The 112,643-nt window shown below is 52.6% G+C and carries 114 protein-coding genes, 2 tRNA genes, 1 other RNA gene, 1 pseudogene and 1 riboswitch (1 of these 119 running past the window's edge); of the genes and pseudogenes, 63 read left to right on the forward strand and 55 right to left on the reverse strand.

All coding sequences use genetic code 11. The features are described 5' to 3' along the window. The first annotated feature begins 856 nt into the window (after window positions 1-856). Window positions 857-1,666 (forward strand): PD-(D/E)XK nuclease family protein, encoded by an 810-nt coding sequence (locus ACOI06_RS08045; RefSeq protein ID WP_420662012.1) that lies wholly within the window; start codon window positions 857-859, stop codon window positions 1,664-1,666. 148 nt (window positions 1,667-1,814) lie between these two features. On the opposite strand, the gene ACOI06_RS08050 is transcribed toward ACOI06_RS08045, so the two are convergent. Together ACOI06_RS08050 and ACOI06_RS08055 are read right to left on the reverse strand one after the other, a co-directional pair. Continuing rightward, window positions 1,815-2,495 (reverse strand): hypothetical protein, encoded by a 681-nt coding sequence (locus ACOI06_RS08050; protein ID WP_420662013.1) that lies wholly within the window; start codon window positions 2,493-2,495, stop codon window positions 1,815-1,817. Between the two features lies 1 nt (window position 2,496). Next, window positions 2,497-2,754, reverse strand: a complete 258-nt coding sequence (locus tag ACOI06_RS08055) for a hypothetical protein (RefSeq protein WP_420662014.1) — start codon at window positions 2,752-2,754, stop codon at window positions 2,497-2,499. A gap of 185 nt (window positions 2,755-2,939) precedes the next feature. Here ACOI06_RS08055 and ACOI06_RS08060 point away from each other — a divergent pair, with 185 nt between their 5' ends. Continuing rightward, window positions 2,940-3,893 (forward strand): acyltransferase family protein, encoded by a 954-nt coding sequence (locus ACOI06_RS08060; protein WP_420662015.1) that lies wholly within the window; start codon window positions 2,940-2,942, stop codon window positions 3,891-3,893. Here ACOI06_RS08060 and ACOI06_RS08065 read toward each other — a convergent pair. The 10 genes from ACOI06_RS08065 to ACOI06_RS08110 are packed head-to-tail and all read right to left on the reverse strand — an operon-like array spanning window position 3,866 to window position 15,301. Further along, complete coding sequence (locus ACOI06_RS08065) at window positions 3,866-5,014, reverse strand: hypothetical protein (RefSeq protein ID WP_420662016.1); 1,149 nt, start codon at window positions 5,012-5,014, stop codon at window positions 3,866-3,868. The genes ACOI06_RS08060 and ACOI06_RS08065 overlap by 28 nt on opposite strands. Continuing rightward, window positions 5,011-6,162 carry a hypothetical protein gene (locus ACOI06_RS08070; protein WP_420662017.1) on the reverse strand — a complete coding sequence of 384 codons (1,152 nt, stop codon included), beginning with the start codon at window positions 6,160-6,162 and terminating at the stop codon, window positions 5,011-5,013. Before ACOI06_RS08070 ends, ACOI06_RS08065 begins: the two co-directional genes overlap by 4 nt. 2 nt (window positions 6,163-6,164) lie before the next feature. Then, window positions 6,165-9,941, reverse strand: coding sequence for a phage tail protein (locus ACOI06_RS08075; protein ID WP_420662018.1), 3,777 nt, complete (start codon window positions 9,939-9,941; stop codon window positions 6,165-6,167). Window position 9,942: 1 nt separating this feature from the next. Further along, complete coding sequence (locus ACOI06_RS08080; protein WP_420662019.1) at window positions 9,943-10,794, reverse strand: DUF2163 domain-containing protein; 852 nt, start codon at window positions 10,792-10,794, stop codon at window positions 9,943-9,945. Beyond that, entirely contained in the window at window positions 10,791-11,261 is a 471-nt protein-coding gene (locus ACOI06_RS08085) for a C40 family peptidase (RefSeq protein WP_420662020.1), read from the reverse strand. The genes ACOI06_RS08080 and ACOI06_RS08085 overlap by 4 nt, the downstream gene beginning before the upstream one ends. Then, window positions 11,258-11,854, reverse strand: a complete 597-nt coding sequence (locus ACOI06_RS08090) for a phage distal tail protein, Rcc01695 family (RefSeq protein ID WP_420662021.1) — start codon at window positions 11,852-11,854, stop codon at window positions 11,258-11,260. The genes ACOI06_RS08085 and ACOI06_RS08090 overlap by 4 nt, the downstream gene beginning before the upstream one ends. Window positions 11,855-11,865: 11 nt before the next feature. Continuing rightward, on the reverse strand, window positions 11,866-14,202 hold the full coding sequence (locus ACOI06_RS08095; protein WP_420662022.1) for a hypothetical protein: 2,337 nt from the start codon (window positions 14,200-14,202) through the stop codon (window positions 11,866-11,868). 3 nt (window positions 14,203-14,205) lie between these two features. Beyond that, window positions 14,206-14,469, reverse strand: a complete 264-nt coding sequence (locus ACOI06_RS08100; protein ID WP_420662023.1) for a phage tail assembly protein T — start codon at window positions 14,467-14,469, stop codon at window positions 14,206-14,208. A 20-nt stretch (window positions 14,470-14,489) separates the two neighbouring features. After that, window positions 14,490-14,828, reverse strand: coding sequence for a hypothetical protein (locus tag ACOI06_RS08105; protein ID WP_420662024.1), 339 nt, complete (start codon window positions 14,826-14,828; stop codon window positions 14,490-14,492). 2 nt (window positions 14,829-14,830) lie between these two features. Next, window positions 14,831-15,301, reverse strand: coding sequence for a phage tail tube protein (locus ACOI06_RS08110; RefSeq protein ID WP_420662025.1), 471 nt, complete (start codon window positions 15,299-15,301; stop codon window positions 14,831-14,833). A 65-nt stretch (window positions 15,302-15,366) separates the two neighbouring features. On the opposite strand from ACOI06_RS08110, the gene ACOI06_RS08115 reads away from it, so the two are divergent. After that, on the forward strand, window positions 15,367-15,675 hold the full coding sequence (locus ACOI06_RS08115) for a hypothetical protein (protein WP_420662026.1): 309 nt from the start codon (window positions 15,367-15,369) through the stop codon (window positions 15,673-15,675). A gap of 40 nt (window positions 15,676-15,715) precedes the next feature. On the opposite strand, the gene ACOI06_RS08120 is transcribed toward ACOI06_RS08115, so the two are convergent. The 13 genes from ACOI06_RS08120 to ACOI06_RS08180 form a co-directional block, all read right to left on the reverse strand. Continuing rightward, window positions 15,716-16,102 (reverse strand): DUF3168 domain-containing protein, encoded by a 387-nt coding sequence (locus ACOI06_RS08120; RefSeq protein WP_420662027.1) that lies wholly within the window; start codon window positions 16,100-16,102, stop codon window positions 15,716-15,718. Beyond that, the gene (locus tag ACOI06_RS08125; RefSeq protein ID WP_420662028.1) at window positions 16,099-16,599 is read right to left on the reverse strand and encodes an HK97-gp10 family putative phage morphogenesis protein; all 501 of its coding nucleotides are present in this window, start codon (window positions 16,597-16,599) and stop codon (window positions 16,099-16,101) included. Before ACOI06_RS08125 ends, ACOI06_RS08120 begins: the two co-directional genes overlap by 4 nt. A 4-nt stretch (window positions 16,600-16,603) precedes the next feature. Next, a complete protein-coding gene (locus ACOI06_RS08130; RefSeq protein ID WP_420662029.1) occupies window positions 16,604-16,756 on the reverse strand; it encodes a hypothetical protein in 153 nt (50 codons plus the stop codon). A 54-nt stretch (window positions 16,757-16,810) separates the two neighbouring features. Then, entirely contained in the window at window positions 16,811-17,212 is a 402-nt protein-coding gene (locus ACOI06_RS08135) for a head-tail adaptor protein (protein WP_420662030.1), read from the reverse strand. After that, window positions 17,181-17,465 carry a head-tail connector protein gene (locus tag ACOI06_RS08140; RefSeq protein WP_420662031.1) on the reverse strand — a complete coding sequence of 95 codons (285 nt, stop codon included), beginning with the start codon at window positions 17,463-17,465 and terminating at the stop codon, window positions 17,181-17,183. Before ACOI06_RS08140 ends, ACOI06_RS08135 begins: the two co-directional genes overlap by 32 nt. Beyond that, window positions 17,462-17,893: a hypothetical protein gene (locus ACOI06_RS08145; protein ID WP_420662032.1), complete on the reverse strand. Its 432-nt coding sequence runs from the start codon at window positions 17,891-17,893 to the stop codon at window positions 17,462-17,464. Before ACOI06_RS08145 ends, ACOI06_RS08140 begins: the two co-directional genes overlap by 4 nt. Window positions 17,894-18,214: 321 nt before the next feature. Next, a complete protein-coding gene (locus ACOI06_RS08150) occupies window positions 18,215-19,411 on the reverse strand; it encodes a phage major capsid protein (protein ID WP_420662033.1) in 1,197 nt (398 codons plus the stop codon). 103 nt (window positions 19,412-19,514) lie between these two features. Next, window positions 19,515-20,306 carry a head maturation protease, ClpP-related gene (locus ACOI06_RS08155; protein ID WP_420662034.1) on the reverse strand — a complete coding sequence of 264 codons (792 nt, stop codon included), beginning with the start codon at window positions 20,304-20,306 and terminating at the stop codon, window positions 19,515-19,517. Continuing rightward, a complete protein-coding gene (locus ACOI06_RS08160) occupies window positions 20,281-21,621 on the reverse strand; it encodes a phage portal protein (protein WP_420662035.1) in 1,341 nt (446 codons plus the stop codon). The genes ACOI06_RS08155 and ACOI06_RS08160 overlap by 26 nt, the downstream gene beginning before the upstream one ends. Then, window positions 21,614-21,778: a hypothetical protein gene (locus ACOI06_RS08165; RefSeq protein WP_420662036.1), complete on the reverse strand. Its 165-nt coding sequence runs from the start codon at window positions 21,776-21,778 to the stop codon at window positions 21,614-21,616. The genes ACOI06_RS08160 and ACOI06_RS08165 overlap by 8 nt, the downstream gene beginning before the upstream one ends. Continuing rightward, window positions 21,775-23,550: a terminase large subunit gene (locus ACOI06_RS08170; RefSeq protein ID WP_420662037.1), complete on the reverse strand. Its 1,776-nt coding sequence runs from the start codon at window positions 23,548-23,550 to the stop codon at window positions 21,775-21,777. Before ACOI06_RS08170 ends, ACOI06_RS08165 begins: the two co-directional genes overlap by 4 nt. Beyond that, window positions 23,519-23,986, reverse strand: coding sequence for a phage terminase small subunit P27 family (locus ACOI06_RS08175; RefSeq protein ID WP_420662039.1), 468 nt, complete (start codon window positions 23,984-23,986; stop codon window positions 23,519-23,521). Before ACOI06_RS08175 ends, ACOI06_RS08170 begins: the two co-directional genes overlap by 32 nt. A gap of 179 nt (window positions 23,987-24,165) precedes the next feature. Further along, on the reverse strand, window positions 24,166-24,498 hold the full coding sequence (locus ACOI06_RS08180) for an HNH endonuclease (protein WP_420662040.1): 333 nt from the start codon (window positions 24,496-24,498) through the stop codon (window positions 24,166-24,168). 142 nt (window positions 24,499-24,640) lie between these two features. Here ACOI06_RS08180 and ACOI06_RS08185 point away from each other — a divergent pair, with 142 nt between their 5' ends. The 5 genes from ACOI06_RS08185 (at window position 24,641) to ACOI06_RS08205 (ending at window position 25,947) form a co-directional block, all read left to right on the forward strand. Further along, the gene (locus ACOI06_RS08185) at window positions 24,641-24,907 is read left to right on the forward strand and encodes a hypothetical protein (RefSeq protein WP_420662041.1); all 267 of its coding nucleotides are present in this window, start codon (window positions 24,641-24,643) and stop codon (window positions 24,905-24,907) included. Between the two features lie 49 nt (window positions 24,908-24,956). After that, window positions 24,957-25,145, forward strand: coding sequence for a hypothetical protein (locus ACOI06_RS08190; protein ID WP_420662042.1), 189 nt, complete (start codon window positions 24,957-24,959; stop codon window positions 25,143-25,145). Then, complete coding sequence (locus tag ACOI06_RS08195; RefSeq protein WP_420662043.1) at window positions 25,142-25,411, forward strand: DUF3489 domain-containing protein; 270 nt, start codon at window positions 25,142-25,144, stop codon at window positions 25,409-25,411. The genes ACOI06_RS08190 and ACOI06_RS08195 overlap by 4 nt, the downstream gene beginning before the upstream one ends. Before the next feature lie 153 nt (window positions 25,412-25,564). After that, the gene (locus ACOI06_RS08200; RefSeq protein WP_420662045.1) at window positions 25,565-25,747 is read left to right on the forward strand and encodes a hypothetical protein; all 183 of its coding nucleotides are present in this window, start codon (window positions 25,565-25,567) and stop codon (window positions 25,745-25,747) included. 14 nt (window positions 25,748-25,761) lie between these two features. Then, window positions 25,762-25,947: a DUF6900 domain-containing protein gene (locus tag ACOI06_RS08205; protein WP_420662046.1), complete on the forward strand. Its 186-nt coding sequence runs from the start codon at window positions 25,762-25,764 to the stop codon at window positions 25,945-25,947. Here ACOI06_RS08205 and ACOI06_RS08210 read toward each other — a convergent pair. From ACOI06_RS08210 to ACOI06_RS08225, 4 genes and pseudogenes are all read right to left on the reverse strand, one after another. Beyond that, window positions 25,944-27,185, reverse strand: coding sequence for a site-specific DNA-methyltransferase (locus tag ACOI06_RS08210; RefSeq protein WP_420662047.1), 1,242 nt, complete (start codon window positions 27,183-27,185; stop codon window positions 25,944-25,946). The two genes, ACOI06_RS08205 and ACOI06_RS08210, sit on opposite strands and share 4 nt — an antisense overlap. A 260-nt stretch (window positions 27,186-27,445) precedes the next feature. Continuing rightward, window positions 27,446-27,856, reverse strand: a complete 411-nt coding sequence (locus ACOI06_RS08215; protein ID WP_420662048.1) for a DUF6362 family protein — start codon at window positions 27,854-27,856, stop codon at window positions 27,446-27,448. Beyond that, window positions 27,849-28,316 carry a crossover junction endodeoxyribonuclease RuvC gene (locus ACOI06_RS08220; RefSeq protein WP_420662049.1) on the reverse strand — a complete coding sequence of 156 codons (468 nt, stop codon included), beginning with the start codon at window positions 28,314-28,316 and terminating at the stop codon, window positions 27,849-27,851. Before ACOI06_RS08220 ends, ACOI06_RS08215 begins: the two co-directional genes overlap by 8 nt. A 119-nt stretch (window positions 28,317-28,435) precedes the next feature. Further along, window positions 28,436-30,008, reverse strand: a pseudogene (locus ACOI06_RS08225) (phage/plasmid primase, P4 family); the annotation flags it as partial. A gap of 1,688 nt (window positions 30,009-31,696) precedes the next feature. On the opposite strand from ACOI06_RS08225, the gene ACOI06_RS08230 reads away from it, so the two are divergent. The 7 genes from ACOI06_RS08230 to ACOI06_RS08260 all read left to right on the forward strand — a co-directional run bounded on the left by ACOI06_RS08230 (window position 31,697) and on the right by ACOI06_RS08260 (window position 35,243). Further along, window positions 31,697-31,894 (forward strand): hypothetical protein, encoded by a 198-nt coding sequence (locus ACOI06_RS08230; RefSeq protein ID WP_420662050.1) that lies wholly within the window; start codon window positions 31,697-31,699, stop codon window positions 31,892-31,894. Then, the gene (locus tag ACOI06_RS08235; protein ID WP_420662051.1) at window positions 31,891-32,325 is read left to right on the forward strand and encodes a DUF2924 domain-containing protein; all 435 of its coding nucleotides are present in this window, start codon (window positions 31,891-31,893) and stop codon (window positions 32,323-32,325) included. Before ACOI06_RS08230 ends, ACOI06_RS08235 begins: the two co-directional genes overlap by 4 nt. Window positions 32,326-32,330: 5 nt before the next feature. After that, window positions 32,331-33,704: a recombinase family protein gene (locus tag ACOI06_RS08240; RefSeq protein ID WP_420662052.1), complete on the forward strand. Its 1,374-nt coding sequence runs from the start codon at window positions 32,331-32,333 to the stop codon at window positions 33,702-33,704. Beyond that, window positions 33,701-34,072, forward strand: coding sequence for a site-specific recombinase resolvase (locus ACOI06_RS08245; protein WP_420662053.1), 372 nt, complete (start codon window positions 33,701-33,703; stop codon window positions 34,070-34,072). Before ACOI06_RS08240 ends, ACOI06_RS08245 begins: the two co-directional genes overlap by 4 nt. 215 nt (window positions 34,073-34,287) lie before the next feature. After that, window positions 34,288-34,536 (forward strand): hypothetical protein, encoded by a 249-nt coding sequence (locus ACOI06_RS08250; RefSeq protein ID WP_420662054.1) that lies wholly within the window; start codon window positions 34,288-34,290, stop codon window positions 34,534-34,536. A 104-nt stretch (window positions 34,537-34,640) separates the two neighbouring features. Continuing rightward, on the forward strand, window positions 34,641-34,922 hold the full coding sequence (locus tag ACOI06_RS08255; RefSeq protein WP_420662055.1) for a type II toxin-antitoxin system RelE/ParE family toxin: 282 nt from the start codon (window positions 34,641-34,643) through the stop codon (window positions 34,920-34,922). A 6-nt stretch (window positions 34,923-34,928) separates the two neighbouring features. Beyond that, on the forward strand, window positions 34,929-35,243 hold the full coding sequence (locus ACOI06_RS08260; RefSeq protein WP_420662176.1) for a HigA family addiction module antitoxin: 315 nt from the start codon (window positions 34,929-34,931) through the stop codon (window positions 35,241-35,243). Between the two features lie 594 nt (window positions 35,244-35,837). Here ACOI06_RS08260 and ACOI06_RS08265 read toward each other — a convergent pair. Then, window positions 35,838-35,913, reverse strand: a tRNA-Phe gene (locus tag ACOI06_RS08265). Between the two features lie 237 nt (window positions 35,914-36,150). On the opposite strand from ACOI06_RS08265, the gene hemA reads away from it, so the two are divergent. The 5 genes from hemA (at window position 36,151) to ACOI06_RS08290 (ending at window position 40,603) form a co-directional block, all read left to right on the forward strand. Then, window positions 36,151-37,431 carry a glutamyl-tRNA reductase gene (gene hemA / locus ACOI06_RS08270; RefSeq protein ID WP_420662056.1) on the forward strand — a complete coding sequence of 427 codons (1,281 nt, stop codon included), beginning with the start codon at window positions 36,151-36,153 and terminating at the stop codon, window positions 37,429-37,431. A 183-nt stretch (window positions 37,432-37,614) separates the two neighbouring features. Beyond that, a complete protein-coding gene (gene prfA, locus ACOI06_RS08275) occupies window positions 37,615-38,697 on the forward strand; it encodes a peptide chain release factor 1 (RefSeq protein WP_420662057.1) in 1,083 nt (360 codons plus the stop codon). A gap of 43 nt (window positions 38,698-38,740) precedes the next feature. Continuing rightward, window positions 38,741-39,619, forward strand: a complete 879-nt coding sequence (gene prmC / locus ACOI06_RS08280) for a peptide chain release factor N(5)-glutamine methyltransferase (RefSeq protein WP_420662058.1) — start codon at window positions 38,741-38,743, stop codon at window positions 39,617-39,619. A 94-nt stretch (window positions 39,620-39,713) separates the two neighbouring features. Next, window positions 39,714-40,040: a Grx4 family monothiol glutaredoxin gene (grxD, locus tag ACOI06_RS08285; RefSeq protein ID WP_420662059.1), complete on the forward strand. Its 327-nt coding sequence runs from the start codon at window positions 39,714-39,716 to the stop codon at window positions 40,038-40,040. Between the two features lie 2 nt (window positions 40,041-40,042). After that, on the forward strand, window positions 40,043-40,603 hold the full coding sequence (locus ACOI06_RS08290) for a UbiX family flavin prenyltransferase (protein WP_420662177.1): 561 nt from the start codon (window positions 40,043-40,045) through the stop codon (window positions 40,601-40,603). Between the two features lie 67 nt (window positions 40,604-40,670). Here the strand turns inward: ACOI06_RS08290 and ACOI06_RS08295 are convergent, their stop codons facing one another. From ACOI06_RS08295 to ACOI06_RS08330, 8 genes are all read right to left on the reverse strand, one after another. Beyond that, window positions 40,671-41,399 (reverse strand): SDR family oxidoreductase, encoded by a 729-nt coding sequence (locus ACOI06_RS08295; RefSeq protein WP_420662060.1) that lies wholly within the window; start codon window positions 41,397-41,399, stop codon window positions 40,671-40,673. A 77-nt stretch (window positions 41,400-41,476) separates the two neighbouring features. Next, window positions 41,477-42,352 carry a tRNA 2-thiocytidine(32) synthetase TtcA gene (gene ttcA / locus ACOI06_RS08300; protein ID WP_420662179.1) on the reverse strand — a complete coding sequence of 292 codons (876 nt, stop codon included), beginning with the start codon at window positions 42,350-42,352 and terminating at the stop codon, window positions 41,477-41,479. A gap of 15 nt (window positions 42,353-42,367) precedes the next feature. Then, window positions 42,368-42,736: a dihydroneopterin aldolase gene (gene folB, locus ACOI06_RS08305; RefSeq protein WP_420662061.1), complete on the reverse strand. Its 369-nt coding sequence runs from the start codon at window positions 42,734-42,736 to the stop codon at window positions 42,368-42,370. Between the two features lie 147 nt (window positions 42,737-42,883). After that, a complete protein-coding gene (locus ACOI06_RS08310) occupies window positions 42,884-43,924 on the reverse strand; it encodes an acyl-CoA dehydrogenase family protein (protein ID WP_420662062.1) in 1,041 nt (346 codons plus the stop codon). Window position 43,925: 1 nt separating this feature from the next. Beyond that, window positions 43,926-45,095, reverse strand: coding sequence for an acyl-CoA dehydrogenase family protein (locus tag ACOI06_RS08315; RefSeq protein WP_420662063.1), 1,170 nt, complete (start codon window positions 45,093-45,095; stop codon window positions 43,926-43,928). A 107-nt stretch (window positions 45,096-45,202) separates the two neighbouring features. Further along, window positions 45,203-46,171, reverse strand: coding sequence for a Bug family tripartite tricarboxylate transporter substrate binding protein (locus tag ACOI06_RS08320; RefSeq protein WP_420662064.1), 969 nt, complete (start codon window positions 46,169-46,171; stop codon window positions 45,203-45,205). Next, the gene (locus ACOI06_RS08325; protein ID WP_420662065.1) at window positions 46,168-48,282 is read right to left on the reverse strand and encodes an acetate--CoA ligase family protein; all 2,115 of its coding nucleotides are present in this window, start codon (window positions 48,280-48,282) and stop codon (window positions 46,168-46,170) included. The genes ACOI06_RS08320 and ACOI06_RS08325 overlap by 4 nt, the downstream gene beginning before the upstream one ends. Continuing rightward, window positions 48,279-49,082, reverse strand: coding sequence for an enoyl-CoA hydratase (locus tag ACOI06_RS08330; RefSeq protein WP_420662066.1), 804 nt, complete (start codon window positions 49,080-49,082; stop codon window positions 48,279-48,281). The genes ACOI06_RS08325 and ACOI06_RS08330 overlap by 4 nt, the downstream gene beginning before the upstream one ends. Window positions 49,083-49,207: 125 nt before the next feature. Between ACOI06_RS08330 and ACOI06_RS08335 the strand changes: the two genes are divergently transcribed. Continuing rightward, complete coding sequence (locus tag ACOI06_RS08335; protein ID WP_420662067.1) at window positions 49,208-50,029, forward strand: IclR family transcriptional regulator; 822 nt, start codon at window positions 49,208-49,210, stop codon at window positions 50,027-50,029. A gap of 79 nt (window positions 50,030-50,108) precedes the next feature. Beyond that, window positions 50,109-51,038 carry an NAD(P)/FAD-dependent oxidoreductase gene (locus tag ACOI06_RS08340; protein WP_420662068.1) on the forward strand — a complete coding sequence of 310 codons (930 nt, stop codon included), beginning with the start codon at window positions 50,109-50,111 and terminating at the stop codon, window positions 51,036-51,038. Here ACOI06_RS08340 and mnmH read toward each other — a convergent pair. Both mnmH and ACOI06_RS08350 read right to left on the reverse strand, forming a co-directional pair. Beyond that, complete coding sequence (gene mnmH / locus ACOI06_RS08345; protein WP_420662180.1) at window positions 51,032-52,132, reverse strand: tRNA 2-selenouridine(34) synthase MnmH; 1,101 nt, start codon at window positions 52,130-52,132, stop codon at window positions 51,032-51,034. The genes ACOI06_RS08340 and mnmH overlap by 7 nt on opposite strands. 258 nt (window positions 52,133-52,390) lie before the next feature. Beyond that, the gene (locus ACOI06_RS08350; RefSeq protein ID WP_420662069.1) at window positions 52,391-54,148 is read right to left on the reverse strand and encodes a M61 family metallopeptidase; all 1,758 of its coding nucleotides are present in this window, start codon (window positions 54,146-54,148) and stop codon (window positions 52,391-52,393) included. A 33-nt stretch (window positions 54,149-54,181) separates the two neighbouring features. Here ACOI06_RS08350 and ACOI06_RS08355 point away from each other — a divergent pair, with 33 nt between their 5' ends. The 14 genes from ACOI06_RS08355 (at window position 54,182) to ACOI06_RS08420 (ending at window position 69,204) form a co-directional block, all read left to right on the forward strand. Then, window positions 54,182-54,958, forward strand: a complete 777-nt coding sequence (locus ACOI06_RS08355) for an enoyl-CoA hydratase (protein WP_420662070.1) — start codon at window positions 54,182-54,184, stop codon at window positions 54,956-54,958. A gap of 231 nt (window positions 54,959-55,189) precedes the next feature. Next, window positions 55,190-55,663 (forward strand): ATP synthase subunit I, encoded by a 474-nt coding sequence (locus tag ACOI06_RS08360; protein WP_420662071.1) that lies wholly within the window; start codon window positions 55,190-55,192, stop codon window positions 55,661-55,663. A gap of 86 nt (window positions 55,664-55,749) precedes the next feature. Continuing rightward, a complete protein-coding gene (gene atpB / locus ACOI06_RS08365) occupies window positions 55,750-56,625 on the forward strand; it encodes a F0F1 ATP synthase subunit A (RefSeq protein WP_420662072.1) in 876 nt (291 codons plus the stop codon). 90 nt (window positions 56,626-56,715) lie between these two features. Next, a complete protein-coding gene (gene atpE / locus ACOI06_RS08370; protein WP_420662073.1) occupies window positions 56,716-56,955 on the forward strand; it encodes a F0F1 ATP synthase subunit C in 240 nt (79 codons plus the stop codon). 152 nt (window positions 56,956-57,107) lie between these two features. After that, complete coding sequence (locus tag ACOI06_RS08375) at window positions 57,108-57,578, forward strand: F0F1 ATP synthase subunit B (RefSeq protein WP_420662074.1); 471 nt, start codon at window positions 57,108-57,110, stop codon at window positions 57,576-57,578. Between the two features lie 18 nt (window positions 57,579-57,596). Further along, window positions 57,597-58,139: a F0F1 ATP synthase subunit delta gene (locus ACOI06_RS08380; RefSeq protein WP_420662075.1), complete on the forward strand. Its 543-nt coding sequence runs from the start codon at window positions 57,597-57,599 to the stop codon at window positions 58,137-58,139. 33 nt (window positions 58,140-58,172) lie between these two features. Continuing rightward, the gene (gene atpA, locus ACOI06_RS08385; RefSeq protein ID WP_420662076.1) at window positions 58,173-59,714 is read left to right on the forward strand and encodes a F0F1 ATP synthase subunit alpha; all 1,542 of its coding nucleotides are present in this window, start codon (window positions 58,173-58,175) and stop codon (window positions 59,712-59,714) included. Window positions 59,715-59,744: 30 nt separating this feature from the next. Then, entirely contained in the window at window positions 59,745-60,671 is a 927-nt protein-coding gene (gene atpG / locus ACOI06_RS08390; RefSeq protein ID WP_420662077.1) for a F0F1 ATP synthase subunit gamma, read from the forward strand. 52 nt (window positions 60,672-60,723) lie between these two features. Then, the gene (gene atpD, locus ACOI06_RS08395; RefSeq protein WP_420662078.1) at window positions 60,724-62,124 is read left to right on the forward strand and encodes a F0F1 ATP synthase subunit beta; all 1,401 of its coding nucleotides are present in this window, start codon (window positions 60,724-60,726) and stop codon (window positions 62,122-62,124) included. Between the two features lie 11 nt (window positions 62,125-62,135). Then, entirely contained in the window at window positions 62,136-62,561 is a 426-nt protein-coding gene (locus tag ACOI06_RS08400) for a F0F1 ATP synthase subunit epsilon (RefSeq protein ID WP_420662079.1), read from the forward strand. A gap of 125 nt (window positions 62,562-62,686) precedes the next feature. Next, on the forward strand, window positions 62,687-63,493 hold the full coding sequence (locus tag ACOI06_RS08405) for a hypothetical protein (RefSeq protein WP_420662080.1): 807 nt from the start codon (window positions 62,687-62,689) through the stop codon (window positions 63,491-63,493). A gap of 98 nt (window positions 63,494-63,591) precedes the next feature. Further along, window positions 63,592-64,659 carry a uroporphyrinogen decarboxylase gene (hemE, locus tag ACOI06_RS08410; protein WP_420662081.1) on the forward strand — a complete coding sequence of 356 codons (1,068 nt, stop codon included), beginning with the start codon at window positions 63,592-63,594 and terminating at the stop codon, window positions 64,657-64,659. Window positions 64,660-64,966: 307 nt separating this feature from the next. After that, a complete protein-coding gene (locus ACOI06_RS08415) occupies window positions 64,967-67,111 on the forward strand; it encodes a primosomal protein N' (RefSeq protein WP_420662082.1) in 2,145 nt (714 codons plus the stop codon). 68 nt (window positions 67,112-67,179) lie between these two features. Continuing rightward, window positions 67,180-69,204 (forward strand): UvrD-helicase domain-containing protein, encoded by a 2,025-nt coding sequence (locus tag ACOI06_RS08420; RefSeq protein WP_420662182.1) that lies wholly within the window; start codon window positions 67,180-67,182, stop codon window positions 69,202-69,204. A gap of 52 nt (window positions 69,205-69,256) precedes the next feature. On the opposite strand, the gene ACOI06_RS08425 is transcribed toward ACOI06_RS08420, so the two are convergent. Then, complete coding sequence (locus ACOI06_RS08425) at window positions 69,257-70,183, reverse strand: NAD(P)H-hydrate dehydratase (protein ID WP_420662083.1); 927 nt, start codon at window positions 70,181-70,183, stop codon at window positions 69,257-69,259. A 35-nt stretch (window positions 70,184-70,218) separates the two neighbouring features. Here ACOI06_RS08425 and ACOI06_RS08430 point away from each other — a divergent pair, with 35 nt between their 5' ends. Beyond that, window positions 70,219-71,745, forward strand: a complete 1,527-nt coding sequence (locus tag ACOI06_RS08430; RefSeq protein ID WP_420662084.1) for a 3-hydroxyacyl-CoA dehydrogenase — start codon at window positions 70,219-70,221, stop codon at window positions 71,743-71,745. 111 nt (window positions 71,746-71,856) lie between these two features. On the opposite strand, the gene ACOI06_RS08435 is transcribed toward ACOI06_RS08430, so the two are convergent. Further along, the gene (locus ACOI06_RS08435; RefSeq protein ID WP_420662085.1) at window positions 71,857-72,759 is read right to left on the reverse strand and encodes a c-type cytochrome; all 903 of its coding nucleotides are present in this window, start codon (window positions 72,757-72,759) and stop codon (window positions 71,857-71,859) included. Between the two features lie 118 nt (window positions 72,760-72,877). Between ACOI06_RS08435 and ACOI06_RS08440 the strand changes: the two genes are divergently transcribed. From ACOI06_RS08440 to ACOI06_RS08455, 4 genes are all read left to right on the forward strand, one after another. Next, window positions 72,878-72,952, forward strand: a tRNA-Arg gene (locus ACOI06_RS08440). A 358-nt stretch (window positions 72,953-73,310) separates the two neighbouring features. Further along, window positions 73,311-73,991 carry a thiaminase II gene (gene tenA, locus ACOI06_RS08445; protein ID WP_420662086.1) on the forward strand — a complete coding sequence of 227 codons (681 nt, stop codon included), beginning with the start codon at window positions 73,311-73,313 and terminating at the stop codon, window positions 73,989-73,991. A 104-nt stretch (window positions 73,992-74,095) separates the two neighbouring features. Next, window positions 74,096-74,830, forward strand: a complete 735-nt coding sequence (locus ACOI06_RS08450) for a sulfite exporter TauE/SafE family protein (RefSeq protein WP_420662087.1) — start codon at window positions 74,096-74,098, stop codon at window positions 74,828-74,830. Between the two features lie 105 nt (window positions 74,831-74,935). After that, the gene (locus tag ACOI06_RS08455) at window positions 74,936-75,940 is read left to right on the forward strand and encodes a Bug family tripartite tricarboxylate transporter substrate binding protein (RefSeq protein ID WP_420662088.1); all 1,005 of its coding nucleotides are present in this window, start codon (window positions 74,936-74,938) and stop codon (window positions 75,938-75,940) included. Window positions 75,941-75,985: 45 nt separating this feature from the next. On the opposite strand, the gene ACOI06_RS08460 is transcribed toward ACOI06_RS08455, so the two are convergent. Beyond that, window positions 75,986-76,801 carry an IclR family transcriptional regulator domain-containing protein gene (locus tag ACOI06_RS08460; protein WP_420662089.1) on the reverse strand — a complete coding sequence of 272 codons (816 nt, stop codon included), beginning with the start codon at window positions 76,799-76,801 and terminating at the stop codon, window positions 75,986-75,988. A gap of 161 nt (window positions 76,802-76,962) precedes the next feature. On the opposite strand from ACOI06_RS08460, the gene ACOI06_RS08465 reads away from it, so the two are divergent. The 3 genes from ACOI06_RS08465 (at window position 76,963) to ACOI06_RS08475 (ending at window position 80,389) form a co-directional block, all read left to right on the forward strand. Next, window positions 76,963-77,967, forward strand: coding sequence for a Bug family tripartite tricarboxylate transporter substrate binding protein (locus ACOI06_RS08465; RefSeq protein ID WP_420662090.1), 1,005 nt, complete (start codon window positions 76,963-76,965; stop codon window positions 77,965-77,967). A 113-nt stretch (window positions 77,968-78,080) separates the two neighbouring features. After that, window positions 78,081-79,568 (forward strand): class I adenylate-forming enzyme family protein, encoded by a 1,488-nt coding sequence (locus tag ACOI06_RS08470; RefSeq protein WP_420662091.1) that lies wholly within the window; start codon window positions 78,081-78,083, stop codon window positions 79,566-79,568. A gap of 50 nt (window positions 79,569-79,618) precedes the next feature. Continuing rightward, a complete protein-coding gene (locus ACOI06_RS08475) occupies window positions 79,619-80,389 on the forward strand; it encodes a citryl-CoA lyase (RefSeq protein ID WP_420662092.1) in 771 nt (256 codons plus the stop codon). A 404-nt stretch (window positions 80,390-80,793) separates the two neighbouring features. On the opposite strand, the gene ACOI06_RS08480 is transcribed toward ACOI06_RS08475, so the two are convergent. The 3 genes from ACOI06_RS08480 to ACOI06_RS08490 all read right to left on the reverse strand — a co-directional run bounded on the left by ACOI06_RS08480 (window position 80,794) and on the right by ACOI06_RS08490 (window position 84,280). Then, window positions 80,794-81,855 carry an alcohol dehydrogenase gene (locus tag ACOI06_RS08480; protein WP_420662093.1) on the reverse strand — a complete coding sequence of 354 codons (1,062 nt, stop codon included), beginning with the start codon at window positions 81,853-81,855 and terminating at the stop codon, window positions 80,794-80,796. A gap of 357 nt (window positions 81,856-82,212) precedes the next feature. Next, on the reverse strand, window positions 82,213-83,781 hold the full coding sequence (gene gshA / locus ACOI06_RS08485; protein ID WP_420662095.1) for a glutamate--cysteine ligase: 1,569 nt from the start codon (window positions 83,779-83,781) through the stop codon (window positions 82,213-82,215). Between the two features lie 268 nt (window positions 83,782-84,049). Continuing rightward, a complete protein-coding gene (locus ACOI06_RS08490) occupies window positions 84,050-84,280 on the reverse strand; it encodes a LuxR C-terminal-related transcriptional regulator (protein WP_420662096.1) in 231 nt (76 codons plus the stop codon). Between the two features lie 573 nt (window positions 84,281-84,853). Further along, a riboswitch (SAM riboswitch) is annotated at window positions 84,854-84,932 on the forward strand. On the opposite strand from ACOI06_RS08490, the gene metX reads away from it, so the two are divergent. The 3 genes from metX (at window position 84,924) to ACOI06_RS08505 (ending at window position 88,084) form a co-directional block, all read left to right on the forward strand. Then, window positions 84,924-86,147, forward strand: coding sequence for a homoserine O-succinyltransferase MetX (gene metX / locus ACOI06_RS08495; protein WP_420662097.1), 1,224 nt, complete (start codon window positions 84,924-84,926; stop codon window positions 86,145-86,147). It overlaps the preceding riboswitch by 9 nt. Continuing rightward, window positions 86,144-86,752, forward strand: a complete 609-nt coding sequence (gene metW / locus ACOI06_RS08500; RefSeq protein ID WP_420662098.1) for a methionine biosynthesis protein MetW — start codon at window positions 86,144-86,146, stop codon at window positions 86,750-86,752. Before metX ends, metW begins: the two co-directional genes overlap by 4 nt. Window positions 86,753-86,836: 84 nt before the next feature. Next, window positions 86,837-88,084, forward strand: coding sequence for a muropeptide transporter (locus ACOI06_RS08505; RefSeq protein ID WP_420662099.1), 1,248 nt, complete (start codon window positions 86,837-86,839; stop codon window positions 88,082-88,084). A gap of 70 nt (window positions 88,085-88,154) precedes the next feature. On the opposite strand, the gene ACOI06_RS08510 is transcribed toward ACOI06_RS08505, so the two are convergent. Beyond that, a complete protein-coding gene (locus tag ACOI06_RS08510) occupies window positions 88,155-88,943 on the reverse strand; it encodes an exodeoxyribonuclease III (RefSeq protein ID WP_420662100.1) in 789 nt (262 codons plus the stop codon). 60 nt (window positions 88,944-89,003) lie between these two features. Between ACOI06_RS08510 and pyrE the strand changes: the two genes are divergently transcribed. Further along, on the forward strand, window positions 89,004-89,693 hold the full coding sequence (gene pyrE, locus ACOI06_RS08515; protein WP_420662101.1) for an orotate phosphoribosyltransferase: 690 nt from the start codon (window positions 89,004-89,006) through the stop codon (window positions 89,691-89,693). 129 nt (window positions 89,694-89,822) lie between these two features. On the opposite strand, the gene gatB is transcribed toward pyrE, so the two are convergent. From gatB to gatC, 3 genes are read right to left on the reverse strand one after another with little or no spacing between them, the layout of a single operon-like run. Then, entirely contained in the window at window positions 89,823-91,280 is a 1,458-nt protein-coding gene (gene gatB, locus ACOI06_RS08520; RefSeq protein WP_420662102.1) for an Asp-tRNA(Asn)/Glu-tRNA(Gln) amidotransferase subunit GatB, read from the reverse strand. Beyond that, window positions 91,277-92,806: an Asp-tRNA(Asn)/Glu-tRNA(Gln) amidotransferase subunit GatA gene (gatA, locus tag ACOI06_RS08525; protein ID WP_420662104.1), complete on the reverse strand. Its 1,530-nt coding sequence runs from the start codon at window positions 92,804-92,806 to the stop codon at window positions 91,277-91,279. Before gatA ends, gatB begins: the two co-directional genes overlap by 4 nt. A gap of 47 nt (window positions 92,807-92,853) precedes the next feature. Continuing rightward, the gene (gene gatC / locus ACOI06_RS08530) at window positions 92,854-93,162 is read right to left on the reverse strand and encodes an Asp-tRNA(Asn)/Glu-tRNA(Gln) amidotransferase subunit GatC (RefSeq protein ID WP_420662105.1); all 309 of its coding nucleotides are present in this window, start codon (window positions 93,160-93,162) and stop codon (window positions 92,854-92,856) included. 260 nt (window positions 93,163-93,422) lie between these two features. Here gatC and ACOI06_RS08535 point away from each other — a divergent pair, with 260 nt between their 5' ends. The 5 genes from ACOI06_RS08535 to rodA all read left to right on the forward strand — a co-directional run bounded on the left by ACOI06_RS08535 (window position 93,423) and on the right by rodA (window position 99,157). Further along, window positions 93,423-94,469 (forward strand): rod shape-determining protein, encoded by a 1,047-nt coding sequence (locus ACOI06_RS08535; RefSeq protein ID WP_420662107.1) that lies wholly within the window; start codon window positions 93,423-93,425, stop codon window positions 94,467-94,469. Window positions 94,470-94,554: 85 nt separating this feature from the next. Further along, window positions 94,555-95,499, forward strand: coding sequence for a rod shape-determining protein MreC (gene mreC, locus ACOI06_RS08540; protein ID WP_420662108.1), 945 nt, complete (start codon window positions 94,555-94,557; stop codon window positions 95,497-95,499). After that, window positions 95,477-96,037, forward strand: a complete 561-nt coding sequence (gene mreD / locus ACOI06_RS08545) for a rod shape-determining protein MreD (RefSeq protein WP_420662109.1) — start codon at window positions 95,477-95,479, stop codon at window positions 96,035-96,037. The genes mreC and mreD overlap by 23 nt, the downstream gene beginning before the upstream one ends. A 16-nt stretch (window positions 96,038-96,053) precedes the next feature. Next, window positions 96,054-97,997 (forward strand): penicillin-binding protein 2, encoded by a 1,944-nt coding sequence (gene mrdA / locus ACOI06_RS08550; RefSeq protein WP_420662110.1) that lies wholly within the window; start codon window positions 96,054-96,056, stop codon window positions 97,995-97,997. Next, entirely contained in the window at window positions 97,994-99,157 is a 1,164-nt protein-coding gene (gene rodA / locus ACOI06_RS08555) for a rod shape-determining protein RodA (protein WP_420662111.1), read from the forward strand. Before mrdA ends, rodA begins: the two co-directional genes overlap by 4 nt. On the opposite strand, the gene mutY is transcribed toward rodA, so the two are convergent. The 3 genes from mutY to ACOI06_RS08570 are packed head-to-tail and all read right to left on the reverse strand — an operon-like array spanning window position 99,135 to window position 101,851. Next, window positions 99,135-100,259 carry an A/G-specific adenine glycosylase gene (mutY, locus tag ACOI06_RS08560; protein WP_420662112.1) on the reverse strand — a complete coding sequence of 375 codons (1,125 nt, stop codon included), beginning with the start codon at window positions 100,257-100,259 and terminating at the stop codon, window positions 99,135-99,137. The two genes, rodA and mutY, sit on opposite strands and share 23 nt — an antisense overlap. Window positions 100,260-100,265: 6 nt before the next feature. After that, window positions 100,266-101,174, reverse strand: a complete 909-nt coding sequence (locus ACOI06_RS08565; RefSeq protein WP_420662113.1) for a cell division protein FtsX — start codon at window positions 101,172-101,174, stop codon at window positions 100,266-100,268. Beyond that, entirely contained in the window at window positions 101,171-101,851 is a 681-nt protein-coding gene (locus ACOI06_RS08570; RefSeq protein ID WP_420662114.1) for a cell division ATP-binding protein FtsE, read from the reverse strand. The genes ACOI06_RS08565 and ACOI06_RS08570 overlap by 4 nt, the downstream gene beginning before the upstream one ends. Window positions 101,852-102,169: 318 nt before the next feature. Between ACOI06_RS08570 and ssrA the strand changes: the two genes are divergently transcribed. The 4 genes from ssrA (at window position 102,170) to ACOI06_RS08590 (ending at window position 104,280) form a co-directional block, all read left to right on the forward strand. Next, window positions 102,170-102,532, forward strand: a transfer-messenger RNA (tmRNA) gene (gene ssrA, locus ACOI06_RS08575). Between the two features lie 398 nt (window positions 102,533-102,930). Then, on the forward strand, window positions 102,931-103,221 hold the full coding sequence (locus tag ACOI06_RS08580) for a DUF1778 domain-containing protein (protein ID WP_420662115.1): 291 nt from the start codon (window positions 102,931-102,933) through the stop codon (window positions 103,219-103,221). Continuing rightward, window positions 103,218-103,724, forward strand: coding sequence for a GNAT family N-acetyltransferase (locus ACOI06_RS08585; protein WP_420662116.1), 507 nt, complete (start codon window positions 103,218-103,220; stop codon window positions 103,722-103,724). Before ACOI06_RS08580 ends, ACOI06_RS08585 begins: the two co-directional genes overlap by 4 nt. Window positions 103,725-104,061: 337 nt before the next feature. Next, on the forward strand, window positions 104,062-104,280 hold the full coding sequence (locus ACOI06_RS08590) for an integrase core domain-containing protein (protein WP_420662117.1): 219 nt from the start codon (window positions 104,062-104,064) through the stop codon (window positions 104,278-104,280). A gap of 40 nt (window positions 104,281-104,320) precedes the next feature. Here ACOI06_RS08590 and ACOI06_RS08595 read toward each other — a convergent pair whose 3' ends face one another. Then, complete coding sequence (locus ACOI06_RS08595) at window positions 104,321-106,192, reverse strand: ATP-binding protein (RefSeq protein ID WP_420662118.1); 1,872 nt, start codon at window positions 106,190-106,192, stop codon at window positions 104,321-104,323. Window positions 106,193-106,669: 477 nt separating this feature from the next. Between ACOI06_RS08595 and ACOI06_RS08600 the strand changes: the two genes are divergently transcribed. Beyond that, window positions 106,670-107,518 carry an IclR family transcriptional regulator gene (locus tag ACOI06_RS08600; protein WP_420662119.1) on the forward strand — a complete coding sequence of 283 codons (849 nt, stop codon included), beginning with the start codon at window positions 106,670-106,672 and terminating at the stop codon, window positions 107,516-107,518. A gap of 29 nt (window positions 107,519-107,547) precedes the next feature. Here ACOI06_RS08600 and ACOI06_RS08605 read toward each other — a convergent pair whose 3' ends face one another. After that, on the reverse strand, window positions 107,548-108,552 hold the full coding sequence (locus ACOI06_RS08605) for a LysR substrate-binding domain-containing protein (protein ID WP_420662120.1): 1,005 nt from the start codon (window positions 108,550-108,552) through the stop codon (window positions 107,548-107,550). 181 nt (window positions 108,553-108,733) lie between these two features. On the opposite strand from ACOI06_RS08605, the gene ACOI06_RS08610 reads away from it, so the two are divergent. From ACOI06_RS08610 to ACOI06_RS08630, 5 genes are all read left to right on the forward strand, one after another. After that, complete coding sequence (locus ACOI06_RS08610; RefSeq protein ID WP_420662121.1) at window positions 108,734-109,825, forward strand: amidohydrolase family protein; 1,092 nt, start codon at window positions 108,734-108,736, stop codon at window positions 109,823-109,825. 20 nt (window positions 109,826-109,845) lie between these two features. Continuing rightward, entirely contained in the window at window positions 109,846-110,199 is a 354-nt protein-coding gene (locus tag ACOI06_RS08615; protein WP_420662122.1) for a Rieske (2Fe-2S) protein, read from the forward strand. Window positions 110,200-110,231: 32 nt separating this feature from the next. Next, a complete protein-coding gene (locus tag ACOI06_RS08620; protein WP_420662123.1) occupies window positions 110,232-111,512 on the forward strand; it encodes an NAD(P)/FAD-dependent oxidoreductase in 1,281 nt (426 codons plus the stop codon). Between the two features lie 59 nt (window positions 111,513-111,571). After that, the gene (locus ACOI06_RS08625; RefSeq protein WP_420662124.1) at window positions 111,572-111,892 is read left to right on the forward strand and encodes a 2Fe-2S iron-sulfur cluster-binding protein; all 321 of its coding nucleotides are present in this window, start codon (window positions 111,572-111,574) and stop codon (window positions 111,890-111,892) included. A gap of 90 nt (window positions 111,893-111,982) precedes the next feature. Continuing rightward, window positions 111,983-112,643, forward strand: partial view of an NAD(P)-dependent oxidoreductase gene (locus tag ACOI06_RS08630; protein WP_420662125.1) — the 5' portion only. The gene runs 239 nt beyond the window's last position; only the first 661 of its 900 coding nucleotides appear in the window; it begins with the start codon at window positions 111,983-111,985; the stop codon falls past the right edge of the window.

Consider the following 112,643-nt stretch of genomic DNA (forward strand, 5'->3'; position numbering starts at 1 on the left):
GACCACCCTTGGCACCGTCGCCTCGAGGCGCGATCTTGTTGATCCGTGCTGCCAAAGCTTTGAGATTCAAAAGCTCATCGATATTGGCCAGAGGGTCACCGATCTGATCCAGCTTCTCGCGCTGACGCTCATCGGCAAAGAGTTCAAGCTTGATGGCACTACGTTTCATAGCGTTTACGGGCAAAGAGGTGGCAATAGGGTCATTTTAGGAATCGGCGCACTCAGCGGGGGTTATTCGAGATGCCCGATAGTCTATTGACACATCAGCACGAGAAGGGGCCGCTTGATATCGGAGAATATCGCTTCGATGCAGGATGACATGATTCGGTCCGGATTGTTATACGACACGGTGCATCCGTTTGTTTGGCATATTCTGCGAGATCTCGACCTTACACTCTGTGAATTGCCATCAAAAGTGACGGTCTGAATAAATTTAATGTCAATTTCGCCGGTCTATGCTTCTCAGGTCCAGACATAACGCTCCACATCGCGGCGAAGTCTCAAGCGTCTGGTTCTTATGATCTATGCTCGCGGGACGATGTGAGGGTCAAGAAGAGCATCGGCGAAGCTGTGTGGTGCCATCACCATGGAGTTGCCTGGACTTACGCTTTCACGTTGTTCATACAGCGCGCCGACGCGTAGCAGCATCCACTGCCGGACAGAGGCGGGCACGTTCGAGGCATTACCGAATCCGCATGTGATGATGAGCTCACCGGGCGCATCGATGGTGAGTACGGGCGGTAAAAGTCCGTTTACGGAAAATGATGGGTCGTCGGACGTGATAGTTTGCACCGGAGTTAAGCCGTAAAGCGATACCTCTCGGGCATCGTTTGCGATCACTGACCACGTTTGAGTGATGAGACGCTGTCCCATCAAAAACTCGGCCTTCTCACGCGCGCAGAATCTGCTGGTGCTAGCGGCGCAGGAGAAACAAGGCCGGGGCAAGTCGCCATCCAAGTACTTCGAGCGCCTGTTCTATGAGCTACCCAGCTGGCGTGACGTTGACCTATCTGCGCTGACCTTCGAAGCGGTCAAACAGATCAACCTAAAGCGCGAATACTCGTTCACCTCGCACATCACTGTCTTCGAAAACTGCGCCGAGCAATACCGCTTCTTCAAAGAGCTGGAGTTCGCACCCGTTCGCGAGAGCCCGATGCTCTTCGGTACTTTGGTTCACCAGACCATCGAGGACATCCACAAGACCGTGCTGCGCGGTGAAGAACACGCTTTGAGCCTTGATGCCATCGAAGGCTGGTTCTCTGCGAACTACGCGATGCTGTCAAAAAAGGAGCGCGTCTACTTGGCGCGACCGTCACAGCGGGCAGCGCTGGGGCACGTGCTGCGCTACTACGAGCGCGAGAAAGGCAACTGGGATCGCATCAAGGAGGCCGAGGTCGAGATTTCGCTCATCAAGGATCAGTACATCTTGAGAGGCAGCGTTGACCTGGTTCGAGGCGAGAACGACACGGTAGAGATCATTGATTTCAAGTCCGAGAAGAAACTCGATATGGAAAAAGATCGGGATCGCCTCCGCCAGTACCAGCACCAGCTGGAGGTGTACGCCCATCTGCTCGAGGAGCGCAACGGCAGGGGGGATACCAGTCCGATAGATGAGGCGGATATCCACGAGAAGTTGGTCGATCTATTTCCTGACCTGGAAAAATAACCAGTCTATGACCTGGGGGCTGGGTTGAGGGCGCTTATGCCAGGTGCCCGACGACGTCGAGTCGCTCGGCTTCCAGCCGCGTATGCACCAACCAGTACCAGGAGCGTGGCCGCGGCCGTGAGCAGCCAGCTTTGAATGCGGTCCCACATCACAGCACTCCCTGTTGGTGGCGTTTGACCTGAGACCAAGCAATGAAGATGGCAACGCCTACGAGCGTGAGGCCAATGGCCACTCGTACGATCGATCCACTTGTAAGATGTCCGTCAGCCTGGGTGATGGCTTCGGTGACCTGTGGCAGCGCATCGGCGAGTTCTGCCAGACCCACGCCACCGGTGGCTGTGGCACCGATCGTTTCTCTCGTGAGCGGGATCTTGCCTGCTGTGCGCGTCGGGCGCTCCACACCGGCCAACTCCAACCCTTTGTCGAGGGTTGAGGCGTCATACCAGGTGCTGGGCGTAGCAAGTGGCCCACGGCCGTTCTCGTGTCGGATGATGGCTTGTGCGACGGCGAGCAGGTCTTTGTAGCAATGCATGTCCAGCGACTGGTTGGCAGCTAACCCGGTTTGCCGGGCAACCGCTTGTACATAGCTCTGCGTGTTGTTCTCTACGGGCGGGGCCCAGCGAGAGATGATCTGAGCGATGGTGCGCAGACCGTACTTGTCCTGGTAGGTGATGAGAGTCCGAGCCAGAGCCCGGATACCGTAGACGGGCGACTGAAACGTGCAGAAAGCCGGATCAGGCTGATTTGACGCCAGTCCTTGCCACGGATCGCCGTGGCGCAAGTTGCCCGGATTGTTGTTGCGGATACCGCGAGGCAGCGTGTTTGCCATGTCAGGCACCTCCTTTGAATTTGCTCCAGGCAGCGGCGATGGCCACTGCTGCTGCGCTGATGTAGCCGAATGGCTTGGCCAGTCGTCCGATCATGTGCAAGACACGAAACCCACCCTGCAGGGCCGTGAACATGTCGATCATGGCGCTGGTGTCAGCCTCCATCTGGTCGAGACGCTCCTCGATGCGGTCCAGGCGGTTCTGGATGCGGGTGAGCTGCGTGTGCATCTGATCGAACTCTTCGCGTGTGACTTGGCACATGGCGTTTCCTTCAAGGGTAAAAAAGCCCCCGAAGTGGGGGCGGTGGACATTGCAAATAGACCATCTGGAAAAATGATGAGTATCTCTTGTCATCAGGGTCCGTCGAGATAAGCGCAGGCTTTACACTTCTGGCATGACTTTCATTAAGTGAGGGGTGTGTGGCGCGGCTCGAGCGAAATCAGCGGGTGGAAAGCTTAAAGGGGTTACTGATCTTTCTTGTTGTCCTTGGGCATTTTCTCGAACCATTTTTGACGCGCCCTGAAATCGCACGTCTCTACAAGTTCATCTATGCGTTCCATATGCCAGCGTTTGTTTTCTTGTCTGGTTTATTTGCGCGAGCTGCGAGTACGAGCGAGGCTTGGCGTATGGTCAAACCCCTGCTATTGATCTTTCTCACCTTTGCCATCGCGTACGAATGCGTTCACTATCTGCTTTTTCGTGAGATGTCCCAGTACGCCCATCAGCTCGCGCCTTATTGGATATTGTGGTACCTCGTGAGCTTGGCCTGTTGGCGCCTAGTTGCCCCTACCGTTCGAGCGCTTCCGTATGCCGTAGTTAGCGTGACGGTGTTTTCGCTGGCCGTGCTGAGCACTCCATTCGTGGGTTATCCATTTAGTCTGGCTCGGACCTTCACGTTTCTACCCTTTTTCGTGGTGGGAATCTTGTATGGAAACGATCTTCTTCGCCTCGGTGCTTGTGGTCGCTTCCCGACATTCATCGCGGGAGCGCTCTTGATGTTGCTGGTGTTTTGGACATCTCAGATGTTCAGCTTTCAGCTTTTGTGGGGCAGCGTTTCTCTTGTGAGATTGAGTCCTGACTTATCGCAATCCTTGCTAGAACGCGTGGTCCTATACGGTGTTAGTTTTGCGGGCATTGTGGCGTTGTTGTGGATTGTGAACATAGCACTCCCCGTGCTTTCGCGATGGGGAGCAAACTCTTTGTCTGTCTATGCATGGCATGGCTTGGTGGTCATGGTTGTGAAAGCGAGGTTCTCACCGGACGCTAGTTCCATGTCAGCCGTTGAACTCATAGGCATCTTGGCCGTGGTGTCAGCGTGCCTTTGCTTCATTTTTTCGAGCTATCAGGTGACTCGCATGATGACTGCACTTTTTTATTCGAAGAGCAAGCCAATGCCGTAAGCACCTGTGGCGCTCGACGAGAACTGGCTCACGTCGGTTGCCAGCGGGTCATTGTTGCGGTACCACCGGCGGATCACTGCGTCATTGTCAGAGAGGTATGACGTGAAGGTCGTCGGTTTGGCGCTGACATAGATTCTGCTGCCGGACATGCTGCCAACCCGACAAGCGGCGCTGTCGGTGCCATCAGTTCGCACAAGGGCCATGATGTAGGCTTGGTCCTTCAAAAGCGGCACGGGTGGTGAGAGCTGAAAAAGGTGCTCTTGCAGTCCGGTTCTAGTCGGCAGAAACGCCATGCCGCTAGCAACTGAGCCAACGATTGCTCCTGTGTCGGAATTGATCGCGAATATGCAGCCGACGTAGGTTGAGCCAGCGGGTGGGTTGAAAGCCGCGAGGATACCTGTACAGCGCTGATCTTCGGAAAGAGTGAACTGATTCGCCAGTGTCGCGTATGCTCCTGTATCGTTGCCGGACACAGAAGCATCCACGCGCAGGAAGTTCTGAGCACTAACTGAGTCGCTGGCCCACTCCACGCCATCTTCGTATTCATTGACGGTCAGAACCTTTCCGGCGTTGCCAGTGAAATCGGGATAGGCTGCGGTTCCGCCTTCACCGCCACCCGGGGCACTGATGCGAAGCTCTCCTGCGACTGTTTCACCCAGGGTAATGTTGGTGCCGGCCAGCAGACGCACCCACTGGCCATCGGTGCGCACGTAATAGCCGTCGCCGGGCACCTCCACCACACCAGTGGTTTGGCCGCCAGCCACGGCGGTTCGCACATTGGTGCCATCACAGTACAGAATGGCCATCTGCGCACTGCTCACAATCACCTGGGCGCCACCACTTTGTGGCGTCTTGACAGTGATCGCTTCGGGTCCACCATTGCGCAGCGCAAAGAGACGGCTCGAGGGCCATACGGTGACCGTGCGCGGCTGCGTGTGCCCCATGCAGTTGAAGCAGAAGTTTCGGGTGTATTGCGGCTGAGTGAGTACTGCATCACCCTCTGACAGATCGACGGTCAGGACCTCCGAGAAGGCCGCATCCAGACCCAGTGCCTGGTCGTTGATCGTCACTTCTTTCTGGTTCTGGTTCGGCGCGACCAGCGGCAAGTTCAGGTTGTTCATTCTTTCACCTCGTAACCAAACACGGTGTTGTCGATGGTGTCAATGTCCCAAGCTGAGTCGTCGGGCGCTTTGGCCAACACGTAGGGGTCGGCACCGTTATAGGTCGAAGACAGGTGATGCCCGAAAGGATTGCGCGCGGTCTGACCGTTTGTAATGACCACCTGATCGAGGCTTCGATCACCCACATCGGCTTTGGCGGCATAGGTGTTCATCATGACGCCCAAGATGGTGGCATCCGGATCCAGCCCAGACGTGTCGACTGTGAACGTGTCGGCCTTGTCATTGGCCGCGGGCGAGACGTTGTAGGTGGCGTCGCTTAGCGTGGTTTTGTTGACCGCCTCGAGGTTGCCCGCTGCACCGTCGGGGGTCCAGGTAATGTCGTCCTGCGCAAGAAGCGGCACACGCTTGAACCGTACAGGCCCCAATCGAGCGTTGAAGCTGTCTCCCGTGCCATCCAGCACGAAGATATCGTCGACCACGATATAACAGTCGGCCAGGGTATTTGGGCTTGTGCGAACGGAGCCCAGCATCCATCCCAACGTATCCACACGGTCGAGCGATTCAACGTACACGTCTTCCAGCTCCTTGTGACCGTTGAGCCAGATTGTCACGCGGTGCGTTGCCGGGTTCAGTTCCATCTCGAGGTGGTACTCGGTCTCGACCGCAATCTGGGTGTTGCCGCTTTGTCCTGCAACCCATAGATGCTGATCGACGAGCATCAGGGCAGTTGCTGCCCAGACCTCCAGGGGATCCAGGCCCGACGTGTTCTCGGGAACTTCCAGACCTCCGTTCCAGCCAATGATGGGACGCGGGTAGTCAATGTCGGGCGAACGCGGTTTCCACGAGAACATCCCACCGATGAAATGCGCTTGCGTCGGGTTCTCTGTGGTGACGCTCACCGTGCAGATGGAAGCCGCCTTCCCGGGCTCAGACCCAAAGAAGACGAGGGCTTTTTCTGAGCCGATGGGAATCGGACATCGGGACGCTTCAAACACGCCAACGGCGCAGCCGCGATCGCCACTGGTCTTGAACGTGGTCAGCGGGCGCATCCAGCGCTCGGTGTCAGCAGGCACATGGGTCGCGTTGACCTTGCCCCCAATGGAGGTCTGGGTCGGGACCGCATCAAGGTTGTCTCCGTACAGAAGCATGATCAAGTTTCCTTTTCAATGATGAAGGTTGTGAGTTGTGTGGATTGAAGGGCTGGTTTGGGGAGCTGCTCGATCGCGAAGGCCGAGGTCTGGGCTGTGTGCACCGTGGCAGACGGCAGCTTCACCACGGCAAACACCGACGCTTGCGCAACCTCTAACAGTGGTGCCGGCAAGCCTTGCAGCGCAAAGACCGAAAGCTGAGCAGCAAGCCCGGAGGGTGGTGGCATGCCTTCGAGGGCAAATACCGCCATTTGCGCAGCCCGCAGGCGCGGTGGCGGAATGCGCTCAATGGCAAAGCTTGCGAGCTGCGCTGCAGTAATCGCCGCACGCGAGTGCACCATCAGGCTCGGAAAGCCTCTGCCCACAAAGTCCGACATCTGATAGACCACAAAGCTTGCTGCATCCAGACCGTCTTCTGCCATCATGACGTTGGTGTAGAAAGCTTGGGGTTCGTTTGTCACTAGTGTGCGCACGATCTCGTTGTCGGCGTAAACGTCGATCTCGTATTTCTCGGCCACTTCCAGAAGCGGCACATCACCCACGCCCGCCACCAAGCCACCACGCAGCCGGGTGCGACGCACCCACGTGATCTCGATGCCGGCCTCTGTGTGCGTTACCTGAACATGCCAGGGGGCATAAGGTCGGTATTCGTTGCCCGCGACGGTGGTGAAGCGCACATCGCCGTCCTGGGGCAGTTGATTGCCGCCACGGCCGCGGTAGGTGGCCAAGGTTCCAAGGCGTTCTGTAGGCAGGACTGTGGCGCCAATGACATCCTCGTTTAGCAGCACAAAGGCGCAGCCAGCGGGTGTGGTGCCATCAAATGCCCAGGCATCCGTGCCGCGTCTTCCGCGCAGCAGACCGCGAAGGAGGTAGCTGCCGTCCTCCTGCAGATAGGCTTGTCGAAACTGAATCACCTCGGCCTGATTGGTGTTGCGGATGATGGCTGCCGCATTGGCACCGGCCACAAGCTCGGCTTGTGAGACGGTTTCCAACTCGCCATGGAGAAGCATGACGTGCAGTTCGGCTTTTTCGTTGGTGGCAAAGACGTCCCACTTCGTGGCCGGTGCCAGGGGCGCAAGCAGTGCGCCGTGCACCGTCGAGTACGGCATGGAGTCGACAGCCTTGAACGTGTCATCACTTTCAAGCCGATCCAGCGCTCCGCCGCGCCAGTTGTCCGTCAGCCCGCCCATGGTGTAGTAGAGGAGCAACTTGGTGCCCATCTGGTCGTTGGCATCTTCCAGGTAGGGGGTGGGCAGCAGATACAGCCTAGTCACCATTTCCACGGGGAGCGTCTGCTCGACGACCCCATGACCGCTTTCTGCTTGCACGGCACTTACGTACTGGCTGCTGTCTTGGGCGACTGCTTCAATCTCAAGCACGAGATTCGCGCCCAGTGTGGTGGATTCCACGAGCGCATCCACCGGATAGGCATCGGGTTGCAGGATGGTGATGGTGTCCCCGGGTGTGAGCAGAAGCGTCGGGCGTGGGCTGCGCAGCTTGTACTTGGTGCGGCCATTCCAGGCTTGCATGAGAAGCGCGTCTGCGGATTGTTTGGCCACATTGGCGTGCACTGCTGCAGGCACTTCCACCGACTGACGATTGCGCGAGCGCATGGTGTCAAAGCCTTCGTTGCCCACATAGCGCTGGCGATACACCGTCGACATCTCGAACACCATGTCGGCGTCGGAATAGGTGACCGCCACTGATTGGGGCAGAGCAATGTCTTCGGTGCGCGAGATCTTGAGCACCTCATCACTGCCCGCAATCAGATCGTCCGTGTGCAGGGTGGCAACTGGCGTGGAACCGCGACGCACCCACTTGAGTTCACTGGCCGCTTCCACGGCATCGAAGTTGTAGAGCGAGCCCAAGGGTTCGAGCACGCCTCGAGCTTCGGTGGGCTTGGCCTGCAGATAACCAATGACGGAGAGATCAGCCACACCGGACAGATCACCGGGATCCACACCGACCTCGTTGCTCACGTCTTCAATGATGCCGGCCACAGAGGTGCCCGAGACCTGCCCGCGGTCGAGGAAGTACGCACTGTTGCCTTTGACCAGGACCGTGGACTGACTGTCCCAGGCGGTCGGGTCACCGCTGCCAGCGGTGGGATAGAAGCCCAGCACTTCACCTGTGGAGGTGGAAAGCACGTAGCGCCCCGAGACACCGTCCTTCTTGCCGCGCACGGCCAGCGTGCGACCCGTCAGTCGTGTGCCGTAGCTCGCTCCGAAACGGTGCAGGTAAATGCTGTTCCAGGTGAAACTCTCATCAGCACAAAAGCGCCATAGCACCGAACCCGATGGTGAAAGTTTGACGGTGAAAACCCCGTCGCAAGCTGAGAGGATGAATCCCTTGTCAAAAGGGTCGACCAGGATGTAGTCAATGGGCGAGTAGTTGGGCCCACCGTAGACCGAGTCCCTGAAGGCTTGAACGCGACCCTCGGGGTCGATCATGGGCAGCGTCACCGTGATGCAGCCGACCTTGTTGAGTGTTGGCTCTGCGCGCCATTTGCCGGTTGGAATCAAGCCACCGATCTTGTCGATCACGACTTCGTCTGTCACTTCGATGGTGTCGAGCAACAGCGTGGTCGATGATTCACCTGTATGCAGCCACGCCACGGTGGCTGAGCCCACGTCCTCAGAAATGAGCGCCATCCACGAGTGCCAGCCGCGCATGCCGGCCACGTTGGGGTCGTAGAGCAAGGTCTCGCCAGAGGCCACGTCTACGATCGTCGTACCGCCATAGCCCGTGCCAGCGGCGATGAAGTAGTAGTCCGACATCGCCACAAAGGCGATCAGACGTCGTTGCCCTGTGAGCAGGCTGTCGTACTCACACAGCAGACTGCGCTGCCCGTTCAGATGCACGGCATCGCCGAAGTTGTTGCCCCGAAAGAGCACGCGCGTATCGTGCAAGAGTGCCAATGAATGGGCGTCGTAGACCGCCAGTCGGCGGTGGTTGGTGCCGGCGGAATAAAAGACAGCCACGTAACGCTGATCGGAATAGACCACATCACGCTGACCTTTTGCACCCGAGGGCAGAGGGCGTCTGGCCACGATGCGGTCGTTCTGTACTGCGCGCGCGACGATGTGATCGTCAGCCACTTCGTAATACCGACCGATGGACCACGAGACCGAGTAGACGGACTTTGTACCCATGCCCTGTGTGAGCGTCGTGGATTGCCCCACGCTCTGGACCACGAACTGCATTTGCGGCAGACGATTGCCAAATGGCGTGAGGTTCAGGTTCTCGAAGACCACGTAGGCCAGGCCCCGGTGCGCCGGCGTGCTCTCCTGGCCCACATCGGCGGCGATGATGGAGTCGGGCAACTGCGACTCGTTGCCGGGATAGAAGCGCCAGGACAGACCCGGGACTGTAACATCCAGTGTTGCACCGGTCGCATCAAACACCACCTTGCCGTCCATCAGGATCTTGAGCACTTTCTCGAGCGGGCCACGCGCAAGACCGACTGCCACCGACACACTGTAGGTGTAGGTCGTCTGCGTGTGAGTCTGGGTGCTGCCTGCGCCACCTTTACCGCTGCGCACACTGGTGCTGGTGGTATGGGCGTGTTCGCGCACCTTGCCCATCCAGAGCACGTTGCCTGGCACGACGTAGGTGCCCCATACGCGAGGGATGCCAATGCCGTACTGCGAGCTCGTTGCCGTCAGTTCGGCCAGTCGTGGTCCCTCGGAATGGGTGTTGGGGAGTTTGGGGCGCAACAACCAGGAGCCGAGCACGGCCACGCCACCGAGGATGGCCAGGCCAACTTGGGGCAGTCCCATCTCAGTCTCCTACCGCAGCGAAGATGCGAGACGATCCCGGCACGTGTGGCTCACCGCGAAAGTTGATGACGTTGCCGTAGGCTTTGCAGGTTGTGAGGCGCTGATCACACCCGGCGCTCATTTCCACCTCATCGCCGACTTCCGGAATGAAGGGCAGGGCAAACTTTAACTGGATGGCGCCACTGCCAAAGGATTTGATCTCGGCTGTGACCCCGGCGTTGACGCCGGATGTAAAGCGCACGATGCCAAAGTCGTACATGGCCAGTGGCGCACGAGACAGTGCCTGGGCGTCGGTGGCAAAGTGCCGGCGATCGTAGGCGGCCAACACTTGCCCCACACTCGTGTAGTCCGGCAGATGCAGTTTGCAGCGTGCGTCCCCAAAGTTGGCGCGGCACTCTGGCGAATAGATTTCCCCAATGGTCTGGGCGTAGGCCGCCTGCAGAGAACGAATCTCGATCTTGTACGTGTGTTGATCGGCAATCACGGCCTGGCCCAAGGTGCCATAGCGCAGATCAATACGGCCCATGCCGGGCTCTTGCCAGTTCACAATAAAGACCTCGATGGTGGCGTGATCGAAGCGGCCCACTTCCAGATCCTCACGCTTGATGTCTTCGCCCAGAAAGCCCACAAGCTCCAGATCGCTGGGTCCAAGTCCGAGGCGCGTCTCGACCGCACTGCGATCAAAACCACCGTGCTCGGCGCTCAAATAAGTCTCGCCATCCACTACCAGAACGTCGTCATGATCCGTCCAGCGGTAGATGAGGCCATCGGTGCGCGCCAGGCGCCAGCAGGTCGCCAGGGTCGAGACGGGTTGGTTGATGTGGTTTTGCAGGGCAACGGTGGTGGGCTTCATGGTTGCACTCCATGTAAGCGAAAGGCGTGTGAGGTCAAGGTAGGCCAGTCGTGGGTGTAGGGTTCTTCAATCACCTGACGCGCGCCCGCGTGGGCGTGAATGATGTGTGGTGCGCCGTGCTGTTCCGACAGAAAGGCTGCGTGAAACGGATAGGGGCGGAAATTGATGACGAGAATGTCGCCTGGCCGGGCATCTCGCACCGGGATGCGATCAGCCACCCGGTCGAAGTGCGCCATGAGTTCGTCGTTGGGCTCTTTGCTGTACGCGGTGACGTCGTAGTCACAGATGCCCAGGGCTTGCGTGACCACCACGCCCAGTCCCACGCAATCGATTCCCTGACGGTTGCGCCCGGCATGACGCCAGCGCACCCCGAGCCATTTACGGGCTTCGGCCACGATGTCCCGACCGGTGACGGCGTTTTTTACGCAAGCAGGAGTGGAAGCAGAAATGGAAGTTGGAATGCTCATGGTCTGTCCCGAATTTCAATGATGGGGGCGTTGATTTGCGAGATGTGCTGGGTGATCATCGTCACTTCCAGATCGTCCGTATCGAAGCGAACCGGTACGTCGAACTCGCACACCAGCCGGATGGCATGACCTGCCTCAGGAGCCCTGCTAAAGGTGATCAGGCCTGTATCAGGATCGACTACCACCCCGGAAGTGCGCAGGACATCATCGACATAGACCAGTGCGGTCCCATCGACCAAGCGCGTGAGGGCCCGTGTGTACGCAGCCTCTCCGACCTGATACGTCTTGGATGCCTGGAAAGTTCGCGTTTCATCGTCGCCATAACCAATGACGGAGTCGCACTTGTAGTCAGACCAGTCCTTGAAACGAAACCCGTACCCTCTACCATTCATGGCGTAGAAGAACCGGATCACTTCTTCGTTCTCTGCGTGCGCGCGTTGAAAGCCGACGTTCCAGCGCCCGCGGACCTTGCTCCAGTTGATGTTGCGGTATTCGTCGCCGGATACGGTCTCGGTGATGCTGGTCTTGAAGCCGGGGCCGCCGGCTGCGCCCAAGGAGACGCGTTCGGACAAGCGAACGTTCTTGAAGCTCATAGGAAAAACCTTTACGAACGTGCCAGCGCACGCTGTGCGGCCAGAGCCATCTCGCGCTCGATTTGTGTGCGCGAGCGACGGAAGCTGTCAGCGTCCTGGGTGTTGATGACAAGCGTGATTTGTGGCGGTTGCGTTACATAGTCCTGCCGGGGTGCGCCCTGCAGGGGCAGATTCATGACACGCTCGAGCAGAGCATCCAGCCGGGCACTTGTCTCGGAGGTGAGCACGCGCTCGCCTTTCTCCAGCAGCCAGGTGCCGGTCTTTGGGATGCTGTCGATGCCGTCGTGCGCCATGCCAGACAGGGCTGCTGCGCCAATGGCACTCACCATGGGGGAGGTGGCAGCGATCGCCGAAGCCATGGCAGCAGGGGCCTCTGCGGGACCTGTCACCGGGATGGCAGCTGTGCTGGCATAGGCTGCAAGACCTGCTTGCAGGCTCTGGGCACTGGCAGAGGCCATCATGGCACCTGCGGCCGAGGCTTGCGTTGCCTTGCCCACCAACATTTGCACGCCTTGGTAGACGAGCCACTGAGCAGCCATTTCACCGAGCGCACCGATGAGCGAGCGTGCCATACCGTCAAAGAGCCGGTAGAACGCTTGGTCCAGCGTTTCCACGTCCATGATGATCGAGGAAAGGGCATCGCCAAAGCCACGCGTGAAGGTCTCCACCGTGTTGCCAGCAAGCGTGTCGAAGTCCGCCATGGCCCGCTCGAGACTCTCGGTGTAACGACCCCAGAAGTCTTCACGGTCGGCATCCTGCAGTCGGTCGAGCGCAAGGGCAAATTCATCCGCGCTGAGCTTGCCTGCCTCAAAGGCCGTGGTGAGAACATCGATGTCCTCGGCCATGTGCTGCGCTTGGGCTTGCTCGGGAAAGAGCCGATGCATGAGCGCCTGGAACTCGGCCGCGTCCTCCTCAGCCTTGAGCATGACGTCGTGTGTCTGGGCCAAGGCCAGAGCGAAGTCCTGCTGCTCTTGCGTGCGGAAACTGACTGCGCCGACCGAAATGCGAGCCAGGAGTCTCTCGGCTTCGGTCTCTTTGCCCAGCAAGGCAATGCGCTCGATCATCTGATCAATGAGACGCTGCCCATCATCCAGCATCACGCCAGTTGTCCGACGTGGTGGGTCGTCGGGATCGACAATAAGATCCTTCGGCGGTTTGCCGAGGTTGCGCGGTGCAGGTGGACCGATGCTGGCCGCCAATCGTTCATTGCGCTGCTTGGTCCACTGGTCGGAATAGAATGCGCCATCGTAGTTCCAGAGATCCCAGAGGTCCTGGTTGGCTTTCTCGACGATCTTGTTGCGTTCGTTGAGTGCGTCCTGATACTCGGCTTGCACTTGCGGCGCCAAGCTTGTGCCGTGTTTCTCGTCCAGAGTCTCGTAGATCCAGCCCGCGCCTTCAGCCCGAAAGCCTGCATCGACCAGTTTGATGTCAGCAGCGACAGACTTGAAGCTGCCGTGCACGGCATTGATCATTTTGCCCAGGGCCACGACAACGTCAGCAAGATGCGCAAGACCAGAACCCACGAGGTCGATCCAGTCGGGCAAGGACTGGTCATTGCCCAGAGACTCCACCGTACTAAGCAGATCATCGGATTTCTCGCGTGAGCGCGAGAGCACACTGATGAAGTCATTGGCCGCTGGAATCAGTTGCTGCCCCAGCTGGATCTGCAGACCTTTGAAGCGTTTGCCCAGATCATCCAGACTGTTTTGAAATTCTGTGGCTGCTTTTACAGCTTCGTCGTCAAGGACCAGACCGAGTTTGCGGGCACGATCCGCCATCTGCTGCATGCCGTCGGCACCCTGGTTCAGAAGTGGCAGAACCTTCTGTCCAAGTTGACTACCGAAGAGTTCGATGGCCAGGCGTGTTTTGCGTGCGCCGGGTTCGAGCTTGGAGAAGCGCTCTGCCAGATCCTTCAGCATCTGATCGGCGGTTTTGACGCGACCCGAAGCGTCGTAGGCGGAGATGCCCAGTTCCTGCAGGAGTTGAGCCTGCTTGCTCGTGCCATCCAGCAGATGATTGATGGCCTCGGTAGAGCGACGCAAGATGCGCTGCAGTTCCCCTTGCGATAACGAAGCACGGTCGGCCGCGTAGGCCAACTCCGAGAAAGCTTCCACCGTGACGGAAGTTCTTTCTGCGGTCGTGCCCATGTCGGCCATGTACTGCGAAGTGTTCTTCATCATGGCCACCAGGGTGCCGGCCATGGCAGTGCCCGCAAGGGCTGCCCGTTTGGCGTACTTGGTGACGTCTTTGGTGAGCTTGTCGATCTGCTTGGCAGCGCGCTTTGCGTCCGTTTCAAAGGAACCCGTGCGCATCAAGAGGTCAACAACGATGGAGCCAGCGGTGGCCATGCTTTAGTCTCTCGCAGGTGGTTTGAGGCCGAGGGCGGCCAGAGTGTTCAGATCGGCACTGGAGTAGCCGACGTGTTCAGCTGCACCCCAAGTCTGTGGGGGAACCAGGAAGTCGAGCTTGTCTTGCGCTTTGCCACCCGCCATGGCCTGTGCCACGAGCACAGCTGGCCGGTGGTAGCGATAGTGATCATCAAAGGGCGTTTCGGCGTAATACCGCTGCCACGAGTGAAACTCCGCCAACGTCATCGTGGCCTGCAGCTCACGCACGGTCTTGCCCAATGCCAGGGCTAGGATGTGCCAGAATCTCCACTCGTTGTCACTTTTGGGTCCGGGGCATTGACCTCCTGAATGGCCTCGAAGATGCGCAGCATCGGTTCGGCCTTCAGACGCTTGGCCTGCTCGAAGGTCAGCGCAGGCTTGCCCTCCGGCGTCACAAGGCCTGCGGCCACGATACGCGCCATGCTGTCGACACGCACGTCTTCGTTGTCATTCTGGTTGTCGAGCGCAAAGCGTCTAAACACGCCTGCAGGCAATTCCTTGAAGTGCAGCGTGTGGGTGCTGCCATCGGCGAGCTCAACTTCACGTGTGTGCACGACGTCCGAAACAAAGAAAGAGGAATCCAGCATGGTCAGACCTTCCAGTTGCGAATGATGCGGCCAGACCGCTGCAGTGTGAGCGTGCCGGTGACCTTGTCAGCCAGAGCGATGTCGATCTCGACGTCGGCGACGTATGCGGTGAACTCGAGACTGGTGCGATCGACGGGCGGCAGAAACGCACCGCTGGAGTCCACCGTTGGTGCATCCTCGCCATCCGACAGACAGATGAGCCACTGAATCTTCTCGCCCGAGTCTTTGAGATCGAAGAACTCCCGGTGATCAACGGCACGTGGGTCGAGGTTGAAGGGTGCCGAAACAGCACCGGGCGCAGCAAGCCCCGCGATGAAGCTGCGCTCGTCGGTGTCATCCAGACAGGTGTCGTCGATCTGCTCACGGGCGCCACCCAGACCAGAAATTCCGGTCGGGCAGGTCACTTTGAAGAAGCCTTCTGGGGCTTGCTCGGACAGAAAGAACAGGTGTGTTCCTTGCGTTTTAAGGGACATGGGGTGCTCCAAAAGAAAAACCCAACACATGGCTGGGTCGGGTCATTAAAGAATGGATAGCCACATTGGGCCGTGGTTTTGCCGGAACGCGTACAGCAGAGGGCCAGACTTCGTTGATGAAATCAGTGATCTGGCCTTATGCTGGTCACGAATATCAGGAGAGCGCCATGCACAACCCAGAACACCCGGACGTGATCCGTTGCGAATCGCTCGGAGATTCCACCATCGATGCATTCTTGACACTGCTTGACCACGATATTGACGCTGGTCGCAATGTCCGCAGCTTGTCAAAGACGCTGCTCCAAACAATCCAGGCGCATGCAGGTCACAATGTCTACTTGGACAAGGATTTCGATGAGGACGTAGAAATCTGATGCGGATACACGCTCGGCATCCGATTTCAGCCATACGCCGTCACAGATGGACACCGTCGAAGCGCTGATGAATAAACTCCGTTTGCAGTGAGATACGAAACAAACGTGTGTCTGGCTCCCGGCCATGGGTGATCACTCGGTTTGCCTGCCCAGCCGTGTCCAGCGCATCGCGAACGGCCTTGGCCAGTTTTACGCACACATCCTCGCCACCGTCTTCCGGGCCAGCCCAGCAGTCGATCTGGATGGTGTCCGTGTCCGCACAGGGTGGCCCAGAGAGCTGTCCATGTGGATCCGTTGCGACCACAAACCATGTGAGGTAGGGCAGCTTTGAGTTCTGGGGTGCAGACCCTGAGCCGTAGATGCGATCGTCCACCAAGGCCGTCACCGCAGGAACCTTCAGCGTTCTGTAGATGGGTGCAAACATCATCGGTTTTTCCTTGCCAAGTCACGCACGATTTTCTGGAGCCGACGGTCCAGATCGCTCACGATGGCTTCAATCGCTTCCTGGCCTTTCTGCTGCACGGCAGGACGCAGCCACGGGGTAGCTGATTGATGGCTGGAGCCATACTCCAGCAGGGCCGCGGTCTTATGCGTGGTGACACGCTTGCCAGCGCGCTCACGCCGACCGATCTGCTGGTGGTCATACGCCTTGCGACGCACGCGCACCAGATACCGCTCACCTTTGCTGCCGTGCATTGCTTTGCCGCGGCTGGCGACGACGTTCTTCTGCAGTAGCCCAGTGGTCTCATCGCTTTCAGCAATGATGCGCTCCAGGTTCTGTTTGGCTTGGTCACGAATGAGCCGTGCACCCTTGGCAAGTGCCAGCTTCACAGGACCACCACGGTTGCTGACCACCTCTGCGGGCAAGCTTTGCAGGGTGCGCAACAGACCGTCGGCACCCGAGAGTTTGAGAGTGATTTTCATGGGATCAGTCCAGGGACTGGTGCGGCTCACGTTCGCCAGGCATGGGATTGCCGTCGAGGTCGAGCAGTGTCTCCTCGTCCTCTTCTGCCAGAGCTTGGAGGAGGGCATCGAGCTTGGCTTCGATGCGTTCGAGGGTGGTGGTGATTTCACTGTACATGTTCTGTGTGGATAGTGATGTAAGGTTGAGGATCGAACAAGATTGAGGGAGCACCTACAGTCCTTGTGTGCCTGTATCAACTACGCGTAGACGCCACTCCCGACGGGCCGTGATGTCGCTTTCTACTGACGTCACGTTGTAGACACGTCCGTCCCAGAGGATCCGCCAGGCGCTCATGTCCCGCTCGCTGGCTGGAAACCAGCGGCAGTTGATGCGAGCACTGACTTCCGACTGGGTGGCACCGGCCGCAATCCACTCGCGCCCTGGGCCGGTGAGCACTTCTGCAGGGACTGCGTCCAGAGACGTGCCGTCATCCAGAACAACAGTGGCCCAGCCGCCTGCCGTTCGCAGACCATCCGCATTGACGGTGTCGGGCAGCTTGTGCTGGAAATGGATTCTGTGTCGCAAACGATGAGTCAGCATGTCAGACTCCCATGCAGATGCGGTAGGGCGCAAGCTTGACCTGTGCCGCCTGCCGTAAGGTCACAGCATCCTCTGGTGAGGCTTGGTAGGCGGCCTGCAGCAACAGCATCGCACCGAGGACCACCGACCCCGGGAGTTCTGACCCCTCCATCACATCATCGATGTGCTCGCGATTCATGAACTGGGCGGCCTCGTCCTCGGCGCCTCGAAGCAGCATCAGCAGCTTCTCATCATCGGCACTGTGAATGACATCCAGATAGTCTTTAGCAACGGTCAGATCGATCACGCATGCTCCTTTGTCTGGGGTTTGGGTTTGGGTGCCGATTCGTATACCAGCGCTTCCTCCAGCGGCACTTGGGGCCAGCAATCAAGGGCCGTGTCGCGACTGCTGTTGAGGATTTGAAGATGGTGGGTCTGTTTGGCAACATCAGCAAACTCGCGCTGCCAGCGTCCGTAGTGCGCCGGATTGGTCAGGGGCTCCGGGTGATTGCCGTGCCAGTGGTGCTCGCCATCGGCAGCTTTGGCGTCGTAGCCCAGCAAGATGATGCGCTTGGCACCCTGTGCGCCAGCAAAGAGGATGGCCCCGATGCCGGAGTTCTTGCCACAGGCGTTCACGTGTTCGACCTGCGGGATGTGCCGGGTAGGGCTCACCCGCTGGCCTGTAAACACTTCCTTCACCTCTGACAGATAGACCGACCACCAGGCACGGTCCATGGCATAGAGCGCATCAGCCCAAGGCGCTATTCGGAAGGTGGTGTTGGTGACGATGACCGCTCGACCTTCTTCTTGCGTGCGCCAGTGGCGGACTTGTGCGACGTCTGCCGCGGTGAGGCTGGGGCCACTGGCGATGCAGACGACTTCGTGCCAGTGCCCGCTGTAGGGTCCAGTTCGCGAACCAGACCCCGTGCCTCGAATGCGGCCAGCTGACGCCGGACCACGGTGATCGACCCCGACTGCGGTGAGACCACTCGACCCTCAAGGCTGAAAGTCTTGAGCGGCACGACTTCAACGAGATCAGACATGGATCGCCTCCGCTTACGAGGACACGCTGGTGAGCGCGCCTTCAATGAAAGACTCTGGACGGTACACGGCCAGCCCCAGACGTTCTTCCGCCCGAATCGTGACCATGTTCTTCTCGAAGTCCCGATCGTTTTCTGTGGACACGAGGATCTCGATGTCCATGCGGTCGAAGATCTGCGCGCCCAGACTGAATGCCCCGACCAGGAACTGGTTGGAGACAATGGCCGTGGTCGCCACGACCGGCAGGTTCCACAGCAGGGGTTGAGTCCCGAAGGCAGGATTGCCCATGAGGTAACGACCCTCGAGGTCCTTGGTCAGCTCGATGCGAGCCCAGTCGATCGGGTGCATGACGATGCCGTTGGGCGGAAACTCTGCGAGCACAGCCTGCAGGATCGCCAGTCGGATGCGGTCGATGGGCTGCTCGTTGCTGGGACTGAAGTCCGGCGTGAAGGCTTCTGCCTGCGGGATGATGCCGCCGATGTTGGCACCCACACCACTGCCGTAGAGGAACTGCTGTTCTTCGACGAGTTCAATGGCGTACCGGGCTCGGGCGTCGATGTAGCTCTGCAGCGCCGGTGCATCGTCCAGGATTTGACGGCTGGCCTTGAAGAGGTGCGCGATCACACGAATCGGTGCCGTTTCCAGTTCAAATGTCAGATCCGAGTAGGGCTTGTCGTCACCCTCGGAGACCACATCGGCGTTGTTGGTGAAGCCCGATTCGCGCACGTATTCAATGCTGTTACTTGCCGTGCGACCCGGTGCGATCAGATCACGAATGGTCATGCGACGCGGGGGTGGGGCAATGATGCCGTACTGACGGTCGGGTTGCACGAGCACACCAGCCGAAGAGTCGAGAGATGTGATGGCAGCGCGAGGCACACTGATGCGGCGAGAACCCCGAAAGGAACTGTTCACGCCTTGCATCTCTTCGCTGTCGACCACCAGCATGCCAGCGGTCTTGGGTGCGGTCTGCGCAGGCTCAGGTTCGCGTGCAAGCAGTTGTTCAATGTCCTGGAAGCGCGCGGAGAGCTTGTTGAACTCGCCCAGGGTCTGGTCGACCTTGTGCTTGAGTTCGTCGCTCACCTGCGCGGCATGCTTGACGTCTTTCTGGGATTGCTCGGCATAGGCCTTGAGCTGATCGCCGGTCTGTTTCAGATCGACCTGGACTTGTTTGTACTCGCGCTCGAGCGTTTGAAGGTTCTGGTCTGCCATGATTGGGCTCCATCCATAAAAAAACCGCCTCGAGGGCGGTGAATATTTGAGAATTGAAAGGTGATGATTGGTGAGGTGCGTAGTGGGGTGCTCAGTGGGTTGCTTACGGCGTAGACAAGGTCTGCGCCAGAGCGGCGGAAAGCGTGGTGAGTTCGCCTTCTGCAATTCGTGCCACCATCTCTGCTGCCAGACGCTCTCGTGCCGAACCCTGTGGTTCAGGGAGAGTTTCGGTTTGCTTGGTGACGACATCAGCGGCCAGGTACTCATCAGCAAAGCCCAGGTCCAGCGCACGCGTGCCGTCGATCCAGGACTCGTCGTTGAGCATCTGTTCCAGATCGGCCACGGCCAAACCCGTGCGTGCGGCGTAGATCTCGGCGGCAACCCGATCAAAGGGTTCGATCCAGTCCGCAGCCTCACGCAGGTCATGACGGTTGCCGGCAGCCACGATCCAGGCGTTGTGGATCATCAGAAACGCTGCCTTGCCGATCTCGACGGTGTCACCCGCCATGGCGATAACCGAGGCAGCTGACGCAGCCACACCCAGGATGCGGATGCGAACTTCGCCTTCATGGGCACGCAGCAGGTTGTAGATCGCCAGCCCCTCGAAGTAGTCGCCACCCGGGCTATTGATGTTAACGACCACGGTCTGACCAGCGCCGATCTTGCGCAAAGCCGCAGCAACCCTGCGAGCGGTCACGCCTTGGCCCGTCCAGCCATCTTCGCCAATGGGCTCCAGAATGGAGATGTGATTGTCCGAGTCGCTCTCGTCGCTTGCGCGCAAGCCGGCATTCCAGGCAAGCAGTACGCGCGGCGAGATCTCGAAGGCCACATCGGGCGACGGCGTGACGACAGGCGCTTCGGGCAGTGCGCTACGCACCGGGCGACTTGCGCCCATCAATACTGAGCCATTGCGAGAGCGCGTTGTGGAGATGTTCTTCATCCTTGTGTTGTCCAAGAAGGTCGATGGGAGAGAGGTTGGTCTGCACCGTCAGCACGTCAGCGTTGCCGCCGCGCCGCGGCAGGTTTTCCAGTACGCGACAGTCGTCGCGGGTGAAGATGCCGTTTTGCACCATCTGTGAATAGAAGGATGCTCGGGCCGTGCTGTCCGCACGCAGTAGTCCTTCGATGGCGTACTCGGCGTAGAGTCGGTCCTGATCGTCTGGTGCGATGAGAGACCGCTTGATTGCCTGCTCAATGCGGCGCAACCACGGTGCCAGTGCGAAGGTCAGAAAGCCCAGTTTCTTTTGTTCCAGACCAGTGCCCCAGTTAGAGTCCTTGTGGCCGTAGCCGACCATGCTGGGGTCGACCAGAAAGAAACGACAGATCTCTTCGCCCATGTGCAAGCGAGATTCCAGCAGCTGCGCGTCAGTCGGGTTGATGCCGATGGTGTCGGCCGTCATGCCTTGCTCGAGCACCGGTGAGCGGCCTGCGTTGATCGCGCCCGAGACGCTCTTGGCGTACTCACGAAACTCCTCGCGCTGCGAGGGCTTCAGGATGGAGTCGACCTTGAAGTAGACCGTGGGCATCATGCCGTTCTTGAAGGTGCGCGCCGCGGCTTCCTCTGCCGACATGGCCGAACCGAACACGTTGCAGGCGTAGGTAATCGGGGACAGACCCATGATGCCGTCAAGCGTAAAGGCAGGAATGTGCATCATGCGTGAGCGTGGAATCTCACGCTGGCCACTTTCGGTGTTGTAGACGTACTGCAGCGTGTTCTTGTTTTGCGTCACCTGCATCCGTGATGGGAGCAGAAACGACAGGCCGATCACCTGGCCACCACTGCGGTGGATCTCGATGTAGGCATTGCCCCAAAGCAGCATCGAGGACACGACCGCTTCCCAGAAAGTGACAGCCGTCATGTCGGCATTGGGCTGGTCGTGGATCACGCGGTACAGCGGATGCTCGCCCATCAGCTTGCGACCACCATCACCCTGGCGCTCATACAGTCCAAGCGGCAAAGTGGAAATGGTTTGCGAGATGAGTCTCACACACGCCCACACCGCTGCAAGCTGCAGGGAGTTGTCGACGGTGACGGTTTTACCACTGGCGGAGTCCACACCAAAGAGCGAGGCCCAGAATCCACCATCGGTCAGACGGATCGCTCGACCACCCCAGGCTTCCCACAGCGACATGCGTGGCTTGCGTGCGGCCTGAGAGAGTACGTCGACGAAGTTATCCGGTCCTCGTCGGTTGTTGGTATGGTTACGCACTGATCAGCCCTCGTCGGATGAACCCGGAAATGAGCAATGAGCTGACTGCGCCTGCAATGAGCGCCCAGCCACTTCCTGCGAGCAAGTACACGCCGGCCACAGCCAGTGCCAGCCCCAAGAGACCGGAGAGAATAAAAAGAGTGAGTGCAGTCTTCATAGAATGATCGGATTGCGAATTGCGCTCATGAGCGCTTCGTTGTCATCGGACGTGGCTAGGGCTCCGAGCCCAAAGGCCATGAGCAGAGCAACCATGTCGTCAATCTTGTCGGCGCTTCGTTTGCGGTCGGGCGCCATGTTGAGGTTCACGTCGTGGCGCGCCACGAGGTTTGAAGCACACCACGCAAGGACTGGATCCCCGCCGTGGGCAAGATGGCCGCTGACGTATGCACGCTCCAGCGCTTGCATGGCCGGGTGATAGGACTTGGGCCCTTGCACAAACTGAATCATGGGCACTCCCTGGTCGAGCAAGCGACTCACGAGGTCGGTCGCGTTCCACGCGTCAAAGGCAATGTTCTCGATCTGGAAACGTTCGGTTGCCTGCAGGATCTGATCCTCGATCACGGCGTAGTCGGTGACGTTGCCCGGGGTTTGTATCAGGGTGCCAGAGTTGACCCAGCCGGCATAGGGCACCGTGCCACGCTCGGTTCGATACGCCACACTGTCCTCAGGCACCCAGCGCCAGCCGTGCGTGTACCACATGCCCTCGACATGCCAGAGCAGACGAAAGGCGGCAATGTCTGTGGTGCTTGCGAGGTCCAGCCCACCCCAGCAGGGATAGTCCGCCAACCAGTCAAGATCGACTTCGCCTGCGCAAGCCATCCATTTGTGCAAATCAATCCAGCCTTCGGCAGTCGACGCCGGGCGGTTGAGCCGCTTGATGCGAAACTCGGCAAGCTTTGACGGCATCTGCTTGGCCTCGACCGCTTCCCGGCGGATGGCGTCGAACAAGTGCTCGTTGACATCCAGCAGGGGATTGGCTTTGACCCACTTGCTCTCATCGAACTCGTCGTCCGACTCGATGCCGGCGGTCTTGTCCTCGTTGTCCAGGGCAAAGAACACAGCTAGAAAGTGATCTGCTGTCGTCCCCAATCCACCTTTGAGCAGTGAGAACGCAAAGCCACGAATCTCAGCCCATGGCCCTGGGTTGCTGTAGCCTTCGGTGGTCGTGAACAACCACAGCGGGTTTGCACGCGCACCGGCTGCCGACTGCAGCACGTTCAAGAGGTCGGCCGACTTGTGGGCGTGGATTTCGTCGAGTGCCGTGTGCGACGGGTTCAGACCGTCCTGCGTGCTCGCCTTGGCATGAACCGCCTTGAACGCCGCTCCGGTTTCAAGTCGCGTAATGGTCTTGGCCCACGTCTGCAGCCCAAAGGCATCGCGCAGCTCGGAAGTCTTTTCCGCCATGCGCTTGGCAATCCGAAAGATGATGGATGCCTGGTCATACGTCGTGGCGGCGCTGATTACCTGCGCACCGTCCTCGGGCTCGCAGCACAGGCAGTAGAGCAAGATCGCGGCCGACAGGGCCGACTTCCCGTTTTTGCGTGCGACCGCGTAAAGCGCGGACGTGAAGCGGCGCGGGTGAAATGCTCCCCAGCCTTCGATCTCGATGGCGGTGCGCTTGCGAAACCCAAAGAGCTGCGCCACAAAGAAGATCTGCGCCGGGTGCAACTGCAGGTAGGGCGTCTGCCAGCGTCCTTCGACGTGAGGGAGCTTCTCCAGAAAGTCGCAGGCATTGTTGGCATGCCACTCGTCAAAGAAGAACTCGCACTCGGGGTCTTCGGCTCGCTCAAGGTCACCCAGAAAGCGCTGCGCGGCCAGTCGGATCCATCGACCGTGTCGCGCGTGGTGCCGGTCACTGACAGCGCGCTCGGCGTACTCAATGGCGCTGGCGACGTAATCACGATCCTCGACGGACAGCGTTGCTGGCAAAGCGGTTCTGGGCCTTGGGCGCACCACTGAGCGTCACGCGTGAACGCGACGAGGGTGTGAAGCCCAGCTCGGCCGCAGCCTTCATCATGATCTGTGCTTGGCGGTTTACAATGGCCAGCCACGGGTTCTGCATCGGATCGCCCTTGACGGGGGACTTCACAATCATTCCCATTTGCGCGACGCGCTCGGCTGCCTGCCGATGCAGATCACACGCAACAACCCAGATTGCCAACACCTTCTCATCGACCGTGGTCACCAGGCCCGGCGGGCAGCTCTCGACCGCGTCTTGCCACACCAGCTTCTGATCGTCGGTGAGCCAGTCTGGCGTGACCAGATCCGACAGTGGCAGTTGCGGCTCGTTGATGTTGAGCGGGCGCTTGCCCGGGTTGTCGGCGATGATTTTTAGCGCAGTTGGTTTGGGTTTGCGTCCTCTCATTGTTCGATCCGGTTATATGAAATCTGTATTTAGCGGCCGCGTTTGATACCCCATTGGTAATAACGCGCACGCAAAAAAAGGGTTGGGCGGCTGGTCGAGGTAAAAAGTCGTGGACTTTGACCCCACCCCTGCCCATCTGTTGCCCGCCATTGCTCAGGGGCAAGTGACTGTTTTTATCTTCATTTCGTTGCCGACTTTCTGTGTCGGGTCTGTCCTCTGCGCACTTCTTGCGCAGTCTTTTTACGGTGACAGCTGCGGTTGATCGCCTGGAGGTTGTCTGGCTCGTCGCCACCACCTTCGGCCAGCGGCACGATGTGGTCGACCTCATGGGCCGGCAGTGGCGCTGACCCCACCCGACAGTCCTCGCACTGGCACAGCCAGCCATCACGCTCGAGGATGCGCCTGCGTAACTTTTCCCATCCTTTGCCACGTCCACGGCCCCAATTGGGAGCGACCGGTTGGTGGCGTTGAGCGCGTGTCTCACGCCGGAAGATGGGTGCGCGTGTGGCCATGGTTTGATGCGTGGGTAATGCGGGGCAAGTGTGTCTCTTTCTTCTTGAAAAACAATGACTTATTGCTTGATATGTTCCACAAAGGAAGCAATGATGTAGTCACTGGAGCACACAAGCAAACAAGCAAACAAGGAAAAACACCATGAAAACCGAACACGACTACATCGCAGACCTCGCCATCAGAAACGGCGCCGAAGCCCTGCAGAACGCACGCAGCGTCCTCGAGCGAGCCCTGAAAGAACTCGACTACTACACGGAGCGTTACGACAGCCAGGAGGACTTTGACGACAAGGGGGAAACCCTGAACGCAGCACTCCACCACCTGACGACCTTTGTCCCGAGCAACGTCCGACTGGACCTGCTTGCCAACGCCCAGGCCCGACTCGCCTACGCAAAGCGCCAGAGCTGATCAACCAGGGGCCGGGACAGCCCGGCCCAACTACACACCGGAGCACACCATGAACCAAGTCACCGTCAAACGCATGAGCACAGACGAAGTCAACGTCTCGCGCCGCACCGTCTGGTACGACATCTACGTGAATGGTCACTACCACAGCACCACAGACGACGTGATTGTTGCGTGCGAACTCAAAGAAAAGCTCGAGCGCGGCAACAAGCGTGCCCGGCAGCAAGGAGAAACGAAATGACCAAGACGAAAACAGCAGCCAAAGCCAAGCAGAACGCACAGAGCACCGTTGACACCAAGCCACTGGCACGCGCCAACAGCAAGCAGGCCATCGTGATTGAGCTGCTGAAGCGCGAGGAGGGCGCCACCATCGGCCAGATGTGTGAGGCCACCGGCTGGCAAGCCCACACCGTGCGAGGCACGCTTTCGGGCACGCTCAAGCGCAAGGGCCTGGTGATCACGTCCGAGAAGCCCGAGGGCGGCGAGCGTGTTTATCGCAGCGCTTGATCAACGAAGAACCTGAGCTGATTGCACCCCTGTTTCAGGGGTGTTTATTTTTGAGAAAAGATGTTTAAAAACAATCAGATATAGCTTGATGTTCTTCGTGAACGAAGCAATCATGTAATCACTGGAACAAACAAACGGACACGGAGAAACACCATGAAAGACCTCAACCACACCCTCGACACCCAGATCAACAATCTCGAAGCCGGCCAGAGCTTGCGCCTTGGCGGCAACGACCAGGTCTGGACCACGGCCGAGCGCAGCGGAGACGGCAAGACCCTGCGCTTTGTACGCCACACGCCCACCAGCAGCACGATCTTCAGAAGCTGCAAGTTTTAAGCCGGAGCATGACCATGAAAACCATCAACGACAAGCTTGAACAGATCTTTGAAGCGATCGCCCAAGAGCACCTGTGTATCTACTCTCTCGAGCCCCGTAACTCTGACCGGCTCGACTTTCACGATGTCTCGGTCTGGGGCGTCAAGGCTGCGCTCCTGGCGGCCTACGAAGCCGGACGCAGCGCCGCGAAGCAGCGTTAAGCAGCCACCTCCACCAACTCATCAAATGCAACACCGTCCGAGAGGCGGTGTGCTTGTTCTCCGGTGAACTCCTGCCAGCGACGCACGATGACGTCGACGTATTTGGGATCCAGTTCAATCAGACGGGCCTGGCGACCCGTCTTCTCACAGGCAATCATGGTGGTGCCCGACCCACCAAAGGGGTCGAGCACGATGTCCTTGGTCTTGCTGCTGTTGCGCACGGCGCGTTCGACGAGCTCCACCGGCTTCATGGTCGGGTGCAGGTCGTTCTTGTGGGGCTTCTTGATGTGCCAGACATCGCCCTGGTCGCGGGCACCACACCAATAGCGATCAACGCCTTCTTTCCAGCCGTAGAGGATGGGCTCGTACTGGCGCTGGTAATCGGCGCGACCCAGGGTGAAGGTGTTCTTGGCCCAGATGATGAACGTCGACCACTTGCCACCTGCTTCACGAAACGCGGCCTGCAGGGTGTCGAGTTCGCTGGATGACATGGCGATGTAGATCGCGCCCTTGGTCACTTCCAGCATGCGGCTGCAGGCGGTGGTCAGGAAGCCCTGAAAGTCGTCACCGAGGTTGTCGTTCAGGATGGGGCGGTTCTTGCCTCGCATCTTGTCCTTGGCGCTGTTGGCGTAGTTGACGTTGTAGGGCGGGTCCGTGAAGGTCATGTCGGCCAGGGTTTCGCCCAGCAACGATGCGTAGCTTTGTGCGTCGGTAGAGTCGCCGCACACCACGCGATGTGCGCCACAAACCCACACGTCCCCGGTTCGGCTCACGGGCTCTTCTTCGACTTCGGGGACCTTGTCCTCATCGGTCAGGCCCTCCGTGCCGGTGTCCATGCCCATGTAGGCTTCCAGCTCAGCGGGCGAGAAGCCGATCAGATCCATCTCAAACCCCACCTCCTGCAGATCGCCCAACTCGATGGCGAGCAGCTGCTCGTCCCAGCCCGCGTTCAGTGCGAGCTTGTTGTCGGCGATGATGTAGGCGCGCTTTTGCGCATCGCTCAGGTGGGTGAGTTCGATCACCGGCACCGTTTCCATGTCAAGCTTGCGTGCCGCGAGCACACGGCCGTGGCCGGCGATGATGCCGTAGCGACCGTCGATCAGCACCGGGTTGTTGAATCCGAACTCGCGGATGCTGGCTGCGATCTGTGCCACTTGGGCATCGCTGTGCGTTCTGGCATTGCGAGCGTAGGGGATGAGCGATTCGGTGCGACGGTATTCGACTTGGAGACTGGTCATGGTGTGCTGAGCGGATAGGCAATAAAAAACCGCCACGCACGCACGGGGCATCGGTGGCGGTGAGGGTGGCATGAAACACAGGAGGAGACTGGGGCCTTCTGGGTGCGGGCCGCGCAGTTTCTTTGCTGCCCGCACTTCTGTCCAGAAGATAGCTGAAATATTACCCTAAAACCGTCAAAGTGTTGCATGCGTAAGTTGTTGAAAAAAGGACAACTATTGCAATCCGAGGACATCTGCTCAGGTGGTTGCCCACCTTGCCCCTACAGTTCGGATGAATTGAGCGTGTTTTTCACGACAGATTGCTCAGCGAGCGTGCCAAGTGCTGCCTTCCACCGCCGCCACGCGGTGGTCCGATCGCAGCCAAAGCGCTTGGAGATGGCACCCCAGCCGTAGCCTTTGGCCCGCATCCAGACAAGATGTCGGGCCTGGGGCTCCAGGCACTGCACCCAGCGCATGACCTCCAGCATGGCCTCGATGTCCCGGGGTGAGGGTGGAAAGCGGGGTGGCTCTCTGTCATCGGCCTCGAGCATCTCGAAACGGCTGCGTACGATCGTCGGCCACAGGTTGAAGTAGCCCTGCACCTTGACCGGCGGCAGGCGCCTGGCTGTGTGAGCCGCTGCTGACAGGCGAGCGGCAATCTCCTCGAGGGCGATGTCAGTGGGTTCATTCATGGCTGATCTCCGTTCTTGCCCAGTTGAGAATGGCCAGAGCATCGGCCTCGTTGTCGTCCTTAGGATCAAAGCCAAGTTGCTGGACGGCCGCTATCATCTGCGCCTTGCTGGCGTTGCCTTTGCCGGTGGCGTGCTTTTTGATGGTGCCTACGGGCACCCCTTGGTACGGAATCTGGTGGTGCTCGCACCAGGCGCTCAGATGGGCCAGAAAGCCGCCGTAGGCGTGCGCTGCATCCACACCGGCATGTCGGCGCACCTCCTCAAAGAAAACCGCGTGCAGGCCCTCCGTGCGGTTCTTGAGATCCGTCAGCCAGCGACGAAAGCGCAGGTAACGCATGCCGCCGCCCTCGAAGCGGTCGGGCCGAAAGCTCTGGCTGCCGCTGTCGATACGTCCGTCGGCACGCAGCAGTGCCCAGCCGGTGGTGGTACCCAGATCCAGGGCGAGAATCGTTGTCATCATGTTCAGTCCTTTCCGTGTTCCGACACATCAGACGCAGCGACCGGTTAAGTTCTTACGCGCGCGCGGGCGTGGGCGTGGGCGTAAATCATTGCTTATGTCGGATGTGTCAGAACGCGATTTCAATCGTCGTTGTATGGGGTGTAAGAAGGTGCATAGGGGAAGCGCAGCGCCAGGCCTCTAAAGCCTCGATTGCCTGCGGCGTTGCGCCATTTGTCAAAGCCCCGTGTGACCAGCTGATCGGAGAAGCGACGCTGAGAGCCCACGTATTCGCCTGCCTCTTCGGCCCAGCGTTTCCAGTCGGCAAAGAGTTGTGCGGTCAGGCCGGTCGCATTCGGGTCGAGATCACAGCGCTCTTCAAGCCAGCGGCCCATGGCGTCTTCGGCCTCGAAGTACTCGTCTGTGGCCGCTGCGACAATGACCGGGGGCTTGAGTCCGTGCTGTTGCCAGAGCAGGCATCCCTGGACCGCCCAGGCCATGATGGCGTCACGCTCTGCGAGGAGTTTCTCCGTGAGTCGGGGATCCCGCCTCTGTGGCGGCACCGTGACTGTGAACGGAATGAGGTGCAGGCGTCGGCGCATGGCTTCGTCCACGTTGCGGATCGCTGGCTTGTGGTTGCCGGCAATGACCAGCTTGAACTGAGGCGTGTACTCGAAGAAGTCCTGACGCATGAAGCGTGCGGAGATCTTGTCACCACCGGTGATGGCCTTGAGCTTGGATTCGTTCCAGCGCCGTCCCTGTTCGGTCTCGGTGCTCGAGACCAGACGCGCACCCCGAAGCCCGGCCAGGTCGGTGGGGTGACGGTCCCCGCGTGTGTCCATGAAGGTGTCCATGGCTGCGTTGGTCGCGTAGTCACCGAGAATGGTGGTGATGACGTTCACGAACACTGACTTGCCATTGGCACCGGTGCCATAGAGAAGAAGAGCGCGTGCGCCTCGGTCGATCCCGTCAGGCAGTAGCCCACCATGCGCTGCAAGTAGTTCTGCAGCTCCTCGTTGCCGCCGGACACATCGGACAGGAACGCTTTCCAAAGTGTTGACTGCCCCTTGGGTGTGGCCGTTGTGATCTTGGTCATGCGGTCGTCGCGGTCGTGTTCACGAGCCTGACCCGTTCGCAAATCAACGACACCACCGGGCGTGTTGAGAAGCCAGTTGTCTGCATCCCATTCCTCGACGGTGCAAGCATGACGACGGTCGGACCGTGCCAGACTTTCGACGGCGCTGATCGTACTGTTGGCTGAGAGCTTGGCTGCCGTTCGGACGGACGTTGTCTGGGCAGAGGCCGCCCGGCACGTCAAACGCACGAGGTGTCTGACAAGCAGAGTCTCATCGGCTTTCCAGCGTCTGCCGTCCCACATCTGCCACTTTCCCCAGCCAGCCACATAGCACCAGTCGTGTGCATAGTCCTGAGTGAAAGCCAGTGCCAAAGCGTCTTCCGAGTCGGGCACGCTGTTGACCTGTTCGCTGGCATTGGACGGAGAGGTCACGTGCATTTTTGCGCTGTGTTTGATGAAATCCTGAACGTCGAGCCCTCAGCAATGGCATCCGCGGCGTCCCAGCCGCGTGGGCTCTCTTCGGGCACCAGCAGGTGTTTGCAGCTCTCCGAGCCGGGTGACCAGGCCACCGTCGGCAACGGCGGGAATAACACTGAGCGCTTTGCCCAGTGATTTGATGACGCACTCTGCCACCCAGTCTTTGGCGACCTGATAGCGCACCAGATCGTCTGGGTCGACTCCAAACAAGATGTCGGTTTCTGGTTCGACGGCAATGAGCCGGCCTGCATTCTCACGCACTGACAGGGTCTGAACACGCCCGTCGTCATCGATGAGTTTGACCGTGTTCGCGGGTCCCATCATCTTCAGAAATCCTCCGGCCAGAAGCAGATCAAGGTTCGATCCCCACGCCTGTAAATCACGCAAGCGCACCTCGGTCGTCTGAGCCTCAAAGAGGCGCAGTACGGTGGTGAAGACAGTGCCGATATCCTCATTCTGGAATTGGGAAGGGCAGATGAGAATGCCGTATCGATTGAGAATGGTTGTACTCAGATCGCGCAAACGTTGGTCGCGCTTGCTGGAGATGTTGCAGCGGTTGGGCGTGCTGATGGTGATGGGCATGTTGACCGTTTTTGCGCCGCGCAGCAAGCTGGCGTTCAAGACGACCCGTACGATGCGCAGGTAATCTCGTTGCAGCGGAGATTTGTCTCCGAAAATATCCTGCATGGCTTCTTCGAGATCGTCATCTGGCTGCACCTTTACCGAGACGCGGCGGTTCTTGGCACTGATCAATAGATCAAGTTCCACCAGGCGCACTTCACTGACCTCGTCCAAACCATCGAGCACGTCCTGAGGTAGTTGAAGGCTTTCGTAGAAGCGGCTGAGGTCGTACTGGCGCAGCGTCATCGGCCTGCCGGACAGCGCAACCTCGAGGACATGGTGGGAGACCGCCTGGGCAAGCCGAGCGCGGGCCGAGCGGTCCTTGCAGAGCACTTCTAGTGTGCGATTTTCAGGGATCACTTTGACGGTGCTTTCCACTGGGGGTGTGTAGTAGAGCGGTTCCGTCTCGAGCTCGCTGTTGGTGTTCTGTACGCTGCGCTTGTCACCCGCATGGCGGATCAGAAACAAGTGCTCGCAGGCAACCGTGCCATCGTCCAGAGAACGCTTGATGGGGACGTATTCGACCCGACATTGGCCAGTGGTAGCCAGCGCCGTACAGATGGCTTTTTCCAGATCCGCTTGCGTGTTCTCGTCCCATTGAAGGCTGACCGGTTTGTCTGTATCGATATCGAAGGCGTCATACAGCTTGCCAAGGTTGCGAAAGTAGTCCGAGTGGAAATAGGCCTGAGCCTGACGAAAGAGGTCGGGCGCGAGCGTAAAAAGGATGGTTGCTCGACCAATGGCGTCTGGCGCCTCATCGAGCAGCGCGTCAAGTGCCGGCTCGCCGATGTCGACCGTGTAGGCTTTTTCACGTGCGAGTTGTTGCGCTGAGTCAGCCGCATCGTCCGAGAGTTCGAGAATCTGCGCCGTGTGACCATCCAGCGTTGTGCGGACTTCTTCTGGCAGCTTTGCGAATTTGGTGCGGTAATGTTTTCTCTGGTCTGCGTCTGGCGCGTCGCCATCGGCCGGGGAAACCTCTTTCAAGGCCTCAAAACCACTGTGTTTCTGTATCTCATCCACAAATAACTGGATGGATTGCAGGGGTGCCATCTTGAGAAAGTTCAGCAGTGAGGCAGCGTTTTTCCAGGATATTTTCACAATCAGTCTCCAACGATTTGCTGTATATGTGAACAGTGGTTTATATAAAGCTTAGCTTTATGGCTATACATTACCCTCCAGCTCGGACGATTTGCGAGACCATAGAGACATGGTTTGAATCATGGAGCTTGTGATGGCAATAAAACCCGACGAACAGACACACCCGAGCCGTATGAGCGGCAAAGAACGTGCACGCGAAGTCGCCCGTATCCTGGTTGGCTGCATGGCGCGGCACCGTCGCGAAGAAGCGACAGATACACCGGTTCGACTTGGCTTGATGGATGAAACGAGCGTTCATACAAACTCCTATCAAAACAAGGAGTTGATATGACTCGAGACACAACGGTGGCAGCACGCGTGACTGCCTTGGCAACGGCACCCATGGAGGATTTGTGGGTGTTGTGGGATCAATACTTTCGGTCGCGGCCCCAGTATCCCAATCGCGCGCACATCGTCTCACGCCTTGCATACAAGATCCAAGAGGAGGCGCACGGTGGGCTGAACCCACGATTGCGAAACCGATTGATTGACGTCGGTGCCAGGCAGTCGAAGATCAAGCGCAGGCGTAGTAAGAAGACCTACGAGTTTGCGCCCGGCACTGTCCTGTTGCGGGAATGGGGTGATCGGGATCATCGGGTGACGGTGACACCTGAGGGGCACTTTGAGTATGAGGGCCAGACGTATCGCAGCCTCACCGCGGTGGCACGACAGATCACGGGCACCCATTGGTCTGGCCCTCTTTTCTTTGGACTCACGGAGTAGACGACATGACAAAAACTCAATCGAAACCGGTGCGCAAGCGCTGCGCCGTCTATTGCCGGGTGTCGACCGACGAACGCCTGGACCAAGAGTTCAACTCGATTGATGCGCAGAAAGAAGCCTGCCACGCCTATGTCGCCAGTCAGCGAGCAGAGGGCTGGATTCCTGTGGCCGACGACTACGACGATCCAGGCTTCTCCGGTGGCAACACAGATCGGCCAGGGCTGAAACGTCTGATGGCGGATATCGAGCGCGGCCAGATCGACATCGTGGTTGTGTACAAGATCGACCGCTTGACGCGCAGCCTTGCGGACTTCTCAAAGATGGTCGAAGTCTTCGAGCGCCAGAGCGTATCGTTCGTGTCCGTCACGCAGCAGTTCAACACCACCACGTCAATGGGTCGGCTGATGCTCAACGTCCTGCTGTCCTTCGCCCAGTTTGAGCGTGAGGTCACGGGCGAGCGCATCCGGGACAAGATTGCACTCTCGAAGAAGAAAGGGATGTGGATGGGTGGCACGCCACCCCTGGGGTACGACGTCATCGCCCGCAAACTCGTCGTCAATGACAAAGAGGCCGCGTTGGTGCGTCAGATTTTTGACGACATGGTGGTCCTTGAGTCCACTGCTGCGCTGGCTCGCAAGCTCAATGCCGAGGGCCACACCACAAAGTCCTGGATCACAAAGAAGGGGATTCATCGGCAGGGTGGGCCGCTCTCTGCCCAGTATCTTCACAAACTCTTGAACAACCGGATCTACCTGGGCGAGTTGTCATTGAAGGGGGAATGGTTTGCTGGGGAACACGAGGCCATCGTCGACCAGGACGCCTGGGAGAAGGTGCAGGCGGTCTTTGCGGTCAATGGTGAGGATCGGCGCCAGAAAACAGGAATACGGTTCAGGACCGACTCGCTGCTGCGGGGCTTGCTCTACGCGCCCGACGGCCAGCGATTGGGCTCGAGCTTCACAACCAAGAATGCTGGCAAACGCTATCTGTATTACGTCACCCCACGGCCGGTGACTTTTGGAGAAGTGGTGAACAAGAAGCTGCGAATCCCGAGCAAGCAAATTGAAGGTGTCGTCGTCGCCCAGATCAAGAGCGTGCTGAGCAGCCCTGAAGCCCTTCAGGCTCTGGTTGGGGAAGGGGATGCGGTCAACCTGGATGAGGGCACTGTGGTGGTTGCCATGGCAGATCTCGAGCGGATGTGGGATCACCTTTATCCCGCTGAACAACACCGTTTGGTGAATCTGATGATTGAGCGCGTTGATCTGGTTGACGATGGCCGTGTTCAGGGCGTTGAGATTTCCTGGCGCGAGCTGGGCTGGCGTGAGTTGCTGTCCGAGTTTGCCGACAACACCATCGGTGCCGAAGCGTTGGAGGTGGAATGATGGAACAGATTTCAGGGCCTATCCCGTCCTTTGTGCCGATGACTTTTGCGCCTCGTCGGCATCACGTCATCGATGGTCAGGCGGGGCCGAACAAGCGAATTCTTGAAGCTGTGGCGCGTGCACTCTACTGGGAGGATCTGTTGGATCAGGGCGAGTTTGCCAGCATCAGCGATCTTGCGCGAGCCGAGGACCTCCAGCCCACCACCGTGGCCAGACTCTTGCGTCTGGCGCGCCTGTCGCCCGAAGTCATCGACACCCTCATGGAGGGCGCACAGCCGCGATGGTTGAGCCTGTACTGGCTACAGCGCAACGACATCCCGCATTCGTGGCAGGAGCAGATAAACCTGCTGACGGGAGATCGGCCATGACAGAGCGACGACGCCCGATCCGTAAAGCGGGTCAATCAGGACGGCCACTGCCCGCGGCCGGTGTTCGCCTACAGACGTTTGTGCCATGGGCACCGACCAGGCGGAAATCACCACGTAGAGAGATCGTCACACCCGACGGGGCGAGCCAAACGTTTCAGGTGCGCTCAAAGGCCACGGAGGCCCAGGAGGAATCAACTCTGATACGTGCGTTGGGGTTGGCCTATTATTGGCAGCACCTGCTGGACGAAGGACGCATCGCGTCGCCGGGAGCTATTGCGCAGCTGGAAGGCTTGGATGCCAGCCACGTGCGCAGGCTGCTGCGCCTGACACTATTGGCGCCGACTGTCATTGATCAAATGGTGAACTCTGAGAGCTTGTCGTTCGATAGAATCGTGCGTACGCCATGGCCCGACGACTGGTGGCGGCAGGCGGGGCTGTTGCGGTCGCTGGCGGATAGTGTTTGATCACAGAATACGTGACATCGGGTGAACCATCACCTGTCAACCGGTCAAGATGGTTGACGCGCTATGGTTGTTGCGAAGTGTGTCTCATGGCGATACAATGGATCATGATAAAAACCTTCCGACATCGTGGTTTACAGCGCTTTTTTGAGGCCGGGAGCAAAGCTGGAATACAACCTTCACACGCTTCAAAGCTGGCGCGTCAACTGCGTCAGTTGGATGCTGCAACCAGTGCTGATGACATGGATATGCCCGGGTGGCGTTTGCACCCTTTGCACGGTGCAAAGCTCGAAGGGCATTGGTCGGTGTGGGTTAATGGAAATTGGCGTTTGACGTTTACGTTTGAGGGTCAGGATGTCATTCTGGTTGACTACCAGGACTATCACTAGGAGGTCATTATGCGTATGCACAATCCGCCGCATCCGGGCGAGACGCTTCGTGAGGATGTTCTTCCGGCACTTGGTTTGTCGGTGACCGAGGCCGCTCGGCAGTTGGGAGTGAGCCGTGTTGCTTTATCGCGTGTGTTACACGGTCGTGCTGCGATTTCTGTGGATCTGGCCAGAAGGCTGGAAGTATGGCTTCGCAAGCCCAATGGCCGTGGCCCCAGCGCTGAAACATGGTTGCGTGGTCAGATCGACTACGATCTGTGGCAGGCCGAGCATTCTGGAGACGAATTGCAGGTTGAGCCGGCGCATGCTGCGGTGGCCTAGTGTCGACCTTGTCTAACGCCCTCAGTCGCTGGTCGACTGTGTGACGGTCGATCTTAATGCTGCGTTGTCGGCAGAAGATGAAGCGCTAGCTGGCCGATGTCGGTCACACAAGCGGTATGACTGTTTATGACACAGACCGCGGAATGAATGCTGTCGAGTCATCTCGAGATTGCTCCAATGCGGCCAGTGACTCTGCAATGAAACTCATAGGAAGTCTTGAATAACCGAATCCACCCATCCGACGGGGCGAGCCAAACGTTTCAGGTGCGCTCGCGAGCCACGCAGGCCCAAGAGGAGACAACCTTGATCCTACGGATGATGTCGTCAGGTGCTGAGGGTTCTTGTTCGTCACACACCAAGCGCCGCTATCCATTTTCAAGTTCAAACCACCTAGCTGCAAACCCGCAGAATCACTAGGTTCGGCCTTGGGATCGCTCCTGACTTTTGCAGATAGGAAAGAGAGAGATACGAGAAAAGATCGCGAAAACTACCGGAATGGGGGATTTTCGGTCCTCTGGCAAATCCGCGCAAGCCCGCCAATACTGGGGCTTCAGGCACAAAAAAGCCCGGCGAGAGCCGGGTTGTTGTATTCGGTGGTGGCCCGGGGCGGAATCGAACCACCGACACAAGGATTTTCAATCCTCTGCTCTACCGACTGAGCTACCAGGCCAACCGAAGACTGAACTATACACTAAATTTTTGAATGTTGCGAAGGCAGTAGGGGAAAGTGTTGCATTTGTGCCTTGCAGGGTTCGTGTAAGCAGTATTTTCTGCTGACGGGCGCAATCACCTAGGGGAAACCTTACAAAAGGGGTTCTATTAACTATAATAAGGGGATATGTCTGTTTTTACGCGTACTTTTGCGTAAATTTTCTCGAACTTCTTTTATTTGGTCATCGTTACATCTATGTCTGTCGGAGTTTATACACTGGGTCTCAATCACACGTCTGCATCGCTTGCAGTGCGTGAACGGGTGTCCCTGTCTGATGATCTGATTGCACCGGCGTTGGCATCATTAAAAGAAACGTTCGGTACACGGTTGCGTGAAGCGGCATTCTTGTCGACCTGTAACCGCACAGAACTTTATTGTGCTGCAGAGCCATCTGTGGCACAGGAGCTGGCGCAATGGTTAGCTGGATTTAACCAGCTGGATCAGCGCATGATTGAACCGCATCTGTATTTACATGATCGTGACTTAGCAGTCCGTCATGCTTTCCGAGTCGCCAGTGGTTTGGATTCCATGGTGCTTGGCGAGCCGCAGATTTTGGGACAGTTGAAGGATGCAGTCAGAGTGGCTGACCAGGCGGGTTCGCTGGGTACGTTGTTGCATCAACTCTTTCAGCGTACGTTCTCTGTTGCAAAAGAAGTTCGTTCAACCACAGCCATTGGTGAGCAGTCGGTTTCTCTGGCTGCCGCCGCAGTGCGTTTGTCTGAGCGCGTGTTTGGTGAACTCAACAACTCAAAAGTGCTGTTTATCGGTGCTGGCGAAATGATTGATTTGTGTGCCACGCACTTTGCGGCTCGAAACCCAGCCCAAATGACGGTTGCTAACCGCACACGTGAACGCGCTGAAACCTTAGCAGCAAGGATTGGTGCCTCGACGATGCGCCTGGCCGAATTGCCTGATCGTCTTGCTGAATTTGATGTGGTGGTTTCCTGTACGGCCAGTACGTTGCCGATCTTAGGATTGGGTATGGTAGAGCGCACGACACGTCAACGTCGTCGTTTGCCAATGGTCATGGTCGATTTGGCAGTTCCTAGAGACATTGAGCCTGAAGTAGGCCGTCTGGACGACATCTACCTGTATTCAGTGGATGATTTGGGCAAGGTGGTGCAATCAGGTGAACAAAACCGCCGTGCAGCGGTTGTCCAAGCAGAAGCGATCATTGATGCACGCGTGCGTAATTTCATGAAGTGGTTAGAGCTGCGCTCAACGGTCCCCATTATTCAGTCATTGAGAGCAGGTGCACAAGCCGTTCAGGCGCATGAACTCGAAAAAGCGCGACGTGCGTTGGTTCGAGGTGAGGATCCTGATCAGGTGATGGAGCAATTGGCGCATGCGCTGACACAGAAATATCTCCATGGCACCTTGTCTGCTTTGCATCAGTCTGAGCAAAGCGATAGACAACAATTGATGGGCTGGTTACCCAAACTCTTTCCCTCTTCGGCGGGTCGTCGTCAGCATTAGCGGCTCTGCCTGCCTTTAAGAGAGTGGGTTGTGGTGGGTCGCGTGTTGTTTCGTGCCGTGTCGTTACTTTCCCGCCCATGACCGTACATGACGTACCTGTACTAAACCTTGCTGTGGGTTGCGCTGATGTATTCCAACATTGAGTCTGCGCCCTGACTATTTACTTTTTATAAGACCAACATCATGAATGAAGCAATGCGTTCGCGCCTTGAGCAACTGGGTCGTCGACTTGAAGAAGTTGATGCACTCTTGGCCGAGCCTGAAACTGCCAACGATATGAAACTATTCCGGCAATTAGCCCGTGAACGTTCAGACCTCGATGACGTTGTGAAAGCCTTTACTGAATTCACACAAGCTGAAGCCGATTTGGAAGGGGCGCGTGAGTTGATGTCTGATCCTGAGTTAAAGGAGATGGCACAAGAAGAGTATCAATTAACAAAAGCGCGTTTGGACATTTTAGAAGACGAGCTGCAAATCTTGTTGTTACCCAAAGATCCAGATGATTCCCGCAGTGTGTATCTGGAAATCCGTGCTGGTACCGGTGGCGATGAAAGTGCACTCTTTGCGGGTGATTTGCTGCGCATGTATGCACGCTTTGCGGAGCAACACGGCTGGCGTGTGGAAATGATGTCAGAAAGTCCGGCAGAGCTTGGCGGATACAAAGAAGTCGTTGCCCGCATTGAAGGTGAAGGCGTCTATGGCTTACTCAAGTTTGAGTCGGGTGCGCATCGTGTTCAGCGAGTGCCCGAAACGGAGTCTCAAGGCCGTATTCACACGTCTGCATGCACGGTTGCCATCTTGCCTGAAGCCGATGAAATGTCTGACGTCATGATCAATCCCAGCGATTTGCGTGTCGATACATTCCGAGCCAGTGGTGCCGGTGGTCAGCACGTCAACAAGACCGATTCTGCCGTGCGCTTAACGCACTTGCCAACGGGCTTAGTGGTGGAATGTCAGGATGATCGTTCACAACACCGTAATAAAGACAAAGCCATGCAAGTGCTTGCTGCACGCTTAAAGGACCTGCAGTTGACTGAGCAGCGCGACAAAGAGGCCGCAGAACGCAAGAGTCTGGTGGGTTCAGGTGATCGTTCTGAACGGATTCGGACTTATAACTATCCGCAAGGTCGAGTCACAGATCATCGCATTAACCTCACGCTTTATAAATTAGTGGCCATTATGGATGGTGACCTGGAAGAGTTGACCTCCACACTGGCGGCTCATCATCAGGCAGATCAGCTCGCTGCACTGGCTGATGCGCACTAACAGAGCTGTCGGTTAAGACAAAGTTAGGACAAGATTGAGACACATGGATAGGTCAAATTCAGACTCTTTGACGGTTGCGAGTTGCTTACAAATAACCGATCTGCCACGAACAGAGTTGCGTTTGCTGTTGTCTCATCTGTTGCAACAATCCAATAGCTGGCTGATTGCGCACGACGATTACCGTTTGACGTCTGATCAACAAAAGCAGTGGCAGACGCTGATTCAACGCCGTCAAGCGGGTGAGCCGATTGCTTATGTGTTGGGGTGGCGTGGTTTTTGGGATTTTGAGGTGAAGGTCACACCGGATGTACTCATCCCCCGACATGAAACTGAGCGTCTGGTCGAGGTCGCCTTAGAAGCTTTGACGAGTCAGGGAGTTGGCTCTAAACCAGCAATCCTTGATTTGGGGACGGGTAGTGGCATTGTGGCCATTGCGCTGACTCGAGCTTATCCACAGGCTCAGGTGATGGCTACAGACTTTAGTGAGGCAGCGCTTGCCATCGCTCAAGAGAATGCGCAACGTCTTCAAGCATCCATTACTTTTATACAGAGCGATTGGTTGGCTGATTTGCCGACAAAGCTTGATGATGCATCGATGCGATTTGATCTGATTGTTTCGAACCCGCCTTATATTCACGCACAAGACATTCATTTGCAACAAGGTGATTTGCGTTATGAGCCGAGTTCGGCGCTGACAGACGGTGAAGATGGTTTATCGGATTTGCGTACTATCATTTTTGAATCAAAGCGTTGGTTAAAGCCGAGCGGTTGTTTGTGGCTTGAACACGGTTACGATCAAGGTCAGGCGGTGCGGCAGTTGTTAGAAGAAGCAGGCTATCAGTCCATTCAAACGCACCGAGACCTGTCAGATCATGAGCGAGTCAGTGGTGGTATTGCACCTCTGTCTGCGTTAACCCTATAAAATAGCTTGCAGTGTGTTGCTTAAGTCCAGAATGCCTGATTTTGGCGCAATGGGCTGAGCAGATTTTTTGACTTTATTTGTGGAATCGATCTCTATGTCAGACGTACAAGAATTCATCAAGGAAACCGTGACCAGCAACCCTGTTGTGCTGTTTATGAAAGGCACAGCCCAGTTTCCTCAGTGTGGTTTTTCTGGTCGTGCGATCCAGATTTTGCGCGACTGTGGTGTGACTAAACTGGTCACCGTGAACGTCTTGGAAGACGGTGAAGTGCGTGAAGGTATCAAAACCTTCTCACAATGGCCCACCATTCCTCAGCTGTACATTGATGGCGAATTTGTCGGTGGTTCAGACATCTTGGCTGAAATGGAACAGAGCGGTGAGCTCAAAGAGATGCTTGAGCAAGCAGGTGCAACCAATTGAGTGTGCGTCGACTGGTTGTTGGAATCACCGGTGCAACAGGCGTGGCCTATGCGGTACGCCTGTTGTCTGTTCTGAAAGATCGAGATGACGTTGAAACGCATCTCATTATTTCTTCAGCCGGTATTCTGAATCTGCAACACGAGTTAGACATTACCCGACAAGACTTGCTGGATATGGCGGATCACGCTTATTCAGTTAAAGATGTGGGGGCAACGATTGCTAGCGGTGCATTTGCAACGCATGGGATGGTGATCGTGCCGTGTTCTATGCGGACATTGGCTGCGGTTGCCCACGGTCTGTCAGATAACCTGATTACACGTGCAGCTGATGTGACGTTAAAGGAGCGTCGTCGCCTTGTGATGGTGGTTCGTGAAACTCCCTTCAATTTGGCGCACTTACGCAATATGACAGCTGTCACAGAAATGGGTGGTGTGATCTTTCCACCGCTGCCTGCCTTTTATCAACGGCCTGAGAGTATCGAGGATATGGTGAACCACACGGTCGCCCGAATTCTTGATCTGGTTGATATTAAGGTTGAAGGTGCTTCTTGGGAAGGCCTGTGATGAAGCCTTCCGCTCATTGATTGACGCTTATTGATTTAATTTGATAGCTTCGCTGATGGCGCGGCTACTACGCGGTCTGTGAGAGACCGAGTGTCATACCCCCGCACACATAAAGCACTTGTCCTGTGATGAAGCCTGCACGGTCATCAATCAGGCTGGCTGCCGCGTGTGCAATATCTTCTGGGGTGCCCATCCGTTTGACTGGAATGGTCTCCAGAATCAGCTTGGTTTTTGGGGAATCAGGTGGATTGCCTGAGATAAAGAGTTCGGTCGCAATTGGGCCAGGTCCAATTGAGTTCACAGTCACGCCATCGGCGGCGGCTTCCATGGCCCATGTGCGCATCATGCCAAGTATGCCTGCTTTAGTTGCGCTGTAAGCGGTGCGAAGTTCTTTGCCGAGTGCTGCACGACTAGCAATGTTAATGATTCGGCCGAATTTTGCTTTACGCATGCCGGGTAGCAGCGCTTGTACTAAAAGCATGGGGCCACGCAAATTCAGCTCAACCACCGCCTGAAAATCTTCAATGGTGGTGTCTTCTAATGTAGCTGGGCGAATAAAACCGGCATTGTTCACCAATCGCAATACATCGCCGGCTTCGACCAGCGGTGCAAGACCTTCTTTGACCTGTTGCGGATCCATCAGATCAATCTCTAGCCAGGTTTCCCCGGGCAGTAATGATTTGGGGGCCACGATATCCAGATTAATAATCTGATAACCGTCATCATGTAAACGTTGTGCGATTGCACGTCCGATGCCGCCGCTGGCACCTGTGACCAGAACTTTAGGTTGACTCATGGCGAATGATCCTTTTGGTGGATACGAGGTTTAAAAGACTTTAGTTGAATATGACCGATCGTATCGCACCCGCGCTCTCAAGGGAACTCAGGTTCGTCAAACGCAGTATCTCCATCGGGAAAGGCATCCCCCGTGGGTTTGAGGCTCTTGAAATCAAATAGATCAGCATCCATCAGATGTGAAGGCACGACGTGACCGAGCGCATGAAAAGCATTCCAAACACGCTGGGGAGATTCTTTTTCCCACTGACGAATCATGCGCAATACTTCTTGGCGCTTGAGGTTGTCTTGCGAACCACAGAGATTACAGGGAATGATGGGGAACTCACGAATCTGAGAATATGTGATCAGATCGTCTTCACGAACGTAGGCCAAAGGGCGGATGACGGTGTGTAAGCCATTGTCTGAGACAAGCTTGGGTGGCATGCTTTTGAGTCTGGCTGCAAAAAACAAATTCAGAAAGAATGTCGCCAAAATATCGTCGCGATGATGTCCGAGTGCAATTTTAGTGGCCTTAATTTCACTGGCGACCCGATAAAGCACGCCACGACGCAGGCGTGAACACAATGAACAGGTTGTTTTACCTTCAGGAATGACCCGTTTAACGATGCTGTAAGTGTCTTGCTCTTCGATGTGAAACGGAATCTGGCGCGCACGTAGATAATTGGGCAGCACGTCTTCTGGAAACCCAGGTTGTTTTTGATCCAGATTAACTGCGGTGATATCAAAGTGAATGGGTGCACGCTCACGCAGAATTAATAACAAATCTAACAGTGCATACGAGTCTTTACCGCCTGAGAGGCAGACCATGACATGGTCGCCATCTTCGATCATGTTGTAGTCAGCGATGGCTTTGCCAGTTTCGCGTAACAATCTTTTTTCAAGCTTGTTTGCGTTGACCTTCTGATTGTTGCGTGAAGGGACTCTGACGAGTTGGACGGGATGAACCTGCATGGTCATTCTCTCTGATCAAGCGGTTGGACGTTGTGCGGTGACTTCGATGGCGACACCACCTGTATCCGCAAAAGCGGTGAGTTTAGTGACACGGACGGTTGCGCTGCGCACATCCGGAAAGCGGTTAAGCAACGTGTGTGCAAGACGATCTGTCAGTGTTTCCAATAGGTTAGTGTGACGATCGGTGCATTCATGCACAATCGTTTCATGCACAAGCCGATAGTCAAGAACGGTTTCGATATTCTCTTCATCAGCCGCTTGATGGACATCGACATCGAGCTGGGTATCAACCAGAATGGGTTGCTTTGCCAGTTTTTCGTGATCCAGAATACCGATGCTGGCTTGCAGAGCAATGCCGGAAAATATGATTTTTCTTGTGGACATGATAAATGTTGACGCCGTTCGAGAGCTTTTAGGGCAGGCCAAGATTGTAGGCTGAAATCAGGCGGTATTCCCTAAATTAGTTGCCTTCGTTGCGTTCTGGCAAGCTCCCTCGATCTGTAAAAACCGAGGGGCGATCCTATGCTGGCCTCATTCATGCGTGGTTGTTGCGCTTGCATGCCACAAAGCGTCCAGCGTTTGTGAGGGATGACGCAAGCGAGTGTCGGTTGAAACCATATGTCGCACGCGCTTCAAACACAAATGGACGGGACATTCCCAGGTGATGCCCATGGCACCATGGATTTGTATGGCGTGAGAAGCTGCTAGCTGGGCTGCCTCAGGCACGAGTAAACGAGCGGCTTCTAATGCAAAGGGCAAACGAACTTTGTCTGCATCGGTTTTAGCCAAATCGAATAAGCGACAGGCTTCGTGTAAACACAGACGTGCGTTGTCGAGCCGCATCCAGTCATCTGCCAGTTTGTGTTTAATGGCCTGATAAGCGCCAATGGGCTTGTTGAACTGTTCCCGTTCACATGCGTATTGTGTACCCAGTTCCATGGCTTGCGCACCAACCCCAATGAGTTCAGCCATGCGTAATAAATCACGCAATATTTGATACTCTGACCATGCGGTCTGCGAAACAGACGCATTAAACGTGTTGGTCACGGCGGCATCGGGTGCGATTAGGCTGGTTGCAATCAAAGGATCAATGCCGAAACTGGGTTCAACGCCTGTGAACTGCGTGACTATGAGCGTTGCGTCAGACCATGACAGATGGACTGCCTGATGATCTGCGCTGGCATAATCCACTAGAAACGAACCTGGATGATTTGAGGTTGCTTGCGCTATGCCAAGACGCCTGTCTCCGCTCAGCCAATCTTTCAGGATGTCATGCGCTGGATCCAGATAGGTTTGAACGGCAACGGCGTGAGCCACTGGAATGCTGAGCAGGTGTTTGCCCATTTCTTCGTGAAGCACAGCGACATCTTGGGTACTTAAAGCAAGTCCTTGTTGGGCTTCTGTGAGTCGACTGCGAAACCACCCCATTTGCGCGCATTGCGCCCAAAGTGCATCGAGCTTTTCCGGGGATAAGCCTTGCACGGCAGATTGGATGTCAAAGCCTTCACCATCCAGAAAGTCTTTGATGGCATCTTTCAGTACAATTTGTTCTGGGTTTAAATCAATATTCATATCAGCGATCTCTTGGCAGGCCCATAATGTGTTCAGCAATGATGTTGCGTTGAATTTCAGAGGTTCCGGCCAGAATGGTTTCAGCACGCGACCACAGGTAGGCGTGGATAAAACGCGAGTTGTCAGCGTGTGATTGATGAGCTGGTGATAGGCAAACGTCTGGGCCGAGCAGATCCATGGCAAAGTCTAAAAGTGCTTGGTGCGCTTCGCTCCAGTGCACTTTGGTGGCTGAGCCTTCTGCGCCAGGTGTGTCGCCGGTTTGTGCCAGTCTCAGTGCGCGCTGAGTTTTAAGCTTCAGGACGTGGCTATCCACCGCTAAACGGGCCCATTGGTGCTGTTGTGCATTGGTCGCTGTTTGTAGGGCATCTTTGGTGAGCCATGCACGAATTTGTTCGAGCTCTTGCTCAAAACGTATCAGTCTTGGCAGAAAATACGTGCCGCGCTCAAAACTGGCTGCGCCCATGGCAATACGCCAACCTTGGCCTTCTTCCCCAACGAGCTGTGTGACAGGGACCAAGACATCTTCAAAAAAGACTTCACAAAACTCAGCGTCACCGGTTAGTTGACGAATGGGTTCGACCCGAATGCCGGGTGACTTCATATCAACCAGTAAAAAACTCAAGCCTTTGCTGCGGCTCTGGGTGAGGTCGGTGCGTGCCAGCACAAAACACCAATCGGCCAAATTGGCGAAAGAGGTCCAGATTTTGTGCCCCTTTAATCGGTAGACATCACCCTCACGAATCGCTTGTGTTCGCAGTGAGGCTAAGTCTGATCCTGCACCTGGTTCGGAATAACCTTGGCACCAAACTTCAGTGTTGTTGAGAATGTTGGGTAAAAACCGGTTTTTTTGTGCTTGCGTCCCATAATGCAAAATCGTGGGTGCAAGAATGCCGTGACCGATCAAGTTGACCCCAAGTGGTGCGCCACAACGTGCGTGCTCTTCATGGAAAATGGCTTGTTGTGACAATGGCAGTTGGTGCCCGCCGTATTCACGTGGCCAACTCAATCCGCTTAAGCCCTGTTTGCACAGTTGATCTTCCCAGGCGCGTCGGTAGCTCAGATCGCCTGGATCCGGATCGTGGTGCCAATTCGCCTGAAATTCGGTGTAAAGACTATTTAAGACGGCACGAATATGTGCTCGAAAGTCGTCGTCGTTGTCTGGAAAGTTCATCGCGTTTGATGTGAATTAAAAAAACATCGGGCACTGGGGCCCGATGTGTAAACCCCCTAAAACAGAAGTGCTGCTAAAGGGGTGGGGATTGGTCACAGTTGTGTGGATTAGTTCAGTTTGATATTGGCGTCTTTGACCACTTTGGCCCATGTTTGAAGGTCTTCTGCAATGAATGTGGCGAAGTCTTCAGGTGTGTTGCCAATAATGTCCAAACCCAAGTCCTGCATTTTTTGTTGGATGGCAGGCTCTTGCAGAACCTCGACCACGTTGTCATAAATCTTGTTGACAATGGGTGCGGGCGTTCCGGCTGGTGCGACCAGACCTAACCATGGCATTGCCGCAAAACCTGGCACGGTGTCAGAGATGGATGGCACGTTAGGCACTGAAGGGGATGGTTTTTCAGTGGTGACTGCCAGAACACGTAATTTGCCACTTTCCACAAAAGGTTTGGACGATGTCCAAGCGTCAAACATGACTTGCGTGCGTCCAGCAACCAAGTCTGTCAGTGCAGGTGCACTGCCTTTGTAAGGCACATCAATCATGTCCACGCCGGTCATGGACTTAAACATTTCGCCTTCCAAGTGTGTTGAGGTACCAACACCGACAGAGCCGTAATTGATTTTTCCGGGGTTGGCTTTCAGATAATCAATCAGTTCTTGCACGTTGTTGACCGGCAGTTCAGGGTTGACTTCTAGAATGTGAATGACAGAAGCAACTTGGGTAATGGGTGCAAAGTCTTTAATGGCATCGTAGTTGACCTTGCTGTAAATGCTAGGTGCGATGCTTAAAGAAGAAGCTGCCATTAGCATGGTGTAGCCATCGGGCTTGGCGCGAGCGACGTAATCAGAGGCGAGCATGGTGCCTGCACCAGGCTTATTCTCAACGATAAAGGGTTGGCCCATTTTGTCGGTGAGTCTTTCTGACAGCATGCGGGCCAACGTATCCGTTGCGCCACCGGCAGCAAATGGCAGAACCATGGTGACTGGACGGCTTGGGAAGTTGTCTGCGGCCATGGCCGATGAAGTCATCATCGCTGTGCCAACTAAAAGTGCGCCAAAGATTTTGGTCATTTTCATGGGTTTGTCTCCTTATTGGATGAAAGATCAGAAATGACAAGCGCGTCTAGTGCAATGACGCCTTGTCCGACGGGGTTGATCCGTAGCGGATTGATTTCAATGTCCGTGACATCATCCGGTGCATTGAGTAAAGCTTGCCCAAGTTGGCAAATAGTCTGCGCAGCTGCATCGATATCTGTGATGGCTGCACCTCGGTAGCCATTGAGCAAAGGGAAAGCGATGAGACGCTCGAGCATGTCACGAGCCTGTGGCTGTGTGATCGGCAACAGACTGATTGCAGTGTCCTTGTAGATTTCAGTGAGAACGCCACCCAAACCGACGGTGATCATGGGACCAAACAGCGCATCGCGTCGGGCACCAATGATGAGGTCAACCCCTTCAGATTCTTGATGCTGAACGAGTACACCCTCGAGATGTGCGTGGGGTGCTCGGGTTTTAACGGTTGCCAACATCTCGTCATAGGCGGTTCGCAAGTCTTCAGGGGCCTGAATGTTCAGTTTGACGCCGCCGACTTCGGTTTTATGTGCAATGTCTGCGCTGAGAATTTTAAGAACGACTGGATACTGAGCTTGTTGTGCGTGTAACAGGGCTTCATCGACAGATTGCGCAATGTGTTTGGCCGGTGTGGATACACTAAAAGCGGCGAGATATTCCATGGCCGTCGCTTCATTCCACTCGACAGGGATTGCAGGTGTTGGCGAGACTACTGTCGTGACAATGTCAGACTGCACGCGCTTTTGTTGCCGATTGTTTTGCCAGTTTAAAAATGGGCCCAACGCATTGACGGCACGACCCAGATCATCAAAAACGGCAACGCCGTTTTCACGTAGACGGTCACGACAGGTTGCTCGGCCGGTATCAATGGCTGCAAAAAACCGTGGGTGCGCTTTTGCGACGGATTCGATGCTGTCGGCCATACGGTCCAGCATGTAACCGGGGGCATAGATCAGAACCGCATCCAGATCATCACTGGTCGCAAGGGCTGTGAGTACTTCGTGAACAAAGTCTGGCGAGTTCACAACGTTGCCAGTCACATCGACCGGATTGCTCACCATGCCGTAGTCTGGGATGCCTCGACGTAGAACGGCCTGCACATCTTTGGGCAAATCAGGCAGCTCTAACCCGACTTCGGTTAAACGATCCGCTAAAATCGCACCCAATGCGCCGGACATGGTGATGACAGCCACTCGTTTGCCGGCTGTACGGTGTCGTAAATCAGCCAGTTGTGCCAAGAGTGCCATTTGTGCAAAGTCATCGGCTTGAATGACGTTGTAATGCTCAAACACCGCTTCATAGACACGCTGTTCACCAGCCAGTGCAGATGTGTGCGATTGCACAGCAATTGCGCCTTTTTCTGTGGTCCCTGCTTTCAAGACAATGAGCACTTTGTCATTGTCTTGCAGCTTTTTCGCGGCCGCCATGAAACGCGGTCCGTCACGTAGCTGCTCGATATAACCGATGATGGTTTGTGTGTGCTCGTCTTGAGCCAAGTATTCGAGATATTGCGAGAACTCCACACAGGCTTCGTTACCGGTATTGATGAACTGGGAGACGGGCAGACCAAGTTCACGCACGAGCGCATAGACTGCCGCGCAGACGTTACCGCTTTGTGTGAGTAGGCTCACTTTTCCGTTGCCTTCCTGCATGGGGACGGCATTAAAGACGGACGCAAAAGCGGTATGCGCCTGTGTATTTAAGTTCGCAAAACCCATGCAGTTGGGCCCAGCGATTTGCATGCCTGAAGATTGTGCAAAAGCTTCTAACTCAGCTTGCAGTTTTTGACCTTGTTCGCCTTCTTCGGCAAACCCAGCGGCATACACAATGGCCGCTGGAATCCCTTTGGCATGACAGCGTTCTAGCATCGGTAAAACATCGCTTGCTTTAATGGCTAAAACCGCCAGGTCTGGTGTTTTAGGCAATGCTTCGAGACTCTCAAAACAGGGGTAGCCAAAGACTTCCTGGTACTTGGGATTGATGGGATACACATCGCCCTGATAGTTGTATCGCTCTAAAAGCGCGATGGGCATGCCCCCAATTCGACCTGGGTTGTCACTTGCACCAATAAAACAAATCGAGTTTGGTTCGAGCAGTGGACGTAAGGCGTGGCTCATGCCGATTCCCCGGATTTGTTGCGCTGAATGGCTTTGGCCAGACCTTTGTCTCGAACGGCTTTAAATTCCTCAGTGACATGGGAGAGCTGGTGTGTGTCAAAGTGCGCACTGAGCGTTGTTCTTAGACCTTGTGCATCAAAGGTTCGGTTGAGCGATTTTTTGAGTAAACGTAAACCAAAAGGCGGCGCTTGCGCAATGCGTTCTGCGAGCGCAAGTGTTTCGGTTTCAAGGTCGCTTGTGGGGACGACACGATTAACCATACCGATTCGCAATGCTTCTTGAGCATCGACGCGACCGCCCGTGAAGAGCATTTCTTTGGCCTGACGCAAACCCATCACCCATGGGTGAATTAAAACTTCGGTTGCCGCTGCTGAAAGTGTGTGGGCAACAGGGTCTGAGAAAAAAGCATCTTCAGAGCAGACAATGAGATCGCACATGTTAGCGACCATAAACCCACCTGAAACGCAGGCACCTTGAACCTGCGCAATAGTTGGCTTGGGGCAATCCCAGATACGCATACAGTAGTCAAAGTACCGTAAAGACTCGTAGGCCCAGCGTTGCTCGACAGTGAAGTCGGCACGACTGGCTTGGGCTTCTTTCAGGTCATGACCAGCCGAGAAGTGCTCGCCTTGACCCGCAATGACAATGACATGAACACTGTCATCTTCGCTGGCCTGAACAATGGCGTGATCGAGTTCATCCAGCAATTGTTGGCTCTGTGCGTTGCGTGCTTTTGGGCGAGCCAGACTGATGCGTCGTGCGGCTCCAAAGTTTTCAATTTGAATCGTTTCGTAAGTCATGGCGTTTCTAAACTCCCGGTGAAGAAAGATCTCTGAGATGGGATGATTTAGACATTGCATGTTCTATATTTCAAACATAAACTGCTAGTTTGTTCATATAGTGATAAAAATAAGGGAAAACGAGTATGCAAAAGCCATCGGTTGAGACAAACGCAACGACAGCCAATGTGAAACCACGTACAGCAACCAAGAAGACGGGCACGCAAAGTATCGAGCGTGTTTTGCAGTTATTGCGATTAGCAACACAATATGAATCTGAGGGGCTTTTGTTGCAGGACATCCTTGAAGAGACGGGCTTGGAGCGCAGTACGGCTTATCGCTTTATGAGTTGCTTAGTACAAGAAAGGTTTTTGCGTCGTGATCCGGTCAGTAAACGTTACTTTTTAGGGATTGACGCCATGCAGCTGGGGCTTGCAGCGATGCAGAGTTCACCCGTTGCAGGATTATTGAAACCCTTGATCCAGCGATTAGCCCGTTTGTCAGGCGACACAGTTTTTTTGGTTATTCAGCAAGGTGATTATTGTTTGTGTTTGCATCGGGAGCACAGTGATTTTCCTGTTCGAATCTTCACCGTGAGCGTGGGTGAAAAGCGCTTACTGGGTTTGGGAGCCGGTGGATTGGCATTACTTGCCAGAAAAGATGACAGCACGATTGCGCAAGCGTATACACAGCATGCAAAGCAGTATCAAGCTGCAGATTTAACACTGGATGCTTTGTTGACTGACGTGCGTTTAACGCGCGAAACAGGCTATTCACAAATTGTGGATCGCATTACGACTGGTGTGTCAGGGGTTGGGTATGCGTTTCCACTGTCCACATTAACGATGGCGGCGATCAGTTTTGGGGCGATTAATAGTCGCCTAGATGTCACTAGAAGACGTGAAATGGGCCAAATCCTCGCAACCGAATGCCAAAAGTGGGTGACTCAGAACTTGGAGTTAGTCTAAGTGTTTTTACATCTTAAAATACCTAGTAGACGACATGCTGTATCGTGAAAACTCAGGATCGGTAATCTGTGGAGGTTGGATGTCCAAGCTTTGGGATGCCATTGTGATTGGCGCGGGACCGGCGGGCGCCAGTTGTGCCGTGTGGTTGAAACAATTAGGTTTTGAGCCATTGTTATTGGAAGCAGCTGAGCAACCCGGTGGTTTGCTTTGTACGCATAGCTATCCGGATATTTGGACGATTACCAATCCAAGCCAAACTGGCAAGGAAATGGCGACGCTGATGTTGCGTCAGATTGAGGTGGCAGGGGTTGATTTGCGTTGCCATACGGCAGTGACCCGAGTGCAACGGTTGGCGACCGGTGAGGTTGATCAGCTTGATGGGTTTGCTGTGACGACTCGACAGGTCGAGAGTGGGCAAATACATACAGAGCGTGCCCGTTTTGTGGTGGTGGCATCTGGCGTCACGGCGCGTCGTCCTGATGAAGTGGATCCTCACAACACGTTTGAACAAGTGGTGTTTGGTCCTGGCGAAGCCGTGATGCATGGGCAATACGATGGGCAGACAGTGGCGATTCTTGGAGGTGGGGATAATGCCTTTGAGAACTACCTCTATGTCGCCTCAAAAGGCGCAAAACAAGTCGATGTATTTGCGCGTACGATCCGCGCACAACAGCAATTTATCCGCCAAGTGCCCCAAGAGCGTGTGTTTTTAGGCCCTGTGCAATATGACTTAGCGCAGCGTACAGTGAATGGGCGTCGTTACGATCAGATTTTGGTGTTCTATGGTTGGGCACCGAACGTGAGTTTCTTGGCTGACTTTTCACTGGCGCGTGATGAACGTGGTTTTTTACAGGTAGACGCTCTGACCACGCAAACCTCAGAACCCGGGTTATTTGCCATTGGCGAGGTGACCCAACGTATGCATCCCTGTGTACCGACCGCCATGGCCGATGGGGTAATCGCGGCAAAAGCCATTGAGAAATGTTTTGCACAAATGGATGATCAATAGCCTTGAGACTGTAAATAAGCTGTTACCTCTTGGCAACTACCTTCAAAAAGGGTTGGGACGGCTCTTTGCGTGCGTTGGTAGGCGTACATCGGATCGTAGTAATCCGTTATGAGTGGTCGAATCCAGCTGGCGTGTGCGTCACTTTGACGGTCTTTGAATTGTTGGCTCAGTGCGGCTTGTAGTGCCGTGTTGAGCTCAGCATAACGCTGCATCCCAAGACGCTTGCGCAAGTTAAAGAGACTACGCGTTAAATGGGTGGCAAACTTCTCCCAAGCTACGTCGGGCGTATGGCGTTCTTCGTATTCTGTGAGTAAACGCCGAATGTAGTCGCGTTCAATCCGTTGCACACGAATTTCTAATGGTTCAACGACCCAGACTCTAGGTGATTGATGCATTTTGTGGAGCAAAGGATCCGGGATGGCGCATCGACCGATGAGCTGACTTTCATCTTCGAGCACTAGGGATTGAGCGTGGTGTGATTCCTGACGCAACAAAGCGATGGCTAACGCGTTTTCGAAATCAATTTGAGATGGCTGGTGATCAGGATGCCCCCCAAAACTAGACCCTCGGTGATGCGCCAAACCTTCCAAATCGATGGTGCGCGTTAAAGCGGCAATGACATCGGTTTTACCGCTACCAGTCATACCACCCACAATTACAAATCTAGTCTGTTGACTGAGACGTTCGGTGGCGTCGATCAGAAAGCGCCGCATGGCTTTGTAACCACCCGTGATTCGTGGGTAATCAACGCCTGCCTCGTGCAACCATTGTTGCGTGATGCGAGATCGTAAACCACCCCGAAAACAGTACAGCACGCCATCAGGATGCGCATTCGCAAAATCAACCCAAGACTGAATACGCCTGTCTTTAATCTCGCCCGCGACAAGGCTGTGTCCCAATTCAATCGCACTTTGCTGACCCGCTTCTTTGTAGCGGATGCCGACTTCGTGACGTTCCTCGTTATTCATGAGCGGCAAGTTCACAGCGCCGGGAAATGACCCTTGCGCAAATTCCACGGGGGCGCGGACATCCAGTAAGGGTGTGTTGCTCAGAAAAATGTTGAGTAAATCACTTCGTTGTTCAGCGTGTTGCATGATCGGTGTGTGCGCAGAAAAATTGGTTTCACGACTATAGATCAGATGGATGGCATCTGAATCCAGTTTTTTAGGTATTTCGTTTGCGTTGAGCAAATTTTTTAAATTAAAACAGGCTCGACACACCTGCCACCCGCCATCCACTACCTGCCATCCCCATCCGTGACCAAGCACCCGCTACACGTCCTATCTTTAGGTAGAGTCCTGCGTATGTAGACGTGTAAAAGGCGGGTTTATTGTGATTGCTGTGTGAATGGTTTACTTAACAGTAATGTGGCTCTTGCGTTTAGCTGGGGGTGAGAGCGTGACTTCGTACTGCTTCAAGACGCCATCTCGAAACACGTGGGCTGAAAGACTGTCGCCAGGCTGATACATCCCCAAAATACGATTGACTTGAGCCATATCACCTGCCACTTCTAGACCTGCCAATGCGATCAGTTTGTCATGGGACGCTAGACCTGCTTGGTGGGCGCTTCCACCTTCATAGACATGACGAATGACTAGCTGACCTGAGTGCGTCACTGTTGTGAGGTCAAGACTCGGCAGTTCATTGTCCGAACGCCAGGTGAGGGTGTAGCCTGCTTTGTCTAAGAGTGTTTCCAATGGAATGTCATTGGCCTGTTCAACCCATTCTTCAACTTCAGCAGAAACATCCACGCCTGTGCAGTCTTTAATTAAGCTAATCAGTCCATCTTCAGGCAGTCCATTAGGCTTACCCTGATAGAAATCTTTGCCATAGCGTTGCCAGAGTTCGCGCATGACGTCGTCAAGACAATGCTTGTTTTGGCTTTTGGCGCGAATGGTTAAATCCAGGGCCAAAGCGGCCAAGGCCCCTTTGCTGTAATAACTAACGATGGCGTTGGGGGCGTTTTCATCTTGCTTGTAGTATTTGGTCCAAGCGTCAAAGCTGCTTTCGGTGAGGCTTTGCTTCAGACGCCCTGGCCCTGTATGCACCTGATCAATGTTCTTACACAGTTGTTTGAAATAGGTCTCGTCATCCACAACGCCACTGCGAATCAACATTAGGTCATCGTAGTAAGACGTGAAGCCTTCAAAGACCCAGAGCAATTTAGTGTGTGCGGGACGTGATAGGGGGTAAGGTGCGAATTTGGCTGGCTTGATACGTTTGACATGCCATGTATGGAAATACTCATGGCTAACTAGCCCCAGAAAATCCGCATAACCATCTGGGACGGTTTTTTGTCCAAGCGTGGGTAGGTCTTTGCGAGGAAACATGAGGGCCGTGCTTGCGCGATGCTCAAGGCCACCATAGTTATTGTGGGTGATGGTGAGCATAAAGACGTAGCGTTTATCGCAGTCCAGAAAAGGGGCTTCTAGCGTCTCTGGTTCGAAGAGTTCGATTTGTGCTTCACAGATCTTGCGCGTGTCGGACACGATGCGTTCCACATCAAGGTTAGGGTAGTAACCGGTGATGACAAACTGGTGTTGTGCACCATGCGCTTCAAAATCAGCCACAATCGGGGTGCCCATTTCGATGGGGTGATCAATCAAGGCATCATAATCAGGTGCCTGATAATGAGCCATCAGATTTTGAGAGGCGGATTCGATGGAAGTCAGGCTGCTGTATGCTTTCCAGTCGGTTCTATGAGGTGGTTGCAGAATCTGGACGGTGCATGGGACTTCAGTCTGCCCGTGCGGCATCAGGAATGTGCTGGTGCCGTTGATGAAACAGTGTGTGTCATCAAAATGGCATGCACGCACAGAGGCATCCCAAGCGTATATGATGGTTTCGATTTCCAGCGGTCCCTTGCAAGGCGCAAACGTCCATGTGTGGCTATCGATTTGTGTGATGGCAATCTTTTGATTCTGGCTTCGCGCTTGCAGGGTTTCGATGTTTTTGGAGAAGTCGCGAATTAAGTAGCTGCCCGGGATCCAGGCCGGCAGACTGACCGTTTGACCCTTGGGGTCAGGTTTTTCGAGACGTAATGTCATGCGGATGCGGTGGCCGGCGGGATCAAACGGATCAATCGTATAAAGTAAGTCAGGATTTTTCATTGAAGTTCGAATGACGCATTAATTGGAGGAATTATGAGTGAATCACTGGTGTTAGAACGTGTCGAAGGTCGAGTGGCTATTTTGACACTCAATCGACCCAAAGCATTAAATGCTTTGAACGATGCGCTAATGGATGCACTAGGTGAAGCTTTGCTTCGCTACGATGCTGATGAGTCGATCAGTGTGATTGTTCTGACCGGCAATGAAAAAGCATTCGCCGCAGGCGCAGACATTGCTGCCATGAAAGACAAGACCTTTGAGGAAGTGACCCGCGAGCAATTTATTACTCGTAATTGGGAAACAATTCTCAGAGTGCGCAAGCCCATTATCGCAGCAGTGGCCGGCTATGCGCTCGGAGGTGGGTGTGAACTCGCTATGATGTGTGACATGATCTATGCTGCAGACAATGCAAAGTTTGCACAACCAGAGATTAAGTTGGGCATTATTCCTGGCGCTGGTGGTACACAACGACTGCCCCGTGCGGTGGGTAAATCAAAAGCCATGGATCTGGTTTTGACAGGGCGTATGATGGACGCGCAAGAAGCCGAACGAGCAGGTTTGGTTGCTCGTGTGATCCCTGCAGAGTCGCTCATGTCAGAAACTATGGATGCTGCGATGTTGATCGCATCCATGTCGTTGCCTAGCGTCATCATGGCGAAAGAAGCCGTTAATCGTGCCTGGGAAGGTAGTTTGACCGAGGGTGTTCGATTTGAGCGACAAGGGTTTCATTCGCTCTTTGCGACGCATGACCAGAAAGAGGGCATGGCGGCATTTATGGAAAAAAGGAAGGCTGATTTCCAGCACAAATAACAAGGAAACACGCTGCTTGCGCAGAGGTAAGCAGCGATTTGTTGTTAATTAGCATCATCCTACGTGTAAGTTTGTACGGTTTCAAGGTATACTCTTGGGGCTTTGGTGAGACAAGGTTGGGGTTTCCCCTGACTGTTGTCATAAGCGGACAGTTGCTGAAAAGCATCTGATCTTGTAAGACCAGTGAGTAACTCTGGTATAAACCCTCATCGTGAGAATTGGCTCAGTGTTATGGACACGAAACTGATGCAAGAGTTCCCTGCGAATGAAGGGCAGCCAGAAAAAATCACACTGACGCCAGCTGAAAAGGCTCGAGTCGCTCAAAGAGCGCGGCGTACGGTGGGGCTGGTGATCTTGTCTCAGGCGATTGCCGGTTTGCTCATGAGTTTGGTTTTATGGGTGTTTGGTAATCAGGCGCTTGCGCTGAGTGCACTGCTTGGATGTCTGACGTATTGGGCGCCCAATGCATTGTTTGCAGCGCGTTTGGCTTTGTCAACGTACAAAGTGAGTGGTGCCGGTCCGGTTGTGTTTTTTATCGGGCAATCAATAAAGATTTTTGTTGCGATTGGGTTGCTGTGGGGTTTGTCACAGATCGGTTTGACTTGGTTGAGCTGGCCAGCAGTGATCGCTGGGTTAATCGCAACACTTAAGGGGTATTGGCTGATGGTCCTCTTTACCGGTGGACGCATCGCTAAGTACATGTAGAGCAAATAACCAAGAGGTTGTTTGTGAGGGAATCAGCGTCACAGCTTTGCTTGTGATGCGGTTAATAACGATTAAGTAGGGTTTGCATGGCTGCCGAGCTCACTCCGTCAAGTTATATTCAGCATCACCTGGTCAACAACAACAGTATCGGTGGGCCACAGATCAATATCGCTGACTTCAGCGTTTTGAACTATGACTCCATGTTCTGGTCAGGCTTGATGGGCTTGTTGGCGTTATGGTTTATGTGGTCAGGTGCTCGCAAAGCATCAACCGCTGTACCAGGCCGCTTTCAGATGTTTGTTGAAATGCTGGTCGATATGGTTGAGCAGCAAGCCAGTTCAATTGTGCCTAGCGAAGAAACACGACGCTATGCTGCACCGTTGGCATTGACCGTGTTCCTGTGGATTGTGTTCATGAACACGCTGGACTTGATTCCAGTGGATCTGGCGCCTTACCTTCTGAGCGCTTCGGGCTTGGGTGCTGCTGAAGGCGATCCGCTCTACTATCACAAGATTTTACCAACCGCTGACTTGAATATCCCGCTGGGAATGTCATTGGGTGTGTTGTTGCTGATGCTCTACTACGGCATCAAGGTCAAGCATTTCAGCGGCTTCACAAAAGGTTTGTTTACAACGCCATTCGAGGCATCCGGTGCGCTGGGCATGATTATCTTGGCCCCCGTAAACCTGTTCTTGAACGTGGTGGAGTATGTCGCTAAAGCCGTTTCACTCGGTATGCGACTGTTCGGAAACATGTTTGCTGGTGAGTTGATCTTTATGTTGATCGCTTTGCTGGGCTTCTCGTTTACCGGATTTAATGTGATCAGTCTGTCACTGGGCTTTTTACATATTCTGGCAGGTTCGATCTGGGCGATTTTCCATATCCTGATCATCTTGCTACAAGGGTTCATCTTCATGATGCTGACGCTGGTTTATATTGGCCAGGCACATGAGGGACATTAATGGCGTGTTCATGTAATTAAACATGACCTCCATATACAAGCAGTTTTTACTTTAACTTTGATTTTTTGAGACACTATCCAAGGAGTTACCATGACCACTCTCGCTTACGTTGCTCTTGCTTGCGGCTTCATTATCGGCTTGGGCGCCTTCGGTGCCAGTATCGGTATTGGTCTGATGGGTGGCAAATACCTCGAAGCTTCAGCACGTCAGCCTGAATTGATGAACGCCCTGCAGACCAAGATGTTCCTGCTGGCCGGTCTGATTGATGCTGCGTTCCTGATCGGTGTTGGTATTGCCATGCTGTTTGCATTCGCCAATCCATTTGTCTGATTGAAAGCGTGTCTCGAAGCGCCCTGTCGCGGGGCGCAGTCCAGAACACAAGTTCCTGCACGTACGAAGTTTTTATGCGCAGGTCGTTCAGTCTAGTCAGGTGCCCGATAGTAGTCTTTTGAAGGCACATAGGATGTCATAGGAATTCAACCGTGAATCTGAATGCGACATTATTCTTTCAGATGATCGTCTTTTTTGTGTTGGCTTGGGTGACCATGAAGTTCATCTGGCCGCCACTCATTAAAGCGATCGATGAACGTCGGCAAAAGATTGCCGATGGGTTGGCTGCTGCCGAAAAAGGCCAGTCAGACTTGGCCCAATCCCAGGCGCGTATCGTCGCTATGGAAGAGGCCGCAAAATCCGACCTGCACGCCCGCACAGTCGATGCGGAAAAGCATGGTCAGCAAATTATTGAGCAGGCTCGTGCTGAAGCAGAAGTTGAGCGTGCCCGAATTGTTGAGCAGGCCCGTCAGGAAGCCGAGCTGGAAATGCAGCGTGCACGTGATGCACTGCGTGACCAAGTTGCTTCACTCGCTGTTCAGGGTGCCTCTAAAATTCTGCGGCGCGAAGTTGATGCGAATGCACATGCCGAGTTGCTAACGCAACTTAAGGCACAGCTTTAATAGAAGGCGGATAAAACCATGGCAGAAAACTCCACCGTGGCCCGTCCATACGCGCAAGCTTTATTTGAAGCGGTGGCGGGTGATGCGTCTGTGTTGAATGATTGTGTTGAGGAGCTCAAGCTTTTGAGCGACATTGTGACAACGCCAGAGGTACAAGTGGTGCTGTCAGATCCTCAAATCGAAGATCAGCAACGCCTGGAAGTCCTCACAGTCTTGTTGCAAGGTCGCAATCAGACAGCTGCAATGCGCAATTTTGTGCCGCTGCTGCTTGAGAACGATCGGCTGACATTGCTTCCTGAAATTACTCACCAAGTGATGGAATTGCGGGATGCAGCACTGGGTGTGGCACAAGCGCATATTGTGAGTGCTTTCCCCATGGATGAGGCCCAGATTGCGGACCTTCTCAAAGTATTAGAGCCGAAGTTTAAGATCAAGTTAACGCCACACGTTACGGTTGATCCCTCGCTGATTGGCGGGGTACGAGTTGTGGTTCAAGACCACGTGCTCGACACATCGGTGCAAGCGCAGCTAACCAGCATGCGCGATGCGTTGATCGCTTGATCAACGTCCGGATAAGAATTCAGGAGCCTGAACATGCAACTTAATCCATCAGAGATTAGTGAACTACTGAAGAGCCGTATTCAAGGGCTCGAAACAACTACGGACATCCGTACGCAAGGTACCGTCGTTTCGGTGACGGACGGGATTACACGTGTGCACGGTCTGTCGGACGTGATGCAAGGTGAAATGCTGGAATTCCCGAATAATGTGTTCGGTCTGGCGTTGAACTTAGAGCGTGATTCCGTAGGTGCGGTGATTCTGGGTGATTACACGGGTGTGTCCGAAGGTGACCCCGTGAAAACAACAGGCCGTATTCTGGAAGTGCCCGTGGGTCCCGAATTGCTCGGTCGCGTGGTTGACGCATTGGGTATGCCAATCGACGGTCGTGGTCCAATTAACGCCAAGATGACTGACGTGATTGAGAAGGTCGCGCCTGGCGTGATCGCACGTCAATCTGTTTCAGAGCCACTGCAAACAGGGACAAAAGCCATTGACTCCATGGTACCCATTGGTCGTGGACAACGTGAGCTGATTATTGGTGACCGTCAGACCGGTAAAACAGCTGTGGCCATCGATACCATCATTAACCAGAAAGGTAAAAACGTTAAGTGCGTTTACGTTGCCATTGGTCAGAAAGCTTCGACCATTAACAACGTGGTCCGTAAGCTCGAAGAGCACGGTGCGCTTGAGTACACCATTGTGGTTGCCGCCGCAGCGTCTGATTCAGCTGCCATGCAATATCTCTCAGCCTACGCGGGTTGCACGATGGGTGAATACTTCCGTGACCGTGGTGAAGATGCGCTGATTATTTATGATGACCTGACCAAACAAGCTTGGGCTTATCGTCAAGTGTCTCTGTTGCTGCGTCGCCCACCCGGCCGTGAAGCCTATCCCGGTGACGTTTTCTACCTGCACTCCCGCTTGCTCGAGCGTGCAGCACGTGTGAATGCCGACTACGTCGAAGCATTCACAAAGGGTGAAGTCAAAGGTAAGACAGGTTCACTGACCGCATTGCCGATCATTGAGACGCAAGCTGGTGACGTGTCCGCTTTCGTGCCCACGAACGTGATTTCGATTACTGACGGTCAGATTTTCTTGGAAACCGACTTGTTTAACGCCGGTATCCGTCCTGCGATTAACGCGGGTATTTCTGTCTCCCGTGTGGGTGGTGCAGCTCAAACAAAGATCATTAAGAAACTGTCCGGTGGTATTCGTACTGACTTGGCGCAGTATCGTGAACTGGCAGCGTTTGCGCAGTTTGCTTCAGACCTGGATGATGCAACACGTCGTCAGCTTGAGCGTGGTGAGCGTGTGGTTGAACTGTTGAAACAGCCACAGTACCAGCCATTGCAGGTCTGGGAGCTTGGTGTCGTTCTGTTTACCGTGAACAACGGTTATCTGGATGATATTCAGGTTTCACAAATTGGTGCGTTCGAAAAAGGTCTGAAAGACCACCTGAAAGCAAAACATGCCGACTTTATTGAGCGTGTTGAAGCAACAGCTGAACTGTCTAAAGATGACGAAGCTGTATTGGTCGCCGCCATTGAAGAATTCAAGAAAAACGGCGTTTATTGAACGGTTTGATCCACTGACTCGGGAAACACGATGGCAGGAATCAAGGAAATTCGCACAAAGATCAAGAGCGTACAAAATACGAGCAAGATCACAAAAGCCATGGAGATGGTCGCAGCCTCCAAAATGCGCAAAGCGCAGGAACGGATGCGTGCAGGTCGTCCCTATGCATTGAAAGTGCGCAGTATGGCCACGCACCTGATGCAGGCCAATCCAGATTACAGCCACCCATATCTGAAAGAGAGCCCATCGCTCAAATCAGTCGGGGTGGTCGTGATCACAACGGATAAAGGACTGTGTGGCGGTTTGAATACCAACGTCATGCGTCTGGTGCTTGGTAAATACCAAGAATTCAGAGACCAAAACGTCGATGTGCAGTTCACTGCACTTGGCAATAAAGGTCTCGGTGTTCTGACCCGTGTTGGCGCCAATGTGGTGACACAGGAAATCGGTTTGGGTGACAAGCCCGAGATGGATCGATTGATTGGTGCCATCAAGGTTCAGATGGATGATTTTGAGCAGGGCAAGATTGACGCTGTGTATCTGGCCACAACACGGTTCGTGAATACGATGCGTCAAGAGCCGATGTTTGTACGCCTTTTGCCATTGCCTGGCAAACTACATCCAGAAAACAGTCTTGTGTCAGAAGAAGTGCCTGAGAACTTGGGCGACGAGCAGACTGATGCAAGCGCTCAGAGCTACAGCTGGGATTACATCTATGAGCCGAATACCAAGACGGTGATTGATGAACTCCTGAAGCGTTATGTGGAAGGACTGGTGTATCAGTCAGTGGCTGAAAACATGGCGTCAGAACAATCTGCCCGTATGGTTGCAATGAAAGCGGCATCCGACAACGCGAAGAAAGTCATTGACGATCTGCAGCTTGTCTATAACAAGACACGTCAGGCCGCTATTACTAAAGAAATTTCGGAAATCGTTGGAGGCGCAGCTGCCGTTTAAGTACAAGCGGCCTGCGACTTTAAACATCAAAGTTATCGAGTAAGGAAATCAAATGAGCAACGGAACCATCGTTCAGTGTATCGGCGCCGTGGTGGATATTCAGTTTCCACGCGAGAATATGCCTCGTATTTATGAAGCGCTGACCCTGGCAGACGATTCAAGCAGCTTTGCTGAGAAAGGTCTGACATTTGAAGTGCAGCAGCAGCTTGGTGATGGGATTGTCCGCACAATTGCGCTGGGTTCCAGCGATGGTTTGCGTCGTGGCATGAGCGTCAATCGGACCAACGCCCCAATTTCTGTGCCAGTGGGTACAGGCACACTGGGCCGTATTATGGACGTTTTGGGTCGCCCAATTGACGAAGCGGGCCCAATCGAATCCGACGAACTGCGTGCGATTCACCAACCGGCACCAAAATTCGATGAGTTGTCACCTTCGGTGGAACTGCTCGAAACCGGTATTAAAGTGATTGACTTGGTGTGTCCTTTTGCGAAGGGCGGTAAAGTTGGTCTGTTCGGTGGTGCGGGTGTTGGTAAGACCGTGAACATGATGGAGCTGATCAACAACATCGCCAAACAGCACAGTGGTTTGTCTGTGTTTGCCGGTGTGGGTGAGCGTACACGTGAAGGAAACGACTTCTACCACGAAATGGAAGAATCGAACGTTCTGGACAAAGTGGCCATGGTGTTTGGTCAGATGAACGAACCACCCGGTAACCGTCTTCGTGTTGCGCTGACCGGTCTGACCATGGCTGAAAAATTCCGTGACGAAGGCCGTGACATCCTGTTCTTTGTGGATAACATTTATCGTTACACACTGGCAGGAACCGAGGTGTCCGCTCTGTTGGGTCGTATGCCTTCAGCTGTGGGTTACCAGCCAACACTGGCCGAAGAGATGGGTGTTCTGCAAGAGCGTATTACGTCCACCAAAACAGGTTCGATTACATCGATCCAGGCCGTTTACGTCCCTGCGGATGACTTGACTGACCCATCCCCAGCCACGACTTTCCAACACTTGGACTCCACCGTTGTGTTGTCACGTGACATTGCCGCTCTGGGTATTTATCCTGCTGTGGATCCACTGGATTCGACCAGTCGTCAGCTTGACCCACACGTTGTTGGTGAAGAGCATTACAGCGTCGCACGTGGTGTTCAGCAGACATTGCAGCGCTACAAAGAGTTGCGTGACATTATCGCAATTCTGGGTATGGACGAATTGTCACCAGAAGATAAGCAGGCTGTGGCTCGCGCTCGTAAGATTCAGCGCTTCTTGTCACAACCTTTCCACGTGGCTGAAGTCTTTACCGGTTCACCTGGTAAATATGTCCCACTGTCAGAAACCATCCGTGGCTTTAAGATGATTGTCGAAGGTGAGTGTGATGCATTGCCTGAGCAAGCCTTCTACATGGTGGGTTCAATTGACGAGGCCTTTGAAAAAGCCAAAACCCTTAAATAAGGGGATACAGTATGAGCACGATTAAAGTCGATGTTGTCAGTGCTGAAGAGTCACTCTTCTCCGGTGAAGCAAAGTTTGTCGCTTTGCCGGGAGAAGCAGGTGAACTCGGTGTGCTGCCAGGTCATACACCGCTGATCACACGCATTCGTCCGGGAACCGTTAAAATCGTGTTCCCTGACGGCAAAGAAGAATCTATCTTTGTGGCGGGTGGTTTGCTGGAAATTCAACCTTCACAGGTAACTGTTCTGTCAGATACAGCGATTCGCGCTGAAGATCTGGATGAGGCCAAAGCGCTTGAAGCTCGTAAACGTGCTGAAGAATCTTTGTCCAATGCCAAGAGTCAGGAAGAGCTTGCTGTTGTTCAGGCAGAGTTGGAGATTTTAGCGGCACAGGCCATGGCGGCACGTCGCTTGCAAAAAACTACAGGCCGTCATTAATGGTTTGAAGGGTTGAGGGTGGTTTTACACGCTGTTCGTAAAAGCCCCCGTTTGCGTAAACTCCGTATAGATTTGAAGCCCTTGAGCCATTAGGCTTGAGGGCTTCAAGTTTTATGGAGCATAGAATGCGTCAACAAATCGATGTGGCAGTCCTTCATCAGTTCGCAAATCAGCCTTGGTTCACCGATGCGCTTGCTAAGGTCAGACATGATTTAAATCGCATCTCGTTTCATGACCTCGACTGGGAAGTGCAGAATCTGCAGGATGAATCAACTGATCTGCAAAGCCCTTTGTTTGAGACGAATGCGGATTACTTGCCTAGGGTCGTTCGTTCAGATCGAACGGACTCATCAGAGTCTGTTGGTTTGCAAAGCGATTTGCTCTTGCGTGCAGCTGTGCGGCTGCGTCGATACGATGTGTTGCTATTACCTGTCTCCGTCGCGACCCTGGCTTGGACACGCAGATTGTTGTCTGGCATACCCAGGGGTTCAAATATTCCCGTGGTCGGTGTGTTTGAGCAGATTCAGAGTGCGGGGATGGTGGATCTGCTGGAATTGGGCTTAGCCGACTTTGTGCAAACCCCGATTGATGCACAAGAGTTACGAGCGCGGTTGTTATGCGCAGCAAGTCGTGCGCCTGTGCGGCGTTCATTGCAAGATAGCGCAAACCGACTGCCAGAAAAGGTGACGCCTGTGAAATCTTTGCAGCGATTTTTGTCGTTCCGTGTTGAAAACGGTAAACCCGTCAGTTTTAAAGAAGCCAAATCGTCGTTGATAACAGCGTTTGAACGCGAATATGTGACTGACATGCTGAACATGGAGCGTGGTAATGTCGCTCGTGCAGCTGCCATGTCAGGTAAGAATCGTCGAGCCTTCTGGGAGATCATGCGCAAACACCAGATCAGTGCAGATATCTATCGGGATGGTAAATAGACGGTGTCATGCAGCAGTGTTCGGTACAATTGATGAGATACCCAAATGCCAAGGTTGCTAATAACTGGCATCTAATTCTTTTTTTGTAGAAATTAACCTTGAAAAACGATATTTTTTTGAGGGCGCTTAAGCGCCAACCGGTTCCGTATACACCCGTGTGGCTGATGCGCCAAGCTGGGCGTTATTTGCCCGAGTACAAAGCAACGCGTGCGCGTGCTGGCTCTTTTATGGCCTTGGCACAAAGTCCCGAAATGGCGACCGAAGTCACATTGCAGCCGCTCGAGCGATTTGATTTTGATGCGGCGATCTTGTTTTCTGATATTTTGACAATACCGGATGCTATGGGCTTAGGGCTTTCCTTTGTGCAAGGTGAAGGCCCTAAGTTTGAGAAATCATTGCGTCATGAAGACGATGTAAAAGCATTGACAGTGCCGGATATGCATCGTTTGCAGTATGTGTTTGACGCCGTTGCGATGATTCGTAAGACCTTAGATGGTCGTGTGCCTTTAATTGGCTTTGCTGGTAGCCCATTTACCGTGGCTTGCTACATGATCGAAGGTCAGAGCACACGCGAGTATCGTTACATCAAGACGATGATGTATGCGCGTCCTGATCTTTTACACCATATTCTTGAAGTCAATACCCAAACGACGATTGTGTACCTGAAAGAGCAAATTCGTGCCGGTGCACAAGCTGTCATGGTCTTTGATAGCTGGGGTGGCATGCTTGCAGATCATCATTACCAGACATTCTCCTTAGCGTATATGCAGAAAATCGTGGATGCTTTGCGTGCAGATCCTGAATGCAAAGAGACCCCGATTATTTTGTTTACCAAAGGGGGCGGTTTGTGGATTGATGAGCTTGCACAGACGGGTTGTGATGCCTTGGGTGTGGACTGGACGGTGAACTTGTCCAAAGCGCGTGCACGTGTCCAAGATCGCGTGACACTGCAAGGTAACTTAGATCCGATGGCATTGTTTGCCGATGAAGAGGCTGTGCGCAAAGAGGTTCGTCGGATTATCGATGATTTTGGGACAGTTGGCGCTGGTGGACACATTTTTAACTTGGGTCACGGGATTTCTCAGTTTACGAACCCAGAGATTGTGACGGCACTGGTGGATGAAGTCCATCGCTATAGTGCGCAGTACCATCAGGCAGGCAATTAAGCAAGACTGGTTGCAATGACAGCTTGACTTATGCACAGATTCACAAAATGTCTGCGTTTGTGCTTAAGTCATTGTCGAAATGTGATTTGTTTTGTAACGTATTGATTTTTCTCTGATATTTACAGTGTTGTTTTGTTGCTTGTGGCAATTTTAATTTAAATCGATTTTGTTATTCACAAAGTTGCGAACTTGTCCCCAAAGTTATCCACAGGCTATTCATTTTGAAAATTGCGTTAATTATCAGCGCTTAGGCGAGTCTTTTAAAAAACGACATGAAGTAAATTCAGTCACCGAACTGGGTCGTGCTTTGTCAGAAATACAACAGCAGAATAATGGGCACTGGGTTCAGGTGGTGATTGATGTCCCACTGCCAGGCCCGTTCGAATACCGAGTCTCTAGTCGGTGTGTCCCCGGTGTGCGCGTCATTGTGCCATTTGGTAAACGCCGTTTAATTGGCGTTGTCATCAGTGTGCATGACGAACCGACTCTGAAGCCTGAGAAAATTCGCGAAGTCGAGCGAGTTTTGGATGACTTGCCCCCGATGGGTGAGCATTGGTTTGCTTTGTGCCAATTTGCTGCAAAGTATTATCATCGCCCGTTGGGTGAGGTGATGCTGCCGGTGCTACCGGCTTATTTGCGCCAGCCGAGCGCCTACTTATCTGCACGAGCAGGTGAAGGTCCTGTTGCTCGTTTCAAAGAACGACAAACCAAGGCTGAACTCAAAGCACAGAAACAACAAAAAAAATCAACAAAATCGACACCCACTGAATCAGTGGTGCAAAGCGATGAGACGAACGTTGAATCTGCAACACCGATCGAGCTCACATCGGATCAACAGCAGGCTGTGACCGCAATTACCCAGGCTCAAGGCTTTCAGACATTTCTGCTTTATGGCGTGACTGGCGCCGGTAAAACAGAGGTGTACTTACAGGCTGCTAGAGATGTCTTGTTGAAGGGCGGTGTGGTGCTCTTTTTAGTCCCTGAGATTAATCTCACGCCACAGTTTGCCGCCGCATTGCGTGCACGTTTGGTCGATCTGGTTAAAGATGAAGACATCGCGATGCTGCACAGTGGATTGTCTGAAGGCCAGCGCTTAGCCGCCTGGGTTGCGGCAGTTGAAGGTCGAGCCAAAGTGGTTTTAGGGACACGGCTCGCCATTTTTACGCCATTGCCGCGCATTGATCTGATTGTGGTGGATGAAGAACATGATCCATCCTATAAACAACAAGAAGGTTTGCGTTATTCTGCGCGAGATTTGGCCGTGTGGCGTGCACGTGAACACGAGATTCCGATCGTTTTAGGGTCTGCAACCCCGTCATTAGAATCGTGGTGGCATGCTGGACGCGCAGCGTACCAACGTTTAACACTGGCAAGTCGCGCCATTACCGTGGCGTTACCTGAGGTGCGTCTAGTCGATACTCGACGTCAACCGCTGGAGCAAGGCTTGTCGGTGCAGGTACGCGATGCGATGACCGCTGCCCTAGAACAAAAGCGCCAAGTCCTTGTCTATCTGAATCGTCGTGGCTATGCGCCTGTTTTGCATTGCGCCAGTTGTGGCTGGGTGAGTCAGTGTGATCACTGTAGTGTCTATACGGTGCTGCACAAAGTGGGTTCGCGCATGCGCTTGCATTGTCACCACTGCGGGACACAACGACCGGTTGCGAGACGTTGCCCAGATTGTGGCGACCAAGATTTGCAGCCGATGGGACGCGGAACACAACGACTTGATGAGCATTTACAGACGCTTTTCCCTGAGCATCGTATTGTGCGTATCGATGCCGACAGTACGCGTCGTAAAGGCTCTGCAGAGCAATTGTTTGCCCAGGTGCATACTGGGGAGGCTGATATCCTAGTCGGCACGCAAATGGTGTCTAAAGGGCATGATTTTGAGAATTTAGGGCTTGTTGTTGTCTTGAACTCAGACTCTGCTCTGTTTTCTCAGGATTTCAGAGCGCCCGAACGCCTCTTTGCACAACTAGTGCAGGTGGCAGGGCGTGCAGGTCGACGCACTTTGCAAGGTCAGGTGATCGTTCAAACGGATTATCCGGATCACGATGTGTACCAGGCCTTGCGTGAGCACGATTACGTGCGATTTGCGGATACGCAGCTTGAATTGCGTCAAATGGCGGCGTTGCCACCGTTTAGTTTTCAGGCGTTACTTTCTGCGCAAGCCAAAGAGTTAGAGACAGTGATGGCTTTTCTAGGCAATGCCAAGGCGCAAGGCGAGCAATGGGTTTTAGATCAAAATCTATTGGGGGAAGTGATTCTGTACGATGCTGTGGCTTTGCGGGTTGTGCGAGTTGCGGACCAGTGCCGAGCTCAATTGCTGATTGAGTCGACAGTTCGGACACGTTTACATCAGTTTTTGCGAGCATGGTTGCCGATGTTGGGTTCACGACATGGTTCGGGCGGTTTGCGCTGGCTAATCGAAGTCGATCCGATGGAGATCTGAAGCATGCGAGATTGGGATTGGCATCGAGTGGTATTTGATTCACGACAGGGAGTGTGGCGTTGATTCCATTGAATCCCGCACAAAATGAAGCGGTTTTGTATTTGGATGGTCCGTGTCTGGTGCTGGCTGGTGCGGGCTCAGGTAAGACACGCGTCATTACCGGAAAAATCGCCCATTTAATTGAAAACTGCGGCTATTCGGCCCGACATATCTATGCAGTGACGTTTACAAACAAAGCAGCCACAGAAATGGCACACCGTTTAAGTGCACTGTTGGGTAAAAGCCGTATGCGTGGTCTGACGATCAGTACATTCCATTCGCTGGGTGTGCGCATTCTCCGTGAAGAAGCACCACTCATTGGGATTAAACGCTCATTTTCTATTTTGGATTCCCAAGACACCTTGGGACTGCTGCAAGAATTGGTACAGACAACCGATCGGGGAAGATTAAAGCAGTTACAGCAGACAATTTCACTCTGGAAAAATGCCGCATTAGATGCTGCGCAAGTGTTTAAACTGTCCGAGGCGCAAGCGGATGCGCAAGCCGTGTCTGTGTATGCCCAGTATGAGGCAACGCTCATGGCGTATCAGGCAGTCGATTTTGATGATTTGATTCGTTTGCCATTGAAAATCCTGACTGAGCACGAAGAAGCCAGATCTCGTTGGCAAACCCGGGTTCGTTATCTACTGGTGGATGAGTATCAGGATACCAATGCGTGCCAATACGCTCTGTTACAGCAACTGACCGGGCCACGCGCCATGTTCACTGTGGTGGGTGATGATGATCAAGCAATTTACGGTTGGCGAGGTGCCACGATTGAGAATCTGAGCCGACTGCGAGACGATTATCCAGATTTGCATCTGATTAAACTGGAGCAGAACTACCGATCGAGTCAGACTATTTTGCAGGCAGCCAATCAAGTCATTAGTGCTAATCCCAAGTTGTTTGACAAGAAGCTGTGGTCTCAACATGGCACGGGTGAAGCGATTACGATCACCCGTATGGACAATGAACAGCATGAAGCGCGGTCTGTGGCTGTACGTTTATCGGCTTCCCGATTTGAAAAACAAGCGAGTTGGAAAGATTTTGCGATTTTGTATCGCAGCAATCATCAGGCTCGTGTCATGGAGCAAGCGCTTCGAGATTTGCGAATTCCCTATACAGTCTCAGGTGGTCAAAGTTTCTTTGAAAAACAAGAGATTCGTGATGTATTGGCGTATTTGCGCTTAATTGCCAATGACGAAGACGACCCTGCTTTTATTCGGGCGGTGACAACTCCTCGCCGTGGGGTTGGCCAAGCCAGTTTGCAGGCTTTGGGTGAGCATGCCGTGCGTTTAGGGACATGTTTACTGAAGGCGGCTGAAGATGAGGGCGTATCAGAAGTTTTACAGACGCGGCAATACGAGGCCTTAAAAAACTTTGTTGAAATCGTGCGCACATTTCAAGCGCGTGCCGACAAACCCTCACATATCGAGCCAGTGGCAACCCTGCTGGATGATCTATTACGTTGGATGCGCTATGAGGATCATCTCTTTGATACCGCCAGTGATGATCGCAGCGCACAAGCTCGCTGGCAGAACGTCCTCGACCTGATGGACTGGCTCAAAGAGCGTGCTTTGGATCCAGATCAGGGTTTGACGAATTTGCTTCAACATATCGCGCTCATCACCATGCTGGAGCGGCAAGAAGATGAGCAGCCTGATGCGGTGAAGCTCTCGACACTGCATGCCTCCAAAGGGCTTGAGTATCCCCATGTGTATTTGCTAGGGGTTGAGGAAGGCTTGTTGCCGCATCTGGGGCGCGATGATGAGTTCACGGGGGATGACGAGGTCGAAGCCCTGTCGAATCGCATTCAAGAAGAGCGGCGTTTGATGTATGTGGGCATTACACGTGCGCAGCGCAGTTTGCATCTCACATGGTGCGCACGTCGCCGTCGTGCCCGTCAGGACCGCTTATGTGAAATCTCGCGCTTTGTGCAGGAAATGGGTTTACAGGCAGGGCAGTCACTCGATGTGGCGCAGATGAGTATGTCACCTGCAGAACGTCTGGGAATGCTTAAAAACTTGCTCAATCGTAAAAAACCTACGCCGTAGGTTTGAGGTTGAGGTTGAGGGCTGACTTTTCGTAATCGCAGTCAGTCTGTTTTTAAACAAACCCTAACCCCTGACTCTTACGAACTGGATTGAATTCATCGAGCTGTTCAGAGTGGTTCAACAAATAACGGATTGCTTCAACCACTTCACTGGCTGTAATGCCGATGGGGCCACCATGGTGTTTGGCGAGCCACTGGCCTGCAGCGCCATGGATCCAGACCGCAGCAAAGACAGCGGTTTGAACGGTATGACCTTGCGCCAATAAGCTGGTCATGAATCCGGTTAAAACATCACCAGTGCCTGCCGTACCTAATGCTACGTGTCCGGTTGGGTTGATAAAGCAATCCCCATCTGGTGTGGCGACAACTGTCTGTTGACCCTTTAGGACTGTCCAGGCTTGATATTTTGAAGCGATTGTTTGGGCACTGCGCAGGCGATCGGTTTGGATGTCGTTGACAGTACATCCAAGTAAATATGCGGCTTCACCCGGGTGAGGGGTCAGAATGGTCGTTTGTGCATCCCAGTGTGCATCAATGTCCTGACGAGCCAGTGCATTGAGTGCATCCGCATCTAAAACTTTGGGTTGATCGCTTATTTCAGACAGTAGTGTGCGCAATGTGATCAGCACTTCAGGACAGTGACCGAGTCCGCAACCGATGCCCCATGCTTGAATCGGTGTTTTAGTGCCTAAAATGTCATGAAGTCGGCGTATCATGAGTTCAGGCTGTGCCCAGTCAATTTGTAGATTGTGAGCGTCGTTTGAATCGTGTGCCAAGCAGACGTAAATGCGTCCACTGCCCGATTTGAGTGCGCTTCTGGCCGCTAAGATTGCTGCACCTGTCATACCGGTCGCCCCACCATAAATGGCGGCGCTGCCGTGGGTTCCCTTGTGCCCAGAAGGATCGCGTGGCTGAAAAACATCCGCAAAGTCTTCGGGTTGAATCATGGGTATGGACAAGTGCGTTTGAGGTGTATGCATCGTTTTAAAAGTCTTTGTAAAAAGGAGCAAAATCAGTGAAAGCAATTAAAACAGTCGGTGTGATTGGTGTCGGTGCGATGGGTAAGGGCATTGTACAGATTGCCGCCCAAGCCGGATTTGATGTCATGTTGTTCGATCAGAATGGAGAAGCTGTCCAAGCTGCCATTAAAGATATTGGTGCGATTTGGAATCGGCTTGTAGAAAAAGGTCGTATGACCGAAGAAGCGGTGGACAATGCGTTGGCCAATCTGCACATTGCACAAACATTGGGCGAAATGGCTCGTTGCGATGTTGTGATTGAAGCCATTATTGAGCGTTTGGATATCAAACAAGCGCTCTTTAAAGAGCTCGAAGGTGTGGTGAGTGAGCAGTGTATTTTGGCAACCAACACCTCGTCTTTGTCGGTGACGGCTATTGCGGCGCAATGTGAGCATCCACAGCGAGTTGCAGGGTTTCACTTCTTTAACCCCGTGCCCTTGATGAAAGTGGTTGAAGTGATTGACGGCACACGTGGTGATCCGGCGGTAGGCGATGCGTTAATGACGTTTGCCTCTGAAATGGGACACACGCCGGTGCGTTGTAAAGACATGCCTGGGTTCATTGTGAACCACGCAGGACGCGGTTTGTCGACAGAAGGTTTCCGGGTGGTGCAGGAGCAGGTGGCTGATTATGAAACGGTTGACCGCGTCATGCGTGAACAGTGTGGCTTTCGGATGGGTCCATTTGAATTGATGGATTTAACAGGTCTGGATGTGTCTCACTTTGTGATGGAGTCCATTTACCGTCAGTTTTACGATGAAACGCGTTTTCGTCCTTCGCCGCTTGGCACGCTTCGTGTCGCTGCAGGTCTCTATGGTCGTAAAAGCAATGGTGGGTTTTACAACTATAGCGAAGGCAAGAAAAATGAGTCGCCAATGTTACCCGTTCCTGCATTTGAGACATTGCCCAGCGTTTGGGTGAGTCCTGCGCATCCGCAAGGTCATGCGATTGCGACCGCTTGGTTGCGTGAGCTGGGTGCTGCTGTGCAGACAGGTAGTCGTCCAGATGACAGCAGTTTAATTGTCGTCACCCCGTACGGTGAAGATGTGTGCACTGCGATTGTGGAACAAGACCTGGATCCAGAGCGCACTGTGGGTCTGGATACGTTTGGTGCGTTGTCACCACAACGACACCGCACCTTGATGGTGGCAATGACAACCACACCGCATTGGCGTGATGTGGCTCATGCGATTTTGGCGCTCGACCAGGTTCAAGTCAGCATTATTCAGGATTCTCCTGGGTTTGTTGGACAACGTATCCAGGCCATGATCGTCAACATTGCATGTGAAATTGCGCAACAGGGCATTGCAACGCCAACCGATATTGATCGCGCTGTGAAGTTGGGTCTTGGTTATCCAGCTGGCCCACTGAGTTTGGGCGATAGCCTAGGTGCAGCGGCAGTTCTAGAGATCCTAGAAAACATGCACATCGTAACTGGGGATATGCGTTATCGTCCAAGCCTGTGGTTACGTCGTCGCGTGTTGTTGGGTCGCTCCTTGTTGGAGTGTTCAGCAACTGCTTAATGTGCATGGCTTGTTGATTTAAACCACAAAAAACCCCGATTGCTTTTTTGACAATCGGGGTTTTTTTATAGCACCGGCCAAGTCATTGATCGGTGCTTTTTACGAATGGGCTTACTGAGATTTACTAATCATGTAAGCCAGTGCAGCCCGTAATTCATCGTCAGACACTTTACCCATGCCGCCTCGTGGTGGCATGGCGCCTTTACCGTTGATCGCGCCTTCCATGAGTGAGTCCATACCGCGAGCAATGTAGGGTGCCCATGCTTTCTTGTCACCCAGTTTCATGGCGCCGGCAGCACCTGAAGCATGACATGCAAAGCAACCACGCTTGTAGATTCTGGCACCCAGTTTGAGATCAATGCTCTCATCGATCACAGCAACCGCTTCAGCAGGTGCTGCTTCTTGGGTGGCTTGTGCATCTTGTGCAGGCTCAGCAGCAGCTTGTTCAGCGGCAGGCGCTTCTTCAGTTGCAGCAGCCTCACCACCTTCAGCGCTCTCATCTGCAGGCTCTGGGAAGTTTGCACCAGCTGCGTTGGCCATGTACACCACGGCGCGTGCGATCTCTAGATCTGAGAGGTTGGGATTACCACCGCGTGCTGGCATGGCGCCTTTACCGTTAATTGCGATGTTCATCATTTCATCGAAGCCAGTTGCAATATAGGGGGCCCAGTCTGCTTGATCACCGAACTTCGGTGCGCCAGAGATACCGGCCGCGTGACAGGAAGTACAGACGAGACTGTAGACCTGTTCGCCGGTTTGCGGCTCACGATCGACCTCGACATGAATGATCTCAATGCGAGCAATCGGTGCAATCCGTTCGACAACCGCTTCTTCGCTGAGCGAATGACCAGCTGAGGTAGATCGCGTTTCAGAATCTGTCCAATCGATCATCATGATGGCAACAATGGCCACAATGAGTAATAGCCATGAAAGTATGACCAATGGCTTGGACGACTTAATCGGATCGTTGTCGGTTTTGACTTGATCCTGCTGGGAATCGTGAGGATGACTCATGAGCAAACCCTAAATGACAATAAAATTGGCGTGAAACGGTTTGAATTATACCGAGAATGCAAGCTAAGTCAGAAGAACACTCACCTGCTTTTGAACTTGACGCTATAATCTCGCTTTCGCGCCCGTAGTTCAATGGATAGAATTAGAGTTTCCGAAGCTCTCGATCCAGGTTCGATTCCTGGCGGGCGCGCCAGATAAAGCCAGTCCTACTACATCGCGTAAGCACATTTAGCCGATGGTTCTAAAAGCTTCTAAATTCAAATGTCTCTTCCCGATTAAGGGGGAGACTGCTCAGTTCATCATACTTCATTGAATAAATTGATAGTGCTCTTACTTTTGATGCCTGCTATCAAAGCGTCGGGGTTCGTTGCGAGCTACCAGAGAATAATTAGATTGCGCGGCTCTACGGTAGAATGAGCGAAGTCTGAAAGATCAGACGGATTTTTAGAAGTGCATTTTTATTCAATGCATTGAACCGAATCACGTTGTCTTCCATCTTTGTGGAAGAGTGCTTTAGTTTGTGCTGGGTTCGTTTGAATTTCGAGGAAAAAATGTCAGAAGTAAAACCATTCAGTTTTGAAATGCTGGTTGATCGAGTTCGGGCACCTTGGCAAGCGTATTGTCAACATGAGTTTGTCCGACAGCTGGGCGCTGGGACATTGCCCGAAGCATCTTTCCGACATTATTTACGCCAAGACTATCTTTTTTTGATTCATTTTGCCAGAGCATGGGGGCTTGCCGTATATAAAAGTCGTAACTTTTCTGAATTACGCCAAGGGCTCGATAGTTTGAAAGCGATTGTGGATCTTGAAATGGGTTTGCATGTTGACTATTGCGCACGTTGGGGCATTTCTGAAAGTGAGCTTGAGGCACTGGATGAAGCTCGCGAAACGATGGCTTACACGCGTTATGTGTTGGACGCAGGTAATCGGGGTGATTTACTCGACCTGCATGTGGCCTTGGCCCCTTGTTTGATTGGGTATGCGGAAATCGCAAAATGGCTGGTTGCACAACCTTTTATAGTTCGTGGTGAGGCTAATCCTTATGAAGAGTGGATCAGTATGTATATCAGCCCAGAGTTTCAGGCTGCTGCCGAAGCCGAGCGTGTATGGATGAATCAAAAGTTGTTAAATCAGACTGCGCAGCGATTTGAAGAGTTGGTTATGACTTTTCAGGACGCAACCCGTCTAGAGATTGACTTTTGGCAAATGGGTTTGAACGATGCGTTATAAGGTATATCAGTTGAGTTTTAGAACTGAAGTTGACTGACATTTCTCTTCTGTCATGAAGACTGATTTATAGAAAAATTGTCGGGTTTTGCGCTAATGATTCACGGATGATATTGTCCTTTCTTTTTACATCTCTCATCGTCTGGTTTGCAGCCGCCATCCAAACAGCCACGGGCTTTGGATTTTCGATTCTCGCGGTTCCACTCTTACTGTTGATTCATCCGCCTCTTGTGGCTGTTGAATTAAATTTGATTGTTTCTGTCTTTCTGTGTTTTGTGTTGATCCGCCATGTCCGTGCATCAGTGGATCGTACGCTTTTGCTTCGTTTAATTCCAACGAGTCTATTGGGTGCACCACTTGGTCTGTTCATTTTGATGTGGGTTGAGCCAGCTTGGTTCAAGTTAGGCACGGCTTGCTTGATGTTGGTGTTTTTGGGACTGCTGCTGAGGCAGTTTCAAATTAATCGGACAGCATCAAGAGACCGCTGGGTTGGGTGGTTTGCAGGTGTTTTTACATCAGCGATTGGAGCGGGCGGCATTCCACTATTGGTGTATTTTGCGAGTAGTAATCTAGATAAAGCTAAATCACGTGCAACCGCTGTGGCGTTTTTTTTGGTGATTTACACCGTGGCTTTGATCATGCAATGGCTCGTGCCTTCAGACGTCCAATCTGAGCAGAACGACTTGTGGTGGTTAGGCTTTGCGCAATTACCTATTGCGGCGCTTGGTGTTTGGTTGGGCCATCGCTTGTATGCGCGTCTGGATCAGCGCCTGTTTGCATTGTGCATTCGTTGGATCTTATTCACCAACTGTGTGGTTCTGATGCTGGATGCTTGGATTTGATTTACGAGAATATGTCTTGATATATTCTATATAATCAGCGTTTAAATATTTCTATCTTCAAAACTTCAATTTAGCCATCATTGGCTTATTTCAAGGAAACTCTCCATGTTTGTTCGCTCACGCGTCCAGTTTCATCGACGTGCGTGTCGTCTGTCGGTTGCGCTTTTAATAGGCTCTGTTTGTGCGATGCCAGTTGCACAAGCACAGACCTATCCTGATCGGCCTGTCTCTGTCATTGTTGGTTTTGCGCCAGGTGGTGCCACAGACATTCTGGCACGCTTGGTCACTAAGGTCATGGCAGACGATTTGGGGCAATCCTTTGTGGTTGAGAACCGAGCGGGCGCCAACAGCAACATTGGGGTCGATTATGTGTATCGACAAAAAAGTGATGGCTATACCGTCCATGCTGGCTCGATCTCGAACGCGATTAATCACACCTTGTATAAAAACTTGCGTTTTGATTTTCCGAATGACTTTCAACCCATCGGCATGATGGCGAGTATGGCCAATGTCTTGGTCGTGCATCCCGATCGACCTTATCGATCTGTGGAGGATCTGATTGCGTATGCCAAGGCACATCCTGGTGAAGTGACCTGCGCGTCTGCAGGCGTAGGCTCATCGATTCACATGTCTTGTGAGCTCTTTAAGCTACAGACTGAGACCGATATTTTGCATGTGCCGTATCGGGGTAGTGGCCCAGCTGTGGTCGATCTGGTGGGTGGTCAGGTCGACATCATGTTCGATAACTTACCTTCAGTCATCTCACATATTCGAGCCGATAAATTGATCCCACTGGCAGTTACCACGGCGCAGCGCCAAGTTAGCTTGCCGAATATACCAACCTTTATGGAAACGGGTTTGGATGACTTTGTGGTTGAAGCGTGGTTTGGATTAAGTGTTGTGCAAGGCACACCTCAAGACAGAATCGAGGTTTTGAGTGGAGCCTTGAATCATGCGCTCAAGAATCCTGAACTGATCGAAGCTTTTGAGCAAAATGGGTTTTTGATGCCACCGCAGCCGAATACGCCACAAACCTATCACGACTATGTGCGCGAAGAAACCAAACTGTGGGGTGATGTGGTTGAGAAAGCGGGTGTGATCGCTCAATAAATTTGTTTAGTGGTCTTATTCGGTGCGCTTGCTCTGTCGTTCTGCTTAGTCATCCTGTGGCGAGATTGTTTTAAGTGCAAGATTTAGCTCTGAGCGGATCAGTGTGATGATTTCTCGTTGACGTGGCAGCGGCAAGCGGTTCATGAGCCCTGAGACGCTGACCGCAAATCTGGGATAAGCGCCCTGATATGGCACCGGAATCCCTACACCGAGCACACCTGGAACTGCTGCATTGCCGACGGCTGCCCAACCACGCATTTGCGTGGTTTTAATGAGTTGAGTCATTTTTTTGCGCGTCATCCCACCGTATTTGAGTAAGCGTTCCTCATTGTGCGTGAGGATGTTTTCAATATCATGAGCGGGTAGGTAGGCGAGCAGTGCCAAGCCAGCAGCGCCCACACCCATGGGTTGAGTGTGTCCGACGTGCACGGCCAGTACCTGAACTGGGTATGCACCAAGCTCACGGTGAATGCATAAAGCATCATCGCCTTCGCGTTGCACTAAAAACGTGGAGTCTTGTGTTTGATCACTGATCCGTCGTAAAGCAGTTTTCAGCGCTTTTAAGAGCACTTGATCTGGATTTATCGTTGTGGGTTGGGGCGGGTTTTGATACGCATAGATAGGTCGTTGCCCTAGTCTTTTGGCGTAGCCCATGGCGACTAAGACATCCAAATAACGATAGACCGTCGGGCGTTGTGTGCCTGTTTGGCGAGCAAGCGTTGGGATATCAATACCTTGTTCACCCGCGAACTGAAGTGTTTGCAGAATCTGTAGTCCACGAACAAAGGTTTTTGGGCTGTCTGCAGGCAAATTGAGTTGGGCAACGGGTGGGGGCGATGCTGTTGACGTGAGTTTGTGCATAACTGTGAGTTCAAGGTGTCTTGCCTATCAAATTGATTTCATGAGTTTAAATCTTATCTTGTCCATAATCTGGACAAGATAAGATTTGTTAAGAATATTTTTCGTTATATTGATGGCCAATAAGATTTGTTTTGCATTGCTTTATTACTGAGGAGTTGTTTATGTTGAAATCAACAAAGATGCGTCGCACGGTGTTGTCAGGTGTACTGACCGCAGCGGTCTCAACTGGTTTGGCCACGATGTCCACAGCTGCGGTTGCCGCAGATTTTCCAGATCGTCCTTTGACGGTTGTGGTTGGATTTGCACCGGGTGGTGCGACTGATGTACTGACTCGTTTGGTCACCAAGGCAATGTCTGATGAGCTGGGCCAACCCATTGTGGTTGAGAACCGAGCAGGCGCCAACAGCAACATTGGTGCTGATTATGTGTTGCGCGGCAAAAATGACGGTTACACGATGTACACCGGTACGATTTCGAACGCCATTAATAACACCTTGTACCGTGACTTGCGTTTTGATTTCCCCAAGGATTTTGATTCAGTTGGTTTGATGGCCAACATTGCCAACATGCTGGTGATCAATCCTGATAAACCGTACAAAACGTTGCCCGAGCTGATCGACTATGCAAAAGCCAATCCAGGTGATGTGACTTGTGCGTCTGCTGGTGTTGGTTCATCCATCCACATGTCGTGTGAGCTCTTTAAAATTAAAACAGACACAGACATTCTGCATGTTCCATATCGCGGTAGTGCACCTGCTGTGGTGGATCTGATCGCAGGTCAAGTTGACATCATGTTCGACAACCTGCCTTCTTCCGTGCCGCACGTGCGCGCTGGAAAACTCAACGCCTTGGCAGTCACAACGCCTGAGCGTCAGGCGAGCTTGCCTGAAGCACCTACCTTTGTGGAAAGTGGATTTGAAGACTTTGTGGTGCAGGCCTGGTTTGGTCTGAACGTGCCTGCAGGTACACCCAAAGATCGCATTGATATTCTGAATGCGGCTTTGAACAAAGCTTTGAAGCACCCTGAAGTGGTTGCCGCTTATGAGAAAAACGGCTTCTTGTTGCCACCACCACCTAACTCACCTGAAACCTATGGTGAGCAAGTGAGCCAACAGGCTAAGTTGTGGGGTGAAGTGGTTGACACCGCCAAAGTCGTTGTTCAGTAAACGACGATTTATCCATCAGGTCTGAGCTTCAGATTTTAAAAAGCGGGTCGGTGCATGCCGATCCGCGAAGACTCAGGCCAAACTTCCTTTGAAATTCATCCAAGAGATTTCCCGTGTATCCCATCGATTTCTTTTTCCGGGCTGCGCAAGCGTGGCCGTCGAATCCTGCCTTGCTCGAGCCTGATAATCAAACTGTGACGTATGCGCAGCTGGCTAAGCGTGTCCGTGCCTTGGCCTGCTATCTCCAAGTGTGCGACCCTCAGCCGGGCAGTCGAGTTGGTTTGTGTGGTCAGAATAGTGCGGATTATGTTGTGGCCATGCTCGCGATTATGGCCGCCGGTAAAGTCTGGGTGCCATTGAACACACGCAGTACAGCGCATGAAGTGGGTCGTATTCTAGAAACAGTTCAGACGAGCCTCGTGATCGTTGATGAAGCGGGAGCCGAACTGGTCTCACCCCGTGATCAACAAACCATCTTGTCGATGGTGGATCTGCCTGAGGCGACGCGTTCCTATCTCGATCAGGCACCGGTTCGTTATGACGCAGATCAAAATGACACGCAAGCCATCAAGTTTACAGGGGGCACAACCGGTTTACCCAAAGGGGTGATGCAGCCTTATCGAGCTTGGGTGGCTGTGATTGTGAATCAGATTGCATGTTGGCAAATTACGGCGGCTGACCGCTATGTGGCGGGAGCACCACTGAGTCACGGGTCAGGCACGTATGTCTTGCCTACTTTGGCGCAAGGTGCAGCGATTGTGTTGGTCGATGCGAATGATCCCGAAGGGCTAATCAAGGCGTTTCGCGATCAAGGTGGCACGATGACCTTTATGCCACCAACTTTAATTTATAAGCTGATGCAAACACCTGGAGCATCACGCGCCTCATTTCCAGCCTTGCGACTGATGATTTATGGTGGTGCGCCCATGCCCAGCTCCAAAATTGAAGCAGCGCAGGCGTTTTTTGGGCCAGTGCTAGCGACCACGTTTGGACAAACTGAGGCGCCACAGATTGCAACTTGTATTACCCCTGATGCACTGATGGATCCTCAAACGCGTGACAGTGTGGGTCGATTGACCTGGTTTACTGAAATCAAAATTGTGTCACCAGACGGTGAGGTCTTGCCTGTGGGTGAAAAGGGCGAGGTGTTGATACGAGGTGACCTCGTGATGACTGGTTATTGGAAGCAGCCTGAAGTCACGGCAACCACGATTCGCGACGGTTGGCTGCATACAGGTGATGTCGGTTATCTTGATGAGCGCGGTTACTTGTTTTTGAAAGAACGTTTGCGTGACGTCATTATTTCGGGCGGTTTTAATGTGTATCCGGTTGATGTCGAAAACGTCTTGAGTCAGCACGAAGCGGTCCATGAGGCGGCTGTGTTTGGGTTGCCCGATGAGCAATGGGGAGAAACGGTTAATGCGGCCGTTGAGCTCAAACCTGGGGCCACGGTGGATGAGACAGAGCTGAAAGCCTTTGTGCGAGAAAAAGTCGGACCTGTTCTGACACCTAAAAAAATCTGGTTTTGTGAGTCGCTGCCACGCTCGCCAGTGGGTAAAGTTCTTAAAACCGAAATCCGACGTCAGTATCAAACGAACTAATTTATGACCAGACTATAAACACAACAAAATTATCCATAAAGGAAAATACCATGTCCAATACACCAAAGACCGAATTGTGTGAACACACGCTCACCAGTATGCATTACCGAGACCGTGATCTAGTTGAAGAGTTGATCGGTCACAGCAGTTTCAGCGAAGTCATGTTTGCCCAGATCATGGGTCGTCGTGCGCGCGCTGTTGATTTGAGAATTATGGATGCTGTGCTTGTGACTCTGATGGAACATGGCCTGACACCCAGCGCCATTGCGACTCGCGTGACTTATATGAGTGCCCCAGAAAACCTTCAAGGTGCGGTGGCTTCGGGTTTGATGTGTGTGGGAAGCCAGTTTGTTGGCACGATGGAAAACTGCGCGGTGTTGTTAAGCGACATCATGGCGCATGACAATCCCGAACAAAGAATGCGCGAGATTGTGACGGATTATCGGGCACGTAAAGCCCCATTGCCAGGGTTTGGGCATCACCTGCATAAACCTGATGACCCCCGTTCGATCAAGCTCTTTGAAGTGGCGGCCGAAGAACCTGAGTTTGATCAGCGTTATGTCGATACGATTCGCGCGTTCAATCAGGTGGTTGATGAGATCTACGGTCGACACATCACGATTAATGCGACAGGCGCTGTGGCCGCATTGCTAGGCGGCATTGGGGTACCGGTTGAGTTGATGCGTGGTTTTGCAGTGATTTCAAGGGCAGCCGGTTTGGTGGCCCATATTGCAGAAGAGCAACGCAGTCCATCAGGGCGCTTCATCTGGGAAACGATTGATGCTGCCATTCCGTTTGTGCATAAATCAACCGATCTGTAAGTACTCGTGACCGATGACTGTACGATGCGTCAGTCATCGGGACCTAATCTTTAATGGGCTGATAGTTCATGTCGCCTCAGAGTGTATTCCCAAAACCCACCAAACACGTACGGATTGTTCATTAACATACAGGACGAGGATTTCTACGGCGTTCCAGCGACCTTCGTCTGACTTGCTTCGGTGGGTTCTTGGCCCACCGCCCTTAGAACGTTGATCGCGTCAACCACATCGGCGTTTTCTTCAAAGCCACAGTCCACGCATTTGAACAGCGGGTGCGCTTAGAAAGACCAGACCCAGTACAGCGAGGAAAGCCGATTTTTTAAAAACCATGGGAAATGTCTCCCCGGATACTAAAGACTGCTAGTTTTTACTGTTTTTAAAGTATTGGCTGGCTTTATCAAAAGTTAAGATTTATTGGGTTCAAGGATGGCGCGCCCGACGATCTCACCACGAGCCAGGTCGTTGAGAATTTCTTCGGCTTCATCCAATTTGTGACGACTGGTCGGCAAGGGTGACAGCACACCTTTGGCAGCAAGCGACATCAGTTCGCGGAACTCATTGAGCGAGCCGGTATAAGAACCCATGATGGTGGTGGAACGGAATGGCAACATGGGCAGTGGCCATGGCGCACGACCTCCAAAGAGACCGACGATCACCAGTTGGCCCGCGCGCGTCAGCACATCAAAACCCAGTTTGGCAGTTTGTTCAGAACCCACAAAGTCAATCGCAGCCAGTGGTGCACCGCCTGCTGCAGCATGAATCTGCGCAATCACGTCGGGGGCGGAACCGTCAATGGCGTGACCTGCGCCGTGGGTCAATGCAGCTTCTCGTTTTTTAGGATCGATATCCACAGCAATCGGTGCCATCCCACCTAGGCTTTTCGCCAGCTGCACGGCATTTAGCCCCACACCACCGACCCCAATAATCACCACAGGTGCTTTGGATAAAGAAGCTTCGACTTTCTTCAAAGCGCTAAAAGCGGTGAGTCCTGAGCAGGCCAGGGGTGCTGCGTGTGCAGGATCCATGTCGCCAATGTCAAACAGGTAACGAGGGTGCGGCACGCGCATCTGCGTCGCATAGGCACCGTCCACATGGATGCCCATGGCGCGTGGTGTTGGACAGTAGTGCTCATCGCCCACAATGCAACGTTCGCAAGTGCCACAACCGGCCCAGGGGTACACAACATACGTGCGGCTCGTGTCTAAATCACCTGCGAGTGGACCTTTGGCAGCAATGACACCCACTGGCTCATGCCCCATGACTCTGGGCAGATGTAAGCCACGCTCACCGTGATGCATTTTTTTACCATCACCCAGGTCGTAGAAACCATCACGGATATGCAAATCTGAGTGACAGACACCGGCTGCGGTGATTTTCATGATGACTTCGGTGCCCTCTGGCACGAGGTCTTCGCGTTCTTGGGCAACGAGTGGTTTCCCAAAACTAACAACACATTGGCAACGCATTTTGTCTTCTCCTAGTCGTGCTCACTTCTGAATTGTTTTGAATAAATTCTCTTTAGCGTACCACTTTCTTCTTCAGACTACCTGAGTATCGAGGTCGGGATAACGCTAGTTTTTTTTAATTTGTCTTCTTTGGTAATCAGATCAAAATAAGGATTTAATTTCTTTTAAGTCAAGGCAGTATGTGTTTTATTAGCAATTGCGAGAATTATGCAGGTTGACGAATTAACTAACCCGCTTAGGTAGCTTATATAGCGCTGAGAAAATGTGGCAAAAGGGCACGATGGATGGGGTCTGAGACGAGTTCCGCCGTGGGCGGTCTCGTCTCAGATAGTGTGGAGGTTGTGGATCGTGTGGGCGTCAGGATGGACGTGTAAGTGACGTGTTGAATTGCTGCATATATTCGTCAAATGTCACGGATGTATCGGCTTCGAGTTCGGCTTGAGCTTTGATCGAGGCATCTCGCAGTGCATGAGCTTCGTCGAGTTCCGAGTCGCTCAGTCCTGCTTTTGAAAACTTTTCAGTATGTGCGCGTGAGAGGCCTAGGACAAAGTCCTGAAACGATCCGCCTGCGGCTTCAATACCAGCCAGTACGCGAGCAGAGGGGGTGAGTGTTGTGTCGTCGACTTTAAGGCGCTCATTTTGGATCGCGCTGACATAATCCATGTCGCCAGTTTGTTGTGCCAGCACTTCTGCACAGGCTTGAATATCGTCAAAGATTTCGTGTGCCCACGCTTGAAGTGCAATGGGTTGTTCAGCTCGTTTGAGCATCAACCCTGGTTTACGACCTTCTTTGACGGTGGTTTGGAAGTTTTGATGGCTTTCACGACAATAGCCGCCATCCCCAAAATAGGGACTGTCAGACAAGGCACAGTGGAGCAAGAAAGCATCGAGGAATCTGGCTGTCTGTGCGCTGATACCCGCAGGCTCAAAAGGATCGATGTCCAAACACCGCACTTCAACATATTGCACACCATCTTCCATTAAGGCGTTGATGGGGCGTTGTTTTGCACGCGCTGTGCGTTTAGGTCGAATGCTGGAATAGTATTCGTTTTCAATCTGCAAAAGGTTGCAGTTGATTTGAATCCACTCGCCATCGCGTTGATCACCGATCGCTTCATACGCAGGCCATGGTGTGGTGACTGCTTCATATAAACGCAATAGGAACGTGTGAAGATCGTTGTAACAGGGAGTCAGTGTGGATTGTGCCTCACTGGTGTAGCCCAGATCACTCATGCGCAGACTGGTTGCCCATGGCATATACAGCGTATCTTCCCCTATGCGTCCAAGTTCTGCGGGCGGATTGGGTAAAAAACTGCGGTTTAGTGCGGGTGAAGCACCGAACAAATACATTAACAACCAGCTGTGGCGCATGAAGTTGCGAATTAGCGCGACATAACCTGCAGATTGTCGTTCTTGGGCGTTTTGCTCGTCGCTGGGAAATAAAGCCCAGAACTCATCTGGCAACGAAAAGTTGTAATGAATGCCGGCAATGCACTGCATCGGTTTGCCGTAACGGTGGGCTAGGCCTCGACGATAGACGTGTTTGAGCTGACCGGTGTTGGATGTGCCATACCAAGCAATTGGAATGTCATCGGCGGGTGGCAGCACGGGTGGCATGGAATGCCCCCAAATCAATTCATTGTCTAGGCCATTTACGGTCAGACGATGAACCCAGTCGGCCGCCTGAATGAGATCATCGACGCTACTGTGTGTGGCGGTAATGAGTTCTAGCAGCGCTTCTGCATAGTCTGTTGTGACATAAGGGTGTGTGAGCGCCTTGCCGAGTTGTGCCGGATGAGGCGTTAACGCGTAGCGACCACCTAGGTCGGTACGTAAGCCTTCTTTTTCCAGACCGCGTAGGCAATTGGCCAGCAGTTCTGGTTGCTGCGCAAGCACAGTCAATCGTTGTTTGAGCGAGGTAGACAAGCGGCTATCCTGTTTGGTTCATAGAGTTTGCGCAAGCTCGGCTGCAATCCGCAGACTATGGAAATGCTTGCAAGCAAAGGATCAAAAGTCCAATTTTGAGTCGATTGTACGTGACGCAACCAGTTGGTGGGGGCAGCTATTTCCGAGTTCAGGGTTTTATGGTTGGGTGTGCATGTGATTTTTAGTTCGAACACAGGTTTGAATGAGCCCGCACCATTTGCTGAGGTGCAGCGATGATGCGGGTGTTAGGCCTCAGTGAACGCGGTTGTTATTCGGTTTCACGGGCCAAAATGGATGGTGTCAATAAGCCCAAACGCCAGGCCTGCGCAATACAAGCTTGCCGACCATAGACGTTGAGCTTTCGACATGCATTCCTTAGATGAAAGTTAACCGTGCTTTCGCTGATGCCTAGAATACAGCCAGTTTCCCAGCTGGTTTTGCCGCAGGACACCCAAGCCAAACATTGCAATTCTCGTCTGGATAGTGGTGTTGAATTCATTAAATTGTGCGAGAAACCCCATTTTTAAATCCGGGGAGGGATAGCATGTGACCGTTAGGCCACCCTGATTCTCGCTTCCTCCTGTTACTGTGATGCTATCTGCGTATATCGATGATCAAGGCTCCGTAACCGTGTTTTGTGGTTTGGATCACCGCGATCGTGATTCATGCACAAATTCTGTATTTGTTGCGGCCCACAAGGCGTTCGTCGTTTGTCTGGCTTGTCTAAAGCGTCTATGGTCATGGTGATACTCCTGAAATGCTGACCTTGAAAGGTCTGATGGCACGAAGCCGATGTATTTGAACTGCTTGAGATGTTTGCAAGCTGACTCTGAATGGTTAATGGCAGGGGCTGCATCTTCCAAAGTCAAAGAGGTAGAGACTGTCCAGTTGCGGCGCGCTTGGATCAATCACTTGTGGTGATTGCCCGTTGACTGTTTTGTGTGCGTTAGTTCAAAACACTGGCTGCGTTATTTTTAGTTTGACACAAACTGACAGCTTGTGTCGTATGGGCATGACGGGAATGTCCATGCGTGTTTTTGTGGTGGACCGTTACAAAGTGGTAGAATTTTGTCCAAGAATTGGCGCCGATTTGCCTGATCCGCTTGCGGGCGCCCCACAAATCCCGCTAAAGAGGTCTTTGAATGACTACTTTTACGACTGCAAACTTATTTCTATCGACAGACGCTGAGCCTGCGCGTGAAGCGCCGCAATCAGTCGGTGAGGTGACTACCCAGTATTTTGAATTCGAACAACCGCTCCCTTTGGATAGTGGTAAATCGATTTCGAACTACACATTGGCTGTCCAAACTTACGGCACATTGAATGAAGATCGCTCCAATGCGGTTTTGATCTGCCACGCGTTGAACGCCTCTCACCATGTTGCCGGCTATGAGGCCGATGATCCCGACCAGCTTGGTTGGTGGGACAACATGGTTGGTCCCGGTAAGCCGGTTGATACCAATGTGTTTTTTGTGATTGGTGTCAATAACCTTGGCTCCTGTTTTGGTTCGACGGGTCCGGCCAGTTTGCGACCGGAAACCGGTAAGCCTTGGGGATCCGAGTTTCCGGTGTTGAGCGTAGAAGATTGGGTGCGTGCGCAAGCCCGATTGGCCGATCAGCTAGGTATTGAGCGATTTGCCGCTGTGATGGGGGGCTCTTTGGGAGGCATGCAGGCGCTCAGTTGGTCGATTACCTGTCCGTCCCGAGTGGCTCACTGCGTGGTTGTCGCGAGTACGCCTAAATTGTCTGCTCAGAATATTGGCTTTAATGAGGTGGCGCGTCGGGCGATTCTGACCGATCCGGATTTTCATGAAGGTAACTATTACGAGCATGGCGTGGTGCCATCGCGTGGTTTAACGGTTGCCCGTATGCTCGGTCACATCACGTACTTGTCTGATGACGATATGGCGCGTAAGTTCGGACGTGCTCGTCGCCAAGCTGATGCGCAACAAGCTTATCGTTATGATTATGGCGTTGAGTTTGAAGTGGAATCTTATCTGCGCTATCAGGGTGAAAAGTTTTCAAAATATTTCGATGCCAATACCTATTTGTTGATCACGCGAACGCTAGATTATTTTGATCCGGCGCGTGAAACACAAGGGGATCTTACTCGCGCACTGGCCGGTGTTGAAGCTGATTTTTTATTGGTTTCTTTCACCACAGACTGGCGATTTGCGCCTTCTCGGTCGCGTGAGATAGTCAAAGCGTTATTGGATAACGAGCGTCGGGTGACGTATGCAGAAATTGACGCACCTCATGGGCATGACGCATTTTTATTGGATGATTCCCGCTACCACGGTGTGGTTCGAGGTTATTTTGAGCGAATCGCTAAAACACTGAGTCTGAGCAAAGGAGGTCAGTCATGACACAGGGATTGCCTTTGCGTAAAGACCTATTACAAATCGCCGAGTGGATTGAGCCCGGTAGTCGAGTGCTGGATCTAGGTTGCGGCGATGGTGCTTTGCTCGATCACCTTCAGCAGACACGACAGGTCACAGGCGTTGGCGTTGAGATCAATGACGAGCGCGTGCTCGGGTGCGCGCGTCGTGGCGTGGATGTGATTCAACAAAACTTGGAAGAGGGCTTAGCCCTTTTTTCTGACAAGTGTTTTGATACGGTTGTGCTGTCGTTGACATTGCAATCGGTTTTGCAAACCGAACATATTTTGCGCGAAATGAAGCGTGTTGCGCATCACGGCGTCGTGTCGTTTCCAAACTTTGGTTACTTCACCCACGGACTGTCACTGCTGCGTGGGCGTATGCCGATGAGTTCACAAATGCCCTACAAGTGGTACAACACGCCGAACATTCATCTGTGTACACTCAAAGACTTTGAAGATCTGAGCCGTCAACTGGAATTAGAAGTTGAAGCCAGAAAAACTTACAACACAGAGCGCGAAGTGACTTGGCTGGCAGGTTGGCGAGCGACTTTGGCGTTGTATCGGTTTCGCTCAGAACCCGGTCAGGCATGATCACACCGTGAAGACATCGCTGCCTGAGATCAAACAACTCGTCAGTTACGGGCGCGGTGAGTCTGTCGCCAAGCTGGAGGTCGCATGAAAACTTCACTGAGCGTCTACATGGGACGACGCGTGGCCCCCTTGTTGTTTTTAGGGTTTGCCAGCGGCTTGCCCCTTGCTTTAACAGGTGGAACTTTACAAGCTTGGGCGACCGTTGAAAACGTGTCGTTGCAGGAAATTGGTTTTTTGACGTTGATCGGCACCGCGTACACGTTGAAGTTCCTCTGGGCGCCGCTCATTGATCGCTATACACCAGGTTTTTTAGGTCGTCGCCGAGGATGGATTCTGGTAACGCAAATTCTTTTGGCGATCGGATTCATTCTGATGGGGCGTTTATCGCCTGCTAGTGCGTTAGGCAGTTTGGCACTACTGGCTGTGTTTGTCGCGTTTCTGTCAGCCACACAAGACATTGCGTTTGATGCCTACCGTACAGATGTGCTTGAACCTAGAGAACGTGGGGCGGGTGCTGCCTTGTCCGTATTGGGTTACCGGGTTGCCATGCTGGTGTCGGGTGGTTTTGCACTGGTGCTGGCAGATCAGTGGGTGGGTTGGTCCAATATGTATGCGCTGATGGGGGTTTTAATGCTCTTTGTGGCGTTGGCGACATTCTGGGCGCCTGATCCACAAACACCGGTTTCTGCTCCTGCGTCACTAGAAAAAGCCATCACAGCACCTTTGATTGAGTTTTTTAAGCGTCCTCAAGCCTGGACTTTGTTGTTGCTGATCGTGCTCTACAAATTGGGTGATGCGTTTGCAGGTGCTTTATCAACGACGTTTCTGATTCGAGGTGCTGAATTCACAGCGTCTGAAGTGGGGGCGGTCAATAAGATTCTGGGTCTGGCTGCCACCATTTTTGGGGCGCTCTATGGCGGTGCCTTAATGGCGCGCCTTGGCCTTTATCGTTCATTGCTGTTGTTTGGATTACTACAAGCCGTATCGAATCTTGGCTACTGGGCCATTGCTGTGGGGCCCCATAGCATCTGGCTTATGGCGGGTGCAGTGGCGTTAGAGAACGTCTGTGGCGGCATGGGAACTGCGGCGTTTGTGGCGTTACTGATGGGACTATGCCGTCGGGAATTCTCGGCAACTCAGTTTGCGCTGTTATCAGCTTTGTCGGCGGTTGGCAGAACCTATTTAGCTGGACCACTCACACCACCTTTGGTGGCGTGGTTGGATTGGCCTGGTTTTTTCTTGTTGACGGTACTGATCGCTTTGCCGGGTGTGATCCTGTTGTGGTGGCGTCGGGCTGACATTGAACAAATTGATGCGCAAGGCCGCGTATAAGACACGGCACTTGCAGGACTTAGCTCACTGACCAGTTAGTGTTGTGACAGAAATTTGCCACAGAGGTTAGTCAGAGAGTCCAGTCATAATCAATGGTGAGTGGTGCGTGATCTGAGAACCGATCGTCTTTATAGATTTGAGGGTTCGATGCACGGGCTGCGATGCCAGGTGTGGCGATGTGATAGTCAATACGCCACCCCACGTTTTTAGCCCAGGCTTGACCACGATTACTCCACCACGTGTACTGATCTTCGCCCGGTTCGAGTTGTCGAAAGACATCGACTAAACCAATCTCGTCAAATACATAATCGAGCCAAGCGCGCTCTTCAGGCAAGAAACCAGAGTTTTTACGGTTACCACGCCAGTTTTTAAGATCGATTTCTTTGTGTGCGATGTTCCAGTCGCCACACACAATCAACTCTTGACCGTTTTCTTTGTATTCCTGCATACGAGCCTCTAACCAAGGGCCAAAAGCATCCAGAAATCGCATTTTGACGGCCTGACGCTCATCACCGCTAGAGCCTGAAGGTAAATAGGCACTGGCCACGGTCAGTCCTGGCCAGCGTGCCACGACTAAGCGACCTTCTTGGTCAAACTCTTCTAGATCTAGACCCGTTGTGATCTCAGCGTTTTGTGGTTGTAAATAGAGTCCAACACCGCTGTAGCCTTTCTTCTGTGCAAAATGAAAATGGCCTGTGTAATCATGTGGATCACTGAGCTCTTCGGACAAGTCTGGTGCCTGTGCCTTTAACTCCTGAAGACAGACAATGTCAGGTTGATGTTCTAGTAACCAGTCTGATAAGCCTTTACGAAAGGCGCTGCGGATACCATTCGCGTTTAAAGAGGTAATTCGAAGCACTTGGGTCTCCCTGAATGCAATAATAGAGCCCGATTTTGATTTCTCTAATAGCCGTGAGCCATGAACCAACTATCCCCATCGTTTGATCGACAGTCTTTTGTACGTTTTGCGCTGGATGAAGGCGTTTTGCGCTTTGGTCAGTTTGAAACCAAATCGGGACGTTTAAGCCCGTATTTCTTTAATGCTGGTCTTTTTAACACGGGTGCCAGCGTTGGGCGATTGGGTCAATTTTACGCACAAGCGCTTTTAGAGTCAGGTTTGTCCTTTGATATGTTGTTTGGACCGGCCTATAAAGGCATTCCTTTGGCGACTTGTGCAGCCATTGCGTTGTCGCAAGACCCACGTTGTGGTCAAGATGTGCCTTTTGCATTTAATCGCAAAGAAGCGAAAGCACATGGTGAAGGTGGCACGCTTGTTGGAGCGCCTCTCAAAGGGCGTGTTGTGATCGTTGATGACGTGATTACAGCAGGGACTTCGGTGCGTGAGTCAGTTGATATCATTCGTGCACAAGGTGCTGAGCCTGCCGGTGTTTTAATCGCCATGGACAGAATGGAAAGAGCGGGTGCAGATGGTGCGTTGAGCGTAAATTCTGCGGTGCAAGACGTTGCGCAACGTTACGGTATGCCCGTTATTTCGATTGCAAACTTAAATGATATTTTGACTTGGCTGTCTACCGATGCGACGTTTCAGACGCATGAGACGGCTGTCAAAGCGTACCGCGACCGTTACGGCATTCAGTCCGATATCTGAAGAAAACCTGTCTCAGACATTAAAGACTGAACTCTGACACAGAGGCGGGCAAAATAGGGCAGGCGGGTGTGTCGGTCATTTTGCTTGATCAACACACCCACGATGCAGTTTGCTCACTGCATCGATCACTCAACTGTCGAGTTTTTCTTTCAACAAGGCATTGACTTGTGCAGGGTTGGCCTTGCCTTTGGCAATTCGCATCACCTGACCGATCAATGAGTTAAAGGCTTTTTGTTTGCCCGCGCGATACTCTTCGACAATCGCTGGATGATTGGCCAATACTTCATCAATCATTGCACCAATTGCCCCCGCATCGCTGATTTGTTTCAAACCTTTGCTTTCAATGATGGCATCGGCATCTGCTTGCTCGCCGGCTTGCCACATGTCCGCAAAGACTTCACGGGCGATTTTGTTGGAGATCGTGCCATCGGCAATGCGTCGAATCAAACCGGCCAGTGCTTTGGCTTGGATCGGGCATGCATCGATACCGATCTCTTCACGGTTCAAACCGGCCGAAATCTCACTCATCATCCAGTTGGCAGCCAGTTTGGCTTGATCAGCTTCTAACTCTGCCATTAACTGTTGGAAGTAGTTGGCCATGGCGCGGGATTGGCAGATTTGTTCAACGTCTTCGAGCGATAAGCCGTATTCGCTGACAAAACGGTCCCTTAGCTGTTGTGGCAATTCAGGCATGGAAGCACGAACTCGATCCACCCAGTCTTGTGAAACGATCAGTGCGGGCAGATCTGGATCAGGGAAGTAGCGATAGTCATGGGCATCTTCTTTCGTGCGCATGCTGCGTGTTTCATCGCGATCAGCATCGTAAAGTCGGGTTTCCTGAATGATTCGTCCACCACTCTCTAAAACGTCGATTTGTCGCTCGATTTCGTACAGAATGGCGCGTTCCAAGAATCGGAATGAGTTTACGTTCTTAGTTTCGGTGCGTGTGCCATAGGCTTCTTGACCTTTAGGGCGCACGGAGACGTTGGCATCCATACGGAATGAGCCTTCTTGCATGTTGCCATCACAAATGCCTAACCAGACAACGAGCGTATGCAGTGCACGTGCATAGGCAACTGCTTGCGCGGCCGAACGCATGTCGGGCTCAGAAACGACTTCCAGCAATGGTGTGCCGGCTCGATTTAGGTCAATTCCTGAGCAAGGTCTGCCTTGATCGTCGGTAAAGTTCTCATGAATGGATTTACCAGCATCCTCTTCTAAGTGAGCGCGTGTGAGCGCAAATTTGAACGGTTCACCGTTTACCATGCAGGCAATATGGCCACCTTGGACGATTGGCAGTTTGTCCTGGCTGATCTGATAGTTTTTAGGCAGATCGGGATAGAAATAGTTTTTACGCTCAAAGATAGAACGTGGGGCAATGTGCGCATCAACGGCCAGACCGAAACGAATGGCATGCTCAACGGCTGCGCGGTTTAAGACAGGCAGTGTGCCGGGCAATGCCAGATCGACTACGTCGGCTTGCGTGTTGGGGCTTGCGCCATAGCGTGTGGCACTGCGTGAAAAAATCTTACTGTGCGTGGCCAGTTGCACGTGTGTTTCTAGGCCAATAACGACTTCCCAGTTCATGATGTCACTCCGGGACGGTGCAGATGCCAGTCTGTGGCGTTCTGATAATGGGTTGCGGTGGACAGCAGACGTGGCTCTTCAAAATGAGGGCCAATCAGTTGCAGACCTACCGGTAATGATTGTTGTTTGTAGCCTTTGGCAAATCCGCATGGAATCGACATGGCAGGCAGTCCAGCGAGGTTCACACCCAGTGTGTAGATGTCGCCAAGCCATTCCTGCAGCGGATTGTCTTGTTGGTGGCCAATGGCGGGTGCCACAGTTGGACTAACTGGACCCACAATGAGATCGCAGTCTTGTGTCAATGCACGACGAAAATCTTGCGTGATCAGCTGACGCAATTGCTGCGCTTTCACATAAAACGCATCGTAGTAGCCGTGTGACAACACATAGGTACCAATCATGATGCGTTTGCGAACTTCATCACCAAAGGCTTGTGCGCGTGAACGAGCCTGCATCTGTTCTAAACCGTCGTAATCTTGTGCACGATACCCAAAACGCACGGCGTCATAGCGTGACAGGTTGCTAGAGGCTTCGGCTGAGCCAATGACGTAATACGCGGGAATACACAGTTCCGTGTTGGGCAATTCGATGTCAACACGAGTCGCACCTAGGCGAGTCAATTCAGTGATGGCGTTGTCAACGGCTTGTGCCACACCCGTATCTAGACCTTGTGCAAAGTACTCTTTGGGAATCCCGATGCGCAGTCCTTTAAGTGGCTGTGCTGTATCGGCTTGTTCCATTTGTTGCTGATACTGGGACAGGATGCGACCGGGTGCATTGGTTTGCCCAGCGCAGGTTTGCACGCAGGTGGCATCGCGATCATCAAAGCCACTGATGGTGTCGACCAGATGCGCCAGATCCTGCGCATGACGGGCAAACATCCCTGCTTGATCTAGGCTGGAGGCGTAAGCAATCATGCCGTAGCGTGACACAACACCGTATGTTGGGCGAATGCCGCTGATCCCACAAAATGCAGAAGGTAAGCGGGTGGAGCCACCGGTGTCGGTACCTGTGGCGGCCATGGCCAAACCGGCAGCAACGGCGGCAGCTGAGCCACCCGATGAGCCGCCGGGCACAACATCGTGGTCCCATGGGTTACGTACGGGACCAAATGAAGTGTGCTCATTGCCTGAGCCCATGCCAAATTCATCACAACTGACTTTGCCTAAGCAAACAGTTTGTGCTTGGCGCAAAGACTCCACAGCTGCAGCATCGAATGGACTGACATAGTTGTCTAGCATGCGACTGCCTGCGGTGGTGCGCCAGCCTTGGGTGACAAAGAGGTCTTTGTGCGCCAAAGGGATACCGGCCAAGAAACTGTCTGGATTCTTGGCGCGCCAGTCATCAGCCTCACGAGCTTGTGCAAGCGTGAGTTCTGGATTGACGTCAATGAAGGCATTGAGTGATGCGTTGGCTTCGATATCGGTGAGTAATTGTTGGGCTAATTCTGTCGCACTGACCTTGCGGTCACGCAAAGCGACATTAAGCTGAGTTATGCCATCAAAGGCATCTAGGGCTGTAGTCATCGTAAGTTCTGAGTAGAGGTTCGGTGAGCGATTCGGGTCGTTGGGGTTTATTCAATGACACGAGGCACAAGGAATAAGCCGTCTTGCTGTGCAGGCGCATTGGCCATCTGCGCTTCGCGCTCTTGGAGCGTGAGCGTTGGGGATGGTTCGTCATCGCGCAGACGAAGTGAAATGTCTTCCAGGGCGCTTAGTGGATGCGTCAGAGGTTCAACCCCGTCAGTATTGACAGCCTGGAGCGACTGGATCAGTGTGAGCGCTTCGTTAAGTTCCGTTTGCACCTGTGCCAGTTCTTGTTCATTGAGTTCAAGACGGGCCAGTTCAGCAAGCCGTGCGACGTCGTTTGGAGTCAGAGCCATGTTTGATCAACACTTGAAAGGTCAGTGGTGCCTCTGTAATGAGCGTCACTGACTGTTGGTTATGATAAAAGAGGTTTCGGATCACTGCCGAAATTTGAAAGCGATCGTGCAAATACAGATGGATTATAAGTTATCATAACCAGCTATAAGTTGGGTCTGAGTGGTTGGGCTCGTGTGCATGATCTGTTTAACGAGATTGTTGCCCGTTTAATCACGTCAGGTCGAGCATCTTTTTCTACCCTATTTTTTGGCTTTTTCGCATGTTTGGATTCCTCCGTAGCTATTTTTCAAGCGATATGGCGATTGACCTTGGTACGGCCAATACGCTGATTTACGTCCGCGGTAAAGGGATCGTCCTAGATGAACCGTCTGTTGTGGCGATTCGCCACGAAGGCAGTGGCGGCGGTGGGCGTCGTTTGATTCAGGCGGTCGGTCGTGAAGCCAAACAGATGCTAGGTCGCGTGCCGGGCAACATAGAAGCGATTCGTCCGATGAAAGACGGTGTGATTGCTGATTTTACGGTGACTGAGCAGATGCTCAAGCAATTTATCCGTATGGTGCATCCACGCAATATCCTGGCACCCAGTCCCCGTATTATTGTTTGTGTCCCTTGTGGGTCGACCCAAGTGGAGCGTCGCGCGATTCGTGAGTCCGCTTTAGGTGCAGGTGCCAGTCAGGTCTATCTGATTGAAGAGCCGATGGCCGCTGCGATTGGAGCCGGTTTGAACGTCTCGGATGCCAGTGGTTCGATGGTGGTTGATATTGGTGGCGGTACAACCGAAGTCGCTGTGATTTCATTGGGTGGCATGGTCTACAAAGGCTCTGTGCGCGTCGGTGGTGACAAATTCGACGAGTCCATCGTGAATTACATTCGTCGCAACTACGGTATGTTGATTGGTGAGCCAACTGCCGAGCTCATCAAAAAAGAGATTGGCTCTGCATTCCCGGGCACTGAGGTTCGTGAGATCGAAGTGAAGGGCCGTAACCTGGCTGAAGGCATCCCCCGTAGTTTCACGGTGTCTTCGAGTGAAGTGTTGGAGTCGCTGACTGACCCTTTGAATCAGATCGTGTTGGCGGTTAAAACAGCGCTTGAGAATACACCGCCAGAATTGGGTGCAGACATTACAGACAAAGGGATTGCTTTGACGGGTGGTGGTGCGTTGCTTGCCGATCTGGATCGCCTGATTCAGGAAGAAACGGGTTTGCCCGTGGTGGTGGCAGAAGATCCTCTGACGTGTGTGGTGCGTGGTTGCGGTGATGCGCTTGAGCATCTGGAGCAACTGGGTGGCATCTTTATTGACGACTGAGTCTGATTGATGGCGTTGGTGTTGTAACGAACGCCAGTTTCTCAGTGGTCTGAGTCAGTCCATGCGTGGTCGTTGAGGAAGATAAATGTCCGCACCCGCAAAATTAGAATTATTTCGACGTAGCGTACCAGCTGAAGTCAAGCTGGTGCTGCTTGTCGTCTTGTCAATGGCATTACTCTTATTCGATGCCAACTCGCGCTATTTGGAACCCGTACGTCAAGGCTTAAGCGTTGTGCTTTATCCGTTTCAGCGGATTGTCATGTTGCCACGCGATGCCATCACATTGGTGCAAGACTACAGCAATGCCGCCAGTTTGCTTAAACAAGAAAGTGAAGAACTGCAACGCCAGCGCATTGAGTTGGCACAAGTTGTGGCCAATGCCGCGCAATTGGATGCTGAGAATTCTCAACTTCGCAGATTGCTGGGTGTTGTGGAAGGTAAGCCCACGTATCCGGCTGTTGTGGTGCAAGTATTGTATGAACCCTCGACACCCTATCAACGACGTTTGGTGTTTAATAAAGGCAGCCGCGATGGCATTGAGCCGGGGATGCCAGTCATTGACGAGGGTGGTCTAGTCGGACAAATTATTCGGGTGACTCCATTTACCTCAGAGTCTGCCTTGCTCACAGATGAACAGTTGGCCGTCCCAGTACAGATTCTGCGCAATGGTTTGCGTTTAATCGCGTTTGGTACGTCGGGTGCGGGTCTGATTGAAGTGCGTTATTTCTCATCGGATGCGGATATCCGTGAAGGCGATGTGCTGGTGACAAGTGGTGTGGGGGGTGTGTTTCCAGCTGGCATTTCGGTGGGCACAGTGGGCATTGTTGAACGAGACTCAGCATCTGGGTTTGCAAAGGCAACCGCACAACCGACCTCTCATCCAGAAAGATATCGCCATTTTTTGATTCTGAAAGTCCCGGTTGTACCGGACCGACCTGAAGATCTGCTGATTGAAGAGGTGTGGGCGTCAGAAAACCAGGCAGAATCTGAAACTCAAGGAGACGCGCATGCAAAGCCGGCAGCGGGTTGATTCGACGGCACCGTTTATGCGTGCTCAAGGAATAGGCGGTAAAGCCTTGGACTCTCGCTCCGCAGGTTGGGTGGTTTGGGGCTCGATTACCGTGGTTTTTATGTTGACGTTATTGCCTTGGCGATTAATGGAAGCAGCTCCGGATTTGCTGATGCTGACGTTGGCATTTTGGGCGGTTCATGAGTCCAAACGCGTGGGGATGTTGACGGCCTTTGTGTTGGGCTTACTGGTTGATGTGCATGACAGTGGTCCGCTGGGACAGTACGCGTTGACGTATGTTCTAGCTTGCTATGGCGGCATCATGCTACACCGTCGTCTACTACGCTTTGATTTGTGGCGACAAGCCATGCACATGGTGCTTGTCTTTTTAGTGGCGCGTGCGGTGACTGTCGTGATCGCCGCCTGGGTGTCGGGTGCCTGGCCGGGTTGGTGGTGGGTGATCGGTGTGTTGATCGCCAGCGCATTGTGGGTTCCAGTGGGTTGGTTGTTCTTGTTACCCGGACAAAGGCTCGATGATGTGAACGCTGACGTCAGTTAAATGTCAGATAAGAACCATGTTTGATTTTAAATCGGTCGCACAGAAAGAACGTAGTCGTTTTCTGCTTCGCGCTTGGGTCGCGAGCGGACTGGTGCTGTTCGCACTGGCTTTGATCGGTATACGACTGTGGGTGCTGCAGGTGGATGAGCACGAAGGCTTATTGCAAAGGGCAGATCGCAACCGTACAGCAGTGATGCCGATTGCGCCGCGCCGAGGTGAAATTGTGGATCGCCACGGTGAAATTCTCGCGCGTAATTATCTGAGTCATACGCTTGAAGTGGTGCCGGCAGAAGTCCAGAACATGGATAAGATGCTGGACGCTTTGGGTCAAGTCATTGATTTGTCGCCAAATGCGATTACACGCTTTAAACGTCGAGTTGCGGCAGGTGGTCGCTACCAAGAAATCATGTTGCGTAATGACTTAACGGAACTAGAAGGCGCGTATTTTGCGGCGCAAGCCTTTCGGTTTCCGGGAGTGAAGCTCAAGGCACGCTGGGTTCGTCAGTATCCTCAAGGACAGGTTGCAGCCCATGTGGTTGGTTATGTAGGTCGGATTTCTGAAGCGGATCTGCAAGCGCTCGATGAGCGAGGTGATCTCGGTAATTATCGTGGCACGGATGTCATTGGCAAGCAGGGTGTGGAGCGCGCTTGGGAGGCGATGCTGCACGGGATGACCGGCATTGAATCACTTGAAGTGACCGCACGTGGTGAGCCCATGCGATCTTTACACCGGATTGATCCGGAGCCAGGTCGTGATCTGATTCTGACACTGGACTTAAAGCTGCAGCGCGTTGCAGAACAGGCATTTGCACACCATCGGGGTGCATTGGTTGCGATTGACCCGCAAAATGGGCAGATCCTCGCTTATGTTTCCCAGCCTTCTTTTGATCCGAATTTGTTTGTTGGGGGTATTGATCAAGAAAGCTGGCGTGAACTCAATGAATCCAAGGATGTGCCGATGCTCAATCGCCCCATCTCAGGCACCTATCCGATCGGCTCAACCTATAAGCCATTTGTTGCACTGGCTGCGCTTGAGCTTGGTAAGCGTGATGCAGAAACAAAAATCTATGACCCAGGTTATTTTGAGCTGGGTAATCAGCGCTTTAGGAATGCAGGCTCTGCTCACTATGGGCATGTCGATATGCACCGTTCGCTCGTGGTGTCTTCAGATACTTACTATTATTCGCTCGCGCCCGAGATTGGGATTGATGCACTGCATGACTTTATGAAGCCTTTTGGGTTTGGGCAGCGTACGGGGATTGATTTGAGTGGTGAGCGCGCAGGTGTTTTACCATCGATAAAATGGAAGCGAGAAGCTTTTAAAACACCTGAACAACAACGTTGGTATGCTGGCGAGACGGTTTCGGCTGCGATTGGTCAAGGGTATAACGCATTTACGATTTTGCAACTGGCGCAAGCCACAAGCGTGCTGGCAAACGGGGGGCGATACTATAAGCCTCACCTTGTGATGTCGGCGCAAGATCGTCATGGCCAAGTCGGACGCATTGAGCGCAAAGAGCCTGACTACGTGCTTGATATTGAGCCTAAACATCTGGAAATCATACACGCTGCATTGGCCGATGTGACTCAAAGCGGCACTGCGCGTCGTGCATTTGCCGGCACTCCTTATCAAGCGGCTGGTAAAACTGGCACGGCACAGTTGTTTAACCTGAAAGGCGGCCGCTATCGAAAGGATGCCATCGATGAGCGCCTGCGAGATCATTCCTTATTTATGGGGTTTGCGCCGTTAGAAGACCCCTCCATTGCCATCGCTGTGCTGGTTGAGAATGGCGGGTGGGGTAGTGACACAGCTGCACCGATTGCCCGAAAAGTGATGGATGCCTGGTTGCTTGAAAAAGACAAAGAAGAACAAGAGGCGCAAGAGGAGCAAGAAGGCTCAGACACAGAACAAAAAGTTGCTGCAACTGATCAGCCTGCTACACAGGAGACTGCCCGATGATCCGACTTTTTAATGCGGTCATGCAGGTGTTTCGTTCGATCGACTGGCCTGTGATGTTGCTGCTGGCACTGTTGTCGGTGGTGGGATTACTGGTCATGCATTCAGCTGTCGGCGGGACCGACTGGCGTTACGCGGATCAAAGCCGTTATATGGTGTATGCGCTCATCGTGATGTGGATTGTGGCACTGATTCCATCGCAATTTCTGGCGCGTTTGGCTCCTTTGGCATATCTGATCACGCTTGCTTTGTTAGTTGCGGTGGCACTTTTTGGGGAGTCGAGTAAAGGAGCTGCCCGATGGCTAGATATTGGTATTTTGCGCTTGCAGCCTTCTGAAATCATGAAAATCACCTTGCCGATGATGTTGGCTTGGTACTTTCAGCGTCGGGAAGGCAAAGTGGGCTGGTACGACTTTATGGTCGCCATGGTGATGACTCTGATCCCATTTGCGCTGATTGCTTTGCAGCCTGATTTAGGGACCGCGTTGCTCGTGGTGGCTTCGGGGTTTTTTGTGATGTATTTCGCGGGCTTGAGCTTTAAACTCTTGATTCCGTTGGTACTCGCAGCCACGATCGGACTGAGCGTCATTTATATAAATCAGGACGTGTTGTGTGAGCCTGAAACGGATTGGATTGTGCTGCACTCCTACCAAAAGAGCCGTGTTTGTACCTTGTTGGATCCAACTCGCGATCCACTAGGGAGAGGGTTTCATACGATTCAATCGACGATTGCTGTGGGTTCTGGTGGACTTTTAGGGCGGGGCTATATGAGTGGTACGCAAGGTCAATTGTCGTTTATTCCGGAGCGTACAACTGACTTTATTTTTGCGGTGTTTGCAGAAGAGTTTGGGCTGTTTGGTGCCTTGTCGCTGCTGTTTTTGTATCTGCTACTGATTATGCGTGGGTTGTTTATTGCCAGTCGTGCCACGACAACCTATGGGCGGCTATTGGCTGGCAGTATTTCCATGACCGTTTTTATTTATGTGTTTGTGAATACAGGCATGGTGATTGGTTTGTTGCCAGTCGTGGGGGTGCCCTTACCTTTGTTTAGCTACGGAGGGAGTGCGTTACTGAGCTTGGCCGTCGCTTTTGGTTTGCTGATGGGAATTAGTGCCAAACGTAAACAGCAACAAAAAGCAGTTAAGACAGCGGTTCGTCCATAAAGCCCAACAAAATGTCGCGCACAGGTTTGGGAACGCCGTAATCTTCCCAGGTGGCAGGATCGACCCAATTGCTTTGTTCATCTAGGTTGTCGATGTCTGCCATGAGTGTCGCGTGCAATTCACGCATCGTCGCATCGTCCGTGATTTCGATGAGCCAGGGCTTTAAGGTGAGCTTTATGTGCGTGAGATCATGGGTGCGAGCAGCCATTTTTAGAACATTCAGATTGAGTGCCTTAAAAGCTGTATGCCAAATTTCTGGTGAAGCTGTTTGTGGCAAACTCCAAAGCCCACCCCAAATGCGTGCTTGAGCACGTTTGATCAAATAGATCTCAGCGCCACGTTTAAAGACAAATAAGTGCAATGTTTGTTCAGTTCGTGCTTTACGCACTTGGCGGATAGGCAGTTCATTGACGCGCTCAGTTTTAAGTGCAATGCAGTGATTTTGTAATGGACATTGGGTGCATTTCGCTTGATTGCGTCGACAGACGGTGGCGCCGAGATCCATTAAGCCCTGAATGTAACTGCGCATGTCTGCAGTCTGCTGTGGCTCTGGACTGGTTTTTGGCAAAGTCTCTTGCGCGAGCGCCCAAAGCTGCTTTTGCGTGGCGCTGGCCATGGGATTGGTGTCAATGCCGAAATACCGACAAAAAACACGCCGTACATTGCCATCCAGAATGGGTGTTCTCTGCCCAAAACTGAAGGCTGCAATGGCGCCTGCGGTCGAGCGTCCTATGCCGGGGAGTGTTTCTAAATCCTGTGCATTGTCTGGGAACTGACCGTGCCAGTCCGACACAATGGTTTGTGCACAGGCATGCAGGTTTCGTGCACGCGCGTAGTAACCCAGACCGGCCCAGAGTCGGAGTACTTCATCTTGCGATGCTTGTGCCAAGGATTGAACATTTGGAAATGCTTGTAAAAAAGCTTCGTAGTAAGGAATAACCGTTTCGACCTGGGTTTGCTGCAACATGATCTCTGAGAGCCAGATTCGGTATGGGTCAAAGTTTTGTTGCCAAGGCAGTTCATGGCGTCCATGAATACGTTGCCAGTCAATCACAGCTTGTGGCAAAAATCGGATAGCTTGTTCGGAGGATGTGTTGGGCATTGCGATTTAGAAACGCGTGTGTCGGGTGACCGACCAACGCGCGGAAAGCGCACCGAGTAGAGAAGCACCGATGAAATACAACCAAAGTAAACCACCAGGCGCAGTATTGAGCACAAAGATTGCGTCATACGTTTTAGCCAAGTGTCCAACCGCGGCGTTTAAAGGTTCTAGAAAGAGGTGCGATAAAACGATGGCAATTAGCGTAGCCAGTGCACAAGTGATGGCGCCTTGATACAAGAACGGACGCCGTACAAAGTTCTCTGTGGCACCGACTAGGCGTGCCACAGCAATTTCGTCGCGCTGAGAAAGGGCTTGCATGCGTACCGTGTTAAAGACGGCTGACAAGACGACGAGCGCGACAATGCCGGTAATCAGGAGTAGACCGATTTTGGCTAAACGCATGAGCGCTTCCAAACGTTGTACCCAAATGCTGTCTAACTGCACAAAAGCGACTTCTGGCCAGTTTCGCCATTCACGAGACAGCGTGTCGGCAGTTTGCGCCAAATGATCTTCATTGGCTAGATACACAACGATGGCGTGTGGCAAAGGATTCTCTGAAAGAACGGATAGTGCTTGCTCCCAGGCTGCGTTGTGTTTCAGGTCGTCAATGGCTTGCGCCTTGTCGATGAGCGTAATTTGATGGATATCAGGGTCATTGGCTTGTTCAATTTTTTTAACAACTGATTTGGCTGTATCCAACGAAGCGTTTGGGTCTAAAAAGATCGTGATTGCGGGTGTGGTTGAGACTTCTTTGCTTAAAGGCTGGACAGAAAACAAGACCGAAGCGCCTAAGAGGGGCATGGACAGGACGAGCGAGAGCACGACCAGATTCGATAAAAAAGAAAATGGATGTTGTCCGAGACGTCGGATTGTGACTGCGAGCGCGTAGCGCTGATGTTGTAACCAGCCTTTCATAATTGTGCTTGCCTGCGTACGGGGAAGTCTTGAAACTGACCGCGTTCAATGATGAGAACACGGTGCGCAAACTCTTGCATGAGTGTTTCATCGTGCGTCGCGACTAAAGTCGTGACACCCACCTGATTGAAGTCTCGAAACACTGTCATCACGCGACGGGCTGTGTCACGGTCTAGGTTGGCGGTGGGCTCATCGGCAATTAAGAGCGCAGGTCGGTTCACAATGGCACGTGCAATAGCCAATCTTTGCTGTTCACCACCGGATAAAGCCAACGGATTGGTGCGTTCTTTGTCAGCTAGACCAACTTTTTGTAGGGCGGCCCGTGCGCGGCTCATCGCGATGGATCTGGGCTGCGCGATGACGGCTAGTGGGAGCATGACGTTTTCAATGGCGGTTCGGTCGTAAAGCAAATGCGTGTCTTGCAAGATGACACCGACTGCTCGCCGCAAATAAGGTTTCGCACGTGCGGAGATCTGATCTAGACGTTGGCCATTGACTTCAATCGTGCCTTGAGTGCAGGCTTCGAGTCCTGCGACCAGTTTGAGTAACGTGGATTTACCCGCCCCGGATGGACCGGCCACAAACACGAATTCGCCTGCGTTGACCTTGAAAGAAATATCTTCCAAGATTGGCTGGTTGGCTGTATACGACTTGAATACGTGGTTGAATTCGATCATCGCTGGGGTGATTTACTCAGAGTTGGCGAAGAATTTGTTTGCTCTATTATCCACTGAATAAGACTGTGGGATGGTGTCACAAGCTCAATCCGATGCGATTTGCACAGTGCAGAAATGGCTTTCATTTAAATAATTGACTAAGATCAAGTTTAGTTTGATTTTCAAGTGATGAAGCTGCTACAATGGGCAACTCGAAACAGTTCGAAGAGCTAAAGATTAATCGTCTCTTAGACAAAGTCTGAATGGCACGGAACTTTTTTGAAGATTGAATGTCATAACTATCAGTAACAGTCGATCGTCGTCGACTGATGTATTTCTGGGGCCGACCTGGTTTCGACGTGGGTCGCGAAACAGAGCAGGGCATGCCGAGCACCAGTTCGCTCGTAAAACCACTGGAAAAGCTATAAACGCCAACGACGAGCGTTTCGCTCTGGCCGCTTAAGCGGTGAGCCGCTGCACTAATTTGTCTTTGGGTTAGGTGAGGAAACTCACAGCAGCGTCATTTACAAAGAATCGGAGTCCGGTGGGTCACACACTGTCCTCCTAAATTGATGTGAATCGCTGAGATTAGGCCTGTCGGTTGGCTGGGATCAAGGTTAAAACTCAAATAAATCGACTACGCATGTAGAACTGCCTGCAGAGGGCTTGCGGACGGGGGTTCAATTCCCCCCGGCTCCACCAATAAACAAAAAAGACGTCTCAGGACGTTTTTTTTGTGTCGAAAATAACTGAAAATCAATAAGTTACGATTTTCTGCCTTTTCCTGTCTCTTTCAATCCCAGCCAATCTAGTGCTTTCGGTATTCCAAACTGTGCTGGCCTGTCTTTGAAATACCAAATCAAAGGAAAGCTGTTCATGGCGAGGCTCAGCGACAGACAGGTCAGATCAATGCGTCCAAGAGAAAAGATTGCGTTGTCAGCGACGGTTTGGCTCGGTAGCTCCCTTTTTTGTGGATCGTTTTTTATGTTGGCATTGATTAGCGTCTGCGGTGAAATTTCCTCAAAACTTTTGTTTAGATGTGTAATGACAATGTCTATACGCTCGGGTTATACTAGTGCTATGTAATCAGGAGGTGAAAAATGACCACGTTATCTATGGGCAACCAGCGTACCAGTCTTAACCTGCGCATCAAGCCTGAGGTGCGGGAGCTGATTGATCTGGCTGCCAAGGCATGTGGCAAAAATCGTACGGACTTTATTCTGGATGCGGCTCGGTTGGCTGCCGAAGATACGCTACTGGATCAGGCGCTGATTCAGGTTGCACCGGACGCCTATGCCGAGTTTTTGAAGCGGCTGGATCAGCCCCCAGCACCTAACCAGGAACTACGTAAAACGATGCAGTCCCCAGCACCTTGGGATCTGCAACAGTGAAACTTGCAGCGCCTGAGCCTTTACAGAGTTATCACGAGCTGACTGATTTTTGTAGTGGTGTAGACAGTCTGGATTCCTGGCTGAAACATCGAGCTGGTAAAAATCAGGTTTCTGGTGCTTCACGTACCTTTGTGCTGTACGAGCAAGGCAGCAATAAAGTCCTAGGTTATTACGCACTGGCCAGTTCCGCAGTGGCTGCTGAGCTAGCCACCGGTAAGTTGCGGCGCAATATGCCCGATCCGGTCCCTGTTGTGGTTCTGGGGCGCTTAGCTATCGATGAAAGCCTGCACGGTCAGGGAATCGGTAGAGCGCTAGTTAGGGACGCCTGCTTGCGGATTGTATCGGCAGCTGAGGTGATAGGTATCCGAGGTGTACTGGTGCATGCGCTCTCGTCAGATGCGGCCGCTTTTTATCGGCGAGTAGGGTTTGAGTCATCACCATTGGCTCCGATGACATTGATGACTACGCTGAGTGATATTAAGGCTGCGTTTGCAGATCGTTAAATCAGTTACGAACGTTCGACAGACAGTTTGATTTGATCACACTGCTCCTCAGTAACGTAGTTCTTAATTCCAGTTACATTAGAAGAAAGAAGTCTGAAATGTCTGAATTAAGAAAACGTGCGCAGTACACACCGGAATTTAAAATGGAGTGTGTGCGACAAATCTGTTGGTTTATCCATTGCTCGTGCAGTCGATCAGCTTGGTATACCCAACGGCACTTTAAGCAGATGGGTTCGCCAACCTGCGCCTAGGCTAATCTTCCGTAGTGATCGTGGCAGTCAGTATTGCGGCTCAGAATTCCTACAGATGCTCAAGCAGATGTCGATTCAATCAATCTGTGAGTAGGAAAGGTGATTGCTGGGATAACTCACCTGTGGAAAGCTACTGGGCACGTGTACATGGCAAAAAGTTTCAAGCCCACGAACATGCGCGGTCTGTCATTATGGCTTGGATCACGTTCTACAACCGAAGCCGACTGCATTCAAGTCTGGGCGATATAAGCCCAATGGAGTATGAAAACAAGTGGTACGCCGAACAGCGTAAAATGGTTGCTTAACCTCTGGAGCTAAGGGCTAAAAAAACGTGGGCAATATCAGTTAGCTGTTGACCTGTTGCATGGCGTATCCCCTCATGCCATTACGTAAGATTTGAAGAAATGTGTGATTTCTGCTTTCAGCATCAGCGACGGTGGCATCGAATGACACGACGAAAGTGGGCGTTGGAACTACAGTTCCATCCGGACGCTCGGTTCGGAACTCTTGGTAGTAAAGCTTTCCCATGGAGAACAGTGGTGCCCAGTTTTGTTGACGCAATCGCGTTTCCATCGTGTCACTGATCTGGATAACGGCGTAGTACCAGATTCTTTGTATGTTGGGACAATGCGCTGCTAGTTTTACTGCACGATCCAGTAGTTGATTGATGGCATATTGGTTTTCTTTTTCGTTGTCCGTTTTCCTTTTTATTTCGACGACAACCACATCCACGGCATTGGCATCTTTTGGTTCGGCAGAGAAGATCATGGCAATATCAGGCCTGCCAGCATCATTTTCACATTCTTCGTCAAGCCGTATGGCATTGACAACGCTATCCATCCGTTGCTCACTCAGGATGGTTCGAAACACCATGAACTTGTCATCGAGCAACCAAGCGTTGTTTTGGTAAATCTCTGAAGGCATGGTTTTTTTCGAAAATTCTTTGAATCTCGGAACGATGAGGTTGTGAATTTCGGATTCGGCATTGTCAGCCGTCATTTCCTTCATACGACCAATGATCTTGTCGCGATACAAGATGTATTCAGTCAATGTGCGCGCTGACAGTTCCAGAGATTTCTCATAGGTTGCTGCGGTCAGTTTCTCGCATTGCAGCACCTGCTTTTGAGCACGAAAAAATTTCTGCTGTGCAATTTCTAAAGCATCATCACGATCAATCAGACCGACGGTGTCGTTTTCAAAGTAGCCCAGAAGATGTGGAAATTGTTTCTCGAATTTTTCTTTAACCTTTTTATTCTTCTGCGTAATTTCTGGAATCTTTTCAGCCAATACCTTAGCAACTTCTTGGCGTAAGAAACGATAAAGATTTGCTTCGTGAAGTCCTTCTGGCAATATCAGCTTTTGGCGTGAACTGTCAGTATTCGAGTGAAAAAGCTCAGACTCAAATAGAAATACACCTATGTAGCCGGGCGGGAAAGACGAATTTGGTATTAAGTTGACTGGAATTGTCCGGCCATCAATGCTGAAAGCAACCAGTAAGCTGCCTTTTTCCGATACCGGTTTGACGTGATAGTGCATATCAATCGTTGAAAACGCATCCAGAGAGTTATCCTGAATGGTGATCATACTCATCGAAGGCAAATCATCGGTGGTAATAGTCGTTTCGTGCGTGAAAAATTCTTTTTGTACGTTGCTTTCGTTAGTTGTCAGGTTGATCGAAATTCTGGACGCTGTGCCATCACGTTTGCGAGCGCTGAGCGTGGGCCAGAATTGTTCGATTAAGAGTGGTTTGAGGGCTTCAGGTTTCAAATCGTCATAGGACTTAATGCGATTTTTAGCAAACTCACTGAATACTAATGTTGTTTTGGCTGGCTGCTCATCTTTCAGATTTTCGAGTTCCGAATTGCCATCGAAGCCATCTTTGAAAATAAAGTGTCTACGCCATTTGTCGCGGGTACTGGTGACCTCTACCCGGTTGAAGTAATTGAGAAACACCAGGCGGCCGATACCTTTGTGATACCTATCCCTAGGTCTCAATAGTTTTTTGAAACGTTCAAAATTATCGTTTGTAAATCCATCACCGTTGTCTGAAATCGTGATTGTTAGTGTGTCTGGCTTATCGAATGCCTCTATTTCTATATCGATGGTTACTTCGGTTGCACCTGCATCCAACGCATTGGCAAGCGCTTCGAAATAAACCAAAATTAACGAAGGATTAGGAAAAAACAGCCTGATGGCCTCAGTGGTTTCGATATCCACGTTCTTCCTTTGTAGGAGTTGTTACGCAATCACGACGTGCAGTTTAACGTGTGTGTGTTGCATCGGTGTGGTGGTATGACGCGTAAAAAAGCATCAAGCTGTTGACCATGATCAAGTTGGATTTGTTTCAGAACGTGTCGACAAAGTAATCACGAACACCGCTGTATCGCAGTCAAGATGAGTGGCGCATGCTGATGCGTCAACGCGAAATTAACTCATGAGTTCTGTGCAAAACGCTATCCCAATCGATTCGGTTTCTGATGCATCCGTGACCTAAGATCACTGAGTTCAATCAGATGATCAATAGGTGAGAAAAAAGGAAAATAGACGTTTAATTCTGATTATTAACGATGAAGTCTAAATTTAAGTTGCGCGATCTTGGTGGGAAATAAAGTACAGTAAGGCGGCAATGTGCTTAAAATTACGACGCAATTTCAAAAACAAGATTAGTAATCCAAAGAGGCAATACCGCGCAAAATGATGAAAGTTTGTCTCAGTGAATTCTTATCAAAAACACAAAATCTGGATTTGCATCGACCTTCAGTAGTCGGTACACAATCTTTGGGTCGTGCTTTGCGGTTATTACAGATTGTTGTGACACGTCCACACCAAGGTTGGCGTATTTCAGATATCGCTCAAAAGAGTGAGCTTGACATTACCACTGTCCATCGGTTGTTAACGGCGCTTGTACAAGAAAATCTTGTTGAGCAACGTCGATCTGATAAGCATTATCTGCCAGGCTCTCGACTTTTTGAGCTGAGTTTGGCGCGATCTGAGCAACATGAGTTTCAACGTGATGTCGAGAACATTCTGAGAAAGTTTGCGCAAAAATGTGTAGGCACGCTACTGTTTCTTGTGCGCAGCGATACCGACTTTGTCTGTAGTATGCATCTCAACCTGTCTGGCAAAGTGAGTACAACGATGTTGTATCCCGGAGCCCGACGTTCTATGATTAATTCTGCAGGCGGGATTGTCATTCTGCAAAATCTGCCTGAGCCGGAATTTATGCGTGTGCTCAAAGATAATTTGGTGCGTGAACAAGTCAAGAATGGACAAAGTCGCTTCGGCGCATTGCAACAGGCGTTCGATGTGTCCAATGAATATGGCTTTGGGGTTAACCTCGGATTTCTTGTGTCCGGTTCTCATGCTTTTGCACTAGTGGTGTCGGATGCATCTAACGAGGTGTATGGTTCTGTTTGTTTAATCGGTGCTGCCGAAGACTATCCTGAATCATCTATCATGCAGACGCGTGACTTTCTAATACCCATCCGAGATGAGTTGCAATCTGCATTACAAAACCGCGTTTTTTCAGTACTTGGTGAATAAGCTTTAGAGCCAGTGATCGCTTTTTTGATTCAAGTTTGGGCGTGTTTTTCAGCTTGCAGTCCAGCGACCGAAATGACCTTAATGAGCTCTTTGACACATTCTGGCATGGCTTCGAGATCTCGAACTAGAATGCTGCGTTCACGTAGCGCCCATGTTTCTCTTAAAGGGATAATGTCAAAATGCATCGTATTTTGATAACGTAAAGCTGCTGATTCCGGAACGACACCTACACCAACACCGGCTTCGATCATTCGGCAAATGCCTTCATAACTCGATGTTTGTACGCGTAATGGCAGTACCTTGCCCAGCCGGTTGACTTGCCGATTCATTAAGTCATACAACGTGCTGCCTTCGCGTAAACCAATATGAGGGTATGCTAATGAACGCAGGAGCGTTACGCCATTTCTAGCGTATGTGTTTATGTCTATTTCATGCGCAAGCGTTTTCTGGGTCGATTCTATTTGCTTAGATTGATTTTGTTGCTGGTTCTGGTACTGGATAGCAATAGGATGCTCTTTGGGAACAGCCAGTATCAGCCGATCAGTGCTGTAGTGGATCACGTTTAAGTCTTCAGCACCGACAGGTCCTGCAATGAGCCCCATATCAGCCGCGCCTTCAGTGACACCCAAAATAATGTCGCGAGAGAGGCGCTCTTGTAAATCGACACTGACTTCAGGGTGTTGCGCTAAGAATTGTGCGAGCACTTCGGGGAGAAACTCGGTCATCGATGTGGTGTTAGAAAAGATGCGGATATGACCGACTAAACGCCCCGAACGCTCTGAGAACTCATTTTTAGCGTAATCCACTTGTCTGAGGATTAGTCTCGCATGCTTGAGCAACAGCTGGCCATCTGGCGTCAGAGTTGAGCCACGACTGCCTCTATACAACAGTTTTGAATTTAATTGGGCTTCTAAAGCTTTAATTCTGGCACTGGTTGCTGCGACTGATAAGTGTGCTTGTTTTGCGCCTTGCGTCAAACTAGGTGATTGCGCTACAGCCACAAAGACACGTAAGTCCGAGAGCTCAAAATGCATGGTTTTCTGCCTGTGAAGATGCAATGATTGTTCTGTTCATGTCGTATTTAGCGTTCGGTAAAACCGAATGCCCGTTCTTGATGTTTGAGATATTCCGAACGCTGGATTGATAGTAGCATCGCTTTAAAACTGCTGCACAAGCTTTAGAAACAATCAATCCAAATGCTGAAGGGAGAATTTCATGAAAAGTGGGCTTCGAATCATTGACGCAGATGTGCACCCATGGGTTCCGGGTGACATTGAAGGTCTTAAACCCTATATGAGCCAAAGTTGGCAAAAACGTTTTGAAGGAAAACGCGCAATTCTTCCCGACCACCCATTACGACCCCCATTGGCTGGTTCAACGTCCATCCGTCAGGATACAACGACCCCTAATGGCGATCCTGGAGGTTCCTGTCCTTTTTATTTGAAAGAAGATCATCTGGATCGACTCGATCTTGAGTACGCAGTGTTGTCTTCTATTCAGGCCGGAAAACTGGTGGCTTTCCCGAATGCAAATGAAGCAACCGTGTTGGCGAGAGCCTTTAATGATTATTTCATCGACAAGTGGCTTCCAGTTGATAAGCGTTACAAGTTGGCTATCTGTGTAGCTGTCCATGACCCGGTTGCAGCTGCTGCTGAAATTCGCAGAGTGGGTGGCTTGCCTGATGTGGTCGCCGTGTATATGCCACTGATGAACATTCTCATGGGTAATCCTCATTACTACCCGATTTATGAAGCTGCCCAAGAGTTTAATTTACCCATCTTTATTCACCCGACTGGAACCGAAGGGGCATTCCAAACAAGTGCTTCTTTTGCAGGCGGTGTGCCCACCTCTTACATTGAGCGTCATTCCAGCTTCCCACAAATTGCAATTGGCAACTTGTCGAGCATGCTGTTTGAGGGCGTATTTATCCGTTTTCCTCGTTTAAAGGTACTGGCTGCTGAATTTGGTTATGGCTGGGTGCCTCATATGCTTTGGCGTTTTGATCAGAACTGGAGACAGTTCCGACGTGAGGTGCCTTGGTTAGAAGAGCTTCCAAGTAGTTATGTATTGAATCATGTGCGTTTTACGAGTCAGCCAGTCGAAGAGCCTGAGAAAGATATTTATCTTGATCAGATTCTGGAAATGATGCACGCCGACCGCACATTGCTGTTTAGTACCGATTATCCACATTGGGATTCTGATTATCCGGCAACGACTTTTACCTCAATGCCACCGGAGCTGCGCCAGAAAGTGTTTCACGACAATGCAGCTGAACTCTTTAACTTGAAGTCTGCGGACAACCACTAATTACAAAAGGGAGATGCTTTATGGAACACCGAGTCTGTCACATTGACGATATTCCTCATCACACAGGTCTAGCGCTTGAGGTCGCTGGTCGTCCAATTGGTGTCATGCGTACCAAAGACAACGTCTATGCCTTCCGAAACATGTGTCCCCATAAACGGGCCCCACTGGCACTGGGTACAGTTGGTGGCACTATGCTGCCCACGCCATGTGCAGGTGAATTGGATTACGGCATGGATGAACAAGTTCTGAAATGTCCTTGGCATGGTTGGGAGTTCAGCATAGAAACGGGTGAATGCTTGTTTGGTGTCAGTGATTCCAAAGTTAGAACATATCCAGTTTCTGTTCGGGACGGAGAGGTTTTTGTTGAGCTGTAAGCAAATTTTCTTGTTGTGCTCAGGAGTAAGAAATGAGTGATTCAGTCATTATTGTGGGTGCTGGGCACGCTGGAACAACACTGGCTTTTCGTTTGCGTAAGCTGGGCTTTCAAGGGCAAATCGAGCTGATTGGGCAAGAGCCTGATCTTCCCTATCAGCGACCTCTGTTGTCTAAAAAGTATCTTTTAGGTGAATCTGCAGATGAAGACTTGCATCTGAAAAACTTAGAGCAATATCATCTTAAGAATATCCGCTTACGCTTGTCCTGCAAAGTGACCGAAATCGATGCCGATAGACGGTTGGTGCGTCTATCGGATGACACGGAACTGGCCTATCGATATTTGGTTTTAGCAACAGGTAGCCGTGCACGGGTGCCTGAAGCGGATTGGTTTACCTCTGCAAAAAACGTCCATGTGCTACGCACGGTTGAGCATGCACGAACTTTGCGAGCATCTTGGCGCAAGGATCAGCATTTGCTCATAGTTGGAGGTGGCTATGTGGGGCTGGAAGCGGCGGCTGTGGCACGTGCATTGGACATGCAGGTCACACTCATAGAACGTTCGAATCGTATTTTGAGCCGAGTAGCATGCGAGGCGACTTCGGATGTTGTAAGAGATTTGCATTTGCGCAATGGCGTTCGCATTTTTGAGAATACAGGGCTTGATCATTTGAAGTTGCAAGCCTGTGTTGAGCCTGATGCGAAGAATCGCCACATGCTGGCACATCGTGCGCATCTGAGTACAGGTCAGATTCTCGAGATCGACCAAGTGCTCATAGGGATTGGTGCGATTGCCGAAGATTCGTTGGCTAGATCAGTGGGCCTTGTCCTGAACAATGGCATTGCTGTAGACGCTCAGATGCGTAGTTCAAACCCAGATATTTTGGCGATTGGTGATTGTGCCAGTATGGAATTGTTAGGACAGAGTCGCCGTCTGGAGTCTGTGCCCAATGCAATCGAGATGGCAAACGTAGCGGCGCAAACGATCGTGGGCAATCCAAAACCGTATCGAGGCGTGCCTTGGTTTTGGTCTGATCAATATGATCTCAAGTTGCAAATAGCCGGCATCAACACAGGTCATAGTCAAATTGTTTGTACAGGTGGGTCTAGCGATGACGCAGCCAATCCGTCGGTGTGTATTTGGTATTTCCAGAGTGATCGGCTCATTGCGCTAGATGCCTTTAACGATCCTAGGGCTTTTATGTTAGGTCGGCGCTGGATTGAATCTGATCTGAGTCCGTGTCCTTTGGCATTGTCCGATAAAAACATGAACTTACAGACGCTTGTACTGCGTCCCACACCCCGCTTGACGTAGGTGCAGAGGGAGGCTGCAGTCGATGCATAAACGTTTAGAGAGTAGCAAGGAGCTCATTCATGCCAAAAATTATTTTCATGAGTCACGACGGAATTGAAAGCGTTGTAGAAGCAAATTCAGGCCAATCATTGATGCAGGCTGCTGTGCAGAATGGCGTATCGGGTATTGAAGCGGATTGCGGAGGATCGTGTGCTTGTGCGACCTGTCATGTTTATGTGGATGAAGCGTGGCTTAACCGATTACCACCAATCCAGATCGCTGAAGAAGGCATGCTGGAGTTTGCTCTAGATATGCGTGATAACTCTCGGCTTAGCTGTCAGATCCCTGTGACTGATGAGCTCGATGGTTTAGTGCTTTATGTTCCACAAGAACAGGCTTAAACAGCTTGAATGGACATCATGTCATCCGATCTGAAACGGATGGAAACCAGACACGATTAAAAACAAATAATGAAAGGAGGAGAAAAAGTGATGAAAGTCGCTGTAGTAGGACTGGGGAATATGGGCGGACGTATTGCAATGCGTTTAATTCAGAGCGGATATGACGTCACGGTGTTTGATGCGAATAAAACCGTCCAGCAGAAGTATGCCGAACAGGGCGCAAAAATTAGTGATGATTTAGCGATTTTGGCAGCGCAATGTGATGTCATCTTCACAGTTTTACCCAATGCACAAATTGTTAAAGCGGTCGTGCTGGGTCAGGACAATCACCCCGGTCTGATTGGTGGCTTGCGCCCTGAGTCTATCGTCGTAGATATGACCACATCCGTTCCAGAGATCACTCACACGCTTTCGGACCTGCTTGCAGAACAAGGTGTGCATATGTTGGATGCGCCCGTGACAGGGGGAGTCTCGAAAGCAGAGTCTGGGGAATTGACCATTATGGTGGGTGGACAAGCGCAGATTCTTGAGCGAGTTAAAGCGCCATTAATGGATTTGGCACAAACCATTATTCATGTGGGTGGCACGGGTGCAGGACACACTGCCAAAGCCCTTAACAATCTGATTACAGCAACCACATTGACGATTACCGCGGAAGCCATGGCCATTGGTGTGCGAATGGGGCTAGATGCCGGCAAGTTGCTGGACGTTATTAACAATGGTAGTGGTCGCAGTGCTGCCAGTGAACAAA

The sequence above is a fragment of the Orrella sp. 11846 genome (genome assembly GCF_048820935.1).
Classification (GTDB): Bacteria; Pseudomonadota; Gammaproteobacteria; order Burkholderiales; family Burkholderiaceae_B; genus Algicoccus.

What these genes read in the sequence shown, in the direction of transcription:
- ACOI06_RS08165 (WP_420662036.1), bottom strand. Translation starts at nt 21,778, where the DNA reads ATGAAGACTGCACTCACTCTTTTTATTCTCTCCGGTCTCTTGGGGCTG.
- ACOI06_RS08075 (WP_420662018.1), bottom strand. Translation starts at nt 9,941, where the DNA reads ATGGGACTGCCCCAAGTTGGCCTGGCCATCCTCGGTGGCGTGGCCGTG.
- mnmH (WP_420662180.1), bottom strand. Translation starts at nt 52,132, where the DNA reads ATGCAACACGCTGAACAACGAAGTGATTTACTCAACATTTTTCTGAGC.
- ACOI06_RS08455 (WP_420662088.1), top strand. Translation starts at nt 74,936, where the DNA reads ATGTTTGTTCGCTCACGCGTCCAGTTTCATCGACGTGCGTGTCGTCTG.
- ACOI06_RS08200 (WP_420662045.1), top strand. Translation starts at nt 25,565, where the DNA reads ATGAAAGACCTCAACCACACCCTCGACACCCAGATCAACAATCTCGAA.
- mreD (WP_420662109.1), top strand. Translation starts at nt 95,477, where the DNA reads ATGCAAAGCCGGCAGCGGGTTGATTCGACGGCACCGTTTATGCGTGCT.
- ACOI06_RS08325 (WP_420662065.1), bottom strand. Translation starts at nt 48,282, where the DNA reads ATGAGCCACGCCTTACGTCCACTGCTCGAACCAAACTCGATTTGTTTT.
- ACOI06_RS08615 (WP_420662122.1), top strand. Translation starts at nt 109,846, where the DNA reads ATGGAACACCGAGTCTGTCACATTGACGATATTCCTCATCACACAGGT.
- ACOI06_RS08095 (WP_420662022.1), bottom strand. Translation starts at nt 14,202, where the DNA reads ATGGCCACCGCTGGCTCCATCGTTGTTGACCTCTTGATGCGCACGGGT.
- metW (WP_420662098.1), top strand. Translation starts at nt 86,144, where the DNA reads ATGACACAGGGATTGCCTTTGCGTAAAGACCTATTACAAATCGCCGAG.
- ACOI06_RS08230 (WP_420662050.1), top strand. Translation starts at nt 31,697, where the DNA reads ATGGCAATAAAACCCGACGAACAGACACACCCGAGCCGTATGAGCGGC.
- ACOI06_RS08065 (WP_420662016.1), bottom strand. Translation starts at nt 5,014, where the DNA reads ATGAACAACCTGAACTTGCCGCTGGTCGCGCCGAACCAGAACCAGAAA.
- ACOI06_RS08490 (WP_420662096.1), bottom strand. Translation starts at nt 84,280, where the DNA reads ATGAATTCAACACCACTATCCAGACGAGAATTGCAATGTTTGGCTTGG.
- ACOI06_RS08435 (WP_420662085.1), bottom strand. Translation starts at nt 72,759, where the DNA reads ATGAGTCATCCTCACGATTCCCAGCAGGATCAAGTCAAAACCGACAAC.
- gatA (WP_420662104.1), bottom strand. Translation starts at nt 92,806, where the DNA reads ATGACTACAGCCCTAGATGCCTTTGATGGCATAACTCAGCTTAATGTC.
- ACOI06_RS08400 (WP_420662079.1), top strand. Translation starts at nt 62,136, where the DNA reads ATGAGCACGATTAAAGTCGATGTTGTCAGTGCTGAAGAGTCACTCTTC.
- ACOI06_RS08155 (WP_420662034.1), bottom strand. Translation starts at nt 20,306, where the DNA reads ATGGGCGCAAGTCGCCCGGTGCGTAGCGCACTGCCCGAAGCGCCTGTC.
- ACOI06_RS08145 (WP_420662032.1), bottom strand. Translation starts at nt 17,893, where the DNA reads ATGGACCGTGCCTGGTGGTCGGTCTATCTGTCAGAGGTGAAGGAAGTG.
- ACOI06_RS08610 (WP_420662121.1), top strand. Translation starts at nt 108,734, where the DNA reads ATGAAAAGTGGGCTTCGAATCATTGACGCAGATGTGCACCCATGGGTT.
- ACOI06_RS08465 (WP_420662090.1), top strand. Translation starts at nt 76,963, where the DNA reads ATGTTGAAATCAACAAAGATGCGTCGCACGGTGTTGTCAGGTGTACTG.
- mutY (WP_420662112.1), bottom strand. Translation starts at nt 100,259, where the DNA reads ATGCCCAACACATCCTCCGAACAAGCTATCCGATTTTTGCCACAAGCT.
- ACOI06_RS08055 (WP_420662014.1), bottom strand. Translation starts at nt 2,754, where the DNA reads ATGTGCCAAGTCACACGCGAAGAGTTCGATCAGATGCACACGCAGCTC.
- ACOI06_RS08295 (WP_420662060.1), bottom strand. Translation starts at nt 41,399, where the DNA reads ATGAGTCAACCTAAAGTTCTGGTCACAGGTGCCAGCGGCGGCATCGGA.
- gatC (WP_420662105.1), bottom strand. Translation starts at nt 93,162, where the DNA reads ATGGCTCTGACTCCAAACGACGTCGCACGGCTTGCTGAACTGGCCCGT.
- ACOI06_RS08480 (WP_420662093.1), bottom strand. Translation starts at nt 81,855, where the DNA reads ATGCGTTGCCAATGTGTTGTTAGTTTTGGGAAACCACTCGTTGCCCAA.
- hemA (WP_420662056.1), top strand. Translation starts at nt 36,151, where the DNA reads ATGTCTGTCGGAGTTTATACACTGGGTCTCAATCACACGTCTGCATCG.
- prmC (WP_420662058.1), top strand. Translation starts at nt 38,741, where the DNA reads ATGGATAGGTCAAATTCAGACTCTTTGACGGTTGCGAGTTGCTTACAA.
- gatB (WP_420662102.1), bottom strand. Translation starts at nt 91,280, where the DNA reads ATGAACTGGGAAGTCGTTATTGGCCTAGAAACACACGTGCAACTGGCC.
- ACOI06_RS08185 (WP_420662041.1), top strand. Translation starts at nt 24,641, where the DNA reads ATGAAAACCGAACACGACTACATCGCAGACCTCGCCATCAGAAACGGC.
- atpA (WP_420662076.1), top strand. Translation starts at nt 58,173, where the DNA reads ATGCAACTTAATCCATCAGAGATTAGTGAACTACTGAAGAGCCGTATT.
- ACOI06_RS08180 (WP_420662040.1), bottom strand. Translation starts at nt 24,498, where the DNA reads ATGGCCACACGCGCACCCATCTTCCGGCGTGAGACACGCGCTCAACGC.
- tenA (WP_420662086.1), top strand. Translation starts at nt 73,311, where the DNA reads ATGTCAGAAGTAAAACCATTCAGTTTTGAAATGCTGGTTGATCGAGTT.
- rodA (WP_420662111.1), top strand. Translation starts at nt 97,994, where the DNA reads ATGATCCGACTTTTTAATGCGGTCATGCAGGTGTTTCGTTCGATCGAC.
- ACOI06_RS08050 (WP_420662013.1), bottom strand. Translation starts at nt 2,495, where the DNA reads ATGGCAAACACGCTGCCTCGCGGTATCCGCAACAACAATCCGGGCAAC.
- ACOI06_RS08150 (WP_420662033.1), bottom strand. Translation starts at nt 19,411, where the DNA reads ATGGCAGACCAGAACCTTCAAACGCTCGAGCGCGAGTACAAACAAGTC.
- ACOI06_RS08350 (WP_420662069.1), bottom strand. Translation starts at nt 54,148, where the DNA reads ATGAAAAATCCTGACTTACTTTATACGATTGATCCGTTTGATCCCGCC.
- ACOI06_RS08085 (WP_420662020.1), bottom strand. Translation starts at nt 11,261, where the DNA reads ATGAGCATTCCAACTTCCATTTCTGCTTCCACTCCTGCTTGCGTAAAA.
- ACOI06_RS08210 (WP_420662047.1), bottom strand. Translation starts at nt 27,185, where the DNA reads ATGACCAGTCTCCAAGTCGAATACCGTCGCACCGAATCGCTCATCCCC.
- ACOI06_RS08340 (WP_420662068.1), top strand. Translation starts at nt 50,109, where the DNA reads ATGTCCAAGCTTTGGGATGCCATTGTGATTGGCGCGGGACCGGCGGGC.
- ACOI06_RS08205 (WP_420662046.1), top strand. Translation starts at nt 25,762, where the DNA reads ATGAAAACCATCAACGACAAGCTTGAACAGATCTTTGAAGCGATCGCC.
- ACOI06_RS08110 (WP_420662025.1), bottom strand. Translation starts at nt 15,301, where the DNA reads ATGTCCCTTAAAACGCAAGGAACACACCTGTTCTTTCTGTCCGAGCAA.
- metX (WP_420662097.1), top strand. Translation starts at nt 84,924, where the DNA reads ATGACTACTTTTACGACTGCAAACTTATTTCTATCGACAGACGCTGAG.
- ACOI06_RS08505 (WP_420662099.1), top strand. Translation starts at nt 86,837, where the DNA reads ATGAAAACTTCACTGAGCGTCTACATGGGACGACGCGTGGCCCCCTTG.
- atpE (WP_420662073.1), top strand. Translation starts at nt 56,716, where the DNA reads ATGACCACTCTCGCTTACGTTGCTCTTGCTTGCGGCTTCATTATCGGC.
- atpG (WP_420662077.1), top strand. Translation starts at nt 59,745, where the DNA reads ATGGCAGGAATCAAGGAAATTCGCACAAAGATCAAGAGCGTACAAAAT.
- ACOI06_RS08565 (WP_420662113.1), bottom strand. Translation starts at nt 101,174, where the DNA reads ATGAAAGGCTGGTTACAACATCAGCGCTACGCGCTCGCAGTCACAATC.
- pyrE (WP_420662101.1), top strand. Translation starts at nt 89,004, where the DNA reads ATGAACCAACTATCCCCATCGTTTGATCGACAGTCTTTTGTACGTTTT.
- ACOI06_RS08320 (WP_420662064.1), bottom strand. Translation starts at nt 46,171, where the DNA reads ATGAAAATGACCAAAATCTTTGGCGCACTTTTAGTTGGCACAGCGATG.
- ACOI06_RS08450 (WP_420662087.1), top strand. Translation starts at nt 74,096, where the DNA reads ATGATATTGTCCTTTCTTTTTACATCTCTCATCGTCTGGTTTGCAGCC.
- ACOI06_RS08190 (WP_420662042.1), top strand. Translation starts at nt 24,957, where the DNA reads ATGAACCAAGTCACCGTCAAACGCATGAGCACAGACGAAGTCAACGTC.
- atpD (WP_420662078.1), top strand. Translation starts at nt 60,724, where the DNA reads ATGAGCAACGGAACCATCGTTCAGTGTATCGGCGCCGTGGTGGATATT.
- ACOI06_RS08120 (WP_420662027.1), bottom strand. Translation starts at nt 16,102, where the DNA reads ATGATGTTTGCACCCATCTACAGAACGCTGAAGGTTCCTGCGGTGACG.
- ACOI06_RS08220 (WP_420662049.1), bottom strand. Translation starts at nt 28,316, where the DNA reads ATGATGACAACGATTCTCGCCCTGGATCTGGGTACCACCACCGGCTGG.
- mreC (WP_420662108.1), top strand. Translation starts at nt 94,555, where the DNA reads ATGTCCGCACCCGCAAAATTAGAATTATTTCGACGTAGCGTACCAGCT.
- ACOI06_RS08090 (WP_420662021.1), bottom strand. Translation starts at nt 11,854, where the DNA reads ATGAGCTTCAAGAACGTTCGCTTGTCCGAACGCGTCTCCTTGGGCGCA.
- ACOI06_RS08235 (WP_420662051.1), top strand. Translation starts at nt 31,891, where the DNA reads ATGACTCGAGACACAACGGTGGCAGCACGCGTGACTGCCTTGGCAACG.
- ACOI06_RS08045 (WP_420662012.1), top strand. Translation starts at nt 857, where the DNA reads ATGAGACGCTGTCCCATCAAAAACTCGGCCTTCTCACGCGCGCAGAAT.
- ACOI06_RS08605 (WP_420662120.1), bottom strand. Translation starts at nt 108,552, where the DNA reads ATGCATTTTGAGCTCTCGGACTTACGTGTCTTTGTGGCTGTAGCGCAA.
- ACOI06_RS08380 (WP_420662075.1), top strand. Translation starts at nt 57,597, where the DNA reads ATGGCAGAAAACTCCACCGTGGCCCGTCCATACGCGCAAGCTTTATTT.
- ACOI06_RS08425 (WP_420662083.1), bottom strand. Translation starts at nt 70,183, where the DNA reads ATGCATACACCTCAAACGCACTTGTCCATACCCATGATTCAACCCGAA.
- ACOI06_RS08600 (WP_420662119.1), top strand. Translation starts at nt 106,670, where the DNA reads ATGATGAAAGTTTGTCTCAGTGAATTCTTATCAAAAACACAAAATCTG.
- ACOI06_RS08125 (WP_420662028.1), bottom strand. Translation starts at nt 16,599, where the DNA reads ATGAAAATCACTCTCAAACTCTCGGGTGCCGACGGTCTGTTGCGCACC.
- ACOI06_RS08405 (WP_420662080.1), top strand. Translation starts at nt 62,687, where the DNA reads ATGCGTCAACAAATCGATGTGGCAGTCCTTCATCAGTTCGCAAATCAG.
- ACOI06_RS08215 (WP_420662048.1), bottom strand. Translation starts at nt 27,856, where the DNA reads ATGAATGAACCCACTGACATCGCCCTCGAGGAGATTGCCGCTCGCCTG.
- ACOI06_RS08475 (WP_420662092.1), top strand. Translation starts at nt 79,619, where the DNA reads ATGTCCAATACACCAAAGACCGAATTGTGTGAACACACGCTCACCAGT.
- ACOI06_RS08105 (WP_420662024.1), bottom strand. Translation starts at nt 14,828, where the DNA reads ATGCTGGATTCCTCTTTCTTTGTTTCGGACGTCGTGCACACACGTGAA.
- prfA (WP_420662057.1), top strand. Translation starts at nt 37,615, where the DNA reads ATGAATGAAGCAATGCGTTCGCGCCTTGAGCAACTGGGTCGTCGACTT.
- mrdA (WP_420662110.1), top strand. Translation starts at nt 96,054, where the DNA reads ATGTTTGATTTTAAATCGGTCGCACAGAAAGAACGTAGTCGTTTTCTG.
- ACOI06_RS08240 (WP_420662052.1), top strand. Translation starts at nt 32,331, where the DNA reads ATGACAAAAACTCAATCGAAACCGGTGCGCAAGCGCTGCGCCGTCTAT.
- ACOI06_RS08355 (WP_420662070.1), top strand. Translation starts at nt 54,182, where the DNA reads ATGAGTGAATCACTGGTGTTAGAACGTGTCGAAGGTCGAGTGGCTATT.
- ACOI06_RS08330 (WP_420662066.1), bottom strand. Translation starts at nt 49,082, where the DNA reads ATGACTTACGAAACGATTCAAATTGAAAACTTTGGAGCCGCACGACGC.
- ACOI06_RS08080 (WP_420662019.1), bottom strand. Translation starts at nt 10,794, where the DNA reads ATGAAGCCCACCACCGTTGCCCTGCAAAACCACATCAACCAACCCGTC.
- atpB (WP_420662072.1), top strand. Translation starts at nt 55,750, where the DNA reads ATGGCTGCCGAGCTCACTCCGTCAAGTTATATTCAGCATCACCTGGTC.
- ACOI06_RS08070 (WP_420662017.1), bottom strand. Translation starts at nt 6,162, where the DNA reads ATGCTTCTGTACGGAGACAACCTTGATGCGGTCCCGACCCAGACCTCC.
- ACOI06_RS08315 (WP_420662063.1), bottom strand. Translation starts at nt 45,095, where the DNA reads ATGAACTTTCCAGACAACGACGACGACTTTCGAGCACATATTCGTGCC.
- ACOI06_RS08460 (WP_420662089.1), bottom strand. Translation starts at nt 76,801, where the DNA reads ATGCACAAACTCACGTCAACAGCATCGCCCCCACCCGTTGCCCAACTC.
- ACOI06_RS08580 (WP_420662115.1), top strand. Translation starts at nt 102,931, where the DNA reads ATGACCACGTTATCTATGGGCAACCAGCGTACCAGTCTTAACCTGCGC.
- grxD (WP_420662059.1), top strand. Translation starts at nt 39,714, where the DNA reads ATGTCAGACGTACAAGAATTCATCAAGGAAACCGTGACCAGCAACCCT.
- ACOI06_RS08255 (WP_420662055.1), top strand. Translation starts at nt 34,641, where the DNA reads ATGATAAAAACCTTCCGACATCGTGGTTTACAGCGCTTTTTTGAGGCC.
- ACOI06_RS08130 (WP_420662029.1), bottom strand. Translation starts at nt 16,756, where the DNA reads ATGTACAGTGAAATCACCACCACCCTCGAACGCATCGAAGCCAAGCTC.
- ACOI06_RS08625 (WP_420662124.1), top strand. Translation starts at nt 111,572, where the DNA reads ATGCCAAAAATTATTTTCATGAGTCACGACGGAATTGAAAGCGTTGTA.
- ACOI06_RS08175 (WP_420662039.1), bottom strand. Translation starts at nt 23,986, where the DNA reads ATGAGAGGACGCAAACCCAAACCAACTGCGCTAAAAATCATCGCCGAC.
- ACOI06_RS08245 (WP_420662053.1), top strand. Translation starts at nt 33,701, where the DNA reads ATGATGGAACAGATTTCAGGGCCTATCCCGTCCTTTGTGCCGATGACT.
- ACOI06_RS08195 (WP_420662043.1), top strand. Translation starts at nt 25,142, where the DNA reads ATGACCAAGACGAAAACAGCAGCCAAAGCCAAGCAGAACGCACAGAGC.
- ACOI06_RS08335 (WP_420662067.1), top strand. Translation starts at nt 49,208, where the DNA reads ATGCAAAAGCCATCGGTTGAGACAAACGCAACGACAGCCAATGTGAAA.
- ttcA (WP_420662179.1), bottom strand. Translation starts at nt 42,352, where the DNA reads ATGCAGGTTCATCCCGTCCAACTCGTCAGAGTCCCTTCACGCAACAAT.
- ACOI06_RS08310 (WP_420662062.1), bottom strand. Translation starts at nt 43,924, where the DNA reads ATGAATATTGATTTAAACCCAGAACAAATTGTACTGAAAGATGCCATC.
- ACOI06_RS08360 (WP_420662071.1), top strand. Translation starts at nt 55,190, where the DNA reads ATGGACACGAAACTGATGCAAGAGTTCCCTGCGAATGAAGGGCAGCCA.
- ACOI06_RS08570 (WP_420662114.1), bottom strand. Translation starts at nt 101,851, where the DNA reads ATGATCGAATTCAACCACGTATTCAAGTCGTATACAGCCAACCAGCCA.
- ACOI06_RS08620 (WP_420662123.1), top strand. Translation starts at nt 110,232, where the DNA reads ATGAGTGATTCAGTCATTATTGTGGGTGCTGGGCACGCTGGAACAACA.
- folB (WP_420662061.1), bottom strand. Translation starts at nt 42,736, where the DNA reads ATGTCCACAAGAAAAATCATATTTTCCGGCATTGCTCTGCAAGCCAGC.
- ACOI06_RS08535 (WP_420662107.1), top strand. Translation starts at nt 93,423, where the DNA reads ATGTTTGGATTCCTCCGTAGCTATTTTTCAAGCGATATGGCGATTGAC.